Source organism: Streptomyces sp. NPDC045678 (genome assembly GCF_056432085.1).
Genome location: NZ_JBWKJS010000003.1, coordinates 1 through 113095 on the forward strand (window position 1 = coordinate 1; position 113095 = coordinate 113095).

Annotated in this window: 99 protein-coding genes, 10 tRNA genes, 1 other RNA gene and 1 riboswitch (1 of these 111 cut by a window edge); of the genes, 45 read left to right on the top strand and 65 right to left on the bottom strand. The window is 71.5% G+C overall.

Annotated features, from left to right (window positions below; translation table 11 throughout):
- Positions 1-418: 418 nt before the first annotated feature.
- Positions 419-967: a MarR family winged helix-turn-helix transcriptional regulator gene (locus tag AC07DO_RS10870; RefSeq protein ID WP_479058611.1), complete on the bottom strand. Its 549-nt coding sequence runs from the start codon at positions 965-967 to the stop codon at positions 419-421.
- 136 nt (positions 968-1103) lie between these two features.
- Between AC07DO_RS10870 and AC07DO_RS10875 the strand changes: the two genes are divergently transcribed.
- Positions 1104-2390 carry an MFS transporter gene (locus AC07DO_RS10875; protein WP_479058613.1) on the top strand — a complete coding sequence of 429 codons (1287 nt, stop codon included), beginning with the start codon at positions 1104-1106 and terminating at the stop codon, positions 2388-2390.
- 38 nt (positions 2391-2428) lie between these two features.
- On the opposite strand, the gene AC07DO_RS10880 is transcribed toward AC07DO_RS10875, so the two are convergent.
- Together AC07DO_RS10880 and AC07DO_RS10885 are read right to left on the bottom strand one after the other, a co-directional pair.
- Positions 2429-4126, bottom strand: coding sequence for an ATP-binding SpoIIE family protein phosphatase (locus tag AC07DO_RS10880; protein ID WP_479058614.1), 1698 nt, complete (start codon positions 4124-4126; stop codon positions 2429-2431).
- A gap of 165 nt (positions 4127-4291) precedes the next feature.
- Positions 4292-5686 (bottom strand): NAD(P)/FAD-dependent oxidoreductase, encoded by a 1395-nt coding sequence (locus tag AC07DO_RS10885; protein ID WP_479058616.1) that lies wholly within the window; start codon positions 5684-5686, stop codon positions 4292-4294.
- Positions 5687-6058: 372 nt separating this feature from the next.
- On the opposite strand from AC07DO_RS10885, the gene AC07DO_RS10890 reads away from it, so the two are divergent.
- Positions 6059-6826, top strand: coding sequence for a TetR/AcrR family transcriptional regulator (locus tag AC07DO_RS10890; protein WP_479058618.1), 768 nt, complete (start codon positions 6059-6061; stop codon positions 6824-6826).
- 245 nt (positions 6827-7071) lie between these two features.
- A complete protein-coding gene (locus AC07DO_RS10895) occupies positions 7072-8967 on the top strand; it encodes a sigma-70 family RNA polymerase sigma factor (protein ID WP_479058620.1) in 1896 nt (631 codons plus the stop codon).
- 75 nt (positions 8968-9042) lie between these two features.
- Here AC07DO_RS10895 and AC07DO_RS10900 read toward each other — a convergent pair whose 3' ends face one another.
- The 3 genes from AC07DO_RS10900 to AC07DO_RS10910 all read right to left on the bottom strand — a co-directional run bounded on the left by AC07DO_RS10900 (position 9043) and on the right by AC07DO_RS10910 (position 14812).
- Complete coding sequence (locus AC07DO_RS10900; RefSeq protein ID WP_479059708.1) at positions 9043-12522, bottom strand: AfsR/SARP family transcriptional regulator; 3480 nt, start codon at positions 12520-12522, stop codon at positions 9043-9045.
- 120 nt (positions 12523-12642) lie between these two features.
- The gene (locus AC07DO_RS10905; RefSeq protein ID WP_479058621.1) at positions 12643-14727 is read right to left on the bottom strand and encodes an asparagine synthase-related protein; all 2085 of its coding nucleotides are present in this window, start codon (positions 14725-14727) and stop codon (positions 12643-12645) included.
- Complete coding sequence (locus AC07DO_RS10910) at positions 14654-14812, bottom strand: hypothetical protein (protein WP_479059751.1); 159 nt, start codon at positions 14810-14812, stop codon at positions 14654-14656. Before AC07DO_RS10910 ends, AC07DO_RS10905 begins: the two co-directional genes overlap by 74 nt.
- 802 nt (positions 14813-15614) lie before the next feature.
- Between AC07DO_RS10910 and AC07DO_RS10915 the strand changes: the two genes are divergently transcribed.
- The 4 genes from AC07DO_RS10915 to AC07DO_RS10930 all read left to right on the top strand — a co-directional run bounded on the left by AC07DO_RS10915 (position 15615) and on the right by AC07DO_RS10930 (position 20853).
- The gene (locus AC07DO_RS10915; RefSeq protein ID WP_150169604.1) at positions 15615-17063 is read left to right on the top strand and encodes an NsdA family TPR-like regulatory protein; all 1449 of its coding nucleotides are present in this window, start codon (positions 15615-15617) and stop codon (positions 17061-17063) included.
- A gap of 196 nt (positions 17064-17259) precedes the next feature.
- Positions 17260-18477, top strand: coding sequence for an L-2-hydroxyglutarate oxidase (gene lhgO / locus AC07DO_RS10920; RefSeq protein WP_479058622.1), 1218 nt, complete (start codon positions 17260-17262; stop codon positions 18475-18477).
- Between the two features lie 110 nt (positions 18478-18587).
- Positions 18588-19454: a tRNA (guanosine(46)-N7)-methyltransferase TrmB gene (gene trmB / locus AC07DO_RS10925; protein ID WP_479058624.1), complete on the top strand. Its 867-nt coding sequence runs from the start codon at positions 18588-18590 to the stop codon at positions 19452-19454.
- A 43-nt stretch (positions 19455-19497) separates the two neighbouring features.
- A complete protein-coding gene (locus AC07DO_RS10930; RefSeq protein ID WP_479058626.1) occupies positions 19498-20853 on the top strand; it encodes a PrsW family intramembrane metalloprotease in 1356 nt (451 codons plus the stop codon).
- 9 nt (positions 20854-20862) lie between these two features.
- Here AC07DO_RS10930 and AC07DO_RS10935 read toward each other — a convergent pair whose 3' ends face one another.
- From AC07DO_RS10935 to AC07DO_RS10955, 5 genes are all read right to left on the bottom strand, one after another.
- Positions 20863-21807, bottom strand: coding sequence for an aldo/keto reductase (locus AC07DO_RS10935; RefSeq protein WP_479058628.1), 945 nt, complete (start codon positions 21805-21807; stop codon positions 20863-20865).
- An 80-nt stretch (positions 21808-21887) separates the two neighbouring features.
- Positions 21888-22952 carry a M23 family metallopeptidase gene (locus tag AC07DO_RS10940; protein WP_479058630.1) on the bottom strand — a complete coding sequence of 355 codons (1065 nt, stop codon included), beginning with the start codon at positions 22950-22952 and terminating at the stop codon, positions 21888-21890.
- Between the two features lie 11 nt (positions 22953-22963).
- Positions 22964-23111: riboswitch (cyclic di-AMP (ydaO/yuaA leader) on the bottom strand.
- A gap of 221 nt (positions 23112-23332) precedes the next feature.
- On the bottom strand, positions 23333-24556 hold the full coding sequence (locus tag AC07DO_RS10945) for a PP2C family protein-serine/threonine phosphatase (RefSeq protein ID WP_479058631.1): 1224 nt from the start codon (positions 24554-24556) through the stop codon (positions 23333-23335).
- Positions 24557-24667: 111 nt separating this feature from the next.
- Positions 24668-24741 (bottom strand) — tRNA-Met (locus tag AC07DO_RS10950).
- Between the two features lie 46 nt (positions 24742-24787).
- Positions 24788-26017, bottom strand: a complete 1230-nt coding sequence (locus tag AC07DO_RS10955) for an alginate lyase family protein (RefSeq protein WP_479058633.1) — start codon at positions 26015-26017, stop codon at positions 24788-24790.
- A gap of 382 nt (positions 26018-26399) precedes the next feature.
- Between AC07DO_RS10955 and AC07DO_RS10960 the strand changes: the two genes are divergently transcribed.
- Complete coding sequence (locus tag AC07DO_RS10960; protein WP_479058634.1) at positions 26400-27011, top strand: hypothetical protein; 612 nt, start codon at positions 26400-26402, stop codon at positions 27009-27011.
- Positions 27012-27039: 28 nt separating this feature from the next.
- On the top strand, positions 27040-27498 hold the full coding sequence (locus AC07DO_RS10965) for an ANTAR domain-containing protein (protein ID WP_479058635.1): 459 nt from the start codon (positions 27040-27042) through the stop codon (positions 27496-27498).
- Here the strand turns inward: AC07DO_RS10965 and AC07DO_RS10970 are convergent.
- The 4 genes from AC07DO_RS10970 to AC07DO_RS10985 all read right to left on the bottom strand — a co-directional run bounded on the left by AC07DO_RS10970 (position 27496) and on the right by AC07DO_RS10985 (position 31432).
- Positions 27496-27568: transfer RNA gene (locus AC07DO_RS10970), tRNA-Lys, on the bottom strand. The genes AC07DO_RS10965 and AC07DO_RS10970 overlap by 3 nt on opposite strands.
- A gap of 140 nt (positions 27569-27708) precedes the next feature.
- Positions 27709-30012 (bottom strand): DEAD/DEAH box helicase, encoded by a 2304-nt coding sequence (locus tag AC07DO_RS10975; protein ID WP_479058637.1) that lies wholly within the window; start codon positions 30010-30012, stop codon positions 27709-27711.
- A gap of 329 nt (positions 30013-30341) precedes the next feature.
- Positions 30342-30890: a hypothetical protein gene (locus AC07DO_RS10980; protein ID WP_479058639.1), complete on the bottom strand. Its 549-nt coding sequence runs from the start codon at positions 30888-30890 to the stop codon at positions 30342-30344.
- 191 nt (positions 30891-31081) lie between these two features.
- Positions 31082-31432 (bottom strand): metallopeptidase family protein, encoded by a 351-nt coding sequence (locus AC07DO_RS10985; protein ID WP_479058641.1) that lies wholly within the window; start codon positions 31430-31432, stop codon positions 31082-31084.
- A gap of 71 nt (positions 31433-31503) precedes the next feature.
- Between AC07DO_RS10985 and AC07DO_RS10990 the strand changes: the two genes are divergently transcribed.
- The 4 genes from AC07DO_RS10990 (at position 31504) to AC07DO_RS11005 (ending at position 33455) form a co-directional block, all read left to right on the top strand.
- Positions 31504-33090, top strand: a complete 1587-nt coding sequence (locus AC07DO_RS10990; RefSeq protein ID WP_479058643.1) for a metallophosphoesterase family protein — start codon at positions 31504-31506, stop codon at positions 33088-33090.
- Positions 33091-33170: 80 nt separating this feature from the next.
- Positions 33171-33243 (top strand) — tRNA-Glu (locus AC07DO_RS10995).
- A 39-nt stretch (positions 33244-33282) separates the two neighbouring features.
- Positions 33283-33357: transfer RNA gene (locus AC07DO_RS11000), tRNA-Asp, on the top strand.
- A 24-nt stretch (positions 33358-33381) separates the two neighbouring features.
- Positions 33382-33455 (top strand) — tRNA-Phe (locus AC07DO_RS11005).
- A 51-nt stretch (positions 33456-33506) separates the two neighbouring features.
- On the opposite strand, the gene AC07DO_RS11010 is transcribed toward AC07DO_RS11005, so the two are convergent.
- The 4 genes from AC07DO_RS11010 to AC07DO_RS11025 all read right to left on the bottom strand — a co-directional run bounded on the left by AC07DO_RS11010 (position 33507) and on the right by AC07DO_RS11025 (position 36811).
- Positions 33507-34622 (bottom strand): ABC transporter permease, encoded by a 1116-nt coding sequence (locus tag AC07DO_RS11010; protein ID WP_479058644.1) that lies wholly within the window; start codon positions 34620-34622, stop codon positions 33507-33509.
- A gap of 33 nt (positions 34623-34655) precedes the next feature.
- Positions 34656-35543, bottom strand: coding sequence for a cytochrome c biogenesis CcdA family protein (locus tag AC07DO_RS11015; protein WP_479058646.1), 888 nt, complete (start codon positions 35541-35543; stop codon positions 34656-34658).
- Positions 35540-36331: a DsbA family protein gene (locus AC07DO_RS11020; protein ID WP_479058648.1), complete on the bottom strand. Its 792-nt coding sequence runs from the start codon at positions 36329-36331 to the stop codon at positions 35540-35542. The genes AC07DO_RS11015 and AC07DO_RS11020 overlap by 4 nt, the downstream gene beginning before the upstream one ends.
- A 69-nt stretch (positions 36332-36400) precedes the next feature.
- Complete coding sequence (locus tag AC07DO_RS11025) at positions 36401-36811, bottom strand: hypothetical protein (RefSeq protein WP_479058650.1); 411 nt, start codon at positions 36809-36811, stop codon at positions 36401-36403.
- Between the two features lie 83 nt (positions 36812-36894).
- Between AC07DO_RS11025 and hrpA the strand changes: the two genes are divergently transcribed.
- The 3 genes from hrpA (at position 36895) to AC07DO_RS11040 (ending at position 41639) form a co-directional block, all read left to right on the top strand.
- A complete protein-coding gene (gene hrpA, locus AC07DO_RS11030) occupies positions 36895-40875 on the top strand; it encodes an ATP-dependent RNA helicase HrpA (protein ID WP_479058652.1) in 3981 nt (1326 codons plus the stop codon).
- A gap of 94 nt (positions 40876-40969) precedes the next feature.
- Positions 40970-41044: transfer RNA gene (locus tag AC07DO_RS11035), tRNA-Asp, on the top strand.
- Positions 41045-41372: 328 nt separating this feature from the next.
- Positions 41373-41639 (top strand): DUF6274 family protein, encoded by a 267-nt coding sequence (locus AC07DO_RS11040; protein WP_479058653.1) that lies wholly within the window; start codon positions 41373-41375, stop codon positions 41637-41639.
- Positions 41640-42161: 522 nt separating this feature from the next.
- Here AC07DO_RS11040 and bldC read toward each other — a convergent pair.
- Both bldC and AC07DO_RS11050 read right to left on the bottom strand, forming a co-directional pair.
- A complete protein-coding gene (gene bldC, locus AC07DO_RS11045; RefSeq protein WP_003949541.1) occupies positions 42162-42368 on the bottom strand; it encodes a developmental transcriptional regulator BldC in 207 nt (68 codons plus the stop codon).
- A gap of 466 nt (positions 42369-42834) precedes the next feature.
- Positions 42835-43668 carry a DUF8083 family protein gene (locus tag AC07DO_RS11050; protein ID WP_479058655.1) on the bottom strand — a complete coding sequence of 278 codons (834 nt, stop codon included), beginning with the start codon at positions 43666-43668 and terminating at the stop codon, positions 42835-42837.
- A gap of 153 nt (positions 43669-43821) precedes the next feature.
- On the opposite strand from AC07DO_RS11050, the gene AC07DO_RS11055 reads away from it, so the two are divergent.
- Together AC07DO_RS11055 and AC07DO_RS11060 are read left to right on the top strand one after the other, a co-directional pair.
- Positions 43822-44898 carry a Leu/Phe/Val dehydrogenase gene (locus AC07DO_RS11055; protein ID WP_479058657.1) on the top strand — a complete coding sequence of 359 codons (1077 nt, stop codon included), beginning with the start codon at positions 43822-43824 and terminating at the stop codon, positions 44896-44898.
- A 316-nt stretch (positions 44899-45214) separates the two neighbouring features.
- Positions 45215-45469, top strand: coding sequence for a DUF3073 domain-containing protein (locus tag AC07DO_RS11060; RefSeq protein WP_055568369.1), 255 nt, complete (start codon positions 45215-45217; stop codon positions 45467-45469).
- Positions 45470-45600: 131 nt separating this feature from the next.
- Here AC07DO_RS11060 and purM read toward each other — a convergent pair whose 3' ends face one another.
- Both purM and purF read right to left on the bottom strand, forming a co-directional pair.
- Positions 45601-46701 (bottom strand): phosphoribosylformylglycinamidine cyclo-ligase, encoded by a 1101-nt coding sequence (purM, locus tag AC07DO_RS11065; protein WP_479058659.1) that lies wholly within the window; start codon positions 46699-46701, stop codon positions 45601-45603.
- Between the two features lie 36 nt (positions 46702-46737).
- Complete coding sequence (gene purF / locus AC07DO_RS11070; protein ID WP_479058661.1) at positions 46738-48264, bottom strand: amidophosphoribosyltransferase; 1527 nt, start codon at positions 48262-48264, stop codon at positions 46738-46740.
- A gap of 175 nt (positions 48265-48439) precedes the next feature.
- Between purF and AC07DO_RS11075 the strand changes: the two genes are divergently transcribed.
- Both AC07DO_RS11075 and AC07DO_RS11080 read left to right on the top strand, forming a co-directional pair.
- Positions 48440-48532 (top strand): putative leader peptide, encoded by a 93-nt coding sequence (locus tag AC07DO_RS11075; RefSeq protein ID WP_362640831.1) that lies wholly within the window; start codon positions 48440-48442, stop codon positions 48530-48532.
- Between the two features lie 60 nt (positions 48533-48592).
- Positions 48593-50032 carry a sulfatase family protein gene (locus tag AC07DO_RS11080; RefSeq protein ID WP_479058664.1) on the top strand — a complete coding sequence of 480 codons (1440 nt, stop codon included), beginning with the start codon at positions 48593-48595 and terminating at the stop codon, positions 50030-50032.
- Here the strand turns inward: AC07DO_RS11080 and AC07DO_RS11085 are convergent.
- The 8 genes from AC07DO_RS11085 to purS all read right to left on the bottom strand — a co-directional run bounded on the left by AC07DO_RS11085 (position 50029) and on the right by purS (position 57230).
- Complete coding sequence (locus AC07DO_RS11085) at positions 50029-50925, bottom strand: META domain-containing protein (protein ID WP_479058665.1); 897 nt, start codon at positions 50923-50925, stop codon at positions 50029-50031. The genes AC07DO_RS11080 and AC07DO_RS11085 overlap by 4 nt on opposite strands.
- A gap of 59 nt (positions 50926-50984) precedes the next feature.
- Positions 50985-51785: a maleylpyruvate isomerase family mycothiol-dependent enzyme gene (locus AC07DO_RS11090; protein ID WP_479058667.1), complete on the bottom strand. Its 801-nt coding sequence runs from the start codon at positions 51783-51785 to the stop codon at positions 50985-50987.
- A 10-nt stretch (positions 51786-51795) separates the two neighbouring features.
- Positions 51796-52458 (bottom strand): TetR/AcrR family transcriptional regulator, encoded by a 663-nt coding sequence (locus AC07DO_RS11095; RefSeq protein ID WP_479058668.1) that lies wholly within the window; start codon positions 52456-52458, stop codon positions 51796-51798.
- Positions 52459-52499: 41 nt separating this feature from the next.
- Complete coding sequence (locus AC07DO_RS11100; protein WP_479058670.1) at positions 52500-53351, bottom strand: peptidoglycan DD-metalloendopeptidase family protein; 852 nt, start codon at positions 53349-53351, stop codon at positions 52500-52502.
- Positions 53352-53398: 47 nt separating this feature from the next.
- Positions 53399-53905 (bottom strand): ArsR family transcriptional regulator, encoded by a 507-nt coding sequence (locus AC07DO_RS11105; protein WP_479058672.1) that lies wholly within the window; start codon positions 53903-53905, stop codon positions 53399-53401.
- A gap of 129 nt (positions 53906-54034) precedes the next feature.
- Entirely contained in the window at positions 54035-56284 is a 2250-nt protein-coding gene (purL, locus tag AC07DO_RS11110) for a phosphoribosylformylglycinamidine synthase subunit PurL (RefSeq protein ID WP_479058674.1), read from the bottom strand.
- Entirely contained in the window at positions 56281-56961 is a 681-nt protein-coding gene (purQ, locus tag AC07DO_RS11115) for a phosphoribosylformylglycinamidine synthase subunit PurQ (protein WP_479058676.1), read from the bottom strand. The genes purL and purQ overlap by 4 nt, the downstream gene beginning before the upstream one ends.
- Entirely contained in the window at positions 56958-57230 is a 273-nt protein-coding gene (gene purS / locus AC07DO_RS11120) for a phosphoribosylformylglycinamidine synthase subunit PurS (protein WP_479058678.1), read from the bottom strand. Before purS ends, purQ begins: the two co-directional genes overlap by 4 nt.
- 362 nt (positions 57231-57592) lie before the next feature.
- Here purS and AC07DO_RS11125 point away from each other — a divergent pair, with 362 nt between their 5' ends.
- The 8 genes from AC07DO_RS11125 (at position 57593) to AC07DO_RS11160 (ending at position 62226) form a co-directional block, all read left to right on the top strand.
- On the top strand, positions 57593-57910 hold the full coding sequence (locus AC07DO_RS11125; protein ID WP_150217599.1) for a histone-like nucleoid-structuring protein Lsr2: 318 nt from the start codon (positions 57593-57595) through the stop codon (positions 57908-57910).
- Between the two features lie 114 nt (positions 57911-58024).
- A tRNA-Gly gene (locus tag AC07DO_RS11130) sits at positions 58025-58096 on the top strand.
- Between the two features lie 79 nt (positions 58097-58175).
- Positions 58176-58251 (top strand) — tRNA-Gly (locus tag AC07DO_RS11135).
- A 159-nt stretch (positions 58252-58410) separates the two neighbouring features.
- Positions 58411-59400 carry an ATP-binding cassette domain-containing protein gene (locus AC07DO_RS11140; RefSeq protein ID WP_479058679.1) on the top strand — a complete coding sequence of 330 codons (990 nt, stop codon included), beginning with the start codon at positions 58411-58413 and terminating at the stop codon, positions 59398-59400.
- Positions 59397-60176 carry an ABC transporter permease gene (locus AC07DO_RS11145; protein WP_479058681.1) on the top strand — a complete coding sequence of 260 codons (780 nt, stop codon included), beginning with the start codon at positions 59397-59399 and terminating at the stop codon, positions 60174-60176. The genes AC07DO_RS11140 and AC07DO_RS11145 overlap by 4 nt, the downstream gene beginning before the upstream one ends.
- On the top strand, positions 60158-61525 hold the full coding sequence (locus tag AC07DO_RS11150; RefSeq protein ID WP_479058682.1) for a sensor histidine kinase: 1368 nt from the start codon (positions 60158-60160) through the stop codon (positions 61523-61525). The genes AC07DO_RS11145 and AC07DO_RS11150 overlap by 19 nt, the downstream gene beginning before the upstream one ends.
- Positions 61522-62130 carry a response regulator gene (locus AC07DO_RS11155; protein ID WP_479058683.1) on the top strand — a complete coding sequence of 203 codons (609 nt, stop codon included), beginning with the start codon at positions 61522-61524 and terminating at the stop codon, positions 62128-62130. Before AC07DO_RS11150 ends, AC07DO_RS11155 begins: the two co-directional genes overlap by 4 nt.
- A gap of 23 nt (positions 62131-62153) precedes the next feature.
- Positions 62154-62226: transfer RNA gene (locus AC07DO_RS11160), tRNA-Gly, on the top strand.
- Between the two features lie 65 nt (positions 62227-62291).
- Here the strand turns inward: AC07DO_RS11160 and AC07DO_RS11165 are convergent.
- The 6 genes from AC07DO_RS11165 to ffs all read right to left on the bottom strand — a co-directional run bounded on the left by AC07DO_RS11165 (position 62292) and on the right by ffs (position 71926).
- Positions 62292-63188: a phosphoribosylaminoimidazolesuccinocarboxamide synthase gene (locus tag AC07DO_RS11165; RefSeq protein WP_479058684.1), complete on the bottom strand. Its 897-nt coding sequence runs from the start codon at positions 63186-63188 to the stop codon at positions 62292-62294.
- A 117-nt stretch (positions 63189-63305) separates the two neighbouring features.
- Positions 63306-64796, bottom strand: coding sequence for a N,N-dimethylformamidase beta subunit family domain-containing protein (locus AC07DO_RS11170; protein ID WP_479058686.1), 1491 nt, complete (start codon positions 64794-64796; stop codon positions 63306-63308).
- A 506-nt stretch (positions 64797-65302) separates the two neighbouring features.
- A complete protein-coding gene (locus tag AC07DO_RS11175) occupies positions 65303-67819 on the bottom strand; it encodes a hypothetical protein (RefSeq protein ID WP_479058688.1) in 2517 nt (838 codons plus the stop codon).
- A gap of 325 nt (positions 67820-68144) precedes the next feature.
- Positions 68145-69422, bottom strand: a complete 1278-nt coding sequence (gene purD / locus AC07DO_RS11180; protein WP_479058690.1) for a phosphoribosylamine--glycine ligase — start codon at positions 69420-69422, stop codon at positions 68145-68147.
- A 113-nt stretch (positions 69423-69535) separates the two neighbouring features.
- Positions 69536-71782 carry a DNA polymerase III subunit gamma and tau gene (locus tag AC07DO_RS11185; protein ID WP_479058692.1) on the bottom strand — a complete coding sequence of 749 codons (2247 nt, stop codon included), beginning with the start codon at positions 71780-71782 and terminating at the stop codon, positions 69536-69538.
- A 45-nt stretch (positions 71783-71827) separates the two neighbouring features.
- An RNA gene (gene ffs, locus AC07DO_RS11190) (signal recognition particle sRNA small type) lies at positions 71828-71926 on the bottom strand.
- 120 nt (positions 71927-72046) lie between these two features.
- Between ffs and AC07DO_RS11195 the strand changes: the two genes are divergently transcribed.
- The 5 genes from AC07DO_RS11195 (at position 72047) to AC07DO_RS11215 (ending at position 75050) form a co-directional block, all read left to right on the top strand.
- Positions 72047-72131, top strand: a tRNA-Ser gene (locus tag AC07DO_RS11195).
- 238 nt (positions 72132-72369) lie between these two features.
- Positions 72370-73128 (top strand): hypothetical protein, encoded by a 759-nt coding sequence (locus AC07DO_RS11200; protein ID WP_479058694.1) that lies wholly within the window; start codon positions 72370-72372, stop codon positions 73126-73128.
- A gap of 246 nt (positions 73129-73374) precedes the next feature.
- Positions 73375-74280, top strand: coding sequence for a phosphorothioated DNA-binding restriction endonuclease (locus AC07DO_RS11205; RefSeq protein WP_479058696.1), 906 nt, complete (start codon positions 73375-73377; stop codon positions 74278-74280).
- Positions 74281-74346: 66 nt separating this feature from the next.
- The gene (locus AC07DO_RS11210; RefSeq protein ID WP_479058698.1) at positions 74347-74628 is read left to right on the top strand and encodes a ribbon-helix-helix domain-containing protein; all 282 of its coding nucleotides are present in this window, start codon (positions 74347-74349) and stop codon (positions 74626-74628) included.
- A complete protein-coding gene (locus tag AC07DO_RS11215) occupies positions 74625-75050 on the top strand; it encodes a hypothetical protein (RefSeq protein WP_479058700.1) in 426 nt (141 codons plus the stop codon). The genes AC07DO_RS11210 and AC07DO_RS11215 overlap by 4 nt, the downstream gene beginning before the upstream one ends.
- 197 nt (positions 75051-75247) lie before the next feature.
- Here the strand turns inward: AC07DO_RS11215 and AC07DO_RS11220 are convergent, their stop codons facing one another.
- A complete protein-coding gene (locus AC07DO_RS11220) occupies positions 75248-75622 on the bottom strand; it encodes an STAS domain-containing protein (protein ID WP_479058701.1) in 375 nt (124 codons plus the stop codon).
- Between the two features lie 353 nt (positions 75623-75975).
- On the opposite strand from AC07DO_RS11220, the gene AC07DO_RS11225 reads away from it, so the two are divergent.
- Positions 75976-77700 (top strand): SulP family inorganic anion transporter, encoded by a 1725-nt coding sequence (locus AC07DO_RS11225; protein WP_479058703.1) that lies wholly within the window; start codon positions 75976-75978, stop codon positions 77698-77700.
- A gap of 22 nt (positions 77701-77722) precedes the next feature.
- On the opposite strand, the gene AC07DO_RS11230 is transcribed toward AC07DO_RS11225, so the two are convergent.
- Positions 77723-78100 (bottom strand): SHOCT domain-containing protein, encoded by a 378-nt coding sequence (locus tag AC07DO_RS11230; RefSeq protein ID WP_479058705.1) that lies wholly within the window; start codon positions 78098-78100, stop codon positions 77723-77725.
- A gap of 138 nt (positions 78101-78238) precedes the next feature.
- Between AC07DO_RS11230 and AC07DO_RS11235 the strand changes: the two genes are divergently transcribed.
- Complete coding sequence (locus tag AC07DO_RS11235; RefSeq protein WP_479058707.1) at positions 78239-79069, top strand: YhjD/YihY/BrkB family envelope integrity protein; 831 nt, start codon at positions 78239-78241, stop codon at positions 79067-79069.
- Positions 79070-79260: 191 nt separating this feature from the next.
- Here AC07DO_RS11235 and AC07DO_RS11240 read toward each other — a convergent pair whose 3' ends face one another.
- Positions 79261-80667 carry a DUF2252 domain-containing protein gene (locus tag AC07DO_RS11240; protein WP_479058708.1) on the bottom strand — a complete coding sequence of 469 codons (1407 nt, stop codon included), beginning with the start codon at positions 80665-80667 and terminating at the stop codon, positions 79261-79263.
- A 168-nt stretch (positions 80668-80835) separates the two neighbouring features.
- Here AC07DO_RS11240 and AC07DO_RS11245 point away from each other — a divergent pair, with 168 nt between their 5' ends.
- Entirely contained in the window at positions 80836-82149 is a 1314-nt protein-coding gene (locus tag AC07DO_RS11245; protein ID WP_479058709.1) for a diacylglycerol/lipid kinase family protein, read from the top strand.
- 8 nt (positions 82150-82157) lie between these two features.
- On the opposite strand, the gene AC07DO_RS11250 is transcribed toward AC07DO_RS11245, so the two are convergent.
- On the bottom strand, positions 82158-82676 hold the full coding sequence (locus tag AC07DO_RS11250; protein ID WP_479058711.1) for a DUF7144 family membrane protein: 519 nt from the start codon (positions 82674-82676) through the stop codon (positions 82158-82160).
- 178 nt (positions 82677-82854) lie between these two features.
- Here AC07DO_RS11250 and AC07DO_RS11255 point away from each other — a divergent pair, with 178 nt between their 5' ends.
- Together AC07DO_RS11255 and AC07DO_RS11260 are read left to right on the top strand one after the other, a co-directional pair.
- Positions 82855-83136, top strand: a complete 282-nt coding sequence (locus AC07DO_RS11255; RefSeq protein WP_479058712.1) for a hypothetical protein — start codon at positions 82855-82857, stop codon at positions 83134-83136.
- A 77-nt stretch (positions 83137-83213) separates the two neighbouring features.
- A complete protein-coding gene (locus AC07DO_RS11260) occupies positions 83214-83984 on the top strand; it encodes a helix-turn-helix transcriptional regulator (RefSeq protein WP_479058713.1) in 771 nt (256 codons plus the stop codon).
- 44 nt (positions 83985-84028) lie between these two features.
- Here AC07DO_RS11260 and AC07DO_RS11265 read toward each other — a convergent pair whose 3' ends face one another.
- The 3 genes from AC07DO_RS11265 to AC07DO_RS11275 all read right to left on the bottom strand — a co-directional run bounded on the left by AC07DO_RS11265 (position 84029) and on the right by AC07DO_RS11275 (position 87580).
- Positions 84029-86341, bottom strand: coding sequence for a winged helix-turn-helix domain-containing protein (locus AC07DO_RS11265; protein ID WP_479058715.1), 2313 nt, complete (start codon positions 86339-86341; stop codon positions 84029-84031).
- 166 nt (positions 86342-86507) lie between these two features.
- The gene (locus AC07DO_RS11270; protein WP_479058716.1) at positions 86508-86996 is read right to left on the bottom strand and encodes a DUF1269 domain-containing protein; all 489 of its coding nucleotides are present in this window, start codon (positions 86994-86996) and stop codon (positions 86508-86510) included.
- The gene (locus AC07DO_RS11275; RefSeq protein WP_479058718.1) at positions 86993-87580 is read right to left on the bottom strand and encodes a DUF1269 domain-containing protein; all 588 of its coding nucleotides are present in this window, start codon (positions 87578-87580) and stop codon (positions 86993-86995) included. Before AC07DO_RS11275 ends, AC07DO_RS11270 begins: the two co-directional genes overlap by 4 nt.
- Before the next feature lie 132 nt (positions 87581-87712).
- Here AC07DO_RS11275 and AC07DO_RS11280 point away from each other — a divergent pair, with 132 nt between their 5' ends.
- The 4 genes from AC07DO_RS11280 to AC07DO_RS11295 are packed head-to-tail and all read left to right on the top strand — an operon-like array spanning position 87713 to position 94824.
- Positions 87713-89197, top strand: a complete 1485-nt coding sequence (locus AC07DO_RS11280) for a hypothetical protein (RefSeq protein WP_479058719.1) — start codon at positions 87713-87715, stop codon at positions 89195-89197.
- Complete coding sequence (locus AC07DO_RS11285; RefSeq protein ID WP_479058721.1) at positions 89194-91905, top strand: MGH1-like glycoside hydrolase domain-containing protein; 2712 nt, start codon at positions 89194-89196, stop codon at positions 91903-91905. Before AC07DO_RS11280 ends, AC07DO_RS11285 begins: the two co-directional genes overlap by 4 nt.
- Positions 91902-93386 carry an alpha-amylase gene (locus tag AC07DO_RS11290; RefSeq protein WP_479058723.1) on the top strand — a complete coding sequence of 495 codons (1485 nt, stop codon included), beginning with the start codon at positions 91902-91904 and terminating at the stop codon, positions 93384-93386. The genes AC07DO_RS11285 and AC07DO_RS11290 overlap by 4 nt, the downstream gene beginning before the upstream one ends.
- Positions 93387-93402: 16 nt before the next feature.
- Positions 93403-94824 carry an MFS transporter gene (locus AC07DO_RS11295; RefSeq protein WP_479058725.1) on the top strand — a complete coding sequence of 474 codons (1422 nt, stop codon included), beginning with the start codon at positions 93403-93405 and terminating at the stop codon, positions 94822-94824.
- Positions 94825-94876: 52 nt separating this feature from the next.
- Here the strand turns inward: AC07DO_RS11295 and AC07DO_RS11300 are convergent, their stop codons facing one another.
- The 14 genes from AC07DO_RS11300 to AC07DO_RS11365 form a co-directional block, all read right to left on the bottom strand.
- Positions 94877-95395 carry an RDD family protein gene (locus AC07DO_RS11300; RefSeq protein WP_479058726.1) on the bottom strand — a complete coding sequence of 173 codons (519 nt, stop codon included), beginning with the start codon at positions 95393-95395 and terminating at the stop codon, positions 94877-94879.
- On the bottom strand, positions 95392-96009 hold the full coding sequence (locus AC07DO_RS11305) for a hypothetical protein (protein WP_479058727.1): 618 nt from the start codon (positions 96007-96009) through the stop codon (positions 95392-95394). The genes AC07DO_RS11300 and AC07DO_RS11305 overlap by 4 nt, the downstream gene beginning before the upstream one ends.
- 80 nt (positions 96010-96089) lie before the next feature.
- Complete coding sequence (locus tag AC07DO_RS11310) at positions 96090-96557, bottom strand: DUF7144 family membrane protein (protein ID WP_479058728.1); 468 nt, start codon at positions 96555-96557, stop codon at positions 96090-96092.
- 28 nt (positions 96558-96585) lie between these two features.
- Positions 96586-99330 (bottom strand): cation-translocating P-type ATPase, encoded by a 2745-nt coding sequence (locus AC07DO_RS11315; RefSeq protein WP_479058730.1) that lies wholly within the window; start codon positions 99328-99330, stop codon positions 96586-96588.
- A complete protein-coding gene (locus AC07DO_RS11320) occupies positions 99327-100349 on the bottom strand; it encodes a polyphosphate kinase 2 family protein (protein WP_479058732.1) in 1023 nt (340 codons plus the stop codon). The genes AC07DO_RS11315 and AC07DO_RS11320 overlap by 4 nt, the downstream gene beginning before the upstream one ends.
- Positions 100350-100353: 4 nt before the next feature.
- A complete protein-coding gene (locus AC07DO_RS11325) occupies positions 100354-100773 on the bottom strand; it encodes a DUF7144 family membrane protein (protein ID WP_479058734.1) in 420 nt (139 codons plus the stop codon).
- 141 nt (positions 100774-100914) lie between these two features.
- Positions 100915-101169, bottom strand: coding sequence for a hypothetical protein (locus AC07DO_RS11330; RefSeq protein WP_268772175.1), 255 nt, complete (start codon positions 101167-101169; stop codon positions 100915-100917).
- The gene (locus AC07DO_RS11335; RefSeq protein WP_479058736.1) at positions 101156-101392 is read right to left on the bottom strand and encodes a hypothetical protein; all 237 of its coding nucleotides are present in this window, start codon (positions 101390-101392) and stop codon (positions 101156-101158) included. Before AC07DO_RS11335 ends, AC07DO_RS11330 begins: the two co-directional genes overlap by 14 nt.
- A 31-nt stretch (positions 101393-101423) precedes the next feature.
- A complete protein-coding gene (locus AC07DO_RS11340) occupies positions 101424-102287 on the bottom strand; it encodes a peptidoglycan-binding protein (RefSeq protein ID WP_479058738.1) in 864 nt (287 codons plus the stop codon).
- 19 nt (positions 102288-102306) lie between these two features.
- Positions 102307-102942 carry a hypothetical protein gene (locus AC07DO_RS11345; protein WP_479058739.1) on the bottom strand — a complete coding sequence of 212 codons (636 nt, stop codon included), beginning with the start codon at positions 102940-102942 and terminating at the stop codon, positions 102307-102309.
- Between the two features lie 164 nt (positions 102943-103106).
- Positions 103107-105482, bottom strand: a complete 2376-nt coding sequence (locus AC07DO_RS11350; RefSeq protein WP_479058741.1) for a hypothetical protein — start codon at positions 105480-105482, stop codon at positions 103107-103109.
- A complete protein-coding gene (locus AC07DO_RS11355) occupies positions 105469-106287 on the bottom strand; it encodes a hypothetical protein (protein WP_479058743.1) in 819 nt (272 codons plus the stop codon). The genes AC07DO_RS11350 and AC07DO_RS11355 overlap by 14 nt, the downstream gene beginning before the upstream one ends.
- 40 nt (positions 106288-106327) lie before the next feature.
- Positions 106328-107440, bottom strand: a complete 1113-nt coding sequence (locus tag AC07DO_RS11360; protein WP_479058745.1) for a hypothetical protein — start codon at positions 107438-107440, stop codon at positions 106328-106330.
- Positions 107441-107481: 41 nt separating this feature from the next.
- The gene (locus AC07DO_RS11365; protein ID WP_479058747.1) at positions 107482-108048 is read right to left on the bottom strand and encodes a hypothetical protein; all 567 of its coding nucleotides are present in this window, start codon (positions 108046-108048) and stop codon (positions 107482-107484) included.
- A 29-nt stretch (positions 108049-108077) separates the two neighbouring features.
- Between AC07DO_RS11365 and AC07DO_RS11370 the strand changes: the two genes are divergently transcribed.
- A complete protein-coding gene (locus AC07DO_RS11370; protein ID WP_479058749.1) occupies positions 108078-108650 on the top strand; it encodes a hypothetical protein in 573 nt (190 codons plus the stop codon).
- 16 nt (positions 108651-108666) lie between these two features.
- Here the strand turns inward: AC07DO_RS11370 and AC07DO_RS11375 are convergent, their stop codons facing one another.
- From AC07DO_RS11375 to AC07DO_RS11405, 7 genes are all read right to left on the bottom strand, one after another.
- Positions 108667-109062 (bottom strand): hypothetical protein, encoded by a 396-nt coding sequence (locus tag AC07DO_RS11375; RefSeq protein ID WP_479058750.1) that lies wholly within the window; start codon positions 109060-109062, stop codon positions 108667-108669.
- A gap of 14 nt (positions 109063-109076) precedes the next feature.
- Positions 109077-109367 (bottom strand): hypothetical protein, encoded by a 291-nt coding sequence (locus AC07DO_RS11380; protein WP_150169700.1) that lies wholly within the window; start codon positions 109365-109367, stop codon positions 109077-109079.
- A gap of 148 nt (positions 109368-109515) precedes the next feature.
- The gene (locus tag AC07DO_RS11385; RefSeq protein ID WP_479058751.1) at positions 109516-110121 is read right to left on the bottom strand and encodes a phage tail tube protein; all 606 of its coding nucleotides are present in this window, start codon (positions 110119-110121) and stop codon (positions 109516-109518) included.
- Positions 110122-110232: 111 nt separating this feature from the next.
- Positions 110233-110634, bottom strand: coding sequence for a hypothetical protein (locus AC07DO_RS11390; protein ID WP_479058752.1), 402 nt, complete (start codon positions 110632-110634; stop codon positions 110233-110235).
- A 235-nt stretch (positions 110635-110869) separates the two neighbouring features.
- Entirely contained in the window at positions 110870-111061 is a 192-nt protein-coding gene (locus tag AC07DO_RS11395; RefSeq protein WP_479058753.1) for a helix-turn-helix domain-containing protein, read from the bottom strand.
- A complete protein-coding gene (locus AC07DO_RS11400; protein ID WP_479058754.1) occupies positions 111058-111594 on the bottom strand; it encodes a hypothetical protein in 537 nt (178 codons plus the stop codon). The genes AC07DO_RS11395 and AC07DO_RS11400 overlap by 4 nt, the downstream gene beginning before the upstream one ends.
- Positions 111594-111965 (bottom strand): WhiB family transcriptional regulator, encoded by a 372-nt coding sequence (locus AC07DO_RS11405; RefSeq protein WP_479058756.1) that lies wholly within the window; start codon positions 111963-111965, stop codon positions 111594-111596. Before AC07DO_RS11405 ends, AC07DO_RS11400 begins: the two co-directional genes overlap by 1 nt.
- 407 nt (positions 111966-112372) lie before the next feature.
- Between AC07DO_RS11405 and AC07DO_RS11410 the strand changes: the two genes are divergently transcribed.
- Together AC07DO_RS11410 and AC07DO_RS11415 are read left to right on the top strand one after the other, a co-directional pair.
- A complete protein-coding gene (locus AC07DO_RS11410) occupies positions 112373-112729 on the top strand; it encodes a transcriptional regulator (protein WP_223833192.1) in 357 nt (118 codons plus the stop codon).
- Positions 112730-112794: 65 nt separating this feature from the next.
- Positions 112795-113095: the 5' portion of a hypothetical protein gene (locus tag AC07DO_RS11415; RefSeq protein WP_479058758.1), read on the top strand. Its footprint extends 212 nt past the window's final position; the window shows 301 of its 513 coding nt (coding positions 1-301); the start codon lies at positions 112795-112797; the stop codon falls past the right edge of the window.

Consider the following 113095-nt stretch of genomic DNA (forward strand, 5'->3'; position numbering starts at 1 on the left):
GTGTTTCTTTTGTTCTTGCGTTTCCGACTCTATCAGACTCTTTCGTGTCCGATTTCCTCGGTGCCTTTCCGGTTCCCGCTCCGGCCTTTCGGCTTCGCGTTTCCCTTTCCGGCGGTTCCGACTCTATCAGATCCTTTCGGGCCTGACTCCCAGTCAGAGGGGGTTGTCTTTGCGGCTGTTGGGCCGTTCCGACGTCTCAAACTCTAGCGGGTTTTCCCGACGACTCATAATCGAGCCTTGGAATTGAATTCGGGCACGCCGAATCGGTTCCGTTGGGAGGTCGTGCAGAGTTTGGTTTGCCGCTTTCCGCGGCGGGAGGTGCTGTCGCAGAACCGTTACGGCTCCGTGGCAACCCGAAGAACCTTACGGGTCGGGCAAGTGACTGTCAACCCCGCCCTGTACCCCGCCGGAGGACGGTTCAGTCCAGGTCCGTCAGGCGTCCGCCCGCGTCCGGCTGAGCGTGCTCCACGCGACGGAGAAGACGGGTCAGCACCTCACCCAGCGCACCGCGCTCGTCCTGGGACAGGTCCTGGAGGAGGTCCTCCTCGAAGACCGTGGCGAGACGCATCGCCTCCAGCCACTTCTCACGCCCCTCCGACGTCAGCTCCACGATGACGCGGACCCGGTTGTTCTCGTCGCGGTCCCGCGTGACCAGGCCCTCCGCCACCATGCGGTCGATCCGGTGGGTCATCGCGGCCGGCGTGAGGCCGAGGCGCTTGGCCAGATCGCCGGGGCCCATTTGGTACGGGGCTCCGGAGAGGACGAGGGCCTTGAGGACCTCCCACTCGGCGTTGCTGATGCCGAGGGTCGCCGTCTGGCGGCCGTAGGCGACGTTCATGCGGCGGTTCAGGCGGCCGAGGGCCGAGACGATCTCCTCGACCTGGGGGTCGAGGTCCTGGAACTCCCGCTGATACGCGGCGATCTGCTCTTCAAGTGTCGGCTCACTTGGGCCGGGGGTGTCACCCATGGGCCGAGTATGGCACGCCCCCGCTTGGCATTGAAGTCCTTCGGTGTGTACAGTTTAGACTCGAACTTTAGCTTCGAAGTCTTCACTTCTAAGTCTCCACACCACTCTCTCAAGGCAGGTGAAAGTGACCAGGGCGATGGGCGCAGCGATGCGTCGTATTCAGGCAGGCAGCGCGCTGAGCGCGTTTGGCATCGGGTTCACGGTTCCGTTCCTCTACGTCTATGTGGCGCAGGTGCGGGAGCTGGGTTCCAGTGCGGCGGGCATCGTGCTCGCCGCGTTCGCCATGGCCGCTCTGATCGTCCTGCCCATCACCGGCCGCGTCATCGACCGTCGCGGCCCCCTGCCCGTGCTCGTGGGTGCGGCGGGTGTCGCCTCCGTGGGCGCGGTCGCGCTCGGTCTGGCGAACAGCGAGCCGACGGCGATCCTCTCCGCGGCGCTGCTCGGTGCCGGTACGGCGGTCATGCAGCCGGCGCTCGCGACGATGATCGTCTGGTCGTCGACGCCCGCCACCCGCACGCGGTCCTTCGCGATGCAGTTCTTCCTGCAGAACCTGGGCCTCGGCATCGGTGGTCTCATCGGCGGCCAGATCGTCGACGAGAGCCGTCCGAGCAGCTTCACGCTGCTGTTCTCCATCGAGTCCGTGATGTTCCTGGTGCTCGCGGCGATCGCGCTCACCGTGCGGCTGCCGCACGCGCCGTCCATCCAGGACGCGATGCCGAAGGACGCCTCCGCTCCGCGGGGCGGCATGCGTGCGCTCCTGCGGCACAAGGCCATGGTGCAGCTGTGCGTGCTCGGCTTCGTGATCTTCTTCGCCTGCTACGGGCAGTTCGAATCGGGTCTCTCCGCGTACGGCGTGGAGGCCGCGGGCATCTCCGCGTCGACGCTCGGCATCGCGCTGGCCGCCAACACGGCCATGATCGTGATCGCGCAGTTCGCCGTCCTGAAGTTCGTCGAGCGGCGCAAGCGCTCCCGTGTGATCGCGGCCGTCGGCCTGATCTGGGCCTTCGCGTGGCTGCTCGCCGGGTACGCGGGCGTCGGGCACGGCAGCCAAGCGATGGCGACCGCCGCGTTCATCTCGACGTACGCCCTCTTCGGGCTCGGTGAGGCGATGCTGTCGCCGACCGTCGCGCCGCTGGTCGCCGATCTGGCGCCGGGCGGCATGGTCGGTCAGTACAACTCGGCCTTCGCCCTGGTGAAGCAGCTGGCCCTCGCGGTCGGTCCGGCCGTGGGCGGGCCGATGGGTGCCGCGCTGCACGTCCCGTACATCGTGACGTTCGTTCTGTTCTCGCTGGGCATCACGGTGCTCGCGGTGCGGCTCGGGCGCCGGCTCACGCCGCTCCAGAACCAGCCTTCGCTGGCCAAGAGCCCGGTGGTGGCGCAGGGCGGCCCGGCCACGGCCGCGCCCGCCAAGGCCGACGCGTAACGCACCCTTCTCAACGCGAGCCGGCTGCTCGGCGCGCGCTACTTGGGGAGCGCGAACTCGCACCAGACGGCCTTGCCCCCGCCCGGTGTGCGGCGCGAGCCCCAGTTCGACGCGATCGTGGCGACGATGGCGATGCCGCGTCCCGCCTCGTCGGCCGGTTCGGCGCGGCGGCGGCGCGGCAGGTGGTCGTCGCCGTCGGTGACCTCGATGATCAGCCGGCGGTCGGTGCGGCGCAGGCGCAGCCGCATCGGCGGGGTGCCGTGCTGGAGGGAGTTCGCGACCAGTTCGCTGGCCGCGAGGACTCCCAGGTCGTGCAGTTCCGGGGAGAAGCGCCAGCTGGCGAGGACGCCGGTGGCGAAGGCACGCGCGCGTGGGGCGGCTTCCACACCGCCGAGGAGCTCCAGGGCGGCGTTCCTGAACAGTTCGGCGTCGCCTCCGGCGCGGGCCGGGTGCTGGAGGACCAGGACGGCCACGTCGTCGTCGTGGTCGGCCGTCACTCCCAGAGCGCGGATCAGGCGGTCGCACACCACCTGGGGCGTGCCGGTGGCGCCGGCGAGGGCGCGTTCCAGTGAGGCCACGCCCTCGTCGATGTCCTCACTGCGCCGTTCGACGAGGCCGTCCGTGTAGAGGACGGCGGTGGAGCCGGGGCCGAGGGGGACGGAGCCCGAGGTGTGCAGCCAGCCTCCGGTGCCGAGCGGCGGTCCCGTGGGCTCCTCCGCGCGGTGGATCGTGCCGTGCTCGTCGCGCACGAGGATGGGGAGGTGCCCCGCCGATGCGTAGACGAGGCTTCCTTCGTTCGGGTCGTGCACCGCGTAGACACACGTGGCGATCTGGCTGGGGTCGATCTCGGTGGCGAGGCCGTCCAGGAGCTGAAGGACCTCGTGCGGGGGCAGGTCGAGGCGGGCGTACGCCCGCACGGCTGTGCGGAGCTGGCCCATGACGGCGGCCGCTCGCACGCCGCGGCCCATCACGTCGCCGATGACGAGGGCGGTGCGGCCGCCGCCGAGGGTGATCACGTCGTACCAGTCGCCGCCGACCGCCGCCTCGGTGCCGCCCGGCTGGTACGTGGCGGCGATGCGCAGGTCGTCGGGCTGCTCCAACTCCTGGGGCAGCAGTGACTTCTGGAGGGTGACGGCGGTCTCGCGCTGGGCGCGTTCGCTGGTGCGCAGGCGTTCGGCGGCCTCGGCGTGGTCGGTGACGTCGGCGGCGAACACGAGGACGCCGCCGCCCTCCTCCGGTCCTGCCGCGGAGCCGCCGAGCGGCAGCGTCACGGGGGTGCACGTGAACGTGTACGACCGGCCGGAGGCCGCTTTGCGGGACTTCACGGTGCGCGGCTTCGAGCTGCGCAGGACCTGGTCGAGGAGTGAGAGCAGGCCAAGCTCGGTCAGTTCGGGCAGGGCCACGCGCGCGGGTTCGCCGACGGGCCGGGGGCCGAAGGCGGCGGCGTACGCGTCGTTGACGTACGCGATGCGGTGGTCGGTGCCGTGCACCAGGGCGACGAGGGCCGGGATGCGGTCGAGCACCTCGCGGACGGGCAGTTCCTCGATGCCGTCGGGCCCGGTGAGGCCGACGGCACCGCCCGGTGGGAGGGGTTCCCCCTCCGCGGCGGGCCGCTCGGCGCGGGCCGCGGGGACGGAGCCGTCCCCGCGCGGTGCCGTGGAGACCGCTTGTTCGGGCCGCGCTGCTGCGCGGCGCTGCGTTCCGGGGAGCCGGGCGCTCCAGCGCGTGAAGTTCACTGCGGTAGGCCTCGTGGTGTCGCTTCTGGATCGGGAACACAGCAGGTCGGGAGCGGACGTCCCTGGTGTCGGCCTGACGGCCTGCCCACGGACACACGAACAGTCTGACCGAACGGACTGACATCCGTCAGACGCCGGTCCTGTGCGGGGAGTTCCTGACTCCGGTCAGGAGGACTCCTTCGGGCGCTCCCCACCGGCCGCGAGTTCGAACTCCGCACGGGGGTGTTCGAGCGACCCCAGGGAGACGATCTCACGCTTGAACAGGCCGGACAGGGTCCATTCGGCGAGCACTCGGGACTTGCGGTTGATGGTCGGCACTCTGCTCAGGTGGTAGATGCGGTGCATGAACCAGGCAGGGTAGCCCTTCAGCTTGCGTCCGTAGACGTGCGCGACACCTTTGTGCAGTCCCAGGGACGCCACGGAGCCGACGTACTCGTGCTCGTACTCCTGGAGAGGGCGCTCACGCAGGGACGCGACGATGTTGTCGGCGAGGACCTTGGCCTGGCGCACCGCATGCTGGGCGTTGGGGGCGCACTCCGTGCCCGGCTCGTCCGCGGTGATGTCGGGGACCGCGGCGGCGTCGCCCGCGCCCCACGCGTGCGGGGCACCGTCGACGGCCAGCTGTGCGGTGCACCGGAGGCGGCCGCGTTCGTTCAGCGGCAGGTCGGTGGCGGCGAGCACGGGGTGCGCCTTGACGCCCGCGGTCCAGACGACGGTGCGGGTGGGGTGCCGGGCGCCGTCGCTGAGGACGGCCACGCGGTCCTCGCACGACTCGAGACGGGTCTCCAGGCGTACGTCGATATTGCGCCTTCGCAGCTCGCGCACCGTGTACTTGCCCATTTCCTCGCCGACTTCGGGCAGGATGCGGCCCGTCGCCTCGACGAGGATCCACTTCATGTCCTCGGCCTTGATGTTGTGGTAGTAGCGGGACGCGTAGCGCGCCATGTCCTCCAGCTCGCCGAGCGCCTCGACACCCGCGTAACCGCCCCCTACGAAGACGAAGGTCAGGGCGGCGTCGCGGATCGCGGGGTCGCGCGTGGAGGAGGCGATGTCCATCTGTTCGATGACGTGGTTGCGCAGGCCGATGGCCTCTTCGACGGTCTTGAAGCCGATGGCGTACTCGGCGAGTCCCGGCACCGGAAGCGTACGGGCGATGGAGCCGGGGGCCATGACGAGTTCGTCGTACGCGATCTGGACCGATCCGGTGCCTTCTTCCTCGGTGGCGAGGGTCGTGAAGGTCGCGGTGCGTTTCGTGTGATCGACGGATTCGACCTCGCCGATGACGATGCGGCATTTGTCGAGCGTGCGGCGGAGCGGCACGACGACGTGGCGCGGCGAAATGGATCCCGCGGCGGCTTCGGGCAGGAACGGTTGATACGTCATATATGGATCGGGCGCGATCACAACGATCTCGACCTCACCCCGCTTGAGCTCGCGTTTCAGCTTTCGCTGGAGTCTCAGCGCGGTGTACATGCCGACGTAGCCGCCGCCGACGACGAGAATGCGTACACAGTCCGGGGGCACCGGGGTCGTCCCCCGGGAGATCGCAGCCTTCACCATCCCATGACGCACCGGGCTTTGGCGTTTGTCCACAGGCCCGGCAATTTGTGTGACCGGGAGCGGTGTGCGGGAGTACCCCGGATTTCCGCTGTCGGGCGCACGAGGTGCGCAGGTCAGCGGGGGCGAAGGGGGAGCGGAAGAGGGGCAGGGGAAGGCCGGAAAGGGCGCATACTCCGATCGGGGGGCGCGCTGTGCGGAACCCGCCTCTTCTGAATTGACCCCCGCTCAACTATGTTCGTGTGACGTCGGGGTGTCGGGGGATGCGCTCGTCGGGCCGGTTTTCCGGCTCGTGGAAGGGCTCGCTCCTCACACTTCGGTAGTCAATGGCGGGGAGTGTCTCCGGGGGGAGACGTCATTACCGGGGGAACGTGTATGCACATTCAGGAGACTCACTGGACTTCCGCTGCCGTGTCGGCATCAGCCGTCGGCCCGAGCGGGAACGGACGCGACATGGGGGAAGGAGCGCGCACGACACCGCTGCGTGTCGACGCACAGCGCAATCTCGAACACGTGCTGAGGGCGGCACGCGAAGTCTTCGGCGAGCTGGGTTACGGCGCGCCGATGGAAGACGTGGCGCGCCGCGCGCGCGTCGGGGTCGGCACGGTCTACCGCCGCTTCCCGAGCAAGGACGTGCTGGTCAGGCGGATAGCCGAGGAGGAGACCTCCCGGCTGACCGACCAGGCCCGCGCGGCGCTCGGGCAGGAGGACGAGCCGTGGTCGGCGCTCTCGCGCTTCCTGCGGACGTCCGTGGCATCGGGGGCGGGCCGGCTGCTGCCGCCGCAGGTGCTGCGGGTGAGCGTCGAGGACGGCGCCAAGGAGGACGAGGTGCGGGTGCCGCAGCAGCGGCAGCCGGCCACGGACTCCCCCGACCTGCGTCTCGTCGAACAGCGCCAGGCGCCCGTCGAGGAGTCGACCTCGCTGGGTGACGACACGGGAGCGGCGACGCTCCTCGACGTCGTCGGCCGTCTCGTGGAGCGTGCCCGCGCCGCGGGCGAGCTGCGGGCGGACGTGACGGTGTCCGACGTCCTGCTGGTGATCGCCACGGCGGCGCCCTCGCTGCCGGACGCGGCACAGCAGGCGGCGGCCTCGTCGCGGCTTCTCGACATCCTGCTGGAGGGCCTGCGGTCACGGCCCGCGTAACCGTACGGATCGTTGCCGCTCACTCGCCCGTGCTGCGCCTGTGAGCAGTGCCCATGCGGCGGAAGGCTCAACGTCACGGTGAACGCCGGACGTTGAGCCTTCCCCGAATGGGTGAACGGTAGTGCTCGATTACGGGAAGTCGCCCCGGACGGGTGGTTGAACGTCTTCCCTCTCGGCCGCGGCACGACCGTGTGGCACGCTTTGCCGGTGGTCGGGTCTGAGTGTGCAACCGGGGGCGTTCCGCGATGAGTGTTGACGGTCGGGACGAGGCGCCCCAGGACGGTCCGGGCAGCGGTGCGGGAGGCCCCGTCGGCGCGGCCGACGCCGCAGGTCCGAGCGTGCCTCCGCAGCGCGGGGGCGGCCCGGGCGCCTCGGTTCCGGGAGGCGCCGAAGTCCCGGTTCCCGACGCCGACCTGATCGCGCGGATGCGCTCCGGCGACGACTCCGCGTACGAGGAGCTGTACCGCCGCCACGCCGAAGCCGTGCGTCGCTACGCCCGCACCTGCTGCCGTGACGCCCACACCGCCGACGACCTCACCGCCGAGGTGTTCGCCCGCATGCTGCAGGCGGTGCGCGGCGGCAGCGGCCCCGAGCACGCCGTGCGCGCCTATCTGCTCACCACCGTGCGGCGCGTCGCCGCCGGGTGGACGAAGTCGGCGAAGCGGGAGCACCTGGTCGACGACTTCGCGGTGTTCGCCGCGCAGGCCGCGGAGGTCTCCGACGACACCGCGTCCGGCTCCTTCGGAGCGGGCCTGGACCTGGGCGCGGACGTCCGCGCGATGCACGAGGCCGAGCAGTCGATGGCCATGCAGGCCTTCCGGAGCCTGCCGGAGCGCTGGCAGGCCGTGCTGTGGCACACGGAGGTCGAGGACGAGTCGCCCAGCGACGTCGCCACGCTCTTCGGCCTCGACGCGAACGGCACGCGCGTGCTCGCGAGCCGGGCCCGCGAGGGTCTCAAACAGGCCTACTTGCAGGCGCATGTGAGCGCCACGCTCACCGAGAGCGAGGAGTGCGCGCGCTACGCCGACCGGCTCGGTGCCTACGCGCGCGGCGGCCTGCGCACCCGCGCCGAGCGCGGTCTGCGCAAGCACTTGGAGGAGTGCGCGAAGTGCCGGCTCGCCGCCGGGCAGATCAAGGACGTCGCGAGCGGGATTCCCGCGGTCGTGCCGATCGCCGTCATCGGCTGGTTCGGTGCCGCCGGGTACGCGAAGGTGGCGGCGCTCGTCGGCGGCGGCGCCGCCGGAGCGGGCGCCGCGGGGGCCGCCGGTGCGGCCGCGGCCGGCGGGTCGACGGGCGGGTCCGCGGCGGGCGGGGCCGCCGCGTCCGAGGGGCTCGGCGCGCCCGCGAAGGCCGGTATCGCGGCGGGCGTCGTCGTGGCGGCCGGGGTCGTCGCGGCGATCGCCCTCACGGGAGGGGGCGGCAAGCCGAAGGCGGACCCGCCGCCGTCCAAGGAGCCCGTGGTCTCCGAGTCGGTCGTGCCGCGGAAGCCTCCGCCCGAGAAGCCGAAGGCCAAGCCGAAGCCGCCGCCCCCCGCGCCGAAGCCGACCCCGAAGCCCACGCCCACTCCCACCCCCACCCCCACGCCGAAGCCGAAGCCTCCCGCCAAGGACAAGCCCCGGCCGAAGCCCACACCCCCGCCCGCTCCGAAGCCCCGGCCGACCCCGCCGAAGCCGACCCCGAAGCCACCGCCCCCGCCGCCCCCGGCCCCCAGGGTCTACCAGTGGAACGAGCTGAAGTACGGCCTCACCGGCGACGGCACCAAGCCCGAGATGCGGCTCACCGAGAGCAGCTGGGTGTGGCAGCGCTGGGGTCTGTCGGTCGGCGACAGGCGCTACTCCCACGGCGTGACCGTGCACGGCCGGTCCTCCGTCACCATCGATCTGAACCGCAGCTGCTCGACGTACGACGCGGTCGTCGGCGTCGACGACATGACGATGGGCCTCGGCAGGGTGCGCTTCTCCGTGTACGGGGACGGGGCGCGGTTGTGGCAGTCCCCGCTGGTCAAGGGCGGTGACCCGGCGGTGCCGGTGCATGTGAACCTGAGCGGCCGCAGCACGGTCAGACTCGTCGTCGAACCGCACACGCCGTTCGACACGACGGCGCTCGCGGACTGGGCGCAGTCACGCATGACCTGCCGCTAGACGCTTCGGCGCCTGCCCGGACACTGAGGCGCCTGCCGGGCGCTGAGGCATCTGCCCGGGCGCTGAGGCGTCTGCCTAGGCGCTCGCGTCTCCGACGACCGCGGTCGCGAGCTCCAGCTCCGCCAGCACCTCGTCCGTCGTCAGCTCACCGCCCGCGACGCGCTCACGCTCGTACGCGGCCGGGCCGAGCGCCGCCAGGGCCGCGCGCTCCACGCGGTCCGCCTGCGCGTCCTCCGGGTGGGGCCGCGGGTTGCCGTTGCGCAGGGTGGTGGCGGTGGCCAGGGCGCGGGTCGCGCGCGTGTGCTCGCCGAGGTCGCTGAGCAGCGCCGCCGCGCCGTCCACCAGCGACGCCACGATCACTTCGGAGCACCGGGTCTCCACGGCTTCGCGCACCGCGCCGGTGACGATCGGCAGCCCCTTGGCGGGACCGGACTCGGCCGCTGCGACACGGGCCTCCATGCTGCTCAGGGCGACGCTGAACTGCGGGGGCGGCGTGCCGTACGCGGACTCGGCCCGCGATGCCTCGCACAGCGCGCGGGCCGTGTCGATGTCCCCCTCGTCCAGGGCGATCAGTGCCCCGAGGAGCCGTACGAAGGCGCGTGAGTCCGTCACCGCGTACCGGTCGGCCTCCCGGCGTGCCTCGTCGAGCACCTTCGTCGCCACGGCGCGGTCGCCCTGGCGGTAGGCGACCTCGGCGAGCCGGGCGAGCAGGAACGAGGACTCCGCGAAAGCGCCCACTTCATAGGCGAGGCGCAGCGCCTCTTCGTACTCGACGCGGGCCTCCTCGTGGTTGCTGCGCGCCATGGCCGCCTCGCCCGCCGCACTGCACACCTGGGCGCGCATCCAGCGGTCGCCGACCCGTCGGCTCAGCTCCCGCAGCTCCGCCAGGTCCTCGTCGACGCCGGAGAGGTTGCCTGGCATGTCGACGGCCATGTGCGTGCGGAACATGAGGATGACGCCGAGGTCCCATTCCTCGCCGTGGCGACGGCAGTTCTCCACGGTCCGGTTCAGCGGGGCCAGCGCGTCCTCGTGGGTGCCGCCGGTGAAGAAGATGGTGAACGGCCAGAGCAGCCCGGGGAAGCGGGCGGTCTCGGGCAGGGACTGCGAGAAGGCGGCGCGCAGCCCCTCGACGAGCGCCGGGTCCCCCCATTCCTCGTGGTGGGCCGGTGAGTCCGCGGGCCTGGACTCCGCGACCAGGCACAGGTGCAGCAGCTTGAGCCGCATCCACGGCCAGTAGAGCGGATCGTCCTCGGCGGGCAGGCCGGGTGGCGCGAGTTCCAGGACGCGGGCCATCCAGTCGGCGCCCTCCCTGCGGTAGTTGCGCAGCCACCAGAACCAGCCCGTGTTCAGGGCCATGTCGATCGCGCCGGCCGCGTCACCGGTGGCGGCGGTGCGCTGCAGTGCGGCCCGGATGTTGTCGAGGTCCGTCTCCAGGCGGCTGATCCACGGCAGTTGCTCCGCGGAGCGGAGCAGGGGCTCGGCGCGGGCGACGAGCTCCCGGAAGTACGCCGAGTGGCGTGCCTCGGCCGCGGCGAGCAGGGCGGGCGTCTCGGCGGCGCGCTCGGTCGCGTACTCGTGGATGGTCTCCAGGAGGCGGTACCGCATGCCGCCGGCGGGGCTCGCGGACGGGACGGCGACCACCAGGGACTTGTCGACGAGGGCGCCGATGAGGTCGGTGGCGGGCGCGGTGCACACGGCCTCGGCGGCCGGGAGGTCCCAGCTGCCCGCGAAGACGGACGCCTCGCGCAGCACGGTCCGTTCGGCCTCGTCGAGGAGGTCCCAGGACCAGTCGACGACGGCCCGCAGGGTCTGCTGACGGGGCAGGACCGTGCGGCTGCCGCTGGTCAGGAGGCGGAAGCGGTCGTCGAGGCGGTCGGCGATCTGGCGCGGGGTGAGCAGCCGCAGGCGGGCGGCGGCCAGTTCGATGGCGAGCGGAAGGCCGTCGAGACGGCGGCAGATCTCGGCGACGGCATCGGCGTCCGCCTCCGGATCGAAGCCGGGCCGCACCGCGACGGCCCGCTCCGTGAACAGGCGGTGTGCCGGGTCGGGCGGGAGCGGCTCGACAGGGCGGACCGCTTCACCCGGCACCCCCAGGGGTTCGCGGCTGGTGGCGAGGATGGTGAGGCCCGGGCAGTGCGTGAGGAGGGTCTCGGCGAGCTCGGCGGCGGCGCCGATCACGTGTTCGCAGTTGTCAAGGAGCAGGAGCAGGCTGCGCGGGGCGCAGTACTCGACGAGCAGGGCGACCGGGTCGTCCTGCGAGGTGGTCAGTTCGCTGGTCATCAGGATGGTCTCGCGCAGGTCGAGCGCGCTGACGACAGCGCCGGGCACCGCCTCGGGATGGTCGAGCGGGGCGAGCTCGGCCAGCCATGCCTGCGGATGCCCGGCGGCGGCTTCCTCGGCGAGGCGGGTCTTTCCGGAGCCGCCCGGTCCGGTGAGGGTGACGAGGCGGGCCCTTCGCAAGTCTGAACGGATGGCGTCGAGTTCGGGTTCCCGGCCGACGAAAGAGGTCAGGCGGGTGCGGATGTTGCTGCTCTGGTCGGTTCGTCCGGCCCGCTGGGGCTGCGACGGCTGCGGATCTCCTGACGGTTGCTGCGTCGGTTCGCCGTGGGGCTGCCGCTGTGCCGGTTCGCCGTGGGGCTGCCGCTGTGCCGGCTCGCCGGGAAGCTGCCGCTGTGCCGGTTCGCCGTGGGGCTGCCGCAGTTCCTGACTCGCCTGCTGCCGTCCCGGGCCTGCCTGGTACTGGCCCTCACCCGCCTCGTGCTGCCCTCGACTCGCCTGGTGCTGTCCCTGACCCGCTTGCCACCGCTCCCGACCCGCCGGTTCCTGCCGGGGCGGCTCCGGGGCCGCGAGCAACGCGGCGTGCAGCGCGCGCAGTTCCGGGCCCGGGTCGGTGCCGAGTCCGTCGGCGAGGGCGCGGCGCGCTTCCTCGTACGCGGCGAGGGCGTCGGCTCCGCGGCCGGCGTCGCGCAGGGCGCGGATCAGCAGGGCGCGCAGTGCCTCGTCGTAGGGCTGGGCGGAGGTCAGCTCGCGCAGTTCCGGTACGACCTCGGGGGCGCGGCCGAGGACGAGGTCCGCCTCGATCCGTGCGCGGACGGCCTCCGCGCGCTCTGCCTCGGGGCGCGCCGCGGTGGCGCGGTCGGGCAGGTCGGCGAGGGCGGGGCCGCGCCACAGGGCGAGCGCGTCGCGCAGGGTGCGGGCGGCCAGGGCCGGGTCGCCGCGGTCCAGCGCCGCCCTGCCCTCGCGCGCGAGGCGTTCGAAGCGGTGCAGGTCGACGTCGTCGGGGGCGACCGCGAGGCGGTAGCCGCCGGGGGCGGACACCACGGCGTCCTTGCCGACGGCCCGGCGCAGACGGCCCACCAGGGCCTGGAGCGCGGCGGGCGCGTCGGCCGGCGGGTCTCCCGCCCAGACCTCTTCGATGAGCGCACCGACGGTCGCCGTGCGGTTCGCCTGGAGCGCGAGGGCGGCGAGCAGGGCACGCAGCCGCTGGCCCCCTACGGACAGAGGGGCGCCTTGGTCGTCGTACGCCTCGGTGGCGCCCAGGATTCGGTACCGCACCACGTCATTCTCCCCGCCCGGTTGCGCCACGGCGCCTGCTTTCTTTTCGGGCGCGCGTCGCCGGTGCCGCGATGCGGTGATGCGGTGATGCGGTTCAGGTCCTTGTGGCCCGGTCCGCCGCTATCGCCCCGCCCCTAGGGCTCCCCTCTGCGGAACCACACTCCCCGTAGGAACAGCTCGTTGCCGTGCCGGAGTCCCCGTCCAGCACGTTCCTCTTCGCGACAGGAGTCGCCGCAGCCACAGCTCGGTGGAGACCAGGTCGGCCAGGCCGTCCAGCGGAAGCGGTTCCCCTTCGGCGGCCGAGCGCAGGGCCTTGCGGACCACGCGGGCCTCGACGAGCCCCGCCTGGGCGAGCAGCGGGGTGTCGAAGAGATCGATGAGGTCGTCGACGGCCATGCGGAGCCCGGTGCGGGCGGCGGCCGCGTTCGAGGCGTGGGAGGGGGCGCCCCAGCCGGAGGGCAGTTCGGCGACCCCGGCGCCTTCGAGGACGGTGCGCAGGATGGAGGCCCGCGCCCCGGGCTGTACGCGCAGCGCCTCGGGGAGCGCCCGGCAGGCGCGGACGACCTGGTTGTCCAGGAAGGGCGTGTGCAGGCGCTGGAAGCGCACCTCGGCCGCCTGCTCCAGGACGCGCAGGTCCGCGGCGTGCCGGGCGAGGGCCGCCCGAGCGCGGAACTCACCGGGCCGCTGCCCCGGCCCGCCGGGACGCATGGTGGTGTCGTGGAGGCGAACCGATACTTCAGCGAGGGCCTCGCCGGTCAGCCAGCGCGCGGCCGGTCCCGGCCTGGCCCACGCGAGGGCGGCGAGCGACGCTCCCACCGCTCCGCCGGGTTCGTCGAAGCGGCGTTGCAGCAGGCGCTGGGCGAGCGATTCGACGCCCGCGCGGTGCGGCATGCGGGCGAGCTTGCGGGCGGCGCCGTACACGCGCGCGGGGACCATCACCGAGCCGTCGGCCTTCGCCAGCGCCGCCACGGGGCGCACCATGTGGCGTCGTTTGCGGTCCATCAGGAGGTCGGCGAGGCGGGCCGGGTGGGCGTCGAGCACCTGCCGGGCGCCGTAGCCGGTGAAGTGGTCGGCGCTGCCCGACGAGAGCCGGGCGCGGTGGCGCTGGGCGGCCACCAGGACGCCGCTCGGCTCGTCCGTGAGGGGCCCGTCCAGGTCGGCGTAGGGCAGTGCGTCCTCGCCCGCCGCTACGACCACGTGGTGCAGGCGCGGGTTGGCGGCGAGGGCGCCGGCCCGCTCCAGTTCGCCCTCCCTGCCGTTGACGGCCAGGTCGTTGAAGGTGACGGCGAGGAGCCGCTCCCCCGCGCCGGTGCCGTGGCCGAGCACCGTGCCGGGCATCCCGGGCAGACCGGCCGCAAGGAGAGCGAGGGTTCCAGAAGCGGGTCCTCCGGAGAGGTCGGCTCCGATGCCGGGCACCGGCATGCCTCGGGCCGCGCGCCGTTCGGCGGGGCCCATGCCGGGCACCGGTCCGGGGTCCATGCCCGTACCCGGTACGTGGCGGGGTGCGGTGAGGCGGGCGCGCACCGCGTCGATGAGGGCTTCGCGTACGCCGTCCACCGCGCTGTCGGGGTCGGTGGGGGCCGCGGCGACGGCCAGCGAGGCCACCGGTTCGTACCCGACGATCTCCCGTGCGCCCGCGCGCAGGATCAGCGCGTGCCCCGGGGGTACGCGCCGCACGCCCTGGTACGGAGTCGAGTCGTGCAGCGCTTCGGGGACGTCGGGGGCGGCGAGCAGCGCCGCGAGGTGACCGATGTCCAGGTGGGCCTCGATGAGGTCGGCGAGCGGCAGTGCGGCCGTTCCATAGGCCGTGCCGTCGGCCCACGGGGTGTAGAAGACGGGGCGGGCGCCCGCGAGGTCGCCGGCGACCATGACGCGGCGGCCGACCTGGACGACCGCCGTGTAACTGCCGGACCATGCGGTCAGATGGCGCAGGGCGCCGCCGCGTGCGGCGAAGAGTCCGACCCTGAGCTCCTCGTCGGAGGCTCCGCAGGTGCCGAGGACCGCGATGCGGCTCTGCTCGTCGGCCGTCACTGTCCGTACTTCGTCGGCCCGCCAGTCGCCGACCGCCCAGAGCGGATCCGGGTCGCCCCACAGGAGTTGGGAACCCACGGGGTGGACGGTCCGGCCGTCGTCACCGGTGGCCCCGGCCGAGCCCACCGTCGAGGATCTCGCGGTGGTACTGCTCCACCCCACCAACCACCGCATCGCTGCCTCCACAGGCTGTGGACGGGCCGTCGGCGAAGTGCCGCCGGGCACGGCCGACCAGTACACCGAAGAACTGGGGTCCCATGCTGCCACGAAGGAGGCGTGCGGGAAGGGCTGCGGGACGGCTTGCGCCCCCTGGAATGCGCCCCAGGTGAGCGGTAGTTGAGCGCGGAACGGCACCCTGCTTCTTGGTGAGGCTTCCGGGGAGCGCCCGGGCGCTCGTGCTCAGCCGGTGCGCACGGTGTGTGCGAGCTTGTGCGCTCGGCGCGTTCAGCCGTCACAGGCGCACGCCTGCGCCGCACCCGGGCGCAGGCGCACGCCGGACCCGAACGCACGCGCACATCGCGCTCGGACACATGCGCACACCGCCGCAATGGGCGTTGTGCCGGATTCTGTACACAGGTGCTTTTCGGCCAAATCGGCCTGGCGCGGCCTCGGGAGGGAACCGTTCGAGGGCAACACACAGCCCGGGAGGCGGTGTTCACCTCCCGGACCGGTCCGCCGCCCGCGGGGATGGAGGCGGCGGTGTCCCCCAGCCCACTGACTCCAGCGCAGCGGGCCGACCCACGCATCGCCAATGGAAGCCCTGCCGCCGTGGCCGGAGAAGAGCGCACACACGGGCGCACGGCCACACGGCGGGAGCACGCATCGCCGTCGAGGCACCTACGTACGGACAACAATCTCGCCATCCGGAACTGGGCCTCTTAACGCTTGGGATGCGGCGAACTACGCTGTGTGTGCTGTTGTTTTCGCGGAGGCATATACCTGGAGGATCGGCCAAACGCGCTTGCGGCCGACTTTCCGGCCACCGCCCCCGGGGAACACGGCACGAATGCCGCGCGCGGTCCAGCCACTGCCCGGCAGCCGTCTGTGTCGAGGGGTGGCGCATGTCCAGGGAGCAACGCGGGCCGAACGAAAAACTCGGCACCGTTCTCGCCCTCGCGGGAATCAGCAATGCGGGACTCGCGCGCCGGGTCAACGACCTGGGCGCCCAACGCGGGTTGACGCTCCGTTACGACAAGACATCGGTGGCCCGCTGGGTGTCCAAGGGCATGGTGCCGCAGGGCGCCGCCCCGCACCTGATCGCGGCGGCCATCGGGCAGAAGCTCGGCCGCCCGGTGCCCCTGCACGAGATCGGCCTGGCGGACGCCGACCCCGCGCCGGAGGTGGGCCTCGCCTTCCCGCGCGACGTGGGGGCGGCGGTGAAGTCCGCGACCGAACTGTACCGCCTCGACCTGGCGGGCCGGCGCGCGGGCAGCGGCGGGATCTGGCAGTCCCTGGCGGGCTCCTTCGCCGTCAGTGCCTACGCGACGCCCGCCTCGCGCTGGCTGATAACCCCCGCGGACAGCTCCGTCGCGCGTGACGTCACGCGCGAGGTGCCCCGCGACACCGTGCACACCGACGACGGCGGCGCGCCGATGAAGGTCGGCCACAGCGACGTACTGAAGCTGCGGGAGGCGGCCGAGGACGCGCGCCGCTGGGACTCCAAGTACGGCGGCGGCGACTGGCGCTCCTCGATGGTCCCTGAGTGCCTGCGGGTGGAGGCGGCGCCGCTGCTGCTCGGCTCGTACTCCGACGAGGTCGGACGTGCCCTCTTCGGAGCCTCCGCCGAGCTGACGCGCCTCGCCGGATGGATGGCCTTCGACACGGGCCAGCAGGAGGCCGCCCAGCGCTACTACATCCAGGCACTGCGGCTCGCGCGCGCGGCGGCGGACGTCCCCCTCGGGGGGTACGTCCTCGCGTCCATGTCCCTCCAGGCGACCTACCGCGGCTTTGGGGACGAGGGAGTCGACCTCGCCCAGGCCGCGCTGGAACGGAACAGGGGCCTGGCGACCGCCCGCACGATGAGCTTCTTCCGACTCGTCGAGGCACGGGCACACGCGCGTGCCAATGACGCGCAGGCCGCGGGGGCGGCGCTGCGGGCCGCCGAGGGCTGGCTGGAGCGGGCCCGTGACGGTGACAACGACCCGTCCTGGCTCGGCTTCTACTCGTACGACCGCTTCGCCGCCGACGCCGCCGAGTGCTACCGCGACCTGAAGGCGCCGCGTCAGGTGCGGCGCTTCACGGAGCAGGCGCTGTCCCGCCCCACGGAGGAGTTCGTGCGCTCGCACGGCTTACGGCTCGTGGTGTCGGCCGTCGCCGAGCTGGAGTCCGGGAACCTCGACGCGGCGTGCGAGCAGGGCACGCGGGCGCTGGAGGTCGCCGGGCGCATCTCGTCCGCGAGGACCACGGAGTACGTGAAGGATCTGCTGCACCGGCTCGAGCCGTACGGGGACGAGCCGCGGGTGGTCGAGCTCCGGGAGCGGGCACGGCCTCTGCTGATGGCCCCGGCTTAGGCCCGCCGCCGACTCGGTGTCCGGTCGCGGTCGTGCTCGCGCCGGTCGTGCTCGTGGCGATCGTGTTCATGGCGGTCGCGGTCGCGGGTGAACCCCCGGGTGGGCGCGGGTTAAGGGGCGGGAAGGATCCGGCGTCCGAGGTTTGGCGGCGTTGTCAGTGGCGCAGGGCAGTATTCGTGGTGGGAGGTGAGGCGCGGTGAAGAAGGTCGCGTACGACTGCGACGTGCTGGTGATCGGCGGGGGGATCGTCGGGCTCGCGACGGCGTATGCCCTCACGCGCACCACTCCCGGCACGCGGGTCACGGTTCTGGAGAAGGAGGCGGGCCCCGCCCGTCACCAGACGGGCCGCAACAGCGGCGTGATCCACAGCGGGATCTACTACCGCCCGGGCTCCCTCAAGGCGCGGTACGCGGTCCGTGGCGCCGCCGAGATGGTCAAGTTCTGCGCGGAGTACGGCGTCGCGCACGAGGTCACCGGCAAGCTCATCGTCGCCACCGAGCGGGACGAGCTGCCGCGCCTGCACGCGCTGGTCCAGCGCGGCAGGGAGAACGGCATTCCGGTGCGCGAGCTGGGGCCCGCGCAGATCACCGAGTACGAACCGGAGGTCCGCGGACTCGCCGCGATCCACGTGGGCACGACCGGGATATGTGACTACAGCGCGGTGGCCGCGCGCCTGGCCGACGCGTCCGGGGCGGAGATCCGGTACGGCGTCCGGGGCGAGGTCGTCCGGATCGACCGCCGCGCCGACCTGGGTGTCGCCGTGCGCACCGCCGACGGGGCCGTCGTGCGCGGCAAGGTCCTCGTGAACTGCGCGGGGCTGCACTGCGACGGGATCGCACGGCTCACCGGGGACGACCCCGGCATGCGGATCGTGCCGTTCCGGGGCGAGTACTTCGAACTGGCCAGGCCCGAGCTGGTGCGGGGCCTCGTCTATCCCGTGCCCGATCCGGCGTTCCCCTTCCTCGGCGTCCACCTCACCCGGGGCATCGACGGCGGCGTCCACGTCGGGCCGAACGCGGTGCCGGCGCTGGCCCGGGAGGGATACGGATGGTCGGTCGTCCGTCCCCGCGAGCTCGCCGGGACGATCGGCTGGCCCGGGTCCTGGCACATGGCCAGGCGGCACTGGCGGTACGGGGCGGGGGAGCTGCGGCGGTCCGCGTCCAAGTCCGCGTTCACCGAGGCGGTGCGGAGGTTGTTGCCGGCGGTCCGGCCCGACGATCTCGTGGCTGCGCCCGCGGGGGTGCGGGCGCAGGCGGTGCTGCGGGACGGGACGCTGGTCGACGACTTCCTCATACGGGAGGGGGCGCGGACGGTTCACGTTCTGAACGCGCCCTCGCCGGCTGCGACGGCGTCCCTGCCCATCGGCAGGGAGGTGGCTCGCAGGGCGGTCGGCGCGTTGCGGGAGGGGGACTGAGGGGCTGAAGGGGGTTGAGGGGACGGAGGGGGCTGAGGACGGGGGCTGAGGTCCCGCCCGGCGCCGGGTGGCCGTGAGGCGGTCCTCGCTCGCCGTAAAATTGGCGCACTGTGTCTGACTCATCTCGTAACGCCGATGCTCCCGACGCCCCCGACGCTTCCGACGCCTCTGAGGTCGACCCGTCCCGGGGTGGCGGGCGCGTCACCGGGGCTCCTCGGTTCCCTGGGGGGCCCTCGCCCGATCCCGCCGGGTCGCACCACGAGCGGCGGATCCGTAGTTTCCAGCCCCGCCGGAGCCGGGTGACCACCAGCCAGGGGGACGCCCTGCGGCGGCTCTGGCCCACGTGGGGCCTGGACATCGACGGGCTCCGCACCCTCGACCTCGCCGAGCTGTTCGGCGACGAGCAGGGGCCGCGCCCCGACATGCCCGTCGTCCTGGAGATCGGGTTCGGCATGGGCGAGGCCACCGCCAAGATGGCCGCCGCCGACCCGGACACCGGCATCCTCGCCGTCGACGTGCACACCCCGGGCCAGGGCAACCTCCTCGGCCTCGCCGAGCGCAACGGCCTCGACAACGTCCGCGTGGCCAACGGGGACGCGATCATCCTGCTCCGCGAGATGCTGCCGCCCGAGTGCCTCGACGGACTGCGCGTCTACTTCCCCGACCCCTGGCCCAAGGCCCGCCACCACAAGCGCCGCCTCATCCAGCCCGAGTTCCTGACGCTCGCCGCGCCCTCCCTCAAGCCCGGCGCGCTGCTGCACTGCGCGACCGACTGGGAACCGTACGCCGAGCAGATGCTCGAGGTGCTCACCGCGCACCCCGACTTCGAGAACACACGGGCCGACGGCGGATACGCGCCGCGCCCCGACTTCCGCCCCCGCACCCGCTTCGAGGGCCAGGGCCTGGACAAGGGCCACGTCGTCCACGACCTGCTGTTCCGGCGCGTCGCCCCGACCACGACGACCGCCAAGGACTGAGGCACCGTCGCGGCCACCCCCATCCCTCGTTAGGGTCGACCACGTGGCCACCGGTTCCCCGTATCCGATACCCCCCGAGGCGCCCGCCCCGAGGGAGCTCCTCCGTGTCCGCTGGTGGCAGCGGCGCGCGATACGCGTCGGCGCGCTCGTCACCCTGCTCGCACTCTCCGGCCTGGTCATCCTCGCCCTGGTCAGGGAGCAGACCGGCACCGAGGGCTTCCTCGTCGGGCTCGGCCTCGCGACCGTGCCCGTACCGCTCCTCGTCGCCGCGTTCCGCTGGCTGGACCGCGTGGCACCGGGCCCCTGGCGGAACCTCCTCTTCTCCTTCTCCTGGGGCGCCTGCGCCGCCGCTCTCGTCGCGATCGTGGCGAACAGCTTCGCGATCCGCTGGATAGCCACCGCCACCGCCGACCCGAGCAGCGCCGACACCCTCGGCGCGACGGTCATAGCCCCGATCGTCGAGGAGAGCGCGAAGGCCGCGGCCGTGCTCCTCGTCTTCCTCTTCCGCAGACGCGACTTCACCGGCATCGTCGACGGCGTCGTCATAGCGGGGGTGACCGCGACCGGGTTCGCGTTCACCGAGAACATCCTCTACCTGGGCAACGCCTTCGTCACCGACCAGCTCAGCCGCGAGAGCGGCCTCGCCTCCGTGACCGCCGCGACCTTCTTCGTGCGCGTCGTCATGTCGCCGTTCGCCCACCCGCTCTTCACGGTCCTGACCGGCATCGGCTTCGGCATCGCCGCGCTCTCGGCCGAGCGGCAGATGGTGCGCCGCGTGCTGCTCCCGCTCACCGGGCTGCTCCTCGCGATGGGCATGCACGCGCTGTGGAACGGCTCCGCGGTCTTCGGGCAGTTCGGGTTCTTCACCGTGTACGCCCTCTTCATGCTCCCGGCGTTCGGCCTGCTGACCTGGCTCGCCATCTGGACCCGCCAGCGCGAACTGCGCACGATCCGCGAGGAGCTGCCCGTGTACGCGGCGGCGGGCTGGCTCACCCCGTCCGAACCGTTCGCGCTGGGCTCGATGCGCGCCCGCTCACTGGCCCGCGACTACGCCGCGTACACCTGGGGGAAGCCCGCGGCCCGCACGGTCGCGGAGTACCAGATGTACGCGACGTCCCTCGCGTTCCTGCGCCACCGCGGCCGCCGCGGACGGGCCGGTGCCGACTTCGTCGTACGCGAGCGGGAACTCCTCGAGAAGCTGTGGGAACGCCGCGAGCCGGCCCGCCCCGCCCTCGCGTACGCGGCACAGGCGACGGCACCGGTCATGCCCCCCGTGCCGCCGTACGGAATGTACGGGGCGTACGGCGGCCGCCCTCCGCACGCCCCTCTCCCCTACGGGCCCCCGCAGCCCTACCCGGCCTACGGCTACCCGACGGCGTACAACCCCTACCGCCCCTAGGGCGCGCCCTTACGCCGACGCCGCGTTCAGCGCCGCGACATCCGCCTCCGTCAGTTCGAGATCCGCCACCGCGAGCAGCGCCGGCAGCTGCTCCACCGTCCGCGCGGAGGCGATCGGCGCCGCCACGGTGGGCTGCGCCGCGAGCCAGGCCAGCGCCACGGTCGGGACCTGCGCTCCGTGCGCCCGCGCGATCTCGTCGAGGGCGGCGAGGACACGGTCGCCCCGCTCCGTCCCCACGTACGCCTCGACCCGCGAGCTGCGCGCGCTCTCGACGCGCGTACCGGCCCGGTACTTGCCGGTGAGGTAGCCCGCCGCGAGCCCGAAGTAGGGGACAGCCGCGAGGCCGGAGCGCGAGGCGACTTCCTGGAGGGGCCCCTCGTAGGTGTCGCGGGAGACGAGGTTGTAGTGCGGTTGCAGCGCCACGTAGCGCGCGAGGCCCTCGCGGTCGGAGACGTCGAGCGACTCCTGGAGCCGCTCGGGGCTGATGTTCGACGCGGCGATCGCCCGCACCTTGCCGGCCCGCACCAGCTCGTCGAGCGCGCCGATGATCTCCTCCACGGGCACCGACGTGTCGTCGAAGTGGGTGTAGTAGAGGTCGATGTAGTCGGTGCCGAGGCGCTTCAGGGATGCGTCGGCGGCGCCCTTGATGGTGGCGGCGGACAGGCCCTTGTACTCGGGGTGGGAGCCGGCCTTCGTGGCCACGACGACATCGGAGCGGTTGCCGCGCTCGGCGAGCCACTCGCCGATGAGGGTCTCGGACTCGCCGCCCTTGTTGCCGTCGACCCAGGCCGAGTACGCGTCGGCGGTGTCGATGAAGTTGCCGCCTGCCGCGGTGTAGGCGTCGAGGACGGCGAAGGACGCCGCCCGGTCCGCGGTCCAGCCGAAGACGTTGCCGCCGAGGGAGAGCGGGAAGACCTCGAGGTCGGAGGAGCCGAGTGGGCGAAGAGAAGTCATATCCTCCTCAACGCCCCCATCGGAGACGGAATTCCGTGCAGGCCACAAGCAAGCGGTGGCCGGCCCCTACGAAGGCGCGATCAGGGGTTGAGGCCCTTGCTCTGCAGCCACCCGAGCGGGTCGATCCCCGAGCCGCCCGGCGTGTGGACCTCCATGTGGAGGTGCGGGCCTGTGACGTTGCCGGTCGCGCCGACGCGGCCGATGACGTCACCCGTGGAGACCTTCTGGCCCGCGCTGACGTTGAGCGACGACTGGTGGCAGTACCAGACCTCCGTGCCGTCCTCGAGTTCGAGCACGGTGCGGTAGCCGTACGCGCCCGCCCAGCCGGCCTCCTTGACGGTGCCGGTGTGCACGGCCTTCAGCGGGGTGCCCGTGGGCGCCGCGAAGTCCAGGCCGGTGTGGTGGCCCGAGGACCACATGGAGCCGGCGTCGCCGAAGTGCGAGGTGAGGGTGTACGAGGAGGTGGGGATGACGTAGCTCTTGGCGAGCTTGGCCAGGCGCGCGGCCTCGGCCTTCGCCTTCCGGGCCTCCTCCTCCTTCTTCTTCTTGGCGGCGGCCTTGGCGTCCGCCTCCTTCTCGGCGGCCCTCTGCTGCGCGGCCGCCTCTTCGGCGGCCTTCTTGACGGCCGCGTCCTCGGCCGCGGTCCGCACGGCGGTGTCCGCCTGGTTCTGCTGGTTCTCGGCCTGCTGCATGATGCGGGCCCGCAGGGCCTCGCCCGCGTGGGTGGTGCCCTGCTGGGCGTCGGCGGTGCTGACGCCCGCGGCGGTGAGGGGGGCCGAGGCGGCGACGGCGGTGTCCGCGGCGTCGTCGTCGGACATCAACGAGCCCACGCCGGGCAGGGACTCGGCCTCGGGCAGCGAGTCGGTGACCGCGCCCAGGTCGGGCATCGATATGGAGACCGGTGGCTTGCCGTCCTGCGCGGTGGCGATGCCGCCCGCGCCGACGGCGGCGATGACGCCCACGCCGAGCACGGTGGAGCTGCGGGCGAGCCCGCCGCCCTTCTTGTGCACACGGTGCCTGCCGCGGACGGGACGGACGGACTCCTCGGTGGGGTTCCACTCTTCGAAGGAGCCCTCGTCGTACGAACCGAAGTCGTCGTCATTCGGAACGTACACGGCTTGGGGGGCAGGCCGGTTGGACGCCACTGGGGCGCACTCCTTTCCTTCCTTCTCGCCTACCGGGTTAGCTGACGGGTTCGGAGCAGGAAGGTCTCCTACGAACATCTGACACGGATGCACAGATGCCCGATTCACCCCATGTTGGTGGTTCCCCGGCTCCCTTGCGGGATTAGGCGTGTGCGCACGGAGCCGCCTCTAGTGACGGCTGGGACGACCGCGCTGCGTTATCGAACGTTAATAGACAGCGGGTCGGTATTCCAAGCTGTTCCAGTTGATCGTTAACGCTCATCGGCCGTACACATCGGGACACGAAGGGTCGGAACGGGGCGAGTTGACCCCACCTTCCCAAACACCGGAACTTCACATTCTCTTGACAGAGCGTCAGTTGTTATGCGGAGGGCTGCACCTCAGTCACCGGACGTGACGTCGGAAGCGTCGGCCGCGACGTCCAGGTCCCCGGCGGTGGGGCGCCGCACCGCGAGCAGCGCCATGTCGTCCGTCATGCCGCCCCCGGTGTGCCGCCGCACCTCCCCCGCCAGCGCGGCGAGGAGCGCGTGCGGGCCGCCGCGGCCCGGGAAGATCCGCCCGCCGAGCCGGGTCGCGGGATCGTAGAACTCCCCCGCCGCGTTGCGCGCCTCCGAGAGGCCGTCCGTGTAGAAGAGCAGCAGCGCGCCGGGCGGCAGTTCCGTCTCGTCCGCGCGGTCCGGCCAGGTCCCGAGGTCCCCCATGCCGAGCGGCAGCGCGGGTTCGCTCGCCGACAGGACGCACAGCCGCCCGTCGCCGCGCAGCAGCAACGGCGGCGGGTGCCCGCGGTTCACGAGCCGTACGGCGCCCTCGCCGTGCCGGATCTCGGCGAGGACCGCGGTGGTGAACCCCTCGAACGCGTCGAGCCCGTCGCGCCGGGTGCCCTCGCGGGCGAGCGCCCGCTCCAGGCGCTGCGCGACCGCCTCCAGGGTGGCCTCCTGCTCGGCGGCCTCCCGGAAGGCGCCGATGACGACCGCGACGGCGGCGACCGCGCCCATGCCCTTGCCGCGTACGTCACCGACGATGAGCCGCACGCCGTGCGGGGTGTCCTGCACCGCGTACAGATCGCCCCCGATGAACGCGTCCGCCTGCGCGGCCTCGTACCGCGCCGCGAAGTCGAGCCCGCCGATCCGCGGATCCGGTTCGGGCAGCACGGCGCGCTGCGTGGCCTCGGAGATGGAACGGGCGATGGCGAGCCGGTCGTTGCTGCGCCGCACGACGCGGTTGATGACGATCGCGAGCGCGGCGACGGTCACCACGGTGACCACTTCGGTGACGGCCTCGACCTGGCTGCTGATCGTGCTGCCGTAGTGCAGGAAGAGGACGGCGGCCGTGGCGGCGACACCCGTCAGGACGGTGTTGAGCCGCGAGTAGAAGGGGGCGGCGATGAGGGGGGCGGCGGTGAAGAGGGGGGACGCGGTGAACTCCGACGGGGTCGCCGCGTCGTACACGACACCGACGACGAGGAGCAGGAGCGGCAGGGAGCGGACGAACGCCCGCTCGGGCCCGGTGGTCCCCCTGGCCTCCCTGGCATCCCTGTCGTCGGGATTTCCTCGCTGCCCCACCGCTTGTCTCCCGCCGAGTCCGCGCCCATCACCGCGCTGCATTCAGGGTTCCCGCAGCGGCGGGAGGGTGCGAGTTGGTGTGGGCCGACCGGGTTACGGCGGGGAAAACACCTGAGGCCGGGAAGCTGATGCTTCCCGGCCTCAGGCCTTCAGTAGCGGGGACAGGATTTGAACCTGCGACCTCTGGGTTATGAGCCCAGCGAGCTACCGAGCTGCTCCACCCCGCGTCGATGAACACAACTCTACGCCATCCGGAGGGGTGCGTCGAACCACTCAGACGTTGTCGGCGTGCGTGAGGGTCTCCCAGGCCACGAAGAGGTCGTCGGTGCCCTCGGGCCGCCGCTCCCGCGTGTACCTCTCGGTCTGCGGCATCTCCAGCCCCAGCCGTCCCCGCAGATGGCTGAGGCCGACCTCCGTGTCGGGTCCCATGTCGCGCTGCACCCTGCCGCCGCACAGCCAGGCCGGCGCCGCCGCGCCCAGCTGGTACTTGGAGTGGAACTCGAAGGCCGCCCGCAGCCGGTCCCTGACCTCTCCGTACAGGTCGACGCCCTGGTGCCGGGCGGTCTCCGCCATGTGCGAGGTGGCGGCGAGCGAGTAGCTCGCGTGCTTGAAGTTGCGGCAGGTCTCCTGCGACAGCCCGTCGGCGTACGTGCCCTGCCCGAACCAGTACTTCTTCAGCTCGGCGGCGGTGTCGATGCCGCTGCCCGCCGGGGAGACGGGCAGCTTCCCGTCGGACTCCAGGTAGAAGTACGCGGGCACGCGCGTCCTGAAGTGCCGCACGGCCTGCTCGAACGTGGCGTGGTCGTCGAGGAAGACGGCCATGCTCATGGTGGCGTCGGCCATGACCAGGTCCCAGTTGCCGTTGCGCTCGACGGCACCGTCGCGGACCTGGGGCAGGTAGGCGTTGCGCAGCATCCGCTCGAAGCGCAGGAGCTGCCCGTCGGGCCACCCGTCGTACGTGTAGCGCAGGGCTTCGGCGGCACGTGCCCAGGACGAGGCGGCCCAGGCGGTCTGCAGCCCGGCGTTGTCCTCGGTGTGCCGGGTGATCGCCTTCGCCCAGGCGTCCATGATGTGCACGGCCTTCTCGGCGTGGGCGCGCTCACCGGTCACGTTCCAGAGCAGGGCGTGCGTGTACGCGGCCAGCGCGTCCTCACGCTCCTCGACGCACCCCCGCCCGGGCCGGGTGTCGGGCGGGCACTCCACGACGGCGTACGGCCGCGCGGTGTAGTCGGCGGCCGCGTACTTGCTGTGCCGCATCTGCTCGAACGCCGCGAACCAGGGCTGCTGCCGCCCCCGTACCCGGTCCCGGGCCCGTTCCAGTTGCTCCTTGCCGACGAGCACACCGGGATGCGTGAACGCGAGATCGAGGGGCCGGGCCGCGGCGGTACGCGTCCCGTCCTCACCGGAGCCACCGCCACCGCAGCCCGCTGCGAGGGCGACGAGAAGCGGTGCCACGAGCAGTACGAGAACGCGCTGCCGTCGCCTGCGAGCCACTGCTGCCATTGCCGAACCTCCCGCCGCGCCGCCGGCCTCCGGGCGGCCACCGGCAGTCCAGCGTCGCCCGCGCGCCGCGGCCGCGCACGGCCGGGCTGGTCCGTTCGGGCGACGGAGGGACCGGGCCCGCGCCAACGCCCGATCGTTTCGAGACGCGGCCGAGTCGCGGTGGCTGGCCTCCGGCCGCCGCGGGCAGGATGGCCGGAGGCGCACAGACGCCCGGCTTCCCCAGACCTCGGAGGCGACCGTGGAGACCCGACGCCCGAGCGTGCCCGAACACGTCCGCCCGGCGCTCCGCGACGAACCCCACCTCCAGGCACATCCGCGACGCCGGCGCCGCCCTTTCACCGCGCAGTCGTAGCAGTCGTACGTGCGATCAGGAGGTACACCCATGGCCCAAGTGGTAACCGAGGACGAACAGGCCGCACAGCGCAGAATCGGTTCCGCGGTGCGCAGCGACAGCGTGCTGACCGGCGGCGGTCTGGCGCTGTGGCGCGAGTACCGGACCGGACCGTGGACGTTGTCCGCGGCGGAGCTCTCCCGGGACCTGGACGTCCTCAAGGTGCCGCACACGATCGTGGTCGCGTTCCGCCCGCCGCGGGGCCGCGGCGGGGACCCGCGCAAGGGCCAGGAGGTCCGCGTGCACTTCGCGGACCTGGCCACGCTGGTCCGCTGGATGCCGCAGCTCCGGCAGCAGATCGACGAGATTCCCGACGCGCACTTCGGTTTCCCCTTCCCGTACTGCGAGGCACGCTCCACCGGCATGGTGATGAAGCTCCTGCCGTCCCTCGCCGCGGAGTGGCCCAGCTGGACGACCGAACAGGCCGCGGCGATGGGGCTCCTGTGCGCCCGGTGCGGATTCGACCTGCGCACCTGCGGCGTCGAGCAGCGCCTGGCCTACAACATCGGCGGCGCCCCCGGGCAGCCACGCCTGGAGTGCGGCCCGTGCTGCGGCGACGGCCGACCCGCCCCCTCCGGCCCGTCCCACGACAACTTGCCTTGAAAGCGCGGGACGTGGGCAGCTTCCCTCCATGGCGGTAGACGTGAACGTTCTGCTGAAGGACCTCGACGCCACCCGGGAACGCAGCCTCCGCCTCATGCTGAGGGCGCACCGGGCATCCGAGTTGAGTCAGTGTCTGGTGGCCGAGTCCAAACGGCGTGTCGCTCGGCTGCAGATCGAGGCCGAGGCGCTCCGGCGCGAGAACACACAGCTGCACCGGGCACTCACCGGCCGCCCCGTGGTGGACCAGGCCCGTGGCGTACTGATGGCCGTCGGCGCGCACGGCCCCCAGGGCGCCTGGAAGGTGCTCGTGGACACCTCCCAGCGCACCAACACCAAACTGCGGCTGATCGCGGAGATGGTGGTGGCCGGCACCACGGACGAGCCGGTCCCCCCGCGCATCGCCGAACAGCTGCGGCAGTCACTGAACCGGCAGGCCGCAGAGCGAAGCCCCCGGCCAGCGGAGGCTGACCGGGGGCTTTCCCCGTAGACCGTGTGGGACTCGAACCCACAACCAATGGATTAAAAGTCCACTGCTCTGCCAATTGAGCTAACGGTCCGCGTCGGTGCACCCCCGAGCATAGCGGGACGGGCCTCGACATCCGATCGGGTATCGCCGTTTACGCCGAAGGGCCCGCCCGACTGGAGTGTCGGACGGGCCCTTCGGTCACGCGGATCGTGCCACCGGTCTGGCTACCGGTCAGCCGTTGCGCTTCCAGCGCGGCTTGTCGTCACGGCGGCCGAACGAACCCGTGCCGGTGCCGGAGCGGTCGTCGCGGCGGTTGTACGACGGGCGGTCGTGGCCGCCGGAGCGGTGGGCGCCGCCCGAGGGACGGTCGTCACGGCGGTCGCGGTTGAACGGACGGTCGCTGCCGCGGTGGCCGCCGGACGGGCGGTCGTCGCGGCGGAAGCCGCTCGAGGGACGCTCTTCACGGCGGAAGCCGCCACCGCGGTTGTCATCACGACGCTCGTCGCGGCGGAAGCCACCGCCACGGTTGTCGTCACGACGCTCGTCGCGGCGGAAACCGCCACCGCGGTTGTCGTCACGACGGTCGCGGTTGAAGCCGCCACCACGGTTGTCGTCGCGGCGGAAACCGCCACGGTCGCCACCACGGCTGTCGTCACGACGGTCACGGTTGAAGCCACCGCCGCGGTTGTCGTCACGACGGTCGCGGTTGAAGCCGCCACCACGGTTGTCGTCGCGGCGGAAGCCACCACGGTCGCCACCACGGCTGTCGTCACGACGGTCACGGTTGAAGCCACCACGGTCGCCACCACGGTCGCCACCGCGGTCGTTGCGGCGGTCACGCTCGTAGTTGCCGCGCTCGTCACGCTGCGGGCGACGGTTGTCGTACGAGGAGGAACGCTCGGCGGCGGGCGCCGGCTGCTCCGGCACCGACACGGCGGCCTCGACGACCGCCTCAGCGGCGGCGGCGGCCTCGGCGACCGCCACCTCCGGGTCGTCACCGCGCTCGCGGGCGGCACGCGCGGTGAGGCGGTCGGCCTCCTCGCGCAGCTCGGCGGCGCGGCGCGTGGCGCGCTCCAGCTCCTTGGTGAGGTCCTTGACCTCACGCTCGGCCTGGGTCGCGGCGTTGCCCGCGGAGTCGGCCTGCACCTCGGTCATCGAGCGGGCGCCGGTGATCTCGGCGACCTCCGGGTCGAAGGTGCCGCCGCCGTTGATGATGTGGCGCGTGGCGTCGACGCCGGCGTCCTCCATGAGGCGGAAGATCTGGCGGCGCTGGTGCGGGAGCGAGAGCGAGACGACCGTGCCGCTGCGGCCGGCGCGGGCCGTACGACCCGAGCGGTGCAGGTAGTCCTTGTGGTCGCCGGCCGGGTCCACGTTCAGGACCAGGTCGATGCCGTCGACGTGGATGCCGCGGGCGGCGACGTCGGTGGCGACGAGGGCGTTGACGTAGCCCTTCTTGAAGTCCTCGAGCACGCGGGTGCGGGCACCCTGCGTCATGCCGCCGTGCAGCGCGTCGGCCTTCACACCGGAGTCGCAGAGCTGCTCGGCGATGCGGTCGGCGCCCAGCTGGGTGCGGACGAAAATGATCGTGCGGCCCTTGCGCGCGGCGATGGCGGCCGTGACGGGCGCCTTGTCGCGCGGCTTCACGATCAGGATGTGGTGCGTCATGGTCGTGACGTTGCCCTGGGCGCTGTCGACCTCGTGCGTGACCGGGTCGTTCAGATAGCGCTTGACCAGCGTGGAGATCTCGTTCTCCATCGTGGCCGAGAACAGCATGCGCTGGCCGCCGGAGGGGACCTGGTCGAGCAGTTCGGTGACCTCGGGCAGGAAGCCCAGGTCGGACATCTGGTCGGCCTCGTCGAGGACGGCGATCTGGGTGTTCTCCAGCGAGCAGGCGCCGCGGCTGATGATGTCGCGCAGGCGGCCCGGGGTGGCGACGAGGATGTCGACGCCGCGCTCGAGGGCGTAGATCTGGTTGCCCATCGACGTACCGCCGCAGACGACCTTCATCTTCAGGCCGAGCACGTCGCCGTAGGGCTGGAGGGCGTCCGCGACCTGCATCGCGAGCTCACGGGTCGGCGTGAGGATGACGCCGCGGGGCTTCTTCTTCTCGGTGCGGCCCTCGGCGGCCAGCGTCGCCAGCATCGGCAGACCGAAGGAGAGGGTCTTGCCGGAGCCGGTGCGGCCGCGGCCGAGGATGTCCTTGCCGGCCAGGGCGTCCGGGATGGTCGCGGCCTGGATCGGGAAGGGGGCGGTGACGCCGTTCTGGGCGAGCTTGCGGACGATGCCCTCGGGCAGTCCGAGGTCACCGAAGGTGGGGCCGGTCTCGGCGTCTTCGGCGGCGTCCGTGATGGCCTCTTCGGCCTCGACGACGTCTTCGGTCCTGGCTGCCTGCTCGGTCTCGACGACCTGCTCGGCGGCTTCCACGACGTCGGCGGCCTGGACGGTCTCGACGGCTTCGACGACGGTCTCCACCGTCAGCTCGTCGGACGTCTCGTTCTCGGGCAGGACGGCGTGGTCAGAATGAGAAATGGACATGCGAAATGCGAAACCTTCCGGAGTCTCGGCACGCGCCCGTCAACTCCGTGATTTCGCAATGGACCGCCTCGATGCGGTCAGCCACGGCAAGGGAGAGTACGCGCCACGCGGCGCTCTTCTGTGTCGGCGCCGGGCAAATGGGATCAAACGATCTACCACCATACGCACCCCCCACCCCAGATGGCAAACCGCCCCCTCTCCGGGATACCCGGGAGGGGTTTCCGAGCAGGCGTGCAGACGTACGGAGGGGCGTGCGCGGGGGTCTCCACAGGCTGCGGGGGTCTCCACAGGCTGCGGGGGCCTCCACAGGCTGCGGGGGCCTCCACCGGCTAGTGAAAACCCACCTGGGGCGACGGCTCGCGCCCCACGATCTCCTCGTCCCGCCGCTGCAGCTGCGCGCCCTGGCCTCCCGACCCCTCCGACGACGACGGCTCCGGAGTGGTCGGATCCGGCGTCGGGGTCGGCGTGGGCTTCGGCGGGTCCGGCGGCGCGGTCGTCCGCGTCGGCGTGGGCCTGGGACGCGTAGGGGCCGGCTTGCCGGGACCGCCGGGCTTCGGCGGCTTCTCGGACCGCGTCGCCGACGAGGACTCCGAGGGCTTGACCGCACCCTGCTCCGCCTCGCCCCCGCGGGACGCCCGGCCCTTGCCCTTCTTCTTGCCCTTGCCGCGCCCGCCGCCCCGCCCGCGCCCGTCCTCCGCGTCGACGTCACCGCCCTGCGTCACGGGGTCGCCGTCGGGAGCGGCCGCACCGCTGTGCCGGCCCGCGGAACGGTCGGGCGCCGGGCCGTTCCCGTCGTCACCGATGCTCATGCAGCCCGCGGTCGCCGCTACGGCCACCGCGACCGCGGCCCAACGGACGGGAACGTACAACTGGCGCACGGCCGAGCACCTCCTGAGGCGCTGAGAATCGAGACGCCCTGCCCAACTCCCGCGGCCCGCAAGAGGACACGGACGGCAACCCCCACGGGCCCGCCCCGCACCGCGCCCCGCACACCCGGCCGGACACCCTCGCTCACACGTCCCCGGAACTCATCCCCGGACGACGCCCGCGGAACCCGCGCCCGGCCCGCTCACCCGTACCCCAGCGCGTGCAGCCGCTCGTCGTCGATCCCGAAGTGGTGGGCGACCTCGTGCACCACCGTGATCTCCGTCTCGGCGACGACGTCCTCGCGCGACTCGCACATGCGCAGCGTCGGCCCCCGGTAGATCGTGATGCGGTCCGGCAGCACCCCGGCGTACCACTCGCCCCTGTCGGTCAGCGGAGTCCCCTCGTACAGCCCGAGCAGCTCGGGATCCTCGGTCGGTGGCTCGTCCTCGACGAAAACGGCCACGTTGTCCATCAGCCGGGTCAACTCCGGCGGAATCCGGTCGAGCGCCTCGCCGACCAGTTCCTCGAACTCCTCGCGCGTCATCTCCAGCACACCCCCATTGTCGGCCACACCCCTCGCCCCGTCCCGGCATAGTGACCAACCCACATGGGCATACGGGACCAATGGCCCGCGACTTCACGGTCGTCCCCCAGGGCGTACGCAGGGCGGGCCGCGCCCTCGTAGGCCACTACCGCGCTCGCCATACCCACCCCGTCAACGAGCTGGTCAGCCCACCCCACCCGTACGCCCGCGCCCTCGGCCTGATCACGGTCGTCCTGCTCGGCGCCTGGCTCGGGCTCCTCATCGTCGGCAGCGTGCGCGCCCCGGTCGGCCCGATGGACACCCGCATGACCCTGCGTCCCTCCGTCTCCGGCGGCACGAAGATCAACGTCTCGCCGCTCGGCGCCCTGGAACTCCGCTCCCACACGGCCCCCATCCGCCTGGACGTCGACGTGGACCGCCTCGACCCGGTGCGCTCCCAGGCCCTGGTCGACCACCCCGAGCGGCTCTCCGGCCTCCAGGACGAGGTCGCGCGCGACGTCGGCCACGGCACGCTCGACCTGGCCGTACGCTCCTGCGTCGCCGTCGTCTCGGGCGCGACCGCGCTCGGCCTCGCCGTCTACCGCCGCCCGCGCCGCGCCCTGGCGGCCGGCGGCCTCGCGCTCGTCCTCCTCGCGGCCTCCGGCACGGCCGCGTACGCCACCTGGAACCCGAAGTCCGTCCTGGAGCCGAAGTTCTCTGGCCTGCTGAGCAGCGCCCCCTCCGTCGTCGGCGACGCCCGCAGCATCGTCAGCGAATTCGACGTCTACCAGCAGGAGTTGGCGCGCCTGGTCACCAATGTCACCAAGCTCTACGACGTGACGTCCACCCTCCCCGCGTACCAGCCGGACCCCACCACGATGCGCGTCCTGCACGTTTCGGACATCCACCTGAACCCGGCGAGCTGGAAGATCATTTCGTCTCTCGTCGAGCAGTACGGCATCGACGTCATCGTCGACTCGGGCGACACCATGGACCACGGCTCGGCCACCGAGAACGGCTTCCTCGACCCGATCGCGGACCTCGGCGCGCCCTACGTGTGGGTGCGCGGCAACCACGACTCGCACACCACCCAGCGCTACCTGGAGCGCTTCAAGAACGTCCACGTCCTCGACGACGGCAGGGCCGAGACCGTCGCGGGCCTGCGCTTCGCCGGCATCGGCGACCCGCAGTACACGCCGGACCGCTCGGAGAAGGCGGGCGGCGACGCGGTCGAGCACATCGCGGGCATACGCCTCGCGTCCGCCCTGCGCGCCGAACGGGCGGCGGGCACCCCGGTCGACGTGGCCGTCGCGCACAACCCGACGGCGGCGCGGGAGACGGACGGCGAGGTGCCGCTCGTCCTCGCGGGGCACATCCACCGCCAGGAGATGGAGGTCATGGAGAAGGGCACGCGGCTGCGCGTCGAGGGGTCGACGGGCGGCAGCGGGCTGCGCGCGGTCGACGACGAGTACCCCGACCCGGTCGAGGCGTCGGTCCTCTACCTGGACCGTACGACCAAACGGCTGCAGGCCTGGGACGAGATCAGGCTGGGCGGCCTGGGTCTGACGAAGGCGGAGGTCAGCCGCCATCTCCCCAAGGAGAACCGCCCCGGCGCGCCCGCCGCCCCGACCTCTCCCGGCCCCTCATCCGACCGGTCTCCGGAGGACCGGTCCCCGGGGCCCGGATAAGCGTTTTGGCGATACCTCCCCGCATCCCATATGCTTCTCACGTCCCCGACGCGCTGCAAAGCGCCCAGGCGGGCCTCTTAGCCCTCATCGTCTAGTGGCCCAGGACGCCGCCCTTTCAAGGCGGTAGCACGGGTTCGAATCCCGTTGGGGGCACGCAACACCTTGTGCGAGACTAGTGCTCGCACAACGCTTGGTCCTGTGGAGCAGTTTGGAGTGCTCGCCACCCTGTCAAGGTGGAGGCCGCGGGTTCAAATCCCGTCAGGACCGCTTGCGATTCCACGCGGATCGCGTGGCTGGGTAGCTCAGTTGGTACGAGCGATCGCCTGAAAAGCGATAGGTCGCCGGTTCGATCCCGGCCCCAGCCACTTCTTCAAGAAGCCCCGCCACCGGCGGGGCTTCTGCCGTTCCCGGGTCCGTCACGCCCCCGCGTGGGCCGGTGCCGAGGCCCGGCCGCCCGGATGGCGGTGCCGCCACACCCAGAACACCGTCGAGGACACCAGCGCCCACGCGCCGAGCACCAGGAACGGGAACGCGTGCTGGTGGCCGCCGAAATAGACCGCCGTGTGCTGCGCGTTCACCGACGCCCCCGGCGGCAGCCACTGGCCGATGTGACCGAGCACCGAGGGAAGCAGCGGCCACGACACCGCGCCACCGGACGACGGGTTCCCGAGGAGCACCATCAGGCCCCACGTCGGGATCATCGCCCAGCGCCCGAACAGCGTGTTGAACATCGTGAAGACCATGCCCGACGCGAACATCGTCAGCGCCAGGATCAGCCAGGACTCCACGAAGGGCAGATCCAGCGCGCCCAGCCACCAGTCCACGACCGCCGAGATGACGAACGCGCCGAGCAGCGCGTACAGCACGGTGAACCCGATCCGCTCGGCCGGGTTCAGGCCCCGCGCGTGGACGCTCAGCTGGATCGCCCCCACGAAGCCGATGATCACGGCGGCGAGGGAGATGTAGAAGATGGCGAGGCCCCGCGGGTCGCCCTCCTGGAGCGGCTTGATGTCCTTCACCGTGACGGGGACGCCGACCTTCTCGCCGACCTTCGGCGCGGTCTCCGCGAGCACCTGCGCGACGGAGGCGCCGGACGCCCCGGAGACGTCCAGCGTCACCTTGTCGCCGCCGCGGGCCACGTCCAGGATCGCGAAGACCTTCTGCTCCTCCACGTCCAGCCGCGCCGCTTCCCGGGTGTCGTACCTGCGCACCTCCAGGGAGGCGTTCAGTGCCTTCTCCATGCCGTCGAGGAAGGCCTTGCCGCGGGCCGAGTCACCCTTGTCCTTCGCGTCGACCACCGCGGTGGGGATGTGGTGCGGGGTCGGCTTCGCCATGGAGAACGTGTACGAACCGGCGAAGAGCCCGGCGGCGGCCGCCAGGATGAACACCAGCACGATCGCGGGCAGGAAGGGCGACTGCTTGAACGCGTCCCACCGCTCGCTCCGGGTGGGCACGCGCCCGTGCGCGCCGTGCTGGTGTGCACCGGCCTGGTGTGCACCGTCCTGGTGCGGCTCCGGCTCATGATCAGGCATACGAATACGCTAAACCACGTATACGCATCCTTCTCACTTGGTAACGGGCGAATCCTCACTAACGGACGAACCTGCGGTAACGGGTGAATCCGGCCTGTCGCTCTCGCGCCTGCGCCACCCTCGTACCCCGAGCACGGCCCCCACCAGCACCACGACCCCCACGAGCAGCACCGAGTCCGGCACCGCCCTGCCGAGGTCCCCCGCCCACTGCTCCACCGCGAACGAATCGTCCACGCCCAGCAGGCCGGGCAGCGCCGTCGTCCCGTCGTAGGCGAGGAACAGCGCGCCCAGCGCGATGAAGAAGAGGCCGGACAGCAGCGACGTCGTATGCAGTTCGAACCGCCCGAGCCGGAACGTCCGGCCCCGCAGCCACCTGCGCCGCCCCAGGTCGAACCGTTCCCAGAGCAGGGCGAGCACGAAGAGCGGCACGGCCATCCCCAGCGCGTACACGGCGAGCAGCAGCCCTCCGTACACCGGGCTTCCGCTCACCGCGGCCACCGTGAGGACGCTGCCGAGGATCGGCCCCGCGCAGAACCCGGCGAGCCCGTACACCACGCCCAGCGCGTACACGGAGAACGCCGTGGTCGGGCGGATGCGGCCCGAAAGCTCCGCCATCCGCCGCGAGGCGAAGCCCATGCCGAGGATCTGGAGCGCGCCGAGCCCGATGATCAGCCAGCCCGCGACGAGCACCAGCTGGTCGCGGTGGCCGAAGAAGAAGCGCCCCGCGTAGGACCCGGCGGCGCCGAGCGGCACCAGGGTCGTCGCGAGTCCCGCGTAGAAGATGCCGGTGCGTGCGACGAGGCGCGAGGTGGAGTCGATCGAGTAGGCGAAGAACGCCGGCAGGAGCAGTGCGCTGCACGGGCTGACCAGGGCGAGGAGTCCGCCGAGGAACGCGGCGAAGTATCCGACGTCGGCGGTCACTCGGAACCGCCCTTGCCGCCCGCCTTCGCGCTCTTCGCGCTCTTGGCGGCCGATTCGACGGCCTGGTGGAAGACCTGGTCCGGCTGGGCGCCCGAGACGGGCCGCCCGTTGATCACGAAGGACGGCGTCGCGGCGGCCCCGAGGCCGTACGCCTCCTCCTGGTCCTTCTTCACGGCGCTCTTGGCCGCGTCGCTCCCCGCGTCGGTGACGAAGCGGTCCACGTCCTTGACCCCGGCGTCCTCGGCGAGCTCCTTCAGGCGGTCGTCGCCGAAGCCCTTCTCCTTGGATCCCTCGGCGTACGCGGCCTCGTGGAACTGCCAGAAGCGCCCCTGCTTGCCCGCCGCCCACGCGGCACGCGCGGCCCGCTCGGAGTCCGCGCCGAAGATCGGGAAGTTACGCCATTCGATGCGCAGGGTGCCGTCCTCCACGTACTTCTTCACGAGGCCGGGCTCGGTGTCGCGGGCGAACTTGCCGCAGAAGCCGCACTTGAAGTCGGCGTACTCGATCATCACGACGGGCGCGTCCGCGCGGCCCTGCGCGAGCGGGTCCCCGGCGTCGCGCCGGGCGAGCTTCTCCAGCTCGGGGTAGACACCGGCCTGCGATTCGGTGGCGGGCGCGGCGCCCGCGGCCTCCTCCTTGACGGTGCCGCCGCCGGAGGAGTCGGCGGGCTTGGTCGCCGTGTACGAGGCGACGCCGAGCAGCACCGCGGCGACGGCGACTCCCGCGCCGATGGCGATGTTGCGGCTCTTCTTGCTGCCGTTGCCGTTCTTGGTGTCGTTCTTGGGCATCAGAGCGGTCTCTCTTGTCCTGTTGTACGTCGATTTACACGTCGATGGGGCCCCTGAGTCAGGGGCCTCCTACACGCGCAGGACCGAGAGATCGACGGGTGAGAGCGGTACGAGCTCGGGCGGCCCGCGTACCGGAGCGAGGTCGAGGACCGCCTGGTCGGCGCCCCAGGAGCCGGTCGCGCCGTGGGCCTCGCAGAGCGCGGGGAGCAGTTCGTGCGGGGAGTTCGTGCGCGGCGGCGCGGCCGGACCCTGCTCGCCGTCTCCCCGTGCGCCCTTTCCGCAGCCCGGCTGTTCGCGGCCGTCGGCCGCGGGGGCCGCGGTCGCCATCGGCATCGCCGCCGCCGTCGCCGTCGCCGCCCGCCCGGGCGTCCGCTCCGCCGGCTGCTGTCCGGACGCCGCCGCGGGCGCGCAGAACAGCCCGAGCACGATGAGGAGCACCCCCGCCAGGGGGCTCCAGAGCGTGCGCGCGGGGGACGACATGCCCGGAATCGTACGTGCCGGGGCGGCCCGCCCGGGAAATCGGTTCGCCACTGCCGAGTCGCGGGTGAGATCCTGGACGCCGTATGTCTACGCAGCCCGCCCTCGCCCTCGACGCCCTCGCCCCCCGACTCTCCGAGCTGTCGCTGCGCGACGAGCACCGGATCGGCCGGCGGCTGGAGGGTGCCCGCCGGATCCGCAAGCCCGAGGCCCGCGCCGCCGTCCTCGCCGAGATCGCGGCGGACGTGGAGAAGGCCGAGGCGCGGATGGCCGAGCGCGGCTCCCGCATGCCCGTGATCACGTATCCGGAGCAGCTGCCGGTCAGCCAGAAGAAGGACGACATCGCCGAGGCGATCCGCGACCACCAGGTCGTGATCGTCGCCGGTGAGACCGGCTCGGGCAAGACCACGCAGATCCCCAAGATCTGCATGGAGCTCGGCCGGGGCGTGCGCGGCATGATCGGCCACACGCAGCCCCGCCGCATCGCGGCCCGCACGGTCGCCGAGCGCGTGGCGGAGGAGCTGAACACCCCGCTGGGCGAGGCCGTCGGCTGGAAGGTCCGCTTCACCGACCAGGTCGGCGCGGGCACGTTCGTGAAGCTGATGACGGACGGCATCCTGCTCGCCGAGATCCAGACGGACCGCGAGCTGCGCGCGTACGACACGATCATCATCGACGAGGCCCACGAGCGGTCGCTCAACATCGACTTCCTGCTCGGCTACCTCGCCCAGCTGCTGCCCAAGCGCCCGGACCTGAAGGTCGTGATCACTTCCGCGACCATCGACCCCGAGCGTTTCTCGCGGCACTTCGGGGACGCGCCGATCGTCGAGGTCAGCGGGCGCACGTATCCGGTCGAGGTGCGCTACCGCCCGCTCCTCGAAGAGGACTCCGAAGACTCCGACCGCGACCAGATCACCGCGATCACGGACGCCGTCGAAGAGCTCCAGGCCGAGGGCAAGGGCGACATCCTCGTCTTCCTCTCCGGAGAGCGCGAGATCCGCGACACGGCGGACGCGCTGAACAAGAAGAACTATCGGTTCACCGAGGTCCTCCCCCTGTACGCCCGGCTCTCGCACGCCGAGCAGCACCGCGTGTTCCAGCAGCACACCGGGAGACGCATCGTCCTCGCGACGAACGTCGCGGAGACCTCGCTGACCGTCCCCGGCATCAAGTACGTGATCGACCCGGGCACGGCCCGCATCTCCCGCTACAGCCACCGCACGAAGGTGCAGCGCCTGCCCATCGAGGCGATCAGCCAGGCCAGCGCCAACCAGCGCAAGGGCCGCTGCGGGCGTACGTCGGACGGCATCTGCATCCGGCTGTACTCGGAGGACGACTTCGTCTCGCGCCCCGAGTTCACGGACGCCGAGATCCTCCGTACGAACCTCGCCTCCGTCATCCTCCAGATGACCGCGGCCGGCCTCGGCGACATCGAGAAGTTCCCCTTCATCGATCCGCCGGACCACCGCAACATCCGCGACGGCGTGCAACTCCTCCAGGAACTGGGCGCGCTCGACCCGGCGCAGAAGGACCCGAAGAAGCGGCTCACGCAGCAGGGCCGCAAGCTCAGCCAGCTCCCCGTCGACCCGCGCCTGGCCCGGATGGTCCTGGAGGCCGACAAGAACGGCTGCGTGCGCGAGGTCATGGTGATCGCCGCCGCGCTCTCCATCCAGGACCCGCGCGAGCGCCCCGCCGAGAAGCAGGCGCAGGCCGACCAGCAGCACGCCCGCTTCAAGGACGAGACGAGCGACTTCCTCGCCTTCCTCAACCTGTGGCGGTACGTGCGGGAGCAGCAGAAGGAGCGCGGCTCCTCCTCCTTCCGGCGTATGTGCAAGGCGGAGTACCTGAACTTCCTGCGCATCCGCGAGTGGCAGGACATCTACTCGCAGCTGCGCACGGTCGCCAAGCAGATGGGCATCCACCTCAACGAGGACGACGCCCCCGAGCAGCACGTGCACATCTCCCTCCTGTCCGGCCTGCTGTCCCACATCGGGATGAAGGACGTGAAGGAGTCGAAGGAGAGCAAGGAGAAGGACCCCAAGCAGCGCGGCGGCGGGCGCAACGAGTACCTGGGCGCGCGCAACGCCAAGTTCGCGGTCTTCCCGGGCTCCGCGCTCTTCAAGAAGCCCCCGCGCTTCATCATGTCCGCCGAGCTCGTCGAGACCTCCCGCCTCTGGGCCCGGGTGAACGCCCGCATCGAGCCGGAGTGGGTCGAGCCGCTCGCCCAGCACCTCCTGAAGCGCACGTACAGCGAACCGCACTGGGAGAAGGACCAGGCGGCGGTGATGGCGATAGAGAAGGTGACGCTGTACGGCGTCCCGATCGTCACCGACCGCAAGGTGAACTACGGCCGCATCGACCCCGAGGTCTCCCGCGACCTGTTCATCCGCAACGCGCTCGTCGAGGGCGACTGGCGCACGCACCACAAGTTCTTCGCCGCCAACCGCAAGCTCCTCACCGAGGTCGAGGAGCTGGAGCACCGCGCGCGGCGCCGCGACATCCTCGTCGACGACGAGACGCTCTTCGACTTCTACGACCAGCGGGTGCCCGAAGACGTCGTGTCGGGGGCGCACTTCGACTCCTGGTGGAAGAAGAAGCAGCGCGAGGAGCCGGAACTGCTCGACTTCGAGCGGTCGATGCTGATCAACGAGAAGGCGCAGGGCGTCTCCAAGGACGACTATCCCGACTCGTGGCGGCAGGGGCAGCTCAAGTTCAAGGTGACGTACCAGTTCGAGCCGGGTGCGGACGCGGACGGCGTGACGGTCCACATCCCGCTCCAGGTCCTGAACCAGGTCACCGACGACGGCTTCGACTGGCAGATCCCCGGTCTGCGCGAGGACGTGGTCATCGAGCTGATCCGCTCCCTGCCGAAGCCCGTCCGCCGCAACTACGTGCCCGCGCCGAACTTCGCGAAGGCGTTCCTGGAGCGTGCGGTGCCGCTCCAGGAGCCGCTGCACGTCACGCTGGCGCGCGAGCTGCAGCGGATGGTCGGCGTGCCGGTCTCGCCTGACGACTTCGATCTGACGCGCGTGCCCGACCACTTGAAGATCACGTTCCGGATCACCGACGAGCGGCGCAAGAAGCTCGCCGAGGACAAGGACCTGGAAGCCCTGAAGGTCCGGCTGAAGCCGAAGGCCCGCAAGGCGCTCTCGCAGGCGGCCGCGGCGACGGCCGAGCGGACGGGCGGGGCGGCCGTGGAGCGCACGGGCCTCACGGACTGGACGCTCGGCACCCTCACGCGCGTCTTCGAGACGCGCCGCGCGGGCCAGCCGGTGAAGGCGTACCCGGCGCTGGTGGACGACGGCGACACCGTCTCCGTACGCCTCTTCGACACGGAGGCCGAGCAGCTCCAGGCGATGTGGAAGGGCACCCGCCGCCTCATCCTGCGCAACATCCCGGTCAATCCGGCCAAGTTCGCCTCCGACAAGCTGACCAACCAGCAGAAGATCGCCTTGTCGGCGAACCCGCACGGCTCCGTGCAGGCCCTCTTCGACGACTGCGCGATGGCCGCCGCGGACAAGCTGATCGCGGACTTCGGCGGGCCCGTCTGGGACGAGGAGTCGTACCGCAAGCTCTTCGACAAGGTGCGCGCGGAGATCGTCGACACGACCGTGCACGCCGTCGGCCAGGTGCAGCAGGTCCTCGCCGCCTGGCAGGCGTGCGAGCGCCGGCTGAAGTCGACGAAGAGCCCGGCGCTCCTCGCGAACCTCGCGGACGTACGGGAGCAGCTGAACTCCCTCGTCAAGCCGGGCTTCGTGACGGCGACGGGACTGCGGCGGCTGCCGGACCTGATGCGGTACATGGTGGCGGCGGACCGGCGCCTGCAGCAGATGCCGACGAACGTCCAGCGGGACACCTCCCGCATGGAGAAGGTCCACGAGATGCGTGACGAATACCTGTGGCTGCTCGAACAGATGCCGCAGGGCAGGCCGGTGCCGCAGGAGGTCCTGGACATCCGCTGGATGATCGAGGAGCTTCGCGTCAGCTACTTCGCGCACGCGCTGGGCACGGCGTACCCCGTCTCGGACAAGCGGATCGTGAAGGCGATCGACGCGGCGGTGCCGTAACCGGGCGACCGCACAGGGTGAGTTCGACCGCCGGGCCTGCGCTGCTGTAGAGTCTCATCTCGCAGCACAACGCAACACCAAGTGCCGCGAACAAGGTCCTGTGGAGCAGTTTGGAGTGCTCGCCACCCTGTCAAGGTGGAGGCCGCGGGTTCAAATCCCGTCAGGACCGCAGTAGAAGAGGGGCCGCACCGGTTAGGTGCGGCCCCTCTTGCGTTACGGCACACCCCGAGGCCGCGCCCGCGGCGAAGCCGCAATCAAACACAGCAAATCCCGTCAGGACCGCAGTAGAAGAAGGGCCGCACCGGTTAGGTGCGGCCCCTCTTGCGTTACGGCACACCCCGAGGCCGCGCCCGCGGCGGAGCCGCATCCCATGGATGCGCCCCCTCTTCGCGTGCCTCCGCGCGCGGCCCGTTGTGGTGCCCGCATCTTGACTCCGTCACATTCCGCCGGTACCCCGGACACCAGGGAGTCGCGGGAGGCTCCCCAGGAGGTGACGCATGTCCGCTTCTCCGGCATCCACGCGGCACGAGACGCGCGCCCTGCTGCGCGCCCACCTCGCGGCGGCCACCAGATACCGCCACGTGACCCGGCACTGCCCGATCTGCCACCGACTGCTGAGGCTCGCCCTGGAGCCCTCTCAGCGCGTCTCCGGCGAGCACGAGGCCCCCGAGGCGGCCTTCGTGCGCGAGAGCGCCACAGCCGCCCGCTCCGGGCCGGCCGGCCCGGAGGCACCGGCCGGGGACGAAAGTCCCCCCGACGCATGACCAAAGACGACACGCGGGCCCCCACCCCGGTGGGAGGCTGAGAAGTGGAGGGCGACATACGGTTTCGCTGGGCGCCACAACCCCTCTAGCGCAGGGGTGTCATGCGCAACAAGCTTCACGACGTGTGACGGGTGTCACCGAACAAGTTTTAGGAAGTTAGGAACTTACACCCTCCCTACAACGGGCCAATTTAATATGTGCAATTGCACCATCCCCCGGGATCGGCCCGGGCACTCCCCCCAGGCCCCGGCCCGAGACTCCCCAGAGACAAACTAGGGTGCTAAGACCCCGCCCACCAGCGCGTCCTCCGCGCACAAAAAAGATCGCGCTGGACCCGGCGGAGTCCAGCGCGATCGAAACGACGCACCCAAGTGAGTCAGGCGTGGGCCCCGTTGGGGCAGGACCCTCGTCGCGTGTAGCCACATGTCGGACGTACGGCCAGGTTGGGGGACCCGGCAGCAGTGGTGCTCTTCGCCCGAGTTGTACGAGTTACTGCTGGTTGAGCGGTACTTCTGACGTACGTCAGGCCTCGCTGCGCTGCTGCGGAATGCCCGCGAGCAGTGCGCGGACCTCAGCCTCGCGGTACCGGCGGTGTCCGCCGAGCGTGCGAATCGACGTGAGCTTGCCAGCCTTGGCCCAACGCGTCACCGTCTTCGGGTCGACGCGGAACATCGTGGCGACCTCAGCCGGGGTCAGCAGCGGCTCGGCATCAGGGGTGCGAGCGGTCATGAGCGGCCTCCTCGGGAGAACCGAACCTTCTCGGTTCATTCCTCTAAATTCTGCACCTTGACCCGCGTTGCCCGAAATGGCGGACGCGAGTCGAGTCGGTTATAGGACGAACGGCTTGTCCTCGGCACTACAACTACACCATCCGTCCAGCCGCGTCGGCCAAACCGATGGAATTGCCCTCCCAGGTGTTCATCACCGACGGAAGCCGATGGACCATGCCATAGCGGACAGTCACGCCACAGTGACGATCAGTCACAGAGCGATCAGGAGTCAACAGACCCCCCATAGAGTGCAATGCTGAGCATTCCGCCCATAGTTGGGCGGAAGGAGCCCTCCCCGGACTCCTTGTCCTATTTTGGCACGAGGAGGGGTGATGGGCGCAAGGGTGCAGTTAGTGCGGTCCGTCACGCTTGAGACAAAGGCCCGGATCGGGACCTACGTCCTGACACCGGGGAGGCCGGAGGCCTCAGTTCGCGAACCGAAGGTCCCGGACCGCCCGCCATCGCTCCACGAGCCTTGCATACGCCTCGCCCGCCGCCTCGCCGTCGCCGGCGCGCAGCGCCTCGATTCCCTCGGCGACGTCCGCGGCCGAGTGGTCCTCGTCGAGCTCGTCGGCGGAGACCGCGTGCACGAGCCCGCCGTAGTCGAGCTCGACCAGGGAGCGGGGATGGAACTCCTCCAGCCACCGGCCGACGTCCATGAGCCCCTCGATGATCGGCCCCTCGTCCAGCGCGTCCCGCAGCGCCCGCAGCCCGCGCGCGACCCGGCGCCGCGCCTCCACCATCGGGGTGCGGTAGCGGAGCCCCGGCGGCTCCCCCTTCTCGTGGCTGCGCTCCTCGTCGGAGACGAGCACGAACCAGTGCAGCGGCACCTGCCACGTCGACGTGCGGATCCAGGGGCGCGCGTCGGGGTTGCGGGCCAGCCACTGTTCGTAGTCCGCGGCCGTCTGGCGGCGGAGCACCGGGGGGAGCACGGCGTCCAGGACCGGCCCGGGCAGCTGCCCCGCCAACTCCTCCATCGCCTGCCAGCCGCGCAGCCGGGTCCGCCACGGGCAGACGTGCAGCACTCCGTCGACCTCGGCCACGAACGCGTCGTCGCTCTCGTGCACCGGCACGGGCACCGGGGGCGTGGGCAGCAGGTCGGCCAGCGAGCGGCGGAGCTCGTCCTGGCAGGAGGGCAGGTCGGGGCGGCGGGCATAGCGCGCCCAGTGGCCGCGCTCCGGCTCGGGAAAAGCGGCCAGCGGCTCGTACACACGCAGGTAGGACGCGTACGGGACCGTCACCGAGGACACCTTGGGCACGGCTCCTCTCTCCCCCGCGGACGCGCCGGAAAACGTGATCCTCGGCACCGGGAAGCCAAGGTCGGTGGACAGCCTCTAGTCTCATGCCCATCGGGCCCCCGCCACCCGTACGGGAGCCCTCCCAACCGCCGCACTTGACCGGGAGTCACCACAGTGACCGAAGCAGACAACGGCGTCCTGCACACCCTGTTCCACTCGGACCAGGGAGGCCACGAGCAAGTAGTGCTCTGCCAGGACCGCGCCAGCGGCCTCAAGGCCGTGATCGCCATCCACAGCACCGCCCTGGGCCCCGCCCTCGGCGGCACCCGCTTCTACCCGTACGCGACCGAGGAGGAGGCCGTCGCCGACGTCCTGAACCTGTCGCGCGGGATGTCGTACAAGAACGCCATGGCCGGGCTCGACCACGGCGGCGGCAAGGCCGTGATCATCGGCGATCCGGACCGGATCAAGAGCGAGGAGCTGCTGCTCGCCTTCGGCCGCTGCGTCGCCTCGCTCGGCGGCCGCTACGTGACGGCCTGCGACGTCGGTACGTACGTCTCCGACATGGACGTCGTCGCGCGCGAGTGCCGCTGGACCACCGGACGCTCCCCCGAGAACGGCGGCGCGGGCGACTCCTCCGTGCTCACCGCGTTCGGTGTCTACCAGGGCATGCGGGCCAGCGCCGAGCACCTGTGGGGCGACCCGTCGCTGCGCGGGCGCAAGGTCGGTGTCGCGGGCGTCGGCAAGGTGGGCCACCACCTGGTCGAGCACCTCCTGGAGGACGGCGCCGAGGTCGTCATCACGGACGTCCGCGAGGAGTCGGTGACCCGGATCGTCCACAAGCACCCGTCGGTGACGGCGGTGGCGGACACCGAGGCGCTGATCCGGACCGAGGGCCTCGACATCTATGCGCCGTGTGCGCTGGGCGGGGCGCTGAACGACGACACCGTGCCCGTCCTCACCGCGAAGGTGGTGTGCGGCGCCGCGAACAACCAGCTCGCGCACCCGGGTGTGGAGAAGGACCTGGCCGACCGGTCGATCCTCTACGCGCCGGACTACGTGGTGAACGCGGGCGGCGTGATCCAGGTCGCCGACGAGCTGCACGGGTTCGACTTCGACCGGTGCAAGGCGAAGGCGTCGAAGATCTTCGACACCACGCTCGCCATATTCGCTCGCGCAAAGGAGGACGGCATCCCGCCGGCCGCCGCGGCCGACAGGATCGCCGAACAGCGCATGTCCGACGCGCGCTGAACGTGCCCGGAATCCGATGTTCCGGCGCTGTGTGACGTTTTGACAGGGCCCCGTCGACGTACAGGAGAGACAAGACTCACCCCCGTCGGCGGGTCGCCCACCAAGAAGAGGTTAAAATCGCAGTTGACCAGCGAGGACGGGGCTCCTCGAGGGTCGTGCGCCGAGGCGCGTCCTGCGGGCGACGTACCGTATGGCCGCAGGAGCAGGTACCGTGGAAGCCCTACGGACCGGTCTCTCCACGGAGAGCCCGTTCCAGATCATGAACGCGTGTCAAGACTCTGGGGCCGTCGAGCCCCGTATCCGAGGGGGTCGAGCCATGGGGCGCGGCCGGGCAAAGGCCAAGCAGACGAAGGTCGCCCGCCAGCTGAAGTACAGCAGCGGCGGGACTGACCTGTCGCGTCTGGCCAATGAGCTGGGCGCTTCGACTTCGCAACAGCCGCCGAATGGCGAGCCGTTCGAAGACGACGACGAGGAAGACGACCCGTACGCCCAGTACGCGGATCTGTACAACGACGACGAGGACGAGGACTCCGACGAGTCCGGTCCGTCGTCGCAGCGCCGCGGCGCTTGACCTCGTTGCATACGCAGCACCTGTTGCCTACGCGGCATTCGCAGTTCTCGTAGCAACTGCACTTCACCCGGTCCGGGGTGGTCACCACACCGGACCGGGTTTTGTGCTGCCCCGGAGGGCAGCACCACCGTCTACTTCTCGTAGTCACCGATCAGGGCGGCGCCCGTGGCGTGCTCGCCGCGGTCCGTGATCTCGCCCGCGACCCAGGCGTCCACGCCGCGGTCCGCGAGGGTGGTGAGCGCCGCGTCCGCCGACTCCTCGGGGACGATCGCGATCATGCCGACGCCCATGTTCAGCGTCTTCTCCAGCTCCAGGCGCTCCACCTGGCCGGTCGTGCCGACCACGTCGAAGACCGCGCCCGGCGTCCACGTCCCCCGGTCCACGATCGCGTGCAGGCCGTCCGGGATCACCCGGGCGAGGTTGGCCGCGAGGCCGCCGCCCGTGACGTGGCTGAAGGCGTGGACGTCCGTGGTGCGGGTGAGCGCCAGGCAGTCCAGGGAGTAGATCTTGGTGGGCTCCAGGAGCTCCTCGCCGAGCGTGCGGCCGAACTCCTCGACGTGGCGGTCCAGGGCCCATCCCGCACGGTCGAAGACCACGTGCCGTACGAGCGAGTACCCGTTCGAGTGAAGACCCGAGGACGCCATGGCGATGACCGCGTCACCCTTACGGATGCGATCGGGGCCGAGCAGCCGGTCGGCCTCGACCGCGCCGGTGCCGGCACCCGCGACGTCGAAGTCGTCCGGGCCGAGCAGACCCGGGTGCTCCGCGGTCTCGCCGCCGACGAGGGAGCAGCCCGCGAGGACGCAGCCCTCGGCGATGCCCTTCACGATCGCGGCGACACGCTCGGGGTGGACCTTGCCGACGCAGATGTAGTCGGTCATGAAGAGCGGCTCGGCGCCGCACACGACGATGTCGTCCATGACCATCGCGACGAGGTCGTGGCCGATGGTGTCGTAGACCCCCATCTGGCGGGCGACGTCGACCTTGGTCCCGACGCCGTCGGTGGCGGAGGCCAGGAGCGGGCGCTCGAAACGCTTGAGGGCGGAGGCGTCGAAGAGCCCGGCGAAGCCGCCGAGGCCGCCGAGGCCGGCGACCTCGGGACGCTGGGTCTTCCTGACCCACTCCTTCATCAGCTCGACGGCGCGGTCGCCCGCTTCGATGTCGACGCCCGCGCTTGCGTAGCTGGCACCAGTGCCCGCATGCGGAGCATGCTCAAAAGACTCAGCAGACATGTGGGTGAGAACTTTCCTGTCGTACTGCGTGGGGTCTTACGGGCGACGGATCGCGTCGGCCGCTGCCGTGGACGCCGGGCCCGCGGCCAGCTCCGTCTCCAGGAGCTGCTTGCCGAGCAGCTCGGGGTCCGGCAGGTCCATCGGGTACTCGCCGTCGAAGCAGGCACGGCAGAGGTTCGGCTTGTCGATGGTCGTGGCCTCGATCATGCCGTCGATGGAGATGTACGAGAGGGAGTCGGCGCCGAGCGAGGTGCCGATCTCCTCGATGGTCATGCCGTTGGCGATGAGCTCGGCGCGGGTCGCGAAGTCGATGCCGAAGAAGCACGGCCACTTCACCGGCGGGGACGAGATCCGGATGTGGACCTCGGCGGCGCCGGCCTCGCGGAGCATCTTGACCAGGGCGCGCTGGGTGTTGCCGCGGACGATCGAGTCGTCGACGACCACGAGGCGCTTGCCCTTGATGACTTCCTTGAGGGGGTTCAGCTTGAGACGGATGCCGAGCTGGCGGATCGTCTGCGAGGGCTGGATGAAGGTCCGGCCGACGTAGGCGTTCTTGACCAGGCCCGCGCCGAAGGGGATGCCGGACGCTTCCGCGTACCCGATCGCGGCGGGGGTGCCGGATTCGGGCGTCGCTATGACCAGGTCGGCCTCGACGGGAGCTTCCTTGGCGAGTTTCCGGCCCATCTCGACCCGCGAGAGGTAGACGTTCCGGCCCGCGATGTCCGTGTCCGGGCGCGCCAGGTAGACGTACTCGAAGACACAGCCCTTGGGCTTCGCTTCCGCGAATCGGGACGTTCGCAGTCCGTTCTCGTCGATCGCGACGAACTCGCCGGGCTCGATCTCGCGGACGTAGCTGGCGCCGCAGATGTCGAGCGCGGCGGACTCCGAGGCGACGACCCAGCCGCGCTCCAGACGGCCGAGGACCAGCGGGCGGATGCCCTGCGGGTCGCGGGCCGCGTACAGCGTGTTCTCGTTCATGAAGACGAGGGAGAAGGCGCCCTGCACGTCCGGGAGGACCTTGGTGGCGGCTTCTTCGATGGTCAGCGGCTTGCCGTCGTCGTCCACCTGGCCCGCGAGGAGAGCCGTCACCAGGTCGGTGTCGTTGGTCGCGGCGACCTGGGTCGCGCGGCCGTTCTCCTTGGGCAGGGCGGCGACCAGCTCGGCGAGCTGGGCGGTGTTGACGAGGTTGCCGTTGTGCCCGAGCGCGATGGAGCCGTGCGCGGTGGCACGGAACGTCGGCTGGGCGTTCTCCCAGACGGAGGCACCGGTGGTCGAGTAGCGGGCGTGACCGACCGCGATATGACCCTGGAGCGAGCCGAGAGAGGTTTCGTCGAAGACCTGGGACACGAGGCCCATGTCCTTGAAGACGAGGATCTGGGAGCCGTTGCTTACCGCGATTCCCGCGGATTCCTGACCCCGATGCTGGAGGGCGTAGAGCCCGAAGTAAGTGAGCTTTGCGACCTCTTCGCCCGGAGCCCAGACACCGAAGACGCCGCAAGCGTCCTGGGGGCCCTTCTCGCCGGGAAGCAGATCGTGATTGAGTCGACCGTCACCACGTGGCACGGCATCGAGTGTAGGCGAGATCGACCACTGGTCCGAATTGGGGATACGGACCCTGCACGGACCGTAATCGCGAACGCGCCGCGCACGCCGTCCGCCCGGGCCGAGTGCGAAGCCCTCGTGAACAGACCGGCCCTTTCGTTGACACCTACAAGCGCTCTCGGACAGGCTCCGGCGCATGCAGTCCACCGGTGACCCGACGGTCACACTCGTGGGGCGCCGCCACGTTGACCTGGTCCGTGTCGCGAGCGCCATCTGTCGCGCTGCCTGAACGCACCCTTCCGCATCCCTCTTCCCCCGGTTTTCGCCTGCCCTCGTTCAGGAGCGCGTTGTGTCTTCGCACAAGTCCGACAGGTCCGTTTCCCAGCTGTCCCGGCGTGCCTTCGGCGGCGTCGTCGGTGCCTCCGCGACCGCCGCCGCCGTCGGTCTCCCGGCCGCCGAGGCGCAGGCCCGCGCCGGCGCCGAGGAGCGGCCGTTCCGCGCGGCCGCGCGACGGGGCGGCCGACGGCCCAACATCCTCTTCATCCTCGGCGACGACCTCGGCTGGGCCGACCTCTCGTCCTACGGATCACCGCACATCAGGACCCCGAACCTGGACCGCCTCGCCCGTGAGGGCGTCCGCTTCACGGACGCCTACTCCGGGTCCGCGACCTGCTCGCCCACCCGTTTCAGCCTGTACACGGGCCGCTTCCCCGGGCGTACGAAGGGCGGGCTCGCCGAGCCGATCGCGGACAGGTCCGTGGGCCTCGACCCGACCCACCCCACGCTCGCCTCGCTGCTGCGCGACGCCGGGTACGCGACGGCGCTGATCGGCAAGTGGCACTGCGGCTACCTGCCGGACTACTCCCCCACCAAGTCCGGGTGGGACGAGTTCTTCGGGAACTTCGGCGGGGCCCTGGAGTACTACTCGAAGCTGGGGCTCGCCGGGGAGTACGACCTCTACGAGGGCGCTGTCCGGGAGGGCGACGCCGAGTACAAGGACCTGCGGTACTACACGCGCGTCCTGACCGAGCGGGCGAGCGCATACGTGCGGCGGGACCACGGCGGCAAGCCGTGGCTGCTCAACCTGAACTTCACCACCCCCCACTGGCCGTGGATAGCGGACGGCGACGAGGAGCAGAGCGCGGAGATCGTCCGCCGGATCAGGGCGGGCGAGAAGGGGGCCCTGCAGCACCGGGACGGCGGTTCCGTGGAGAAGTACAAGGAGATGGTCGAGGACCTGGACCGCTCCGTCGGCGAGGTGCTGCGCGCCCTGAAGAAGTCCGGGCAGGAGCGGGACACCCTCGTATTCTTCGCGTCGGACAACGGCGGCGAGCGCTTCTCGTACAACTGGCCGCTGTCCGGCAACAAGGGCTCCCTCAAGGAGGGCGGCATCCGTGTGCCGACCATCGTGCGGTGGCCGGCGCGGCTCGACGGCGGGCAGGTCAGCGACGAGCCCGTCTACACGCCCGACTGGACGGCGACGCTCCTGGAGATCGGCGGCGCCAGGCCGGACCGCGCCCACCCGCTGGACGGCACCAGCCTCGCCCCGTACCTCCTGAAGGGCGAGAAGCTCGCCGAGCGGGAGCTGTTCTGGCGGGTACGGGGCGAGCGGGCGCTGCGGCGCGGCAGCTGGAAGTACTACCGGGGCAAGGACGGCGCCGACCAGCTCTTCGACCTCGCCGAGGACCGGCGCGAGCAGGCCGACCGGGCCGCCGCGGAGCCGCGACTCCTCGCCGAGCTGCGGCGGGCGTGGGAGCGGACGGACGACGGGCTGCTGCCCTACGCCTAGTTCTCGCCCTTGGCCGGGTCGTTGCTCCGGACCGCGCTCCGGTCCTTGCCCCGGTCCTTGCCTTCGGCGGTGTTCGCGGTGACGACCGTGCCGTCGTCCGCGGTGAGCTTCAGCGTGCCCTGCTTCACCTCGTACCGCGCCTCGCCGCCGAAGAGCTTCAGCAGCTTGCGTTCGGTGGTCATCGCGTCGCCCGGGCACATCTTCCGGGTGGTCGCGGGCGCGCCGAAGGTGATGCGGCCGTCCTTCGCCTCTGCCTTGGCGGAGACGTCGTTGCAGCCGAGGTTGCCGCGGACCTTGCCGTTGTCGCCGAAGGTGAGGTGGACCTTGCCGGACACGGCCTTCGGCAGGGTCGCTGCCGTCTTGCCGTCGCCGATGCCGTTCACCGTCCACTGGGTGCCGGTGAGCGGCGCGTCGGGTTCGGCGGGCTGCGAGGAGAAGTCCACGCGGTCTCCCTCGGCCGTGGTGAGGGTCATGCGGTCGCCGTCCACCTTCGCGGTGAACTTGCCCGCGCCGAGTGCGCGCGTGAGGTTCTCCTCGAACTTCATGCGGCCGTCGCCCTCGCAGGCCATCCTCGTCGTCTGCGTCTTGCCGAAGTCCACGGTGTCCCCCTTGATCGACACGGTGGTGCCCGCCTGGTTGCAGCCGTAGCTGCCGGCGGCCTTCCCGTCCTTGCCGATCTTGAGGTAGGCGCCTTCCGGAGCGTCGTGCTTCTTGCCGCCCACGGTGAGGCTCTCGACGTTCCAGCGGACACCGGTGAGTGCCTGCTCGCTCTCCACGGAACGGCCGCCGGAGTCGCTGTCGGAGCCGGCTCCGGACTCGCTGCCGCATGCCGTGAGCAGCAGCCCCGCGGAGGCCAGCGCGGTCAGGGTGAGGGTCAGTCGCTGCGTGTGCATGGCAATGTGACGGGACAAGTGGGGGTACCGGTTCCATCTGCCGCCCGGCGCCCGCGGGGTCACCCCATGATCGGCAGCAGCCCCGACAGATCCGCCCGCTCACCGCTCGCGCTGACCTGCGCCGCGTCGAGCGCCGTCGCCCAGTCCGTACGCCCGGCCGCGAGGCGGACCCAGGTGAGGGCGTCGGTCTCGACGACGTTGGGCGGGGTGCCGCGGGTGTGCCGGGGGCCTTCGACGCACTGCACGACGGCGTACGGCGGAATCCGTACCTCCGTGGACGCGCCCGGCGCCTTCACCGCGAGGGCGTCCGCCAGGAGCCGGGCGCAGGCGGCCAGGGCCTGCCGGTCGTACGGCACGTCGAGGCCCGGCACCGCGTCGTTCAAGTCGTCCGTGTGGACGGTGAGTTCGACGGTACGGGTGACCAGGAAGTCGCCGAGGGTCATGGCGCCGAAGCGCGAGGGCACCAGGCGGTCGTCCGTCGCGGCGGCCAGGGACTCCTCGATGCCGGTGAGCGTGCGCGTGAAGAGGTCGTCGAGGTCGGCGCCCGCCGTCTCCGCGATCGCCCGGGTGTCCTCGTCGACCTGCGCGGCCGCGGTGACCGTGGCGAACGGCCAGTCCATGAGCGGCACTTCGTGCCGGCCGGGTTCCGGCATGCCGAGGTAGCGGTGGACGGTGCCGAGGACCATCGCGATGTGGGCGGCCAGTTCGCGCACGGTCCAGTCCCCGAGCCGCGTCGGGCGGGCGAGCTGCTCGGGGGTGAGGGTGCGGACCGCGGTGCGTACGTTGCCGAACTGGGCGAGGACGGCGGTGCGGGTCTTGGCGGAATCGTACGAGCGCGTGCGCTTCTTGGCCGGTGGCATGGTGCCGAGCCTAAGCGGTCCCGGGGTACCCCTGAAGTCCCTTTTCCACCAGATCGAAGGCGCGCTCGGCGAGGGCCGCGCAGTCGACCGCCATGTCGTCGGCGCTGTCACCCGCGAGGAGTCTGCGGTGGTTCTCCAGGATCACCGCGTCCCGTGCGGCGACGAGCTGCTGGGCGGCTACTCCCGCGAGCAGCCGGTCGCCCGTCTCCTCGGTGAGGACCTCCGCGAGGAGCTCGACGCTGCGCATCCGGAAGGTCAGCATCCGGCGCGCGAGGGCGGGGGTGTCGCTGATGAGCTGCCGCATCTGGAGCAGACGGGCGTCTCCGGAGAGGCCGATCGAGGGGTCACGCGCGTCGACCATGGCGAGGAACTGACGGCGCAGCGCGGCGACCGCGCTCTCGCCGGGCGCGCGCCCGCGCACCGCTTCGGCGGCGTCGGAGACGTGCTCCTCCATCGGGCCGAGGAGGACGTCCTCCTTGGTGCCGAAGTAGTTGAAGACCGTCATCTTCGAGACGTCGGCGGCGTCCGCGATCTCCGCGACGGAGACCTTGTCGTAGCCACGCTCCAGGAACAGGTCGAGCGCACTGCGCCAGATCCGCATCGCCGTCTGCCGCTTCTTGCGCTCCCGCAGCCCGAGTGGTTGCGCAGCCACGCCCTCTTCAGCCCCAGCCATGCCCACACTGTACCAGGATGAAATTTTTACCCGGTAAAGTCTTACTCGGCGCTCACCTGTCGGCTCGGCATGCCTTCACCGGCCGTGAACACGGTGCCGTTCGCGGGCACGCCGACACCGCGCCAGCTGAACGGGAGGCCGCGGGCCGTCTCCATGTCGGGCCCGTCCATCAGGCTGAAGTGCAGGTGCGGCTCGGTGGAGTTGCCGGAGTTCCCGCACCGGCCGAGCTCCTGCCCGACGGCCACCCGGTCTCCCACCCGCACCGTGAGAGAACCCTGCTCGACGTGCGCGTACACGGCGTACGTCCCCTCGCCCAGGTCCAGCACGACGTGGTTGCCGACGACGCGGCGGGCGCCGCCGAGCGTCCTGCCGACGCCCTCGACCAGCCAGAAGTACAGGACCCCGACGAGGGAGCTGCGGCTGAGGTGGTCGCGCTGGCCGTCCTCAGCGTGCACGACGGTCGCGTCCGCCACCGCGAGCAGCGGCGCCCCGAAGGCGGGGTAGGCCTGCCCGCGCCGGGCGACGGGCCAGAACCAGACGGGCTTGGGGCGCGCCGGCCCCTCCGCGGGCTCGGCCGTGATGTCGATGGCGTACGTCTGGGCCAGGTGGTGCGTGCCGTGGCTCGGCACCTTGTCGGCGGGGCTGTTCAGCGCGGACCAGCGGCCGGTGACCGGGGGTTCGACCTCGACCGGGGCCGGGGGGTCCACCTCGATCCGCTTGCGCGCGGAGCGGGACATCGACGTACTGATGCCGATCGCGGCGAGCGCGGGCAGCCAGCTCAGCCAGTAGTTGTACGGCAGCTCCGTGAACTGCCGGACGACGAACTGGGCGAAGAACACGACCCACAGCAGCCGGTGGGCCACGGCTGCGGTCTTGCGCAGGCCTACGGACACAACTCCCCCTTGTACGGTCATAAAGTCACAAAGTCGTACAGAATCGGTCAGGTCACCGGCTTTGCCGCCGTGAGCACCACGAGCAGCGGCACCACCCGCCCGGCGGGCACCTCGAAGCGCCCGCGCTCCGTGCTGTGCAGCCAGCCCGTGCCGGTCAGCTGGCGCAGGTGGTGGTAGATCTGGCCGGTCGTGCCGACGTCGTCGAGCGCGGCCAGCTCGGCGGCGGTGCGCAGGCCGCCGAGGATCTCCCGCAGCAGCCGCAGCCGCACGGGGTTGCCGAGCGCGGCGAACGACTCGGCCGCCTCGGACCAGTCACCCTCGAAGACCGACTCGGTGAGCAGGCCGTACTGCCACTCGTACCGGTGTCCTGTCGGCACCCGCACCGTCCCGGTGAACAGGACGGCGCCGTCCGCGTCCTCCGTCACCGGATGCCGCGCCTTCAGCGCGTCGAGGGCCCAGAAATCGCCCTCCCCCACGGCGGGCGCGGCCGGCCCCGCGCTCTCCAGCTCCGCCATGCGCCGTTCGAGCTCGGCGACGCGCTCTTCCAGATCCATGACTTGAACTTACGTAATTACGTAATCTCGTGCAAGCCCTCACCCCTACCGGCTCGCCCCGGATACGCCGAAGCCCCCGCCCGGACCAGGTCCGAACGGGGGCTCCAGGGAGGAAAAGCCGGGCGTCTCTCAGGCGAAGAGGCCCGGGATCGTCTCCTCGTGCGCCGTGCGCAGCTCGCTCAGCGGCAGCGTGAACTCGCCCTGTACGTCGACCGCGTCGCCGTCGACCACGCCGATGCGGCGCACGGGCAGGCCCCGCGCCCCGCACATGTCGGTGAAGCGCAGCTCCTCGCTCCGCGGCACCGAGACGACCGCGCGCCCCGCCGACTCGGAGAAGAGGAAGGTGAACGCGTCGAGGCCGTCGGGCACGACGAGCCGCGCGCCCTTGCCGCCGCGCAGGCACGACTCGGCCACGGCCTGCACGAGACCGCCGTCCGACAGGTCGTGCGCGGCGTCGATCATGCCGTCGCGCGACGCCGAGATCAGGATGTCGGCGAGCAGCTTCTCGCGGGCCAGGTCGACCTTGGGCGGCAGCCCGCCGAGGTGTCCGTGGACCACCTGTGACCAGGCCGAACCACCGAACTCCTCGTGCGTCTCGCCGAGCAGGTAGAGGAGCTGGCCCTCTTCCTTGAACGCCATCGGCGTACGCCGCGCGACGTCGTCGATCACACCGAGCACAGCGACGACGGGCGTCGGGTGGATCGCCGCCTCACCGGTCTGGTTGTAGAGCGAGACGTTGCCGCCGGTGACCGGGGTGCCCAGCTCCAGGCAGCCGTCCGCGAGGCCGCGGATGGCCTCGGCGAACTGCCACATGACGTCCGGGTCCTCGGGCGAACCGAAGTTCAGGCAGTCCGAGATCGCGAGGGGCTTGGCGCCGGACGCGGCGACGTTGCGGTACGACTCGGCGAGTGCGAGCTGCGCGCCCGTGTACGGGTCGAGCTTCGTGAACCGGCCGTTGCCGTCGGTGGCGATGGCGACGCCGAGACCCGTCTCCTCGTTGATCCGGATCATCCCGGAGTCCTCGGGCTGGGCGAGCACGGTGTTGCCCTGCACGAAACGGTCGTACTGGTCGGTGACCCAGGACTTCGCGGCCTGGTTCGGGGCGGCGACCAGCTTGAGGACCTGCTCGCGCAGCTCCTCGCCGTTCGCCGGGCGGGCCAGCTTGTTCGCGTCGTCGGCCTGGAGGGCGTCCTGCCAGGACGGGCGGGCGTACGGACGCTCGTAGACCGGGCCGTCGTGCGCGACCGTGCGCGGGTCGACGTCGACGATCTTCTCGCCGTGCCAGAAGATCTCGAGCCGGTCGCCGTCCGTCACCTCACCGACGACGGTGGCGATGACGTCCCACTTCTCGCAGATCGTGAGGAACCGCTCGACCTTCTCGGGCTCGACCACGGCACACATGCGTTCCTGCGACTCACTCATGAGGATCTCCTCAGGGGTGAGCGTGGAGTCGCGCAGCGGCACGTCGTCCAGCTCGACGCGCATGCCGCCGGAGCCGTTGGACGCCAACTCACTGGTGGCGCAGGAGAGACCGGCCGCGCCGAGGTCCTGGATGCCGACGACGAGCTTCTCGGCGAAGGCCTCCAGGGTGCACTCGATGAGGAGCTTCTCCTGGAAGGGGTCACCGACCTGGACGGCCGGGCGCTTGCTCGGCTTGGTGTCGTCGAAGGTCTCGCTCGCCAGGATCGAGGCGCCGCCGATGCCGTCGCCGCCCGTGCGGGCGCCGTACAGGATGACCTTGTTGCCGGGGCCCGAAGCCTTCGCGAGGTGGATGTCCTCGTGCCGCATGACGCCGATGGCACCGGCGTTCACCAGCGGGTTGCCCTGGTAGCAGGCGTCGAAGACGAGCTCGCCGCCGATGTTGGGCAGGCCCAGGCAGTTGCCGTAGCCTCCGATGCCCGCGACGACGCCGGGGAGCACCCGCTTGGTGTCGGGGTGCTGGGCGTCGCCCATGCGCAGCGGGTCCACGACGGCGACCGGGCGGGCGCCCATCGCGATGATGTCGCGGACGATGCCGCCGACGCCGGTGGCCGCGCCCTGGTAGGGCTCGACGTACGACGGGTGGTTGTGGGACTCGACCTTGAAGGTGACCGCGTAGCCCTGGCCGACGTCGACGACGCCGGCGTTCTCACCGATGCCGACGAGCATGGCGTCGTTCTCGGGGACCTTCTCGCCGAACTGCTTCAGGTGGATCTTGCTGCTCTTGTACGAGCAGTGCTCGGACCACATGACGGAGTACATGGCGAGCTCGGCGCCGGTCGGGCGGCGGCCGAGGATCTCGCGGACGCGCTCGTACTCGTCTTCCTTCAGGCCCAGTTCGGCCCAGGGGAGCTTGACGTCGGGCGTCTCGCTCGCGTGCTTGACGGTGTCCAGAGTCATGCGTTGACCAGCTTCTTCAGGATCGAGGTGAAGAATCCGAGGCCGTCGGTGCGGCCGGTCCCGATCAGCGGCTCGACGGCGTGCTCGGGGTGCGGCATGAGGCCGACGACGTTGCCCGCCTCGTTGGTGATGCCGGCGATGTCACGGAGCGAGCCGTTGGGGTTGCCGTCGAGGTAGCGGAAGGCGACGCGGCCCTCGGCCTCCAGCATGTCCAGCGTCCGCTCGTCGGCGGTGTACTGCCCGTCGATGTTCTTCAGCGGGATCAGGATCTCCTGGCCTGCCGTGTAGTCGGCGGTCCAGGCGGTCCCCGCGTTCTCCACGCGCAGCTTCTGCTCGCGGCAGATGAAGTGCAGGTGGTTGTTGCGCAGCATCGCACCGGGCAGGAGGTGCGTCTCGGTGAGCACCTGGAAGCCGTTGCAGATGCCGAGGACCGGCATTCCGGCCTTCGCCTGCTCGATGACGGACTCCATCACCGGCGAGAAACGCGAGATGGCGCCGGCCCGCAGATAGTCGCCGTAGGAGAAGCCGCCGGGCAGCACCACGGCGTCGACCTGCTTGAGGTCCTTGTCCTTGTGCCACAGCGGCACGGCTTCGGCGCCCGCCACGCGGACGGCACGCTGGGTGTCGCGGTCGTCGAGGGTTCCCGGGAAAGTGACGACTCCAATTCGAGCAGTCACTTCGCGGCCTCCTCGGCCTTCGCCTCTTCTTCGACCTTTACGACGAAGTCTTCGATCACGGTGTTGGCGAGGAAGGTTTCCGCCAACTCGTGGATACGGGCGAGGGCCGCGGCATCCACCGGCCCGTCGACCTCGAGTTCGAAGCGCTTTCCCTGACGTACGTCGGAGATGCCCTGGAAACCGAGGCGCGGCAGTGCACGCTGCACCGCCTGGCCCTGGGGGTCGAGGATCTCCGGCTTGAGCATGACGTCGACTACGACGCGTGCCACTGGCACTCCCGGTGTGTGGTGCTGGCGTGTGCTGCTTGCTAGGTGCTGAGCAGGTTCCTTCAGACTACCGGCACAAAAATTCTACTCGCGTAGATTCGTAGCAACCTACGAGATGACGGTCACGTTCCGGTGCTCAAACAGGTTTCGAACCGAGAACCTTCACCATGAATCCATGAAAGATCACGCAACGTCATTGGTACCTGACACGCGGAGGTATTAGGACAGGCTTCACAATGCAATGCCGGGCACTGTACAAAGGAAATGGCAATAGTCGATACTTTGCCGAAAACATCCGTGCACTCGGCATCACCGCATGTCAACGCGGTACACGCGGGAGAGCCCGCGCGAAGGGACCGATATTCGTGGCGCAACGTGTCGTGGTCACTCTCTTTGACGACATCGACGGCGGGGAAGCGGCGGAAACGGTCGCGTTCGGTCTTGACGGCACGTCGTATGAGATCGACCTCAATCAAACCAATGCAGAGAAACTGCGCGGGGCACTTGCCCCGTACCTGGAGGCCGCCCGCAAACAGTCGCGATCCGGCATCGCGTTCCGGCACACGGCCCTCTCCCCGGACCCGTCGGCGGTCCGCGCCTGGGCGCGCTCGCACCACATGAACGTGCCGCCGCGCGGCCGCATCCCCAAGAAGGTCTACGAGGCGTTCGAGGCGGCCAACTGAAACACCAGGTCCGCGCCCCTCGGCACAACCGACTTGCGCTGCACCCCCGCTGGTCAGCTAGAGTCTGGAGCACGCCGAGGGGCGAGGCCGAAAGGCCGGGCCTCACGGAGTCATGCGGGTGTAGTTCAGTAGTAGAACATCCCCCTTCCAGGGGGAAGGCGCAGTGTGCAATTCCTGTCACCCGCTCTGCATCGCTCACGGACCGGTCCTCCGGTTGCGGTAAGCTGGTGCCCGCGCCGATCAGTGAGAGCTGGTCGGAGGCAATGCGAACGTAGCTCAGTTGGTAGAGCGCAACCTTGCCAAGGTTGAGGTCGCGAGTTCGAACCTCGTCGTTCGCTCCACGTGAGAGGCCCCGGTCGATTCGACCGGGGCCTTCTTCGTGTTCCGGGCTTCTCCGTGTTCCCCGGCGGACCGTGCCCGGCGGCGCCTCTGACATTTGTCATACGGGCCGGTGACAGCGCGCACTGCCGACGGCTTCCCGGCCGGGGGACGCTCGGACCATGACTGACCAAGTGATCGACGTGACCGATCTGCGGCGCGTGTACGGGGGCGGTTTCGAGGCGGTACGCGGGGTCTCCTTCGCCGTGGGGCGCGGCGAACTGTTCGCGCTCCTCGGCACCAACGGCGCCGGCAAGACATCCACCCTCGAGCTCCTCGAAGGGCTCGCCGCCCCGGCCGGCGGACGCGTGCGCGTCCTCGGGCACGACCCGTACACCGAACGCGCCCGGGTACGGCCCCGCATCGGCGTCATGCTCCAGGAAGGCGGATTCCCCGCGGAGTTGACCGTCCAGGAGACCGCCCGCATGTGGGCGGGGTGCACCAGCGGCGCCATGCCCGTCGGCGAGGCCCTGGACGTCGTCGGGCTCGGCAGGCGGGTCGGTGTGCGGGTGAAGCAGCTGTCGGGCGGCGAGAAGCGCAGGCTCGACCTCGCCATGGCGCTCCTCGGCAGGCCGGAGGTGCTCTTCCTCGACGAACCCACCACCGGCCTCGACGCCGAAGGGCGCCGCGAGACCTGGGAGTTGGTGCGGGACCTGCGCGACAACGGCACGACCGTGCTGCTCACCACCCACTACCTGGAAGAGGCCGAGGCGCTCGCCGACCGCCTCGCGATCCTGCACGAGGGCCGGATCGCCGCCGCGGGACGCGTCTCCGACGTGGTCGCCAGTCAGCCCTCCCACATCTCCTTCGAACTGCCCGACGGCTACTTCGTCGGCGACCTGCCGCCCCTCGGTGAGCTGGGCGTGAGCGGCCACGAGATCTCGGGGAGGAGGGTCCGGCTGCGTACGAACGAACTCCAACGCGCCGCCACCGGCCTGCTGTTGTGGGCCAGGGACGCACGGGTCGAGCTCACCGGACTCGACGTACGGGCGGCGTCCCTGGAGGAGGCGTTCCTGCGGATCGCGCGCGCCGCCGAGAGCGGCACCGCCGAGGCGTCCGCGCGGCACACGGGCGGGAAGAGCGGCGCGAAGAACAAGGAGATGGCCGTATGAGCACGATGACCACGACGGCCCCCGCGGGGCGCATGCGGGCGCTCGCGCGCTCCGAGATGACCCTGCTCGGGCGGAGCAAGGGCACGCTGTTCGCGGCGCTCTTCGTGCCGGCGGTGATCCCGTTCAGCATGCGGCAGGCCGCCGACGGCATGGACCTGAAGGGCACCGGACTCGACGTCGGCACCGTCGTACTGCCGAGCGCCCTCGGATTCTCCCTGCTCTTCGCCGTGTACTCGGCGCTGACCGCCGTCTACGTCGCCCGGCGCGAGGAACTCGTACTGAAGCGGCTGCGCACCGGTGAGCTGCGGGACCCCGAGATCCTGGCGGGCGCCGCGCTGCCCTCGCTCCTCATCGGCATCGTGCAGTGCGTCCTCCTCTCCGTGGGCTGCGCGGTGCTCCTCGACGCGGGGGCGCCGAGCGCGCCGCACCTCGTCGTCCTCGGCGTCGCGGCGGGCCTTGTGATGTTCGCCGCGCTGGCGGCCGTCACCGGGAGCTTCAGCAGGTCCACCGAGTCCGCGCAGGTCATGACGATGCCGCTGATCTTCGTGTCGATGATCGGCTCCGGGCTCTTCGTCCCGCTGGAGGTCATGCCCGACAAGCTCGCCTCGGTCTGCGAGCTGCTGCCGCTGTCGCCCGTCATCGAGCTGATCCGCGGCGGCTGGGCCGGCCACCTCTCCGCGGGCGACGCGCTCGGCGCCGCCGCCACCGCGGTGGCCTGGACCGTCCTCGCGGTGTTTGCTGTACGGCGGTGGTTCCGGTGGGAACCCCGGCACTGAGGGAGGCGACGGACGTGGTCGGCCGGATGCGGGCCTGGCAGCGGAGCTGGCACGGGCGCAGCAAGATCGAGAAGGTCGAGTTCCAGTCGACGGTGACATGGCACCTGGTGCCGTGGATCTTCCTCCTCAGCTGGGTCTCGGTACCGCTCGGCCTGAGCCTGCGCCACGACCTCGCCCCACAGCTCTTCGGCTGGACGCTGATCGTGACGGGCGCCGCGCAGTGCCTCCAGGCCAACCGGTCGCTGCGCCGCTCGGTCGACCACTACCTGCGCCGGGCTCCGCTGCCGCGCCGCGACCTCGTCGTGGCGGGCGTCCTCATGAGCGCCACGCTGGGTCTCGCCGTGGGTCTGCAGGCGGTGGACGGGGTGCCCTCGGAGATGCTGGGCCTCACCGCCCTGTTCGTACCGATGCCGTTCGCCCAGTCGCTCGCCTTCTCCGCCACCGTCCGCGGCTACGCGGCCCGCATGGCGCTGGTCGTCGTCGTGGCCGTCGGCGCCTTCGCCGTCGCCGGGGCCCCCGGCGGGCAGCTCGTCGCGATCGGCGTGATCATCGCCTTCGCGGGCTTCCTCGCGCTGATCTCCACACGCTGCGGCGCCTGGACGCTCTCCGTGATGTGGGAGGCCGACCGGGGCCGCGAGGTCGAGGCGCGGCTCGCGGTCGCCGAGGAGCGGCTGCGGTTCGGACGGGACCTGCACGACGTGATGGGACGCAACCTCGCCGTCATCGCCCTCAAGAGCGAGCTCGCTGTGCAGCTCGCGCGGCGGGGGCGCCCGGAGGCCGTGGACCAGATGGTGGAGGTGCAGCGGATCGCGCAGGAGTCGCAGCGGGAAGTACGAGAAGTCGTACGCGGATACCGCGACGTCGACCTGAAGGTGGAACTCGCCGGCGCGCAGGGCGTGTTGGAGGCGGCCGGGATCGAGTGCCGGGTCATCGGGTCCGGGGTCGCGCTGCCCGCATCGGTGCAGTCGGCGCTGGGGTGGGTCGTGCGGGAGGCGGCGACGAACGTGCTGCGGCACGGTGACGCGGGGCGGTGCGACATCGCTCTCGCGGTGAGTGAGGGGCGGGCGACGTTGAGCGTGGAGAACGACGGGGTGCCGGAGGTGGCGCCCGCGGGGCACGGCTCCGGTCTCGCGGGGTTGCGGGAGCGGCTCGCCGCGGTGGACGGGACGCTGGACTTCGCGTCCGGCGACGGGGTGTTCCGGCTCGCCGTGCAGGTGCCGCTGCCGCCTTCGCGGGACCCGGCCACGTGGGAGCAACCGGATCACCTGGATCGATCGGGGCGGTCCGGACGGTCCGGCCCGTCGAGCCAGGAACACGGCCCCGGCCTGGACAGGGAGGTGGCGGCGTGACCCTTCGTGTGCTGCTCGCCGACGACGAGCACCTCATCCGGGGTGCGCTCGCCGCGCTGCTCGCCCTGGAGGACGACCTCGTCGTCGTCGCCGAGGCCGCGTCAGGACCCGAGGCGCTCGCCATGGCGCGGGCGCACCGGCCCGACGTCGCCGTCCTCGATCTGCAGATGCCGGGCGCCGACGGTGTGAGTGTGGCCACATCCCTGCGCGACGAGTTCCCCGAGTGCAGGACCATGATCGTGACGAGTCATGGCAGACCGGGACATCTGAAACGGGCCCTCGCGGTGGGCGTACGGGGCTTCGTGCCGAAGACCGTCAGCGCCCAGCGGCTCGCCGAGATCATCCGGACCGTGCACGCCGGAAACCGTTACGTGGACCCCGAGTTGGCCGCCGACGCCATCTCCGCCGGCGACTCGCCGCTGACCGCCCGTGAGGCCGAGGTCCTCGAACTCGCCGCCGACGGGGCGCCCGTCGCGGAGATCGCCGAGCGCGCCGCACTCTCCCAGGGAACCGTCCGCAACTACCTCTCGTCGGCCGCCACCAAGATCGGTGCCGAGAATCGTCATGCCGCGGTGCGTCTCGCACGCGAGCGAGGTTGGGTATAGTTGGCCTCGCGCCACGGCGCAGCGCGGACGTAGCTCAGTTGGTAGAGCGCAACCTTGCCAAGGTTGAGGTCGCCAGTTCGAACCTGGTCGTCCGCTCCGAAGGAAAGGCCCCGGTCCACTGGACCGGGGCCTTCTTCATGCTCGGCCGCTGTGCGCCCCGCCTACCAGGGCGTGCCGGTGAGCCGCTCGTACGCCTCGATGTACTTGGCGCGTGTGGCGTCCACCACGTCCTGCGGCAGCGCGGGCGGCGGCTGCTCGCTCTTGCGGTCCCAGCCCGAGGCCGGCGAGGTCAGCCAGTTCCGCACGAACTGCTTGTCGTACGACGGTTGGGCGTGGCCCGGCTCCCACTGGTCCGCGGGCCAGAACCGCGAGGAGTCCGGGGTCAGGACCTCGTCGGCGAGGATGAGCTCCTCCCCGGCGAAGCCGAACTCGAACTTCGTGTCGGCGAGGATCAGGCCGCGCTCGCGCGCGATGTCCAGCGCCCTGCCGTAGACGGCGAGGGTCGTCTGGCGCAGCTGCGCCGCGGTCTCCGCGCCGACCTGGCGGGCGACCTCCTCGTACGACACGTTCTCGTCGTGCTCGCCGACGGCGGCCTTCGCGGCGGGCGTGAAGATCGGCGCGGGCAGCTCAGAGCCGTCGACCAGGCCCTCGGGCAGGGCCAGGCCGCAGACGGTGCGCGACTCGTTGTACTCCAGGAGGCCCGAGCCCGTCAGATAGCCGCGGGCCACACACTCCACCGGGACCATCTCCAGGGACCTGCAGACCAGCGTGCGGCCCTCCCAGTCGGCGGGCGCGCCCTTCGGCAGCTCCGTGGAGACGACGTGGTTCGGCACGATGTCCGCGAGCTGGTCGAACCACCACAGGGAGAGCTGGGTGAGGACGCGGCCCTTGTCGGGGATCTCCGACGGCAGCACCCAGTCATAGGCGGAGAGGCGGTCGCTGGCGACCATGACGAGCTCGCCCGCCTCGTTCTGGTACAGCTCGCGCACCTTGCCGGTGTGGAGGTGGACCAGGCCCGGCACCTGGAGCGGCTCGGGCTTTTCTACGAATCCGGACACGGTTCCCTCCCGTGGTTCTGGCCAAGTGGGGTCGATTCTCCCGTATGGGAGGTGTGGTTTTGGCCAGGGGTTGAGTGGGGCGGTCGAAGGGGGCGATCGAGGGGGCGAATGGGGCGGTCAGTCACGCTTGCAGATGCGGTCCAGAAGGTTGGCCGTGGCGCGCTGGATACGGGGGTCCACATGGCCGGGACGGTCCAGCGCCGGGGACCATGCGAAGGTGCCGGACGCGAAGACCAGGGCGCCGGACGGGGCGCGGTAGAGCGACGACTCCTGGTGGCGGACGACGCCCTCGGTGTCCTCGTACGGGGAGTGGGCGAGGAGGATGCGGCCCTGGTGCTCGGGGAGCGCCGTCCGGGGGAAGTAGCGGTCGGCCTCGCCCGCGACGAGGCCGTCGATCTCGTCGCCGTCGTGCGCCCCCGTGGCCTCCCACAGCCAGTGGTCGGCGTTGCGGACGACGAGGGGCCGCGGCTCGGGGACGCGGCCCGCGTACTGGATGCCGAGGAGCTGCTGCTCGGCCGCCTTGCCGCCGTCCCGCTCGCGCCACAGGGCCGGTTTGCCGGGGCCTCGGCGCTTGCGGCAGGTGAGGAGGCGGTCCTCGACGCCGGACGCGGAGGGGCTCAACTCCACCTGCCAGTACATGGTGTTGGCGGAGAGGAAGACCAGTGACGTGCCGTGCTCGCGGGCCTGCTCCGTGGTGCGGCGCATGCTCGGCGACCAGTACTCGTCGTGGCCCGGGAAGACCAGGCCCCGGTACCGGGTCGGGTCGACGCGTCCCGCGTGCAGGTCGCGGGCGTCCGCGTACGCCAGGTCGTATCCGTACCGCTCGGCCCAGCGGATGAAGTCGTAGGCGTGGCCCACGTGCAGGGGGAGGCCCGCGCCCGCGTACGGCCGGTCGAAGGAGACCGTGACGGCGGCCTCGCTCTCGCCGAGCAGTCCGCCCTGCTCGTCCCACGCGTGGTAGAGGCTGGCGCCCGTGCGGCCGTCCTCGGGGTAGAGGTTGTACGCCTGCCAGGTGACGTCGGGCAGGAGCAGCAGGAGGTCGGCGGGGTGGTCGTCGCGGACCGTGAAGGGGACGTGCGAGCGGTACCCGTCGGCGGTGGTCAGGACCGCCACGTACGCCCCGACGTTCCAGTAGCTCGGGATCTGCAGGCGCCAGGAGAGCCACCAGTGGTGGCAGGAGACCGTGCGGTCGGCGGTGAGCGGGGCAGGCTGGACGATCCCGGAGAGCCGGGGGCTTGTGGTGATCTTGCTGGCGCCGTCTCCTCCGTAGTGCCCGATGCGGTAGATGTCGACGCCGAACTGCTGGGGCGGGTCCACGGTGACGTGGAAGTCGATGGCCTCGCCGGGGGCGGCGGCGCCGGTCGAGGTGAACCCCTTGATCTGGCAGTGCACGTCGTCGGCGTTGAGCGGGCCGCCGGTGCGCGGTGCCGGGATGTCGGCGGCGCCGGGGGACGGGGCGTGGTCGATGTACCAGGGCACGACGTGGCCGGTGTCGTCGAAGTAGTGCTCGGTTCCGCGCAGCCAGGGCAGCGGGCCCTGGCCGAAAGGGTCCGACACGGCGTGCGCCAGCGCACCCGATTCCCATCGACGGATCGGCTCCGACCTCATCTGTGCCCCTCCCTCGCTCCCCCGAGCCTGCGCCGCCTGTGGTGCGTACGGTCCGGCAGCCGCTCCCAGCACATCACATTACGCACGCGCCCCGTCACCGTTCGTCGCGAATTGATATGAACGGAGCGTGATGCTCCGCGAGGCGCGGGGTGGGAGGTGGGGTGGGGGGTGGGATCGGGTGGAGGCGGGGTGGCGGGTGAGGGGGTGGGAGGTGGTGGTGAGGGGGTGGGAGGTGGTGTGAGTGGGTGGGGCGGGTCGGGATGGGGTCTGGTGGGGCGTGCGGGGGCGGGGCGAGTGGGGCCTGGCGGGGCGTGCGGAGGCGGGGCGGGGCGAGTGGGGCCTGGCGGGGCGTGCGGAGGCGGGGCGGGGCGAGTGGGGCCTGGCGGGGCGTGCGGAGGCGGGGCGGGATGGGGCCTGGCGGGGCGTGTGGGGGCGGGTCGGGTGGGGCCTGGCGGGGCGTGCGGAGGCGCGTCGGGTGGGGCCTGGCGGGGCGGGGATGCGGGTGGTCAGACCAGGCGGACCGGTTTCTCGGGGCGGATTCCCAGGCGGGTGAGCCATGCCCGCAGCGGGGACGGGTCGCCGTCCTCGACGAGGCTCATGACGCGCGGCGTGAGATCCGCCGCGCGCTCGCCGCCGACCAGCAGGGCGGGGCCGTCGAGCCAGTCGAGGCCGGGGGCGGCACCCGCGGTGTCGATGGCCGCGCAGCACACCATCGCCGTGACGTGGTCGACGAGCAGCTCACGGCCCGTGCGGGGCGGCTGCAGCGGGAAGAGCGGCAGCGCGCCGTCGTCCCAGAGTGCTTCGTCCGGGCCCTGCCCCGTAGGAGCGGGACGCGGGGGCGCCGCGGCTTCCTCGCGGGCGATCTCGGCGGTGAGCCCCGCGGCAAGCATGCCACCACGGCTCCCCTCGTCGGCCTCGGCCCCCTCGTCCACCTCGGGAAAGAGCGAGGCGGCACGCTCGGGGGCGTCCAGGGCGTCGGTGGCGTCGGTGGACGCGCGGTTGGCGTCGGGGGAGGCGGGGTCCGCGTCGGCGTCGGCGTCGGCGTCGGCGTCGGCGGGGACGGTGGCGTCCGGGGCGTCCGGCTGCGGGAAGGGCACGGCTTCCGGGTGGGGCGGGGCGCCGGAGGCCTCCGGCTCGGCGGGGACGGTGGCGTCCGGGGCGTCCGACTGCGGGAAGGGCACGGCTTCCTGGTGGGGCGGGGCGCCGGCGGCCTCCGGCTCGGCGGGGGCGGTGGCGTCCGGGGCGTCCGGCTGCGGGGATGGGGCGGCTTCCCCGTGGGGCGGGGCGCCGGCGGCCTCCGGCTCGGCGGGGACGGTGGCGTCCGGGGCGTCCGGCTGCGGGGATGGGGCGGCCTCCCGGTGGGGCGGGGCGGCGGGGGTCTCCGGCTCGGCGGGGACGGTGGCGTCCGGGGCGTCCGGGGCGTCCGGGTGCGGGAACGGCGTGGCTTCCCGGTGGGGCGGGGTGGCCGCGGTCGGGTGTGCGAAGGGAGCGGCTTCCGTGTCCGGGTGCGCGAGCGCGGGGGCTTCCGGGTGGGGCTCGGCCGGTGCGCCCGGCCGGCGGAGCGCGGGGGCGTCCGGGTGGGAGCGCGCGGTCGTGCTCGGCTGCGGGCAGGGGGCGGCATCCGGGTGGTGGAGGGTGGTGTCGTCCGGCTGCGTGCAGGGGGACGCAGACGAGCGTTGCTCACTCTCCGTAACGCTTGGCGGAGGCGTCGTCAGGTGGGTCAGGACTCGGTCGAGGGTGGGGCCCTTGGGGGCCGAGGTGGTCCGGTCGGCGGCACCGTCGACCTCCAGCGCGTCCAGGACCCGGTGCAGCCGCGCCGCGTCCATGCGCCATTTCCGGTCGACGACCTCGTCCGGGTACTCCTGCCAGGCCACCGGCGCCCAGTCCGGCCCCGACTCCGCGGGACCCCCGTGGAAGAGCCGCGCGGCGAGCAGCGACGCCGCCTCGTCCACCGAACCCGGCTCCTCCAGGAGGTCGCAGGCGGGACGCTCGCCGAGCCGCGAGGCGAAGCCCTCCGCCAGGCGGTCCCTGCGCGACAGCTCCGTCAGCGCGGAGACCACACCCGCGTCGAGCCGCGAGGGCCAGCGGCCCATGCGCCAGGCGGGCAGGGCGACCCGGGTGAGGAGGCGGTCCCAGCCCGCGTACGCGAGGCCGACCTGCTCCTGGGCGACGATCCGCACGCCGTAGTCCACGGTCTGGGCCCGCTCCGCCGCGGCCGCGGCGACACCGCGCTCCATCTCGGCGGCATGGACCCGGCAGTGCCGCAGCAGGAGCCGGGCGACCCGCCCGACACCGCCGAGCGCCACACGGGCCAGCGGGCCGCGCCCCGGCGCCGAGGCGACCGCGACCGCCGCGTCGAGCCCGCGCACGAAGCGCCGGGCGGCCGCTATGTCGGGGTGCGCCGACGGGCCCGTACCCGCCACGACGGGCGCGAGCACCGCGCGGAGCTCGCCGACGCGCATCCACCACAGGAACGGGGAGCCGATGACGAGGACGGGGGCGACGGGGCCGGCGGCCTCCCCGGTGCCCGGCGCGTTCCGGACTTCCGACGTCCGCGCCCGGTCCCGCCGCGCCCGCGCCCGGTCCCGGCCCCGGCTCGCTGGAGGCCCGTGCGCCGGATGCGTGCGGTCCTCCAGCCAGCTGTCGCAGTCCGGGGTGAGCGCTATCGCCGAGGGAGCGGGCACGTCGAGACGGTCGGCGAGGTCCCGCACCATGCGGTACAGATCAGGGGCCGACTCCTCGGCGATCGGCACGGTCGGACTGAGGGCGGGCCGCGCCCGCGCGACGACCAGGCCGACCGCTCCCGCGGCGAGCAGAACGAGCAGCGCGACGACGGTCACGGTCCAGCTCGCGACGTACCAACTCCCGCCGCCGGCATGCCCCGTGGCCCCCGCCGCGAACAGCACGACGGCGACGGCCGCGGGCAGCAGGGCGACGGCCAGCGCCCTGCTGCGCAGACGCAACACGGCGAGGGCCCGGGAGCGCGCGGCCTGCGCGCCCACCTCCACACCCGTACCTGACACGACCGATGGCACCCCCTGCTGCCTACTGTTCGGCCGCCGGCCGGAGCCGACGGCGCACATCAACGGCGTTGGTCTTGCTCACTCCCCCACTGTGGCACCCGCCGCCGACATCGCAATGCCGGTGGTCTGTTTGGCTCTGGGCGCCTTGAACGCTTTCGCCGCACCCTAGTTGGGGTACCGGTCGTCGTCAGCCGGATGGGCCACCGGTCACTCGATGGAATGGCTTTGGCTAAAGCTGGATGCCGAAAGGGCCCCGGATCCAGTGTCAGATCCGGGGCCCCGGGGGTTCGGGGGTGGCCGAAAGTTCACGCGGAAGCGGCGTGCGTCACGCCTCCGCGGCCGCCTCCGCAGCGGCCTCCGTGGCGGCCTTCGCCGCGATGTCGGTGCGGTGTTGGGACCCGTCGAGACGGATACGGGACAGCGCGGCGTACGCACGCTCGCGCGCCTCGGTGAGGCCCGCGCCGGTCGCCGTCACGGACAGCACGCGGCCGCCCGCGCTGACGACGGCGTCGCCGTCGCGCTTCGTTCCGGCGTGCAGGACGTACGCATCCGGGGCATCCTGCGCCGCGACCTCGTCCAGGCCCTCGATGGGGTCACCCGTACGCGGCGTGCCCGGGTAGTTGTACGAGGCGACGACCACGGTCACCGCGGCGTCGTCGCTCCAGCGCAGCGGGGGCAGGTCGGCGAGATTGCCGGTCGCCGCGGCCATCAGGAGCCCGGCGAGCGGGGTCCGGAGGCGGGCGAGGACGACCTGGGTCTCGGGGTCGCCGAAGCGGGCGTTGAACTCGATGACGCGCACGCCGCGGCTCGTGATCGCCAGGCCCGCGTACAGCAGCCCCGCGAACGGGGTGCCGCGGCGGCGCAGCTCGTCCACGGTCGGCTGGAGCACGCTCTGCATGACCTCGTCGACCAGCTTCGGGTCGGCCCACGGGAGGGGCGAGTACGCGCCCATGCCGCCCGTGTTCGGGCCCTCGTCGCCGTCGAGCGCGCGCTTGAAGTCCTGGGCGGGCTGGAGCGGGACGACCGTCTCGCCGTCGGTGACCGCGAAGAGGGAGACCTCGGGGCCGTCGAGGAACTCCTCGATGACGACGCGGTCGCAGGCGAGGGCGTGGGCGCGGGCCACGTCGACGTCGTCCGTGACGACGACTCCCTTGCCGGCGGCGAGCCCGTCGTCCTTCACGACGTACGGCGCTCCGAAGGCGTCGAGTGCCTCGTCGATCTCGGCGGGGGTGGTGCAGACGTAGGACCGGGCCGTCGGGACGCTCGCGCCCGCCATGACGTCCTTGGCGAACGCCTTGGAGCCCTCCAGCTGAGCGGCCTCCTTGGAGGGGCCGAAGCAGGGGATGCCCGCGGCGCGTACGGCGTCGGCGACGCCCGCGACGAGGGGGGCCTCCGGGCCCACGATGACGAGCCCCGCGCCCAGCCGCCGGGCGAGGCCGGCCACGGCGGCGCCGTCGAGGGCGTCGACGGCGTGCAGCTCGGCCACTTCCGCGATGCCGGCGTTGCCGGGGGCGCAGTGCAGCTCGGAGACGTCGGGGTCGAGGGACAGAGAGCGGCACAGGGCGTGTTCGCGGGCACCACTGCCGATGACGAGGACCTTCACGGGGTCAGCGTAGCCCGCGCGGCTCCGCCCCTTCGTACGGGCCGCCCACTGGACGCCCTTCCCCCTCCTGTACGTTCCTCCAGCCCCGCGGTGGGCGAGTGGCGGGCCGGGGGTTATTCGTTCGGGTATTCGTCGACCACCGTCGCGCCCAGCTCGCGCATGATCAGGTCGTGGCCCGACAGGGCCGACTCGACCAGGTCCGGGTCGTCGTCCTCGGGGATGTCGTCCTCGGGGGAGATGTGCTTCGGCGCCGGGGCGGCCGGCGCGGGGGCCGGGGTGGGCTCCGGGGCCGGTGCAGGCGGGGAGTACGAGGCCGGGGCGGCGGCCGCGGGCGGGGACGGCTGCTGCGGGGGCGCGGCGGGACGCGGAGCCTGCGGGGCGCCGCCGCCGAAGTTCCCGGCCGCCGGCGGAGGCGCAGAGCCGCCGGACGGGTCGACGATCGCCTCGACCTTCCACTGCACGCCGAACTGCTCGGACAGCGCCTGCCGCAGCACGTCCTCGCTGCCGCTGCTCGCGAAGTTGTCCCGCGCGCCCGCGTTGACGAAGCCGATCTGCAGGGTCGTCCCGTCGAACCCGGCGACCTGGGCGTTCTGGCTGAGCAGGATCCACGTGAAACGGCGGCGGTTCTTCACCGCCTCCAGGATGTTCGGCCACAGGGAGCGAGGATCGGGGCCGCCCGCGGGTGCCGCCGCCATCGGGGCGGCCGACTGCGGCTGGGAGGCGGCAGCCGGAGCGGCGGTCTGAGGGGCCGGAGCCGGAGCGGAGGCGGGGCCACCGCTGCCCGCGGACGCCGCCGTCGGCCAGCCGCCCGGGCGGGGCGCGGACGACGCCTGGGCGGGAGCCGAGGCCGCGGGCCAGCCACCGGGCCGACGCTCACCCGGCGAGTCGCCGGCGGGAGGCGGCGTCGAGGGAGCGACAGAGGGCGGCGGAGCGCTCGCCTGGGCGGCCGGAGCCGGGGCAGGCGCAGAAGCAGGAGACGCGGCCGGGGCCGAGGTCGGCGTCGGTGTCGGCGTCGGCTCAGGCGTCCCGCCAGATCCCCGCACCGCCGCCCGCGCAGCCGCAGGCCCCCCGCCAGGAGGCACCGGCGGGCCCTGCGGGACGGGCGGCACGGCCATGCCGGGCTGCTGCACGCCCGCGTGGGCCTCGGGCCCGGGAACGTACCCCATCGCGGGGCCGGGGCCCTGTCCGCCGGGCACGAAGTTTCCGCCGCGTTCCAGGCGCTCGAGGCGGGCCATGACGGAGCGCTCGTCGTCGTAGGCCGCGGGGAGCAGCACGCGGGCGCAGATGAGCTCCAGCTGGAGGCGCGGGGACGTGGCACCGCGCATCTCCGTGAGACCTTCGTTCACGAGGTCGGCCGCGCGGCTGAGCTCGGCGCCGCCGAAGACGCCGGCCTGCGCCTGCATCCGCTCGACGACGTCGGCGGGGGCGTCGATGAGCCCCTTCTCCGCGGCGTCGGGCACGGCGGCGAGGATCACGAGGTCCCGCAGCCGCTCCAGGAGGTCGGCGACGAAGCGGCGCGGGTCGTTGCCGCCCTCGATGACGCGGTCCACGACCTCGAAGGCCGCGGCGCCGTCCCCGGAGGCGAAGGCCTCGATGACGGAGTCGAGCAGCGAGCCGTCCGTGTATCCGAGGAGAGACGTCGCCATGGCATACGTCACACCGTCCTCGCGCGCACTGGCGAGGAGCTGGTCCATGACGGACATGGAGTCACGCACTGATCCGGCACCGGCCCGCACGACCAGCGGGAACACCCCGTCCTCGACGGCCATGTCCTCGCGGCCGCAGACCTCGGCGAGGTAGTCGCGGAGGGTGCCGGGAGGCACGAGCCGGAAGGGGTAGTGGTGGGTGCGCGACCGGATCGTGCCGATGACCTTCTCGGGCTCGGTCGTCGCGAAGATGAACTTGAGGTGCTCCGGGGGCTCCTCGACCACCTTCAGGAGGGCGTTGAAGCCCGCCGAGGTGACCATGTGGGCCTCGTCGATGATGTAGATCTTGTACCGGCTCGACGCGGGGCCGAAGAACGCCTTCTCGCGCAGGTCACGGGCGTCGTCGACGCCTCCGTGCGACGCGGCGTCGATCTCGATGACATCGATCGAGCCCGGCCCGTTCCTCGCCAGGTCGCGGCAGGACTGGCACTCGCCGCAGGGCGTGGGAGTGGGACCTTGCTCACAGTTGAGACAGCGGGCAAGGATGCGCGCGCTGGTCGTCTTGCCGCAGCCGCGCGGGCCACTGAACAGGTAGGCATGGTTGACCCGGTTGTTCCGCAGCGCCTGCTGCAGCGGGTCGGTCACATGCTCCTGCCCGATGACCTCGGCGAACGACTCCGGGCGATAGCGGCGGTACAAGGCGAGAGACGACACGCATACGAGGTTATAGGCGACCACTGACAACCTGGACCGCCCCGAACGCAAAGCGCCCCCCACGCACCCGCCAGAGCCGACCTACCCTTGCTGCCTTCCGGCCCTGGGGGAGTTCAGTCAGATAGCGCCACGTGAGGGGCTGGCCCCCACAGTAGCGGATCCCGGGGCGCGGAAGCGACGCCGGGAGGAACCGTTCCGCCCTCGGGTCCCCCTCGAGTGGATCGTGTTCGCGAGCACTCCCCAACGTCTTGTATTGTTTGCGGCGGAGGATTCGCCTAGTGGCCTAGGGCGCACGCTTGGAAAGCGTGTTGGGGGCAACCCCTCACGAGTTCGAATCTCGTATCCTCCGCAGGCAGAAGGCCCGGACCGAGCAATCGGTCCGGGCCTTCGTCTTTCCCCGTAGGGAGGACTCGCCGTCATCGCCGGGCACCGCCAAGAAGCAGCGACTGACCGCCCTGCTGACACACCACAGTGATCCGGAGCGAATGGCCGCAGTCGTCGCTTCGGCACCGGCGGCCACCCGGCAACTGCTTGAGCGGCGAGCCCGTCACCAGGGTGAACAGCCGGAGACACAAGCGGAGTTCATCATGCTCGGGGCCTCGTCGGCAGACCCCGAGCCGGGTGCGCGCTGGGCGCTGGAGCGGGGGTTGCTGGTTCAGGGCCAGCACTACGGGTACGGGCCCGCGCGTATGCCGGCCGAGGTGGCGCTCGCGCTGCGCGGGGCCGACTGGCGCGCCCCGTTCGACCCCGTCCCGCCCGCGATGCGGCTGGTGTCCGTGACCTTGGCGGAGGCGGACCGGGGGGCGGCGTCCGCAGCCATGGCGTTCGTCGGCCATGCCGCCTCGGTTCTGGGGGCGTGCGCCGCGTCTCCGCCGACCCGGTTGAAGTCCGGTGGGATGGGAGCACGTGAGCTGTCCCGGATCGGCAAGGCGGCGCGGTGCGACGACATCGTCGTACGCCTCGTCCTGGAGACCGCGTACGCCGCCGGACTACTGGCCCGGGACGGCGACCAGGTCGCGGCGACAGAAGGCTGCGACGCCTGGGCGGAGCGAGAGCCGGCGGAGCAGCTCACCGTGCTCTTCCAGCCGTGGCGGACGCTGCCGCTCACCCCGGCCCGGACCCGGGACGAGGACGGCAAGGCGCTGCCCGCACCCGCCGGGGCATCACCCTGCAGCGGCTGCGTGTGGGCCCGGGACGGTGCCTCCGGCGACCATCGGCCTCAGCGCCCTGGCCGCCGGGCTACGGGCCGCCTCCCCGACGCCCCCGGCTCCCGACCCGTTCGGCACCCGGGTCCCTCTGCGGCACGGACACCGAGGAGATCGTCGCCGGGTACGCGAAGAACCTGACGTACAGCGATGTCCGCCGGCTCGCTCACGCCGTCGACACCGGCACGGCCAGCACGGTCGAGTACGTCGCCGCCTCGGGCAACCGGACCATACGCACCCTCAGCGAGCTCGATCTCGACCCGCCCCACCTGTATGCCTGGTGCCATCTGCGCGACGAAGGGGTCTTCACTCTCTCCCGCATCCACGGCGTCATGCCCGGGTAGCCCGGCCCAACGCTGCGACGAGCCTCCACTACGATCGCCGATCGTGGACTGGGTCGAGCGCACCGCGCAGCTGAGGCAGTGGACGAGGAGCGGGACGCGCGCACCGCACAAGCCGCTCCTGTTCCTGTACGCACTCAGCCGGTTTCGACAAGACGCCGACGGCGAGCTGCGGTACAGCGCGGTGGAGCAGGATCTGCGGCGGCTGCTCGACGAGTACGGGCCCGGTAACCGGACGACGCCCGCCTATCCCTTCCATCACCTGGTGAGTGACGGGGTGTGGGAGGTGCGCACCGAGCGCGGGCCGGGGAGCCCCGGGACCGGGGTCAGGGAACTGCGGGCGTCCGGCGCCGCGGGGCGGCTGACGCCTCAACTGCGGGCGGCACTGCGGCGGGAGCCGTCCCTGCTCGGCCGGATGACACGGGTACTGCTCGACCTGAACTTCCCGCCCTCCCTCCACGGCGAGCTGTGCGAGGCCGTCGGTCTGGAGTTGGAGGAGGCCGAAACCGGACAGCTCTCGGCCGCGCGCAGACAGCGGGACCGGCGGATGCGGGAGATGGTCCTGACCGCGTACGAGTACCAGTGCGCCTTCTGCGGGTACGACGGCAGGATCGGCACAGTGCCAGTCGGCCTTGAGGCCGCCCATGTGCGCTGGTGGGCATTTGACGGACCGGACGACGTCGACAACGGGCTGTGCCTGTGCTCGCTGCACCACAAGCTCTTCGACAAGGGTGTGCTCGGTATCGGTGAGGGCCCTGGCGAGGGCCACCGCATCCTGGTCTCACAAGGCTTCGTCGGGCGCAGCACCGCTGCCCGCGAGCACGTCATCATGCTCGCCGGCCGTCCGGTCATCGGTCCCCAGCCGGGCGTCCGCCCCATCGCCGCCACCCACCGCTCCTGGCACACCAGCCAGGTCTTCCACGGCCGCCCACGCCCTGCCACGACCCCCTGACCGCCGATCTGACGGTCGCCTCAATGCACTGGTAAGCAACGTGATACCAAGAGTATGGTCTCTTGTATGGCGACGACCAAGAAGGTCACGGTGACGATCCCCGAGGATCTCCTGGACGAGATCCGTGCGGAAGCGGCGGAGCGGGGCCTATCGGCATACGTTGCCGAAGCGCTGCGCTTCAAGCGCGACCGGGACCGGCTGCGGGAACTGTCCGACTGGCTGCAGGAGGAACACGGGCCCCTCACCGAGGCGGAGCACACCACAACGTTCGAGGAACTGGCGGAGCTCGATGCCGAACACGAGCGCCGCCGCGCCACCGGAGCACGTGGCGCCGGAGAGGCCGCGTGACGAAACGGGCCGGTGAGCGCGGGCAGCGACCACTGCGCGTCTTCGTACTCGACTGCGAAGCCCTGTCCCTGGCCGTGCGCGGCGACCGGAGGATGATCGCGTGGCTCGACCTCGCGGCCCGGGGCGAAGCCGAGGTGGTGACGTCCCCCATGACGCTGGTCGAGGCGTACGACGGCAGAACCACCGAACAGCGTTGGGACTGGGTGCTCTCCCGGCTCAAGGTCGCCGGCATCGGAAAGGACGAGGCGCGCCAAGCCCGCCGCCTGCTGGCGGATACCAAGCTGCATGGGCACAAGTACGCGATCGACGCGGTACTCGCCGTCATCGCACGCCAGCAGGAGGGGCAGGTCACCGTCTTCACCTCGGACGTGGACGACCTGGAGAAGCTGGTCCCGGGCGCGATCGTCGTCAAGAAGGTCTGACCCGGCGCTCTGGTCTCGATTCTGGTCTCATTCACCCGCGTCCAGCGTCGTTCACCACCCGGACGAAGACGTGGAAAGCATGTTGGGGGCAACCCCTCACGAGTTCGAATCTCGTATCCTCCGCCGGCAGAAGGCCCGGACCGTTTCGACGGTTCGGGCCTTCGGCGTTTCCGGTGTTTCCGGTGTCCGTTTCCGTTTCAGCCCGCGGCCCGTAACCGTTCGCGCAGTGCGGCCTCCATCGTGGGGGCCGGGCGGAGGCGGGCGGTGAGGTGGAGGATGCGGAGCATGCGCAGGATGAGGGGGTGGGGGCAGACCAGGAGCAGGTCGCCGCTGCGCTCCTCCAGGCGGGTGCGGGCGCGGCAGAGCAGGGCCAGGCCGGAGCAGTCCAGGAACGTGGTCGGCGTGAGGTCGATGACGAGCAGCGTTTCGTGCGGCGTCGTCGCCTCGTCGAGGAGCGGCAGGATCGTCAGGGCCGCCGCGATGTCTATCTCGCCGTGGAACTCCATGACGGTGTGGCCGGGGGTCCGGTGGACGAGCAGAAGCCCGTCGGGGAGCGGAACGCCGTGGTTCATGGCGGCATCCTCACTGCGAACGGCCCACCTCCAGACGGCCGGGATGGGCGGGTGGGACGAGGAGCCACCGGGGGCCTGGGTGACGACGTGCGGGGTGGGGCGGGAGCAAGGGTTTTCATTAGGTGATATGCCCCCGTCAAGGCGTTGTCCAACCTGCCGCCTTGACAAACTTTGCGCTCCAAGTCGGAGCGTGTGCCGTTGAGTTGGTATGGGCCTTAGGTGGCTCGAACATGCTGTCGGGGGTGTGTGTCGTGCCGGGGCGTCGCCCCGGGGCGACCACCCCTGTGGGGTGATTCCGGCTCCTCGCCGTCTCGTCCAACCTGGGCGGGATCGCGGAGGCGGGGAGGGCGTTCATGGGGGCCAGTGGGCGGCGGGACCGTGTCGGGCGGCTTGTGTCGTTGCTGCGTGCCGTGCCCGGGGCCCGCGCGGTCAGGACGTACCGCCGGGAGTGGCTGACGAAGGACATCGTGGCGGGGGTCGTGCTGACCACGCTGCTCGTGCCGCAGGGCATGGCGTACGCCGAGCTCGCCGGGCTGCCGGCCATCACCGGTCTCTACACGTCCATCCTGTGTCTGCTCGGCTACGCCGTGTGCGGGCCCTCGCGGATCCTGGTCCTCGGGCCGGACTCCTCGCTCGGACCGATGATCGCGGCGACGGTGCTGCCGCTGGTCGCCGCCGACGGTGATCCCGACCGTGCCGTCGCCCTGGCCTCGATGCTGTCGCTCCTGGTCGCGGGCATCATGATCCTCGCGTCGACGGCCCGCCTCGGTTACGTCGCCGAGCTGATCTCCAAGCCCACGATGATCGGCTACATGAACGGCCTCGCCGTGACCATCCTGGTCGGTCAGCTGCCCAAGCTCCTCGGGTTCAAGGTGGACGCCGACGGGCTGATCGACGAGTGCGTGGCCGTGGCGGAAGGGCTCGCGGACGGGAAGGCGGTCGGGGCGGCCGTCGCCGTCGGGTGCGGCGGGATCGTGCTGATCCTGGCGCTTCAGCGGTGGCTGCCCCGGGTGCCTGGCGTTCTCGTCATGGTGGTGGCGGCGATCGGTGCCGTGGTCGTGTTCGGCCTCGAAGGGCGGGGGGTCGCGCTCGTCGGCGTGCTGCCCGAGGGCTTTCCGCCGCTGACCGTTCCGGACGTCGGTCTCGACGATGTCGGTCCGCTGCTGGCGGGGGCCCTCAGTATCGCCGTCGTCTCGCTCGCCGACACCATCTCCAACGCCTCGGCGTTCGCCTCCCGCACCGGGCAGGAGGTGCGCGGCAACCAGGAGATGGCGGGCGTGGGCGCGGCGAACCTGGCCGCGGGGCTCTTCCAGGGCTTTCCGGTCAGTACGAGCGGGTCGCGCACGGCGGTGGCGGAGCGCGCCGGGGCGCGTACCCAGCTGACCGGCGTGGTCGGCGCGGCGTTGATCGTGCTCATGCTCGTGCTGGCGCCGGGTCTCTTCCGGAACCTTCCGCAGCCCGCGCTCGCGGCCGTCGTCATCACCGCGTCGCTCTCCCTGGCCGACGTCCCCGGCACGGTGCGGCTGTGGCGGCAGCGCAGGATCGAATTCCTGCTGTGCCTCGCGGCGTTCCTCGGGGTCGCCCTCGCGGGGGTGCTCGAAGGGATCGCGGTGGCCGTGGGGCTCTCCGTGCTGAATGTCTTCCGGCGGGTCTGGTGGCCGTACGAGACCGTTCTCGGGCGGGTCGAGGGGCTCCCGGGCTATCACGACATCCACTCGTACCCCGCCGCCGAGCGGATTCCGGGGCTCGTCATCTACCGCTTCGACGCTCCCCTGATCTTCGCCAACGCCAAGACCTTCCGCGACGAGGTGACACGGCTCTCGCGGTCGGATCCTGCGCCCGGCTGGATCGTGATCGCGGCCGAGCCCATGACCGACGTCGACACCACCGCCGCCGACGTCCTGGAAGCGCTCGACGAGTCCCTCAACGCCCGTGGAGTGCATCTCGTCTTCGCGGAGCTGAAGGACCCGGTACGGCGCAAGATCGAGCAGTACGAGCTCACGCGGACGATCGACGAGGAGCACATCTTCCCCACGGTGGAGGCCGCCGTCGCCGCGTTCCTGAGTCGTACGGAGTGAGGGTGGCGGGCAGGACCGCCCGCTACATCGGCAGCGCGTGGTGCTTCGCGCGGGCGTACTCCGCCTCCGTCAGCGCGCCCGAACGGTGCAGTTCCGCCAGCCTCTCCAGCTCCCCCGCACTGGCGACCGACGACGCCCCCTCGGGGTGGTTGCCGAAGGCGGACATGCGGGTGGCCACGTTGCGGTTGCTCATCCCGGAACCCTGGGAGATGACGTAGAGGAGTACGCCGAGCAGGGGCAGGACGAACACGAGCAGCAGCCACAGGGCCTTGCGCACGCCGCTGAGACCGTCGTTGCGGAAGATGTCCACCACGATGTGGATCACGATGGCGAACCAGATGACCCATAAGAAGAACATGAGCATGGTGAGGAAGACGTCAAACATCGGGTAGTCGTCCACGGCAGCCCTCCCGTTGGTCCGGTGGGCACCCAGCTTCGGGGGCGCCGCCCGGGGGCGTATCACCCTTGCGGGGCGAACCCTCGTACGGCGAAGCGCGCGACAGTGGTCCCGGCGTCACTGCTGCGAGGGGGCACCGTCATGCTGACCGCCACGCGCGCCCGGCCGCTGGCGGCCCGTGTCGTCCGGCAGCTCGTGGGCGTGAACATCCTGGATCTCGCGACGCGGCTCGCCGCGCAGGCGTTCCTCGCCGCGCTGCCGATGCTCATCGCGGTCGCCTCGTTCTGCCCGCCCGGCTGGCGGCACGAGCTGCGCAGGTCGCTGCGGTCCCTGTTCGGCTCGGGCGGGACCGAGAGGGCGATGCTCGACCAGGTGTACGCGGGCGACCCGCAGGCGATGAACAGCTGGGGCGCGGCGAGCGTGCTGGTCGCGCTGCTGTCCGCCACCGCCTTCTCCCGGGCCCTGCAACGGCTCTGCGAACGCTGCTGGCACCTGTCGCCCTCCGGCGTGCGGATCCTGCTGTGGCGCTGGGCGCTGTGGCTCTTCGTCTGGCTGACCGGCCTGTTCTTCCAGGGCCTGCTGCACGACGGGTTCGGCGCGGGTCCGATCCTGGGGATACCGCTCCAGGCCGTCGGCGCGATCCTGATGTGGTGGTGGACGCAGCACCTGCTGCTCGCGGGGCGCGTGGCGTGGCGGCCCCTGCTGCCGGGGGCGCTGCTGGTGGGTGCGGGGGTGGTCGTGTACTCCCGGGTCGCCGCCGTGTGGCTGCCGGGGGCGTTGCAGCGCAGTGTGGAGCGGTACGGGCCGCTCGGCTCGGTCTTCACGCTCCTGTCCTGGCTGATCGTCTTCTTCACGGTCGTCTCGGTCGGCATCGCGCTGGGTCAGGTGTTCGCGCAGGAGGAGCGGGTGCGGCGCGTGCTGCGCATCGCCGCGGTGCCGGCGGCGGGCGGCGGCGCGTCGACGACGCGGTGACCTCAGCGGACATGGATCACGTGGGCGGCGCGCTGATCTCACGGACATGGGTCACGTCGGCGGCGCGATGATCTCGCGGACACCGATCACGACGGCGGCGCGATGATCTCGCGGACACCGATCACGACGGCGGCGCGATGATCTCGCGGACACCGATCACGTCGACGGCGCCGTGACGTCGCGGACACGGGTTACGTCGACGACGCCGCCGTGACCCGGCCGGCGCGTGTCGCTTCGCACAGGGCGTGGTGGTCGCGCTCGTTCCGGTCGGCGTAGCGCTCGGCGAACTCCGCGAGCGCGCGGTCGAACCGGTCGGAGCCGCCCAGGTACGCGGCGATGGCGATGCGGTCCCCGGAGCGGGCGTGCGCGCGTGCCAGGGTCGCCCCGGCCAGCCGCCCGAACAGCCGCATGACCTTCGGAGACATGCTCTCGGCCTTGGGGATGGCCTTCCAGTCGTGCAACTGCCGTACGTAGAAGTCCCGTTCGCGGCCGTCGAGGCCGGACACGCGCTCCCAGCCCAGGAACATGTCGCTGGTGGCCTGCATCAGACGCTGGCCCGACACGACGCGCTCCCCCTCGTTCGCGTAGGCGCTGGCCTCGCAGTACGGGGCCAGTGACGACTCCTCGGCCTCCTTGGCCTGGAGGAACAGGGGGTCGCCGGTGTCCCGCCCGAGGAGCAGCAGCACCCAGCAGCGGGTCCCCACGCTGCCGACGCCGACCACCTTGCGCGCCATGTCGACCACCCGGTACTGCGCGAGGAGCGCGCGCCGGTCGGACGACAGCGTCAGGACGTAGTGGCCGATGAGCTCCCTCAACTGCTTCTCCAGATCGGAGCGTTCGACTTCCGGGAGGAGGTCGGAGAGCGGGGTCACGAGCGGGGCGTCGGGGGCGATCCGCAGGTCGTCCCCGACCTGGTGGACGAGCCTCTCCAGGGACTGCAGGTGGTCGCGGCCCCTGGCCTTGCTGAGGGTGCGCGACAGGCGGCGCTGCGCGCGGGGGCGCAGTTCCCCGGCGAGCCCCTCGTACAGGTCGTCGGCGTCGACGCGGGAGTACCACACGTCGAGGTTGCGCATCCCGGCGAAGCCGCGCATGGCCTCCCGGTAGGAGCCCACCGTCTCCCGGACCACGCGGGACCGCTCCGGCGTACCGAAACCATTGGCGCGGCCCGCGATCGCGAGGCTGGCCGCCAGCCGCTTGACGTCCCACTCCCACGGCCCGGGCAGCGTCTCGTCGAAGTCGTTGACGTCGAACATGAGATGGCGCTCCGGGGACGCGAGGAGCCGGAAGTTGAGCATGTGCGCGTCCCCGCACAGCTGGGTGGTGATACCGGTCGACGCCGTCGTCGCCAGGTCCATCGCCATCAGCGCGGCGGCGCCCCGGTAGAAGCGGAACGGCGATTCGAGCATCCGCCCGTACCTGATCGGCACCAGCTCGGGCAGCCGGCGCGACGACTGGCGTTCCAGCACCTCGACCGGGTCGGTGCGGCCCGGTGCGGGGGCGAACTCGGCGTGGGCGGAGCGCGGCACCTTCGTGCGGGCCGCCCTGCCGCGGGCGGCGCGCTCCTGCGGAGTGGGATGTACGTGCCGGCCCTCGGTCATGGCCTGCCCCTCTCTGATCTCGAACGGTCTCGGACGCTCTCGGACGGTCTCGGACGGTCTCGGATGCCTCTCCTGCGCGTACGGGGCGAGCCTGCCGATGTCCGGCACGGGGCCGAACCACCTGCCGGGGGTGAGGTGGGGCCGGTCCGCGCCCTGCACCGTGTCGCCATGAATGCGACGACGACGCAGCGCCGTTGGCTGGCGCGGGCGTCCCTGGCATCGATCCTCGCCGCCGTGCTGACCCTCGGCGTGTTCGCCGGCGCGCGGACCGTCGGGCTGCTGGCCGTCGGCCTCGTCGGCCTGGTGCTCGTGGCCGCCGGGCTCTGGTGGAGTCTGGCCAGGCAGGGCACCCTGCGGGTCCTGGCCGTCGTACTGACCCTCGGGGCGCCCGTGTGGGTCCTCGTCGCGTACACCCGCGCCCACCTGACCTGGGTCGCCGTCCTGACGGTCGCCCTGTGGCTGGTGGCGGTCGCCACGGGCCGCGCGGCGCTCGTACGGGACGAGGAGGCGGCCCCGATGCCCGAACATCCGGCTCCGCGCGTGCGCCACCCCGTGCTGATCATGAACCCGCGGTCGGGCGGCGGGAAGGTCCGCCGCTTCGAGCTGCGGGAACGCGCGCAGAGCCTGGGCGCCGAGGTGCAGCTCCTGGAGTGGCGCGACGGGAGCGAGGGGAGCGACGTCACGGACATGGCCCGCAAGGCGGCCGCCGAGGGCGCCGATCTGCTCGGGGTCGCGGGCGGCGACGGGACGCAGGCGCAGGTCGCCGAGGTCGCCGCCGCGCTGGACCTGCCCTTCCTGGTGATTCCCGCGGGCACCCGCAACCACTTCGCCCTCGACCTGGGGCTCGACAGGGACGACCCGTCGAAGGCACTCGACGCGCTGCGGGACGGCGTGGAGCTCCACGTCGACCTCGGCAGCGCGAACGGCCTCCCCTTCGTCAACAACGTCTCGTTCGGCGCGTACGCCGAGGTCGTGGCGAGCCCCGCGTACCGGGACGACAAGACGCGTACGGCGCTGCGGCTGCTGCCCGACATGCTGGCCGGCCATCAGGGACCGCGGCTCTCCGCGCGCGCCGGTCACGTGGACTTCCCCGAGCCGCAGGCGCTGCTCGTCAGCAACAACCCCTACGGCACGGGGGACATCGCGGGGCTCGGCCGCCGGGCCCGGATGGACGGCGGGGAACTGGGCTGCGTCGGCGTCAGGGTCACCGGCGCCGCCCAGGCCGCCGGGCTGCTGCGCGGACGGCGTGCCGCCGGTCTCGTACGCACGAACGCGGCCCGCGTGGTCGTCGACGCCGACCAGGACCGGATCCAGGTCGGGGTCGACGGCGAGTCCGTGTCCCTGCGGGTGCCCGTGCACTGCGAGGTGCGGCCGCGGGCCCTGCGGGTGCTGGTGCCGCGCCACCGTCCCGGCGTGCGCAGGGCGCGGCCGATGCTGGACTGGCGGCACATCGGGCGGCTCGCGGTGGGGCGGGCGCGCTGACGACGGCGTCACGGCGCGGTGTCGTCCACGCCGTCAACGCCGTCCACGCCGTCCACGCCGTCCCTGTCATCCACGTCGTTCACGCCCAGGAGCTTGTGGGACACGGGCCGCGCGTACCGGACCAGGGACCAGATCACCAGGACGTCCAGCGCGATCATGACGACGCACCACACCGGGTAGTACGGGACGAAGAAGTAGCACTCCAGCGCGCTCATCCCCGCGACCGTCACCCCTACGGCACGCGCCCACAGGTAGCCGCTGAGGAGGGTGAGCGCGGCGGCGAGGACGATCATGCCGACGGTCAGGTGGAGCCAGCCCCAGGCCGTGACGTCGAGTGCGTACGGGTAGTCGTCCGGCCGCACGAAGAACCGGTCGTCGATGATCGCGGCGAATCCGGCGATCGCGTGGTAGCTGCCGACGATCGTCAGGACGCACACGGAGAACACCACGGTGGCGACCGCGAGCGTGCCGGCCTCGGACTTCCGCGGACCGGCCGCGGGCTCCTGCGGCCTGGCGTGTTCGGCCATGACTGCTCCTTTCGCCTTGGTCGGAGCTGGAGCGTGGTCCGGCCCGCTCCGGAACGGTTCACCCCTGGCAGGCGAGATGCGGTGGCGGGCCGGAACACAGTCACCTCGCCGGGGTGAGGCCCCGCGGCTCAGGGCCGGAAGAATGGCCGCACGGGCAGGTACCGCAGGAGGTGATGCCATGGGCACCGATCGGCCGGGCGCGGGTGCGGGGCGGTCCGAACCGCTCCCCGAGGACGGCAGGTTCGAGATCCGGGTGCGCGGCACACTCGGTGAGGGGCTCCGGTCCGCCTTCACCGAACTCACGGTCACGCTGCGTCCCGCGGAGACCGTCATGTACGGGGGTGGCATCGACCAGAGCGCGCTGTACGGGATTCTCGACCGGATCCAGGCGCTGGGGCTCGAACTCCTGGAGGTGCGTGGCCTGCCCCCGGCGTCGAGGGCCGAAAAGCCTTCCGGTTAGGCCGCACGGGCCCTTCCCGAAGCCGCGGGGAACGGCCACGTTGGGTATGTGCTGCCGACCGACAGGAAGGTGAGGACATGCCCGCGGTGACGGCGTATCCCATTCCGACGGCGCACGACGGCCGGGCGCAGACGGCACGGCCGTCGGCGCCGGGCCGCGGGGCGGGTCATCGCAGGGCCGGTCTCCGCAGGGCCCTGCGCGCGTCGGGTCACGCCACGGACCGCACGGACGCGTTGGAGGCCGCCTGTCACGTGTGGCTGGCCGGAGTGCTCGTGGAGATCGCGGGGAAGGCGGGGGACGCGCGCACGGCGAAGCTGCTGGCGGACGAGGCGTCGGCGACGCTGGCGGCGCTCTCCGCCGACCCGGCAGGGAGGCCAGCCCTCGCCGCCGGTCCGGCAGGGGAGACGGCACTCGCCGCAACCCCGGCAGGAGAAAGGGCCCGCACCGCCAGCCCGGCAGGGGAAAGCGCACTCACCGCCGACCCAGCAGAGGAAAAAGCCCACACCCCCGGCCCGGCAGAGGAGACGGCAATCTCCGCAGCCCCGGCAGGGGGAAAGGCCCGCACCACCAACCCGGCAGAGAAGACAGCGCTCACCGCCGACCCAGCAGGGAGGACAGCACGCACCGCAACCCCAGCAGGGGAAACGGCCCGCACCCCGCCCCTCACCCGCCGTGAACTCGTCGTGCTGCACGCGCTTCAGGAGAACGTGCCGCTGCGCGGGATCGCCGGCAGCCTGCACGTCTCCCACAACACGGTCCGCAGCCAGACCCGCTCCGTGTACCGCAAACTCGGCGTGAGCTCCCGCTCGCAGGCGCTGCACCGCGCCCGCGAGCTGGCACTCCTCTGATCCGTACGTCGGCCGACCCGCACGTCGGCCGACCCGCGGCGGCGTCACAGCAGCTGGAGCTCCCGTGCCCGGCGTACCGCCGCCGACCTGCGGGACACGGAAAGCTTGCGGTAGACGCTCTTCAGGTGGGTCTTCACCGTGTTGACCGAGAGGAACAGGTCCTCCGCGATCTCCTCGGTGGTCATCATCTGCGACAGGCGCCCCAGCACGTCCTCCTCCCTGGCGGTGAGCCGCTCGACCGCGACGTCGGCCGTGCCGTGCCCGTCGCCCGGGACGGGGCGGTGGGACCGGGCGCAGGGCGTGTCGAGCGAGGCCGCGCAGGCCCGCACCAGGGGCTGCCGCAGCGTCGGCGGCAGCCACGGTCCCGCGGTGTCGAGGAGCGTCTCGGGTGCCGCGGGCAGGCCCTGCTCGGCGACGTTGACCAGCCGGCCGACCAGGGACGCGACGCCCGCGGTGAACGGGTCGGGCAGCGCGTGCAGGGCGGCGCCGACGTGCCCCAACTCGGAGCGTACGAGCGTCGGTTCGCCGCGGGCGAGGGCGACCCAGGCCCGTACGACGAGCAGCGTCGCGTTGGAGCTGTCCCGCGCGGTCCAGGTGGGCAGCGGAGGACGGGTCGCGAGCGTGGCGAACTCGCCGGCCGCCCGGAACCGGCCGCGGACCGCTTCGAGCAGGGAGAGCTCGACCAGGCAGCCCCGGCGCAGGGCACCGTTCTCGGTGGCTCCCGCCGCCTTGAGCCCGCTCGTGAGCAGGGGCTCGGCCGCCTTCAGGTCTCCCCCACGCAACTCCGCGCGGCCCAGCACGAACAGCGTCAGTGCTCTGATCTCCGGCCGCTCGTCCAGCGCGTGCGCGGGCAGCCGTGCGCACAGGGCCCTGGCCTCGGCGGCCGCGGCCCGCGCGGCGGCGAGGTCCCTGGAGTGCTCCGCCGCCATCCGGATCACCGTGTGCGTCAGGCGGCACCTGAGCATCCGGTCGGTCTCCGTGTCCGGCAGCCCGTCGGTCAGCCGGGCCGCCTCCGCCAGCGCCTCCGCGACCGCGTGGGGGTCCGTGTACTGCACGGCGGCGGCGACGAGCACGGGTTCGGGGTCCTCCGTCAACCCCTCCGTGGGGGGCCACTGTTCCGGGATGTCGGGCAGCCGCGTCGCCGTGAGGCCCAGAAGCTGTCCGATCCCGAGCTGTTCGACGACCAGACGCCCGGCGTAGCGCGCGTCGTCCGCCGCGAGGGCGTGGCCGACCGCCGCCGCGAGGCACCCGTGCTCCGCCAGCCAGGCGGCGGCCCGCCGGTGCACACCGGCGACACTGCCCGGCAACTCGTGCTGGAGCCGGAGCTGGAGCACGTCGGCGAACATCCGGTGGCAGCGGAACCAGCCCTGCCCCAGCGGCTGCAGGAAGGAGTTCTGCCGTACGAGAGTGGCGAAGTACCGCCCCGCCTCCTCGCCCGCGACCTCCGTGGCCAGCTCCGCGTTGACGTGCTCCAGGACGCTCGTGGTCAGCAGCAGCCGGCGCATCTCGGGTGACTGCACGTCGAGCACCTCCTCGACCAGGTACGTCACGATCGCCTCGTCGTCACCGGCGAACCGGGCGATGAACCGGTCCGGGTGGAGCTGCCCCTGCATCGACATGGCGGCGAGCCGGATCCCCGCCGCCCAGCCCGCGGTACGCCGCCGCAGCGCCCTGACCACGTGGCGCGCCACGTCCAGACCGTGCTGGGAGAGCAGCGAAGCGGTCTCCGAGTCGGTGAACGCCAGGTCGGCGGTGCGCAGTTCGGTGAGTTCGCGGGAGAGCCGGTAGCGGTGCAGGTGCAGCGGCGGGTCCCGGCGCGAGAGCACGACCAGGCGCAGCATGGACGAGGTGTGCCGCAGGAGGCTGACGACGCCTTCGGCGACCGGTGAGCCCGGCTCGGGCTGGAAGTCGTCGAGCACCAGCACGACCGGTGAGCCGCGCAGCGCGAGCCGCGTGGAGAGCCGTGCGACGAGCAGTTCGTTGACGGGCACGTCGTCGAACGCGGGAAGGTCCACGCCCGCGCCGCTCAGCGCGGTGAGGATGCGTGGCCAGAAGACGTCCGGGCGCTCCTCGCGCCCCTCGCACCGCACACAGGCCACCGGGCCGGGGGCCCGGCCGGTGTGCAGCCACTCCGTGGCGAGTGCGGACTTGCCCGCTCCCACCGGCCCCACGACCACGGTCAGCGGCCCGAGCACGCCACGCGAGAGCCGTTCGGCGAGCCGCGGGCGCGGGACAAGCCACCCGGGCAGCTCGGGAACGACGGTACGGGGTTCGGGCACGGCCGTGCGGGGTTCGGGCACGGGCGCTTCGGGTGTGAAGACGGTCTCGACAGGCGGCCTCCCCAGGTGTTCGTCCATCGACGGCACCTCCCTCTCGGATCGGGTGGTGCTGGAAAGACGAGTCTGGGCCCGGCGGGTGAGACGGCACCCTTGGGGGCGGCCATCTCACCCGGGTGAAGTTTCCGTGCGCCCGGCGTGCGTGCACCGCCGTGCCTGGCGGCGTACGCGGCGCCGGACACCGGGCTCACTTGGACTGGAGCGCCTCGACGAGTTCCTCCTCCCGGTCCTTGGTGAGGGAGGTACGCAGGACGGTGGGGTTGAAGGGGCGTAGGGCTTCTCGTACCCGGTCCGGCGTGGAGCGGCGTACGAGCGCGAAGACCGCGGCCTTGCCGGGCTCCAGCGTGTTCGCGACCTCCTTGATGAAGGCGTCGCTCACGCCGATGTCGGAGAGCTTCCCCGCGACCGCGCCGGTGGCCGCGCCGACCGCCGCGCCGAAGACCGGCATCAGGAAGAGCATGCCGAACAGGGTCCCCCACAGGGCCCCGCCCGACGCACCGGCCCCGATGAGGCTGTAGCTCTGGCGCACGTGCACCTTGCCGTCCACGGTCCGCCAGGCGAGTGCGGCGTCCTCCAGGTCGAGCAGTTCCTGTCGCGACAACTCCTTGCTGAGCCGCAGGACCGCTTCGGCCTTGTCCTTGTCCGTGAAGCCGAGCACGACTAGATCGGCCATCATGTCCTCCTCGTCCGGTTCTTTTTCCTGGTCTCCGGTTCCTGCGCGGGCGTCTCCGGCACGGGCCCCGTGCGGTGCCGCGGGGCGATGGGCTCTCCCCGCTGGTCCGCGACGGCGACGAGCTCCGCCGCGATGGGCAGCAGCGCCTCTTCGGTGAGGAACCCCTCGGCCACGGGCACGCCGCCGGCGTTGCGGATGGCGGCCCTCAGGTACTTCGCCCACACGTGTTCGAAGAGGATGAAGGCCGCGGCGGTGCCCGGCTCCAGCGCCTGGGCGGTGTCCGTGATCTCGGCGAGCGTGAGACCGAAGGCGCTCCCTTCGGACACGGACGGAAACGTCTTCTCCGCGCCCCGCATGCTTTCGCGGGAGATGCCGAGCAGTGCGGCGACGGTGTCGCCCATGTCCTCGGCCTGGTAGTCGAGGACGGTCAGCCGTCCGTCGGTCTCCTTCTGCACGAAGAGCATGTCGAGCACCCGGATCTGCCCGTTCGACTCCAGGATGATCAGCTCTTCGACGACCCGGCCCTCGAACTTGGCGGAGGGACCGAACTCGACCGTCAGCAGTTGTATGGGCCCGATGGCGCCCATCGAGACTCCCTTCCTCGCAATTCGACGGTTCGTTCCCATCAGGCCGCGCCGGGCCCCTTCCCACGTCACCCGTCACAGGTGAAGGTCGCGCCGCGGTCCCTGCCCGACAGTGGGCGCCGGAGGTGCGACGCCATGGCCCACGGAGAAGCTGCGGACGACCGCACGACCGCCGGCGCCCCCGGTGCCGACGACGAACTGGTCCGGCTGCGCGCGGAGGTCGCGGCCCTGCGGGCCCACGCCGACACCCGGCGGAGCAGGAAGGTCCGGCTCCTGGTGGTCCGGCGCGTGGCCGCCGCCGTGCTGATCGCGCTGGCGGCCGTCCTCGCGGTCACGTCGGTCGTCGGCGTGTGGGGGGCGCGCACCACGCTCAGCACCGGGCGGTGGGTCGACACGGTGGACGACCTGCCGGGCCACCCGGCGGTGAACAGGGCCGTGTCCGCGTACCTCACGGACGAGATCTTCGACCGTCTCGAGGTGGAGCGGCGGCTGTCGGAGGCGCTGCCGGACCGGGCGTCGTTCCTCGCCCCGCCGGTCACCGGGGCGGTGCGGGACTACGTGCGCTCCTCGATCTCCGAACTCATCGCGACCGACGAGTTCCAGACCCTGTGGCGCACCACCAACCGGTTCGCCCACGAGCGGATCGTCACGATCCTGGAGGAGCGCAACAAGAACGTCCGGGCCGAGGGCGACACGGTCACCCTGAACCTCCTGCCCATGATCAACAACGTTCTCGACACCCTGGAGGACCGGCTCCCCACACTCTTCGGCAAGGACCTCGACCTGCCCCGCATCACCTCCGGCGAGATACCGCCGGGACTGCACGACCGCATCGAGGACGCGCTCGGTGTGTCGCTGCCGGACGACTTCGGGCAGGTGCGGCTCTACGACCGCGGTGAGCTGACCCAGGTGCAGGAGGCGGTGCTGCTGTTCAAGCGGGCGGTGTGGGGTCTGGTCATCGCCGTACCCGTCCTGCTCGCCCTCGCCCTGTGGATCTCCCCGAACCGCCGGCGCACCGTGCTCCAGTTCGGGCTGTGGCTGGTGGTGGCCGTCACCGTGCTGACCAGCGTGCTGCGGGCGGTGCGGGACCAGCTGCTGGCCCAGGTGAAGCCGGGCGCGTACCGGGAGGGGGTGCGTGACGTGCTGTGGACCGTGTTCGAGACGCTGCGCGAGCGGGGCGCCCAGCTCCTGTGGCTCGGCGTCGCCATCGCGCTCGTCGCCTACCTCGTCGGGCCCGGCCGACTGCCCGTGTGGCTGCGCCGCACCGTCGCCAAGGGCGCGCGGTCCCTCGGCGGGCTCGTGACGCGGGCCGCGCGCCGCGGCACGGGTGCGGGGGCGCGGCAGTGGATCCGCCGCCACGCCGACGTGCTGCGGGTGGGCGGGCTCGTCGTGGCGGCCCTGGTCGCCCTGCTGCTCGCGTCGTGGACGGCGCTGCTCGTGGTCGCGCTGCTGCTCCTCGCGTACGAGGCGGGGGTCACGCTCCTGGCGCGCGGCGGGAAGGAACCGGCCGGGACCGACCGACCCGAGAACGCTTCACCCACCGCAGGTGAGGCCGGGCCCGCGCCCGGCACGGAGACTGACGCTGCCCAGGTCACCTCGTCGCAGGGAGGGAACCCATGAGCACAGGCACGCACACGGAACGGATCGGCCCGAAGGGCGACGAGGAAGGCCGGTGGCGGCTCTGGGGCCCCTACCTGAGCGAGCGCCAGTGGGGCACGGTCCGCGAGGACTACAGCGACAACGGCGACGCGTGGTCGTACTTCCCGCACGACCACGCCAGGTCCCGTGCCTACCGCTGGGGCGAGGACGGCCTCGGCGGGATCTGCGACGAGAAGCAGCGCCTCTGCTTCGCCCTCGCGCTGTGGAACGGCCGCGACCCCATCCTCAAGGAGCGCGCCTTCGGCCTCACCAACGGTGAGGGCAACCACGGCGAGGACGTGAAGGAGTACTACTTCTACCTCGACAGCACCCCCAGCCACTCCTACATGCGCTACCTGTACAAGTACCCGCAGGCCGAGTACCCCTACGAAGACCTCGTGGCCACCAACCGGGAGCGCGGGCGCGGCGACTTCGAGTACGAACTCCTGGACACCGGTCTGTTCGCCGACAACCGCTACTTCGACGTGACGGTCGAGTACGCCAAGGCCGCGCACGACGACGTCCTCGTCCGCGTCACCGTCGACAACCGCGGCCCCGAAGAGGCCACCGTGCACGTGCTCCCGACGCTGTGGTTCCGCAACACCTGGTCGTGGACCGACGGCGCGGAGGCGACCGGAGGGAGCGGCGACAAACCCCGGATCAGTGCCGCCGAGAGCCCCGGCAACACCGTGGGCCTCACCGCGGTCCACCCCGAACTCGGCAGCTACGACCTGCGTTTCGGCGCGCGGGTGCCCCTGCTCTTCACGGAGAACGAGACCGACAACGAGCGGCACTTCGGCACTCCCAACGCATCGGCGTACACCAAGGACGGCATCGGCAGGCACGTCGTCAACGGGGAGATCGGAGCCGTCAACCCGGCGCGGCACGGCACCAAGGCCGCCGCCCACTGGACCCTCACCCTGCCCGCAGGCGGCTCGACGACCCTGCGGATGCGGCTCGCGCCCACCGGCTCCGAGCCGTCGCTCGCCCGCGGCTTCGACTCCGTCTTCGCCGCGCGGACCGCCGAGGCGGACAGCTTCTACGACGAGCTGGCACCGGAGAGCGCGGGTGAGGACGAACGCCGCGTGATGCGGCAGGCGTTCGCCGGAATGCTGTGGAGCAAGCAGTACTACCACTTCGACCTGGAGACGTGGCTGGCCGAGCACGGACTGGAGCCGTGGAGCCTGCCGCGCGACGGCGACACCCGCAACCGCGAGTGGTTCCACATGGTCAGCGACGACATCATCTCGATGCCCGACAAATGGGAGTACCCCTGGTTCGCCGCCTGGGACCTGGCCTTCCACGCCGTGGCCCTGTCGATGGTGGACACCGGGTTCGCCAAGGAGCAGCTGGAGCTGCTGACCCGGGACGCCTATCTGCACCCCAACGGCCAGCTCCCGGCGTACGAGTGGAACTTCAGCGACGTCAACCCGCCGGTGCACGCCTGGGCCGCGTACTTCGTCTACATGATGGAGGAGCGCATCAGCGGCCACGCCGACCGCGAGTTCCTGGAGCGCACCTTCCAGAAGCTCCTCACGAACTTCACCTGGTGGGTCAACCGCAAGGACCCCACAGGACGCAACGTCTTCCAGGGCGGCTTCCTCGGCCTCGACAACATCGGCGTCTTCGACCGCAGCGCCCCCCTGCCCACCGGCGGCCAGCTCGAACAGGCCGACGGGACCGCCTGGATGGCCCTGTACTGCCAGGCCATGCTGCAGATCGCCCTGGAACTCGTCGAGCACAACCCGGCCTACGAGGACCTGGTCCTGAAGTTCGTCGAGCACTATCTGTGGATCTCCGCCGCCATGGACCGCGTCGGCGACCTCGACGACGGCATGTGGGACGAGGAGGACGGCTTCTACTACGACGTGCTGCGCCTGCCCGACGGGCAGGCGGTCCGCCTCAAGGTGCGCTCGATGGTCGGGCTGCTCCCGCTCTGCGCGTCGACCGTGTTCCGGCCCGCGCAGCTCGCCAAGGTGTCCGGGCTGCGCGAGCGGCTGCACCGCTTCGCGACCCGCCACCCGTCGCTCTCCGCCACCCTCGCGACCGCCCAGGCCGGCTCCACGGGCGGGCCGCGGCTGCTGTCGGTGATGGACGAGAAGAAGCTCCTGCGCGTCCTCGAACGCCTGCTGTCCGAGGACGAGTTCCTCGGCCCGTACGGCCTGCGCGCGCTGTCCCGGCACCACGCCGAGCACCCCTACACCTTCTGGGTCGACGGCCAGGAGCACCAGGTGCGTTACGTGCCCGCCGAGTCCGACTCCGGGATGTTCGGCGGCAACTCCAACTGGCGCGGGCCCGTGTGGTTCCCGGTCAACGCCCTCGTCGTACGGGCCCTGCTCAACCTGTACGGCTTCTACGGCGACGACCTCACCGTGGAGTGCCCCTCCGGCTCCGGGGTGCGGATGACCCTCTACGAAGTCGCCGAGGAGATCTCACGGCGGCTCGGCGCGACGTTCCTGCGCGGCCCCGACGGGCGCAGGCCCGTCTACGGCGGGCAGGAGAAGTTCCAGAACGACCCGCACTGGCGCGACCTGATCTCGTTCCACGAGTACTTCCACGGGGACAACGGCGCGGGCATCGGCGCCGCGCACCAGACCGGCTGGACCGGCCTGGTGGCCCCCCTGATGATGGTCTTCGGGAGCCTCGGGCCCCGGGACTTCCTGGCCGACCCCGGAGAGGGGACCTCATGACCGGGCTGCCCGCACAACCCGTCGTGCACGAAGTGAACACCCGGGTGTGGCTGCGCGAGCTCCAGCGGCGCACCGGCTCGCACACCGGCCTCGCCGACGTCCCCAAGGACGCCTGGGACCACATCACCCCGCACGGCGTCGACGCCGTCTGGCTCATGGGGGTGTGGGAGCGCAGCCCGGCGGGCCGCGCCGTCGCCCTGCGCGACGCGTCGCTGCGGGACGCCTTCGCCCGGGCGGTGCCGGACATCGCCGACGACGAGATCGCCGGGTCGCCCTACTGCATCCGCCGCTACGAGGCCGACGCGGCCCTGGGCGGCGCCGAGGGGCTCGCCGTGGCGCGCGCCGAGCTCGACCGGCGCGGCGTAGGGCTGCTGCTCGACTACGTGCCGAACCACGTCGCGCCCGACAGCCCCTGGGTGACCGAGCACCCCGAGTACTTCGTCCGGGGCACGGCCGAGGACCTGCGCCGCGACCCGGCCGCCTTCCTCGACACCGGCACCGACGTGTACGCGCGCGGCCGGGACCCCTTCTTCCCGCCGTGGCCCGACGTCGTCCAGCTCGACGCCTTCGCGCCCGCCCTGCGCGCCGCCACCGCACAGGTCCTCACCGACATCGGGGGCGCCTGCGACGGAGTGCGCTGCGACATGGCGATGCTGCTCATGAACGACGTCTTCGCCCGCACCTGGGGGCAGTACGCGGGGTTCGCGCCCCAGGAGGAGTTCTGGCCCGCCGTGCTCGCCGACGTCCGGCGCCGCCACCCGGGCATGGTCTTCGCCGCCGAGGCGTACTGGGACCTCGAATGGGCCCTCCAGCAGCAGGGGTTCGACTTCTGCTACGACAAGCGGCTCTACGACCGCATCGTGCACGAGGACGCGGAGTCCGTCCGGCAGCACCTCCGGGCGCCGCTGGACTACCAGCGCCGTCTCGTACGGTTCCTGGAGAACCACGACGAGCCCAGGGCCGCGTGGACGCTGCCCCTGGACAAGGAGCGCGCGGCGGCCGTCGTCATCGCGACGCTGCCCGGGGCGACGCTGTGGCACGAGGGCCAGTTCACCGGGCGCCGCACCCAGCTGCCCGTCTTCCTGGACCGCAGGCCCGACGAGGAGCCCGACACCGGGCTGCGCGCCTTCCACGAACGGCTCCTGTCCGCCGTCCACAAGAGCCGGATGCGCGAGGGCGGTTGGCGGCTGCTCGACAGCGAGGGGTGGCCCGACAACGCCAGCCACCGCTCCGTGCTCGCCTGGAGCTGGACCGGCGCCCACGGCCGGTTCGCCGTGGCCGTGAACCTCTCCGGGCAGCCCGCGCAGGCCAGGCTCCGGCTGCCCTGGCCCGAACTGGGCGGCCGCGCGGCACAGCTGACCGATCTCCTGGACGGCTCCCGCCACGCACGGTCCGGCGACGAGCTGAACGACCCCGGTCTCTACGTCGCCCTCGCCCCCTGGGGCACCCACGTGTTCGCCGTCGCCGACAGCGGCACCTGACCGGACGGCGGCACCCATGGCCGATCACACAGCCCCGCCGGGACCGACCGCCGGCGGACCGCGCCACGTCCTGCTCCCGCTGGCCCTCGCCCAGTTCATCTGCAGCTTCGCCGGCTCCAACATGAACGTGATGATCAACGACATCAGTGAGGACCTGGACACCACGGTGCAGGGCGTCCAGACCGCCATCACGATCTTCCTGCTCGTGATGGCGGCCCTGATGATCCCCGGCGGCAAGCTCACCGAGCGCTACGGCCGAAAGCGCTGTTTTCAGACGGGCCTCGCCGTGTACGGCGTGGGCGCCCTGCTCAGCTCGGTATCGCCCGGCCTCGGGCTGCTCATCCTCGGCAACTCCGTCCTCGAGGGCATCGGCACGGCCCTGCTCATCCCGCCCGTCTACATCCTCGCCACGCTGCTGTTCACCGGCGTGACCGCACGGGCCCGCGCCTTCGGCGCCATCATGGCGATGGGCGGCATCGGCGCGGCCGCGGGACCGCTGATCGGCGGCCTCATCACCACGGCGGTCAGCTGGCGTGCCGCCTTCGGGTTCCAGGCCCTCATCGTCGGCCTCATCCTGCTGCTGAGCCGTCGCGTGCCCGACCCGCTGCCCGCGGACCCCGCCGCGTCCTTCGACGTCCGCGGCGCGGTGCTCAGCGCCGTCGGGCTCATCGTCCTGGTCACGGGCATCCTGGCCGTCGACGACAACGTCTGGCTGGCCGCCGGACTGCTCGCCGCGGGGGCACTGGTCCTCGCGTGGTTCTTCCGCTCGACACGCGCGATGGAGCGGGCGGGCAAGGCACCGCTCCTGTCGACCGGTCTCTTCCACAACCGCACGTCCAACCTGGGCCTGATCACCCAGCACGTGCAGTGGCTGGTACTGATGGGGGTGTCGTTCGTCGTCGCCGCCTACCTCCAGGTCGTCCGCGGCTACAACGCCATCGAGACCGGCGTGATCTTCACGGCGGCCACGGTGGGCCTGCTCGCCTCGTCCCTGGCCGCCGAACGCTTCGCCAAGCGCCGCGCCCAACGGACGCTCATCACGGGCGGGTTCGCCATCACCCTGGGCGGCATCGTCGTCCTGCTCGTCATGGCGGGCGGCTCCGCGAGTGCCTGGGCGTCGTCCCCCGGGCTCTTCCTCATCGGGGTGGGCCTCGGGGTGATGCTGACCCCGTCGGTCAACATCGTGCAGTCGAGCTTCGCCGAGGACGAGCAGGGCGAGATCTCGGGCCTCTCCCGCAGCGTCTCCAACCTGGGCTCGTCCGTGGGCACCGCCGTCGCGGGCACGATCCTCGTCGCCGATCCGGCCCACGCGTATGGCGCCGCGATGATCACTCTCGCCGTGCTCGGCCTGATCGGGCTCGGCGCCGCGACGCTGCTGCCCGGAGGCTCGGCCCCGAACGTGGCCACGACACGGGAACGGCCCGCCGGGGCGGGTTAGGGCGTGTCCGGCGGGTCAGGGCGTGTCCGGTGGCCAGGGCCTGTCCGGCGGGTCAGGGCCCAGGAGGCTCGGGAGCGGTCCTGCGGTACGCGGAGACGGCCGGGCTGCGGGGCGTCCAGTCGTAGACCACCGTGCTCCGCACGAGGAGGTCCTGGACGGACGCGCTCCGGCGGCTCAGCGGGATCCACAGCAGCCCCGTGGGAAGCGCGAGGCAGAGCGCGGCCCGCAGCACCGCGGGCGCGACCCGCAGCAGCCGCCCCGAACGGGCGCTCACCCGAAGGCCCATCACCTGGCCGCCTGCCGTGCGCCCCGTCGTGGCCCAGCTGCCCGCCGCGTAGCCGAGGGCGATCGCGGTGCCGCACGCCGCCGTGACCCACGCGGGCGGATCGAGGGTCCTGAACGGCGGGCCGGCCACCACCAGCACGACGGCGGACGCCCCCAGGTGCAGGAGCACGCCGAGCACCACCACGACCAGTGCGTCGATGCCCCCGGCGAGAAGTCGTGAGACGAGCCCGGCGGGCCGCCCCCGCGCCTGCCACGGCCCGTCCGGGACCGCCGCGCCGCCGCTCACGCCGGCCGCACCGGCCGGGGCGGCGGGGCCCCGGGCCGCCCGTCGGGCGTTCTGCGCAGCAGGCGGTCGGTGAGCTGGGCGACCAGCCGGTCGGCCTTGATGCCGCGTTCCCGTACCGCTTCGACGGTCTCGCGTGTCATGCCGCTGCCCGCCTCCCTGGCGATGCGCTGCACGTCGATCTCCGCGAGGACGCCGAGGACCAGCGCGACGAGGTCGATGCGGTCGATGACGGCGTCGACGTCGAGACGCCGCGCGATCGCGTCCACGTCGACCCGCTCCACCACCCGCTCCACGTCGAGGCGCCGGGCGATGGCGTCGACGTCGACGCGGTCCACGACCTGGTCCACGTCCACGCGCCGCACGACCCGGTTCACGTCGACGCGGGACACGATCCGGTCCACGTCGACGCGCTCCACGATCCGGTCGACGTCGACCCGCTCGACCACGCGGTCGACGTCCACGCGGGACACCACGTCGTCGAGTTCGATGCGCCGCACGACGGCGGCGAGCAGTTCACGTACGACCGCGTCGAGACCCGCGCCCGCGGTCCTGAGCACCAGGCGCGGCACGAACAGCAGCGTGCCGGCGATGTCGGTGCCTCTGCATGGGTTCACCCCGGCATCGCACCGGACCGCACGGCCGCCGTCCTCCTCCCTGGCGGGTGAGGTTCGCGCCGCCGCCCGTCCTCAGGGCGTCACAGGGGCGCGCCGTAGGCCTTGTGGGCCTCGCGCCGCCCGTACGTGGCGAGGGACCAGATCACCAGCACGTCGAGCAGGATGACGAGCGCCGACCACACCGGGTGGTACGGCGTGAAGAAGAAGTGCTCCATCGCGCTGAGCCCCGCGATCGCGATGCCCACACCGCGGGCCCACGCCTTGCCCGAGAAGAGGCTCAGGGCCGCGGCGAGCACCACGACCCCGGTGAGCATCTCGACCCAGCCGCGGGTGTTGACGTCGAAGTCGTAGGAATAGTTGTTCTGCGTCTCGTAGTAGTTGTCGCTCAGGATCGCGGAGAGTCCCGAGATGACGTGGAACGAGCCGACGAGGCCCAGCACGCACGCGGCGAACACGACCCCGCCGAGGGTCATCACGCCGACGCGGTGCTCCGGTTCGGGCGGGGGCGCACCGGGACCGGCCTGGTTCCGGGTGTAGTGCTCAGCCATGTCGAACCTCCTGTTGGACCTGGACGGATCACGACGGGGGACGGAGCCGTCGGCGCGTGACGGACTTGCCGAGCTCCCACAGGCCGAGGAGCGCGAGAGCGGGCAGGAGGGCCCAGCCGAACTGGCCGATGGTCAGCGGGGTGGTGTCCAGCAGCCGGTTGAAGGCGTCCGTCTGGGTCACGGCGACGGCCAGGAGGAACTCTCCGAGGAGCGTCCAGTTCAGCTGCTTGCTGTCGAAGGAGTCGGCGGTGAACACCGTGCCCGTCTGGCTGCGGCATTCGAGGGCGGCGACGAGCAGGCACAGCGCGAACGTCGTGAAGGCGATGGAGTTGCCCACGGCCGGGCTGTCGAACCGCGACTCGCCGAGCTTGATCATGCCGAGCAGTCCGGCGGTCAGGGCCGTTCCGACGAGCCCGACCGTGAGCATCAGGCCGCCCGTCATCACGGGTTCGCCGCGCGGGCGCGGGCGGCGGCTCATCAGGTCCGCGCTGACCCGGTCGAAGCCGAGGGCGAAGCCGAACGCCGCGTTGACGAAGAAGTGGATCCACAGCACCTGGGCGGGCGTGAAGGGCTCGCCGTCGGCGATGTCGAAGAGCGTCGCGCCGAGGAACGTGAGCACGAAGGCGACGAGCAGCACGAGCACGAACCGGATGTACTTGGTGAGGTTGTCGTAGATCTTGCGGCCCTGCTCGACCGCGTGGACGATCGTCGCGAAGTTGTCGTCGGCGAGGATCATGCGTCCGGCGTTCCTCGTGACCTCCGTGCCGGACCCCATGGCGATGCCGATGTCCGCGGCCTTGACGGCCGGGGCGTCGTTGACCCCGTCGCCGGTCATGGCGACGACGTCGCCCTTCTTCTTGAGGGTCTCGGCGAGCAGCACCTTGTGTTCGGGGGCGACGCGCCCGACGACGCCGATGTCGTCGATGCGGGCCAGCCGCTCCCGCTCGGTCAGGGCCGCGAACTCGGTGCCGAGGATCGCCTCGCCGGGTATGCCGATCTGCTCGGCGACGGCGGCACCGGTGATGACGTCGTCGCCGGTGACCATGCGGACCCGGATGTGGGCGGCCCGCGCCGCGGCCACGGCGTCCGCGGACTCGGTGCGCGGCGGGTCGACCATGCCGACGAGGCTGGTCACCGTCAGCTCCGCCATCAGGGGCAGGAGGTCCCCGTCCGGGGTGAACTCCGCGGGGTCGAAGTCACGGGTCGCGGCGGCCATCACCCGGCGCCCCGCCCGCTCCATCCGCTCCAGTTCGTCCTGCGCCCGTTCGCTCAGGGCCTTGTCGAAGGGGGCGGCGGCGCCGTACGAGAGGGCCGTCGTCGCGCGGGCGAGCACGGCCGGTGCCGCCCCTTTGACGAAGCAGCGCACGACCGTGCGCCCCTGCGGGTCCCGTGCCTCGTGGAAGGTCGCCATCAGCTTGTACGCGGGGTCGAACGGCAGCGTCGCGAGGCGCGGGAACCGGGCCCGCGTGGCGTCGACGTCGAGCCCCGCCTTGTGGCCGAGCACGAGCAGGGCGCCTTCGGTCGGGTCCCCCACCACCTTGCCGTCGACCAGGGCCGCGTCGCTCGCGACGAGGTACGGCAGGATCGCGCCCTCGATGCTCGGGGACGTACCGGCGGCGTGGTGGACGCGGCCTTCGAGGCCGTAGCCGGTGCCGGAGACCGTGTAGCGGTCGTAGGGGTCGACGACTTCCACGACGGTCATCTGGTTGAGCGTCAGCGTGCCGGTCTTGTCGGAGTTGATCGCCGAGGTGAAGCCCAGGGTCTCGACCGAGGGCAGGTCCTTGACGATGGCGTGCCTGCGGGCGAGTTCGAGGCCGCCGAGGGAGAGGATCGTCTGCGTCACCGTGGGCAGCGCCTCGGGGACGGCGGCGATCGCCAGGGAGACCGCGCTGATGAACAGCAGGTCCCACGGCTCGCCCCGCTCCCTGCCGAGGACGAACATCATGAGCATCGTCAGGCCCGCGGCCCCCACGATCCACAGCGTCAGCCGGTTCAGCTCCTTGGTGAGCGGCGACTCCTCACGGGGCGTCGTCGAGAGCATCCCCGCGATCCGGCCCAGCTCGGTGCCGGACCCGACGGCGGTGACCACGAGGACGGCGCTGCCGTGCGTCACCGGGGTGTTCATGAACGCCATGTCGGTCAGGTCGGCCGGCGTCGGCTCGACGTCGGACGCCATCCGCACCGGCGCGGCGTCCTTGGCGGCGGGCACGCTCTCCCCGGTCAGGGGGGACTCGTCGATCTGGAGGGCGTTCGTCTCGATGAGCCGCCCGTCGGCGGGCACCTCGTCCCCCGCGGTGAGGAGGACGACGTCCCCGACGACGAGCTCCTCCGCGGGGATCCTGGCCTCGGTGCCGTCGCGCCGCACCCGCGCCGTCGCCTTCGTCATCGCCTTGAGGGCGTTCATGGCGCTCTCCGCCTTGCCCTCCTGCCGTATCCCGATGACCGCGTTCAGCACGGTCAGGGCCAGCAGCACCACCGCGGTCCCCCACTCCTGGACGGCGAGGGACACCGCGGCGGCACAGACGAGGATGATCTGCATGTACGAGGTGTACTGACGGAGGAACCGCTGCCCGCCGGACGCCGGCTTCTCCTCCGGCAGCGCGTTGGGACCGTCCTCGGCGAGCCGCGCGGCCACCTGTCCTGCGTCCAGGCCCGCGCCCGGGACGACACCAAGCCGTGCGGCCACCGACTCGGCGGAGTCCGCGTGCCAGGCGGCGGTCCGGGCGGCGGGCGGGCGGTGCCCGGGTGCGGATGCGGATGCGGATGCAGTCATCGCTGCCGCCTCTTGGTCCTCTTGGCGCCCTTGGCGGGCTTCACCCCGGTGCCCTTGGCGAGCTTCGCCGCGTACGGATCGGGCGCCGTCCCTTCCGGAGCCTCGCCCTCCAGCAGGATCTTCTCCCGCGCCAGGTCACGCCGGCTCTTGTCGTCGATCTCGGGGTAGCGCGGGTCGATCCCGATCAGGGTGTCGGCGAGCACGGCCGCCGCGCAGATGCGCGCGAACCACTTGCGGTCGGCGGGAACGACGTACCAGGGCGCCCAGGGGGTGCTGGTGGCGGAGAGCATCTCGGAGAACGCGGACTGGTAGGCGTCCCAGAAGGTGCGCTCGCGGGCGTCGGCCGCGGAGAACTTCCAGTTCCGCTCCGGTACGTCGATCCGCCGCAGGAAACGGACGCGCTGTTCCTCCTTGGACAGGTTGAGGAAGAGCTTGACGACCCGGAAGCCGTTCTCGGACAGGTACCGCTCCCAGTCGTTGATCTCCCGGAAGCGCCGCCGCCAGAACGCCTTGCCCGCCTCGTCCGTGTCCGGTATCCGCTGCCGGCTGAGGAGTTCGGGGTGCACCCGCACCACCAGGGCCTCCTCGTAGTGCGACCGGTTGAAGATGCCGATCTCGCCGCGCCGCGGCAGGCGGCAGGCGTAGCGCCACAGGTAGTCGTGGCCGAGCTCCTCGGCCGACGGCACCCGGAAGTTGGTCACGTGCACGCCCTGCGGGTTCACCCCGCTCATGACGTGCCGGATCGTGCCGTCCTTGCCGCCGGCGTCCAGCGCCTGAAGACAGACCAGGACCCCGTGCGTGCCCTGGGCGGCCAGGCGCCGCTGGTAGTCGGCGAGCAACTCGACGCCGACGCCCAGCAGTTCCTGGCCGGCCGCCTTGTCCTTGATCCCCGCCTTGTGCGCGGGGTCGAAGTCCTCGGACAGGTTCACCTTCGCCCCGGGCTTCACCCGGAGCGGGGCGATGAACTCCGCGATCCGGCGGGCCTGCCTCTCCGGCGTACGTTCCCGTCCGTCCCGCATGGCCCTAGACGTCTTCGCGCCGCACCACGCAGAGCCCCCAGATGATGAGGGCGTCGACGGCGATCACGGTCAGGGACCAGAAGGGGTAGTACGGGATCGACAGGAAGTTGGCGATCATCAGCAGCCCGGCGATGATCACGCCGGTCACCCGGGCCCACGCCATCGCGGCGAACAGACCCGCGCTGACACCGATCGCGACGACGCCGAGGATCAGGTGGATCCAGCCCCAGCTCGTCAGGTCGAACTGGAAGACGTAGTCGCGCGTCGTGAGGAACACGTCGTCCTCGAGTATGGCCATGAGGCCGCGGATGAAGCCCATGATGCCGGCGATCATCAGCATGACCGCCGCGAAGACCGTCAGCCCGGCGGCCGCCGCCTGCGCGGTGCTGCTCGAACGGTGGTGCACAGGGGTCGAGGTGGCCATGACAGGACCTCCAAGCTCAGAAGTGCCGGTTGCACCGTTGTGCGTGGAGTCTTCTCCCCGTCCGGGCCGCCGGTGGTCACCCTCCGGGGGTGATAGAGGGGCCCGGCCACGTGATGGCCGGGCCCCTCGTCACTCAGCGCCTCACCTGCCCCCCGACTGCCAGAGGGTGACGGCCAGGGCGGTGCAGGAGGTGATCGCTGCCAGCGAGGGCAGGGGCCAGCGGCTGCGTTCCAGGGCGTCGAGGCGGTCCTCGTGCTCGGAGAGGGTCTTGTCGGTCTGGTCGGCGCGCTGGAGCAGGAGGGCGAGATCACCCCTGGTCGTGGCGAAACCGACGTCCACGGAACGGCGCAGCCGCTCCAGCTCCAGGGGGACGCTCCCCGTCTCAGCTCCCGCCATCGTCCACCCCCCGCCTCCGCAGCCACGCGGGCAGCAGCGCCTCGACGGCCGGCACGGCCATCAGGCGGCTCAGCGCCGTGGCGAACGCCACGAGGCCCGCGAGCACCGGGACGTCCGCGACGCCCGGGTCGGCGGCGAGCAGCGGCAGGGCGGTGATGAGGGTGACGAGTGCTTGTACGGCGGTGCGCAGCCCTCTGCGGGTCGCATCGTTCGGGTCGTTCATGGTCGTACTCCCTGGACTCGGTGCTCGGAACTCAGGGCCGCGGCACCCGCAGCCGGTCCCAGCTCGCGCGGCCCGGAACGCCGTCCGCCGCCGCGCCGCGGTAGCCGAGCTTGTTCTGCCAGACGGCGTACGAGGCGCGGTCGGCCTCGGTCCACACCGGCCCCGGCCCGACCTCGTACCGCCCGCATCCCTCCTTGACGAGCCGGCGCCCGACCGCCGTGAACAGCTCCTCCCGCCGCCCGATGGCGAAGAACCCGGCACCGGGGAACGGTTCGTACGCGGTGCCTTCGCCGCCTCCGCCGCCCGGCGCGTCGGAGCCGAGGCGCTTGGCGACCCGCCCCCGCATCACCGGCATCGAGAACATCGGGTCGATCTTGCGCCGGGTCCACTCCTTGTGGCCGATGACGCTCGCCCCCGACCACCCGTGCGCCCGGCACAGCGCGGCGGAGAGGCGTTCGACCGTGTCGAGCTGGGCCGCGGGGAACGGATCACGCCCGTTGCCGAGGTTCTCGATCTCGAAGCCGTAGAAACGGGCGTTGCCGTCCACGGCGTCGGGCCCCGGCCTGGACGGCGGCGTCTTCGACCTCTGCACCGCGTCGAGCGCGGCGGCCGAACCGTTGCCCGCGTGGTTGGTGCGGCCGTACCCGACCAGGTGGAGCGTGCCGTCCTTGCCGATGAGTCCGATACAGAGCGGACCCGGCAGATCCGGCATGCCGCGCCGGCAGAGGGCGAGGCTGTCGCGCCCTGCCGTGTGGTGCAGCATGACGCCGTGCACGGGCCCCCAGGGGCCCTTGTGGTTGCGGTTGTGCGTCCTCCAGGTGCCGTGTTCTCTCATGCGGACGCCCTCGCCGCGCAGGGCGCGAACGAGGGCGTCGGGGGACAGAGGCGTGGCCATGAGGCCTCCCCGGTGTGCGTCAGATCAGGGATGTGATGGTGAAGTAGCGGTTGCTGAGGGTGGCGGTGCCCGCGGTGGTGCGGTAAGCGCCGGTCACGGTGTAGGCGGCGCCCGCGGTGAGGCCGGTGAGCGGGTACTGCATGCTCGCCGTGACCTGGTTCGTGCCGCCGACGACGGCCGCGCGTGCGTCGGCCGCTGCGCTGACGACCCGGGTGCCCTGCTTCACGGCGGCCGAGAAGTACGCGAGACCGGCCGCGCTGTTGTTGAAGCGGGCACCGATCGTGAGGACCACGGTGCCGGACGGCGGGGCGATGAACGTGACGGCGAGGGGCTCGGTGGCGCCGGTGAGCGTCTCGACGTACGCGGTCGACGTCGTCGAACCGGTCAGGCTGCTCGCCCAGTGGACCGGGCCGAGCGAGAGCTGGGCCCACTGCTTGGCGGCGGTGAAGTAGAAGTGCCGGCCCGGGTTGTTGAGCCAGGCGATCATGCCCGGGATCGGGTCGGTCACCTTCGCGTCGCGGGCGGCGGCGTCGGCGAACCGCAGCACGGTCCGGCCGTCGACGGCCTCGGCGAGGGACTGCAGGTGAACGGGGATGTCGGCGTTGTCGGCGGGCTGCGGGTAGGGCAGGTTGCCGAGGGGGGTGAGAGCGACCATGGGTTCGGATCCTCCTTGGGCGGGGCGGTCGGGGTCGGCCTTCGAGGGCTACGGCAGCATCTGGCTCCAGTCCGGCCCTTCGTCGCCCGCCTCCACGAGGGGGTCGTCGATCTGGATGGGCCCCGGCGGCGGCTCGTAGCCGTCGACCGACGTCTCCTCTTCGTTCATGCCGTGCCTCCCGGCGTGTCAAGGAGCGTCCGGTAGCTGATCGCCTGCTTGGTGAGGTCGTCGAGCGTCGCGTACTGCGCGGTGAGCCGCTGGTACTTCCGCTGCTGGCCGTACGCGGGGTCGACCGGTGCGTCGGGAGTGAGCCCGGCGTCGGCCGGTACGCCGTTGAAGGCGGTGCCGCGCAGGGTGAGGGTCTGCTGCGGCGCGCCGCCGGCCGCGTGCGTGGTGCGGATGCCCACCACCCAGGCCAGCGTGTCGAGTTCGGCGCCCGCGGTGTCGACCACCCGGACGACGTCGCCGAGCTGGATGCGCGGGTCGTGCAGGACCTCGACGTCGCCGAGGAGCGGCACGGGGTAGCGGCCGGCGGTGAGCATGGCCTTCGACAGGGCCGAAGCGGTCTCGACCGTCTGCACCCAGTCGCCGGTCGGCGCCGTGTACTGCTGCTTGCCGTAGTACTTCTGACTGGTCGTGTTCCGCCACGCGTACGAGCGCTGCTTCGGATCGGCCGACCGTTTGAGCGGCTGGAGCCGTACGGAGGGCTTGCCGTCCTTCGTCACCGTCCACAGGGTGGCCGCGCCGTGGTTGGCGAACCGCACGGAGTACGTCGGCCCGTCCCGCCAACAGCTCACCGTGACGTCGCCCTTGACCGACGTCCCACCGGTCTTCGCGGTGCCGAAGCGCACCTGGTGCCCCTCGCCGGAGACTGAGTCGTCCAGGACTCCGGGCGGGCCGACCTCGACGTCGTCCTCGGCCATGGCGTACTGCACGACGATCGCCGAGTTCGGCTTGATCTCCCGTACCACCGTGTCCTGGATCGGCTCGCCGACGACCGCCTTGATCCCGTTCCAGTCCTGGTAGGGCTGCTCGCAGTAGTTGCGGCAGGCGTCGATCTCCTCGGTGACGGTGATCGAGGAGATGTCCCGACGCGTGGTGACGGTGAGGTCGGGCACGGTCGGCACCGTGGTGAACCGCGAGGGGCCGCGCCAGCGGAAGACGCCCTGCTCGTCGAATTCGGCGGTGGACATGCTGGCCCTGGCGATCTCGGTGATCGCGTCCCACTGGGATCCCGACACCTTCGGGATGTCGAAGAGCGGCAGCTCGGGGGTGTCGAGGGCGGCACCCTTGGTCCATTGCCCCCGCTGCTCCCACTCCGCCTGCGGGTAGGTGGCGGTGTCCGTCCAGAGCCGGTCGGTGACCTGGAGGCACTCGACCGCCATGTCGGTCATCAGGTTGACCTGGTGCAGCTCGGAGACCGGCTGCCAGGACTCCTCCTTGCTGAAGGTGGCTTTCTCACCCACCCGGTACCGGCCGTCGGGCTGTGTGAGGCGCGGCTGCACGGTCGGAGCGACGACCGTGCCGGTCGCGGACGTGTCCACCGTGAAGCCGAGATGCCAGACCCCCCGCAGAGAGGCCAGCGTGTCGATGGTCCAGGACACCACCTGCGGGTCCGCGACACCGTTGGTCCCGGACGTGATGAGCACCTTGCCGGTGGCGATGTCGAACGAGCCCTTGAGGTATCCGGTGCGCGTCCCGGCCTGGTCGAACACCGCCGTCATCTCGATCAGGTTGCCCCGTGCGAGCGCCGTGTTGACCCAGCACTCCACCTGGAAGACCTTGCCCGGCAGCGTGAACCGCGAGCGCGGCATCCACGACGCCACGAAGCCGGCCGCCTTCGGCATCAGGGCCATCTCGAAGGGCGCGCCCTCGCGGATCCAGTCGTACGTCGACGGGCTCGGCACGTACTCGGGCTGACCGTGCGTCGCGTTGAAGCCGCCGTGCAGGGAGGCGTACAGCGCGGTGAACGGCTGCGTGTCGGCCGGGTCGATGTCCGGGGCCCGCGGCGGCGGGCAGCTGTGGATGCCGCCCTGGCGCAGGAGTTCGTCGACGCACCAGGTCGCGGTGGCGACGGGGCGGCCCGACATGAAGCCGTGGTACGGCCGTGGCAGATAGGCCGGCCCCCGCAACCGCTCCGCGCCGTCCAACGCGTCCACGGTCACGGTGTCGCTGCCGGACGCGGCGGTGCGCGAACGCACGGTGCCGCGAAAGGCGGGCACGGTGCGGCCGCCCGCCCCCGCCGTGTGGACGACGGACTGTCCGGGGCGTACGAGATCACCGGTGAGGCGGTCCGCCCAGGCCGAGTAGAGCCGCGGCGCGGGAACGCCCTCCGCGCCGCCGAGCAACAGCTCCAGCTGCGCGGAGGCGCTGCCCGACACGGCTCGCATCGCCTCGGGAAGGTCCGTGGCGTACGCCCGCTCGACCTTCCACGACTGGACCTGCGGGCCGACCTCCTTGCCGCCGAGACGGGTGGAGTGGGCCGGCACGCGCTCGGGTGTGGACAGGGCCCGGGCGAGGACCTCGTCAGAGCGCTGCATCACGGACCTCCACGAGGTCGAGGCTGACGTTGCGGTACGGCAGCCGGGCCGCGGGGACGTCCGTGTACGCCGTGACCGCCATCGCCGGGCAGCCGTCGCCGAGCGCGTGCGCGACGGGCTCCTCGTCGAGGGTGAGGCAGGCGCCCGCGAGCCCGAACAGGCCGACCGCGCCGGGCCGTGCGACGGGCGTGACGTAGGCGGCGCCCGCGGGGGCGGCCGCAGTGACGGAGGCACCGGCGGCATGGCTGCTGCTGAGGTACTTGCCGTCCGCCGCCTTCCAGTCCAGCTGAGCGGTGGCGATGAGGGGGTCCCAGCCGTCCGGAAGCAGCCAGGACGCCCGCATGCCCGGCACGACCGGCCAGCCGGTCCACACCCCGTGGATCCACCCGACGGCGGCGCCCGCTTCCCGGCAGTCGACGGTGGTGACGCCGTCGGCGTTCCTGGCCAGCGCGATGTCGCCGTTCATCGTGAACCAGTGGTCCCAGCCGCCGGGGATGTCCGACTGCCCGGCCGCCTGATAGGGGTCGAGCAGGTTGACGGAGGCGGGGTCGAGCACGACGAGCGGGCCGCGTCCGGTGCCGACGCGGCGGGCGAGCCGGGCGAGGTGCTGGGCGTCCTCGGGCTCAAGCCACTCGAAGGAGAGCTTGAGACGACGGATGGTGCGGGTGGGCGCGAAGGTGGTGACGCGCCCTTCGAGCGCCTTGAACTCGGTGACGTTGAGCTCGGCGGTGCGGTCCCAGCTCTTCGCCGCCTGCCGGATTTCCCGGAGCCGGCCGGGGGCTCCGATCCACAGGTTCCTGGCCATGAACTCCTCCTGTTCTGTTGTGACTCGGTGGAGCGCGGGGCTAACGCCGTGCCAGGGCGCGCCGGCCCGCGAAGACGGCGCGGGCGATGGTCTGCGAGTCGACGTCGACGTGGACGGGCCGGTCCGCGAGGCGCTCCATGGCCTCGGCGAGGCGGCGCAGGGCGACGGCGTTGCCGCCGCCGTTGCTGATCATCCGTTCCAGCCGGGAGAGCGGGATGACGGCTTCGCTCTCGCCCGCCTCACCGACGAGCGCGAGCGTGCCGCCGTTGCGGGCCTGCACGATGCCGCCCTGGGCGAGGTGGGGCACGGGCACGTGAAGGCGCGGGAAGCCGAACGACTTCCCGCCCCACTTCGGCACCCAACTGGGGATGGAGATCTTGATCCCGGCGAGGACGCCGAACACGCCGTTCAGGGCGGTGGCGAGCCCCGTGATGGGCGTCAGGATGGCGTTGCCGAGCCCCTTGACCAGCGGCTTCACGAAGTCGACGGCGACCCGGGTACCGGACTTGATGCCCTTCCAGGCGGCGTCCATACCGCGCTTGAGGGCGGCGGTGACCTTGTCCATGTTCACGAACTGGGCGATCAGCGGGGCGGCGAGCGTCATGATCAGCCCGAAGGGGCTGCTCGCCATGGCGAGGTTGAGCCCCTTCTGCGCGGTGCTCGCGCCCTTGAGCCCCTTGCCCAGCTTGCCCATGGACTTGCCGCCCTTGTCGGCGTTCTTGCCGGCCTTCCCGACGGACTTGTCGACGGCATCGGCCTGCCGCTTCACGTCACGCAGGGCGGCCTTGGCCTTGTCGGCGGACCCGCGCAGCTTGTCGAGCGAACTCTTGAACTTGTCGGACCCCTTCTTCGCCTTCCCCAGGGACCCGTCGGCGGTACGGAGTCCGCTGTGCAGCTGCTTGACCGCGCTGCTGCTGCTGTTGGCGGACGTACGCAGCTTGCCGACGGCGGTAGCGGCGGATTGGGTGGACTTGCCGAGCTTGCCGACGGCGGAGGCGGCGGAGCCGGTGGGCTTCCCCAACTGGTTGACGGCTCCGGCGGCGGAGCCGGTGGACTTGCCCAACTTGCCGACCTGGGCGGCGGCCTGGCTCGCGGCGCTGCGCATGCGGCCCAATTGGGTGGCCGCGGTACTTATGGACTTGTTCAATGCCATGGTTGTCTACTCCTCCGGATGACTACTCCTTGCGCGCCGGATCAGAAGCGGGCATTGAGCCGGGCGATCTCGTCGTTCAGCGCCTGGACGGAGACATTGGCCTGGCGGGCCTCGCGGTTCAGTGCGTTGACCTGACTGCTCCGAAGCCCTTCGAGCTGGTTGTCGTGCCGACCGGCGGTCTCCCGGAGGGCGGAGATGTCGGCCTTCCGGGCGATCTTGCGGTTGAGTTCAGTGGAGAGGTCGGTGACGCGCTGGTCGGTTCGGCTGCCGAGGCTGGTCAGGTCCGACTTGATACGGGAAATTTCGGACGCAGCGTTGTCGAGATCGAGCCTGAGTTTCTCAGGGTTGCTCAGCGCATTTTTTAGTTTCTTCTCCTCCCACTTCGCCTTGAGATCAAGTTCGGCACTCCAGAGCTTCACGCCGGTACCGAAACCGGTGAACTCGGTCGAGACTCCGGTGGCGGCAGCCGTGGCACCGGCGATGTCCGCCTTGGCGCCGCCGTATTCCATCTTCGTCGTGAAGGACTGGACTGACTCCTCAAGACCCTGGACTGAATCCTCGAGATCTGTAACTCTGTCGTTCAGAGGCTTGCCCTCGCTGCCACCCATGGCTCTCATCTCCTTGAAAGGGTTCAGTCATGTCTGGGAATATCGGTACTCAATTTTCCGGCCGCGGTATGTTCGAGTTCGACGTCCCCAAGCACCTGGTCGGGGAAAGATTCGTTATCGAGGCACGATGCAGGATTTTCGGACCCGGTTTTGCAATTCACGGCGAGATTCACGAGGACGGCGTCACCAAGCACGAGAACATAGGCTTCGCGCACTGGGGCGACACAACTCATCTGATGATCCCTGCGCAGTACGGAAAACTGGTCGTCAAGGGCGCATCGAGTGACCGTAAAACCGGCCGCTGGAGCCTGGAATGCAAGAGCTTCCCGGAGCTCCCCGAGCTGTCATTGGAGAACTCGGCCAGCGCCTCCCGCGTGTTCCTCATACGCGGTGGAGAACGGCGCGCAGACGTCGAATTCGCGGGCGCAGGCTCTGTCCGGCACTTCGATCTCGAAGGTGGCAAGGAACAGGAGCTCGCCTGTAACACCGGCAGCTTCCGCGGAACCATCACCATCCCCGGAGAGGGCGTGGTCGCGATCTCTCAGCCCTTCGGCGGCTGGGGCCCGATGCAGAAGTGGAAACTCACCCTTCGCAATCGCTGACCCCGTCGGCTCCCCGTCAGGTGAAGAACGCGACCAACTGCTCCGCCGACGGCATGGCGGGCCCGGAGTCAGGCGTCCGCTCCTCGGCGCGGCCCTCCGAGGGACGGGGCGCGCCGGGGCGCGGCAGTGGCTTCGGCGGGTCCAGGGGTTCCGCGTCCTCGTCCCGGTTGACCGTGGCGAACATCCAGTTCGCGTCGGCCAGTTGGTCCACCACGTGAGCCAGCAGATAATCCCCGACCGACCACTCCGCCCCCTCCCCCTCCGTCTCCCGCGCCACCGCCCCCTCCCGCGGCAGATGCCGGATCAACACCGCGAGGCGGCGGGAGGAGAGGCGGCCGCGGTGCCAGTCCAGGAGGTCGAGGCCGTAGAAGCGGAGCAGGTCGGCCTCAAGAGCCTCGGCGTGTTCGTCCACGAACGCGCCGAGGCTCAGCCTTCCCCCAGGCCGAGCCCGGTCTCCTTGCCGTACGCCTCCAGGATCGCCGCGATGTCCTGCATCGTGACCTCGTGCCGCTCGAAGCGGGCGAACTGCTGCTCCCCCAGGAGGAGTTCGAGCAGCCCGTCCACGTCGTTGTCGTCCAGGTCACGGAGCTTGCGCGCGGTCGCGCGGGTCAGTTCGGTCGGCAGCTCGAAGCTGTCGGAGTCGAGCTCGAAGGTCCACGCCCGGCCGAGCGCTTCGAGGCGCTGGGCGCGGGCGGCATTGACGTTGAAGCCAGACACGGGTCTCTCCTTCGGCGAAGGCGACGCCCGGCCGTGCTGGGGGCACGGACCGGGCGTCGCTGGGATCCTATGCGGTCGCGCGCAAGCGCAACCGGCGATTTTGCGCAATCAATCAGCCGGGGAGCAGAGCGAACTGCTCCCTGTCCTTTTACGAGTAGGACGTGGCCAGTTCCTTGATGCGGAAGCTCGCCAGCGGAGCGTTGTCGTCCTTGGCGAGCGCCGTGAACGTCACGCCCAGCTTCACCGCACCGGTCCGGGTCAGACCGATCTCCTCGGTCTCGGTGACCTGGCCGCGCGGCACGACGAACCGGTACTTCGCCGCACCGTCGGTGAACTCGATGCCGAGCGCACGCTCGTCCGGCGCCGGGGTGTGGGCGAGGTCGTACGTGAACTCCTTCAGGTCACCCTCGGCCAGCGCGCCGACCGTCGCCGGCACGGTGGCAGCCTTGACCTCGCCGCCACCCATGAAGAAGGCCAGGTTCGCCTTGTTCAGCTGCAGCAGCTGGAACTTCACGGTGAGGTCGCGGTCGGAGTAGATGAACCGCGCCGGGCTCACCGACTGCCAGGTGTCGACCGGGTCGATCTTGTCCTTCTTGTTGAACTTGATGCCGTCGGTCGTGGTGTAACCGAGGTCGGTCCACTTCGTCTTGTCCCAGTCGGTGGCGATGGTGGCCGGCGCCTCGGTCCCGATCGGCGCGATCAGCACGCGTCCGGTACCGGCGACGCGGATTTCCTTGCCGTTGTTGCCTGCCATGCGAACTCCTCAGTTCTCGGTCGTCCGTCGGTACGACGGAGGCCGTTACGACGAAGGCCCCGCCGGATGGCAGGGCCTTGAGGGTGAAGCTGCGAGGGTGGCGCGGTGCTGCTACGCGGGACGGATCGAGATCCGCACCGTCGACAGGTACCGGTTGCCCGCCGGGCGGTTGTAGTCGGGCAGCCAGCGCGGCCCGTCCGCCTCGGCGACGTCGGTGACGACGGCCCCGCCGTACGAGGTGCCGGTCAGTTCGAGCACACAGGCACGGGCGGCGAGGGAGATACCGTGCGCGGTGGACTTGTCCGGGCCGTAGACCTCGAGGTCGAGCAGCGGCTGATCGAGATGCCGGTCGTCGACCCACGCGCCGCCGACGCGGGAGACGAGGACGGCCTTCTGGGTGCCGTCGAACCCGGCGGGCGGCTTGTTGTCGACGACCGAACCGGCGAGCTCCGCCCGGTTCTTGAGGAAGTCGACGACGAGCCGTTCCGCGTCGGGAAAGGTCAGGATGGACACATGGACACTCCCTGTCATGAGAAGGGAAATGAGTGTGGGCAACACAAAGCGGCAGGTCCGCCGCCCCGGTGCGGGGCGCAGCTCTGCCGCTGCTCCAAGTGTGATCCAGGGGTCCCGATCCCGCAACTGAACTCCGAGGCCCCCAGTTGGGGCACGCCACAACGCACGAAGGGCCCCGCACCCCCCGGTGCGGGACCCTCCTCACGTACGGCCAGGCCTGCGCCTGCGCCTGTCGCTACGCCTTCGCTCGCGCCACCCCACGCACGCACCGCTCCGCGGCGAACACGTCCTCCAGGCGGTACATCGAGCGCCGTCCCTGCCGCCCCGCGGCCTTCAGGTGGCCGAGCTGGACCCACTTGCGGATGGTCGCGGGCGAGACGTCGGCCTCGGTGGCGGCGAGGTCGCCCGAGATCAGCGGGGTGTTCATGCCGCCTCCTCGTCGAGTACGTGCCGGCAGGGCGGGTTGACGCACATCGCGACCCCGCGTTCGGGGAAGGCCCGCAGTGAGACCGAGTCGCAGGCGGGGCAGCGGCCGGGCAGCCGCACCAGCTGCTCGGGGTCCCCGAGGGCGCGGGCGCAGCGGTTGGCCATCCGGCGGGTCTCCTCCTCGACGTGGGCGGCGAGGTCGGGCATGTCCCTGTCCCGCAGTACGTCGAGGAGTTCGGTGAGGCGGCGCAGGCGGACCGGCACGGGGGCGGCGGAGATGCGGCGCAGACCTAGCCGGTCCCGTACCGCCTCCTCCAGTTCGACGACCCCGTCGCCGATGTCGCGGAGGGCGTCGGAGACGTAGAGGCGTACGGGTGCGACGGCGGACGCGGCCGGGCCGCCGCCCCGCACCTCGCGGAACGTCCGTCCCGTGCCGGGCGCCAGCTCCTCCAGGAGCAAGGGGTACCGGCGTCGCAGCGAATCGATCCAGAGCGCGGCACGGTCCACCGCGCCGCTCTTCAAGGCCCCGCTCATCACGGCCTCCCCAGGTTCTCGTTCGACTGCCCCGACGTCGGCTGCCCCGACGCCGGCTGCCGCGACGTCGACTTGCGCGGCTTGACCTCGCGGCCGTTGCGCCACAGGCGTCCCCCGCTGACCCCGTCGAACCAGGTGTGCGACGGATCGACGATGGCTTCGCACTCGCGGCGGATCGGACACTGATTGCAGGCGCGCAATACCGGCGCCGCCTCGGCGGGGGTGCGTGTGAAGACGTACTGCTGGGGGAGATCCGCGCAGGCGGCGTTCCTGCGCCAGTCGAGAGCCTCGTCCCGGTGGGATTCGGAGACTCGTATTTCAGCGAACGCGCTGTTCAGAGCAGGTGCGAGCAGAACTGTCCGATTGGGCATGCGCATCCCCTCCGCAGGTATGCGAACATTAGTTCGAAGACGTCGATGCGTGATCAGAGTTCCACGCTACGTGCGCATGCGCAACTAAAAACGGGGAGGCGCGAGAACGAGAAGGGAGTAAGGGTGGCTGGAAACAGCTGGCGCGACGACACCGGACGGAACCCCTCCGCCGACCGCGCACTCGGGATCTTCACAACAACGTGCGAGCGCGCACATATTTCGGTGCGCGCACGATCGGTACGCTCGCTCTGCGACGAGGGGAGAGCGACGACATGGTGTCCAGCCCGCGGGCCAGCGCCCGCAGCGACCAGGGGTACCGACCCGGGAGCGATCACGAACACGGCCGTGAGGGTGGCCGGAACCGAGCGGACGAACTGGAGGAGTTCGCCGAGTGGATCGAGGGCGTGATGCGCGAGCGCGGTTACGACATCGACAGCCCGCGCGGCGGCGGCAAGTCGAAACTGGCGGACGACGCGGGCGTGCACCGGGCCGCGGTCAGCCGCCTCATCCAGCGGCAGAGCATGCCGGACCTGGAGACGATGCGGCGCCTCGCCGCGGTGCTCGGGGTCCCCCTGCGGGACATGCTGATCCGCTCGGGCCGACTGTCCGAGAACGACCTGCCGATCATGGCCGCACGGGGCGGGGAGCCCGAGGCCCCCCGACTGCTGAGCCCCGAGGAAGCGGCCCGGAGAATGGGGGTGCCCCCAGAACTGCAGGCGGTCTTCGTGAGGGTCACGAAGGCGTTCCTGCCGCAGGTCGAGTAGTCGAACAGCTGGGGGCCGACTCACGGCCGACTTACGCAGCCCGGGGGCACAGAGGGAGTGCGAACATGCCGACTGACGAAGCGGAGGGGCCGTCCGGGGGTGCTCGGCGTCGCGGTACGGGACGTCATGACGCCGAGAACGGGACGAGGGCGTCCGAAGAACTGGCCTACCTCGTCGGCGGGCTGCTGATCGAGCTCGGTTCGAAGATCCAGGAGGCCGGGGTCGACGGCGTCCGGATCCTCACCGAGGATGAGGCGCAACAGAGCCAGCTGCGCTGGTTCCAGGAGGGCTGGGCGGAGCACGCCCGCGCCACGGAACACGCGCGTACGGCCGACGACGGCCCGGGAGCCGGTTCGCCGGCCGGCC

What these genes read in the sequence shown, in the direction of transcription:
- AC07DO_RS11270 (WP_479058716.1), bottom strand. Translation starts at nt 86,996, where the DNA reads ATGATGGCCGATCTAGTCGTGCTCGGCTTCACGGACAAGGACAAGGCC.
- AC07DO_RS11220 (WP_479058701.1), bottom strand. Translation starts at nt 75,622, where the DNA reads ATGAACCACGGCGTTCCGCTCCCCGACGGGCTTCTGCTCGTCCACCGG.
- AC07DO_RS11325 (WP_479058734.1), bottom strand. Translation starts at nt 100,773, where the DNA reads ATGGCCACCTCGACCCCTGTGCACCACCGTTCGAGCAGCACCGCGCAG.
- AC07DO_RS11315 (WP_479058730.1), bottom strand. Translation starts at nt 99,330, where the DNA reads ATGACTGCATCCGCATCCGCATCCGCACCCGGGCACCGCCCGCCCGCC.
- AC07DO_RS11345 (WP_479058739.1), bottom strand. Translation starts at nt 102,942, where the DNA reads ATGGTCGCTCTCACCCCCCTCGGCAACCTGCCCTACCCGCAGCCCGCC.
- AC07DO_RS11395 (WP_479058753.1), bottom strand. Translation starts at nt 111,061, where the DNA reads ATGAACACCCCGCTGATCTCGGGCGACCTCGCCGCCACCGAGGCCGAC.
- hrpA (WP_479058652.1), top strand. Translation starts at nt 36,895, where the DNA reads ATGTCTACGCAGCCCGCCCTCGCCCTCGACGCCCTCGCCCCCCGACTC.
- AC07DO_RS10975 (WP_479058637.1), bottom strand. Translation starts at nt 30,012, where the DNA reads ATGTCCATTTCTCATTCTGACCACGCCGTCCTGCCCGAGAACGAGACG.
- AC07DO_RS10990 (WP_479058643.1), top strand. Translation starts at nt 31,504, where the DNA reads ATGGCCCGCGACTTCACGGTCGTCCCCCAGGGCGTACGCAGGGCGGGC.
- AC07DO_RS11330 (WP_268772175.1), bottom strand. Translation starts at nt 101,169, where the DNA reads ATGGCGGGAGCTGAGACGGGGAGCGTCCCCCTGGAGCTGGAGCGGCTG.
- AC07DO_RS10955 (WP_479058633.1), bottom strand. Translation starts at nt 26,017, where the DNA reads ATGGCAGCAGTGGCTCGCAGGCGACGGCAGCGCGTTCTCGTACTGCTC.
- AC07DO_RS11060 (WP_055568369.1), top strand. Translation starts at nt 45,215, where the DNA reads ATGGGGCGCGGCCGGGCAAAGGCCAAGCAGACGAAGGTCGCCCGCCAG.
- AC07DO_RS11370 (WP_479058749.1), top strand. Translation starts at nt 108,078, where the DNA reads ATGTCTGGGAATATCGGTACTCAATTTTCCGGCCGCGGTATGTTCGAG.
- AC07DO_RS11240 (WP_479058708.1), bottom strand. Translation starts at nt 80,667, where the DNA reads ATGACCGAGGGCCGGCACGTACATCCCACTCCGCAGGAGCGCGCCGCC.
- AC07DO_RS10895 (WP_479058620.1), top strand. Translation starts at nt 7,072, where the DNA reads ATGAGTGTTGACGGTCGGGACGAGGCGCCCCAGGACGGTCCGGGCAGC.
- AC07DO_RS11145 (WP_479058681.1), top strand. Translation starts at nt 59,397, where the DNA reads ATGAGCACGATGACCACGACGGCCCCCGCGGGGCGCATGCGGGCGCTC.
- AC07DO_RS11355 (WP_479058743.1), bottom strand. Translation starts at nt 106,287, where the DNA reads ATGGCCAGGAACCTGTGGATCGGAGCCCCCGGCCGGCTCCGGGAAATC.
- AC07DO_RS11255 (WP_479058712.1), top strand. Translation starts at nt 82,855, where the DNA reads ATGGGCACCGATCGGCCGGGCGCGGGTGCGGGGCGGTCCGAACCGCTC.
- AC07DO_RS11260 (WP_479058713.1), top strand. Translation starts at nt 83,214, where the DNA reads ATGCCCGCGGTGACGGCGTATCCCATTCCGACGGCGCACGACGGCCGG.
- AC07DO_RS11140 (WP_479058679.1), top strand. Translation starts at nt 58,411, where the DNA reads ATGACTGACCAAGTGATCGACGTGACCGATCTGCGGCGCGTGTACGGG.
- purL (WP_479058674.1), bottom strand. Translation starts at nt 56,284, where the DNA reads ATGACTCTGGACACCGTCAAGCACGCGAGCGAGACGCCCGACGTCAAG.
- AC07DO_RS10910 (WP_479059751.1), bottom strand. Translation starts at nt 14,812, where the DNA reads ATGGGACCCCAGTTCTTCGGTGTACTGGTCGGCCGTGCCCGGCGGCAC.
- AC07DO_RS10885 (WP_479058616.1), bottom strand. Translation starts at nt 5,686, where the DNA reads ATGGTGAAGGCTGCGATCTCCCGGGGGACGACCCCGGTGCCCCCGGAC.
- AC07DO_RS11275 (WP_479058718.1), bottom strand. Translation starts at nt 87,580, where the DNA reads ATGGGCGCCATCGGGCCCATACAACTGCTGACGGTCGAGTTCGGTCCC.
- AC07DO_RS10905 (WP_479058621.1), bottom strand. Translation starts at nt 14,727, where the DNA reads ATGCGGTGGTTGGTGGGGTGGAGCAGTACCACCGCGAGATCCTCGACG.
- AC07DO_RS11040 (WP_479058653.1), top strand. Translation starts at nt 41,373, where the DNA reads ATGTCCGCTTCTCCGGCATCCACGCGGCACGAGACGCGCGCCCTGCTG.
- AC07DO_RS11245 (WP_479058709.1), top strand. Translation starts at nt 80,836, where the DNA reads ATGAATGCGACGACGACGCAGCGCCGTTGGCTGGCGCGGGCGTCCCTG.
- AC07DO_RS11410 (WP_223833192.1), top strand. Translation starts at nt 112,373, where the DNA reads ATGCGCGAGCGCGGTTACGACATCGACAGCCCGCGCGGCGGCGGCAAG.
- AC07DO_RS11290 (WP_479058723.1), top strand. Translation starts at nt 91,902, where the DNA reads ATGACCGGGCTGCCCGCACAACCCGTCGTGCACGAAGTGAACACCCGG.
- AC07DO_RS10935 (WP_479058628.1), bottom strand. Translation starts at nt 21,807, where the DNA reads ATGACTTCTCTTCGCCCACTCGGCTCCTCCGACCTCGAGGTCTTCCCG.
- AC07DO_RS11250 (WP_479058711.1), bottom strand. Translation starts at nt 82,676, where the DNA reads ATGGCCGAACACGCCAGGCCGCAGGAGCCCGCGGCCGGTCCGCGGAAG.
- AC07DO_RS11010 (WP_479058644.1), bottom strand. Translation starts at nt 34,622, where the DNA reads ATGCCTGATCATGAGCCGGAGCCGCACCAGGACGGTGCACACCAGGCC.
- AC07DO_RS11335 (WP_479058736.1), bottom strand. Translation starts at nt 101,392, where the DNA reads ATGAACGACCCGAACGATGCGACCCGCAGAGGGCTGCGCACCGCCGTA.
- AC07DO_RS11025 (WP_479058650.1), bottom strand. Translation starts at nt 36,811, where the DNA reads ATGTCGTCCCCCGCGCGCACGCTCTGGAGCCCCCTGGCGGGGGTGCTC.
- AC07DO_RS11385 (WP_479058751.1), bottom strand. Translation starts at nt 110,121, where the DNA reads ATGGCAGGCAACAACGGCAAGGAAATCCGCGTCGCCGGTACCGGACGC.
- AC07DO_RS11285 (WP_479058721.1), top strand. Translation starts at nt 89,194, where the DNA reads ATGAGCACAGGCACGCACACGGAACGGATCGGCCCGAAGGGCGACGAG.
- AC07DO_RS11090 (WP_479058667.1), bottom strand. Translation starts at nt 51,785, where the DNA reads ATGCCACCGGCCAAGAAGCGCACGCGCTCGTACGATTCCGCCAAGACC.
- AC07DO_RS11235 (WP_479058707.1), top strand. Translation starts at nt 78,239, where the DNA reads ATGCTGACCGCCACGCGCGCCCGGCCGCTGGCGGCCCGTGTCGTCCGG.
- AC07DO_RS10915 (WP_150169604.1), top strand. Translation starts at nt 15,615, where the DNA reads ATGTCCAGGGAGCAACGCGGGCCGAACGAAAAACTCGGCACCGTTCTC.
- AC07DO_RS11350 (WP_479058741.1), bottom strand. Translation starts at nt 105,482, where the DNA reads ATGCAGCGCTCTGACGAGGTCCTCGCCCGGGCCCTGTCCACACCCGAG.
- purM (WP_479058659.1), bottom strand. Translation starts at nt 46,701, where the DNA reads ATGTCTGCTGAGTCTTTTGAGCATGCTCCGCATGCGGGCACTGGTGCC.
- AC07DO_RS11310 (WP_479058728.1), bottom strand. Translation starts at nt 96,557, where the DNA reads ATGGCTGAGCACTACACCCGGAACCAGGCCGGTCCCGGTGCGCCCCCG.
- AC07DO_RS10875 (WP_479058613.1), top strand. Translation starts at nt 1,104, where the DNA reads ATGGGCGCAGCGATGCGTCGTATTCAGGCAGGCAGCGCGCTGAGCGCG.
- bldC (WP_003949541.1), bottom strand. Translation starts at nt 42,368, where the DNA reads ATGACCGCTCGCACCCCTGATGCCGAGCCGCTGCTGACCCCGGCTGAG.
- AC07DO_RS10945 (WP_479058631.1), bottom strand. Translation starts at nt 24,556, where the DNA reads ATGCAGCGCGGTGATGGGCGCGGACTCGGCGGGAGACAAGCGGTGGGG.
- AC07DO_RS10890 (WP_479058618.1), top strand. Translation starts at nt 6,059, where the DNA reads ATGCACATTCAGGAGACTCACTGGACTTCCGCTGCCGTGTCGGCATCA.
- AC07DO_RS11265 (WP_479058715.1), bottom strand. Translation starts at nt 86,341, where the DNA reads ATGGACGAACACCTGGGGAGGCCGCCTGTCGAGACCGTCTTCACACCC.
- AC07DO_RS11360 (WP_479058745.1), bottom strand. Translation starts at nt 107,440, where the DNA reads ATGGCATTGAACAAGTCCATAAGTACCGCGGCCACCCAATTGGGCCGC.
- AC07DO_RS11405 (WP_479058756.1), bottom strand. Translation starts at nt 111,965, where the DNA reads ATGCCCAATCGGACAGTTCTGCTCGCACCTGCTCTGAACAGCGCGTTC.
- AC07DO_RS11075 (WP_362640831.1), top strand. Translation starts at nt 48,440, where the DNA reads ATGCAGTCCACCGGTGACCCGACGGTCACACTCGTGGGGCGCCGCCAC.
- AC07DO_RS11200 (WP_479058694.1), top strand. Translation starts at nt 72,370, where the DNA reads ATGCTCGGGGCCTCGTCGGCAGACCCCGAGCCGGGTGCGCGCTGGGCG.
- AC07DO_RS11295 (WP_479058725.1), top strand. Translation starts at nt 93,403, where the DNA reads ATGGCCGATCACACAGCCCCGCCGGGACCGACCGCCGGCGGACCGCGC.
- AC07DO_RS11020 (WP_479058648.1), bottom strand. Translation starts at nt 36,331, where the DNA reads ATGCCCAAGAACGACACCAAGAACGGCAACGGCAGCAAGAAGAGCCGC.
- AC07DO_RS11365 (WP_479058747.1), bottom strand. Translation starts at nt 108,048, where the DNA reads ATGGGTGGCAGCGAGGGCAAGCCTCTGAACGACAGAGTTACAGATCTC.
- AC07DO_RS10965 (WP_479058635.1), top strand. Translation starts at nt 27,040, where the DNA reads ATGGCGGTAGACGTGAACGTTCTGCTGAAGGACCTCGACGCCACCCGG.
- AC07DO_RS11340 (WP_479058738.1), bottom strand. Translation starts at nt 102,287, where the DNA reads ATGGCCACGCCTCTGTCCCCCGACGCCCTCGTTCGCGCCCTGCGCGGC.
- AC07DO_RS11320 (WP_479058732.1), bottom strand. Translation starts at nt 100,349, where the DNA reads ATGCGGGACGGACGGGAACGTACGCCGGAGAGGCAGGCCCGCCGGATC.
- AC07DO_RS11280 (WP_479058719.1), top strand. Translation starts at nt 87,713, where the DNA reads ATGGCCCACGGAGAAGCTGCGGACGACCGCACGACCGCCGGCGCCCCC.
- AC07DO_RS11225 (WP_479058703.1), top strand. Translation starts at nt 75,976, where the DNA reads ATGGGGGCCAGTGGGCGGCGGGACCGTGTCGGGCGGCTTGTGTCGTTG.
- AC07DO_RS11400 (WP_479058754.1), bottom strand. Translation starts at nt 111,594, where the DNA reads ATGAGCGGGGCCTTGAAGAGCGGCGCGGTGGACCGTGCCGCGCTCTGG.
- AC07DO_RS11105 (WP_479058672.1), bottom strand. Translation starts at nt 53,905, where the DNA reads ATGGATCTGGAAGAGCGCGTCGCCGAGCTCGAACGGCGCATGGCGGAG.
- AC07DO_RS11170 (WP_479058686.1), bottom strand. Translation starts at nt 64,796, where the DNA reads ATGAGGTCGGAGCCGATCCGTCGATGGGAATCGGGTGCGCTGGCGCAC.
- AC07DO_RS11085 (WP_479058665.1), bottom strand. Translation starts at nt 50,925, where the DNA reads ATGCACACGCAGCGACTGACCCTCACCCTGACCGCGCTGGCCTCCGCG.
- AC07DO_RS10960 (WP_479058634.1), top strand. Translation starts at nt 26,400, where the DNA reads ATGGCCCAAGTGGTAACCGAGGACGAACAGGCCGCACAGCGCAGAATC.
- AC07DO_RS10870 (WP_479058611.1), bottom strand. Translation starts at nt 967, where the DNA reads ATGGGTGACACCCCCGGCCCAAGTGAGCCGACACTTGAAGAGCAGATC.
- AC07DO_RS11095 (WP_479058668.1), bottom strand. Translation starts at nt 52,458, where the DNA reads ATGGCTGGGGCTGAAGAGGGCGTGGCTGCGCAACCACTCGGGCTGCGG.
- AC07DO_RS11210 (WP_479058698.1), top strand. Translation starts at nt 74,347, where the DNA reads ATGGCGACGACCAAGAAGGTCACGGTGACGATCCCCGAGGATCTCCTG.